97 protein-coding genes and 2 tRNA genes (2 of these 99 running past the window's edge) are annotated in these 115,343 nt (G+C 59.4%); 66 read left to right on the plus strand and 33 right to left on the minus strand.

Translation table 11 applies throughout. The annotated features are described in order from the left end of the window. The 3 genes in view from LLY24_RS05585 to LLY24_RS05595 are tightly spaced (at most 15 nt apart) and all read left to right on the plus strand, a layout consistent with a single transcriptional unit that may run on beyond the window. Window positions 1–220, plus strand: the 3' portion of a protein-coding gene (locus LLY24_RS05585) for a GNAT family N-acetyltransferase (protein ID WP_259035298.1). The gene continues 212 nt to the left of window position 1, outside the view; the window shows 220 of its 432 coding nt (coding positions 213–432); its start codon lies off the left edge, out of view; the stop codon is at window positions 218–220. A gap of 15 nt (window positions 221–235) precedes the next feature. After that, a complete protein-coding gene (locus LLY24_RS05590; protein ID WP_345799638.1) occupies window positions 236–793 on the plus strand; it encodes an ankyrin repeat domain-containing protein in 558 nt (185 codons plus the stop codon). Between the two features lie 14 nt (window positions 794–807). Then, a complete protein-coding gene (locus LLY24_RS05595; RefSeq protein WP_259035300.1) occupies window positions 808–2,154 on the plus strand; it encodes a carboxylesterase family protein in 1,347 nt (448 codons plus the stop codon). Window positions 2,155–2,261: 107 nt separating this feature from the next. Here the strand turns inward: LLY24_RS05595 and LLY24_RS05600 are convergent, their stop codons facing one another. Continuing rightward, window positions 2,262–2,513, minus strand: coding sequence for a hypothetical protein (locus LLY24_RS05600; protein ID WP_259035301.1), 252 nt, complete (start codon window positions 2,511–2,513; stop codon window positions 2,262–2,264). A 93-nt stretch (window positions 2,514–2,606) separates the two neighbouring features. Further along, window positions 2,607–3,500: a LysR family transcriptional regulator gene (locus LLY24_RS05605; RefSeq protein WP_259035302.1), complete on the minus strand. Its 894-nt coding sequence runs from the start codon at window positions 3,498–3,500 to the stop codon at window positions 2,607–2,609. Between the two features lie 175 nt (window positions 3,501–3,675). Here LLY24_RS05605 and LLY24_RS05610 point away from each other — a divergent pair, with 175 nt between their 5' ends. Both LLY24_RS05610 and LLY24_RS05615 read left to right on the plus strand, forming a co-directional pair. Next, window positions 3,676–4,860, plus strand: a complete 1,185-nt coding sequence (locus tag LLY24_RS05610) for an MFS transporter (protein WP_259035303.1) — start codon at window positions 3,676–3,678, stop codon at window positions 4,858–4,860. Window positions 4,861–4,876: 16 nt separating this feature from the next. Next, the gene (locus LLY24_RS05615) at window positions 4,877–5,479 is read left to right on the plus strand and encodes a glutathione S-transferase family protein (protein ID WP_259035304.1); all 603 of its coding nucleotides are present in this window, start codon (window positions 4,877–4,879) and stop codon (window positions 5,477–5,479) included. Between the two features lie 7 nt (window positions 5,480–5,486). Here the strand turns inward: LLY24_RS05615 and LLY24_RS05620 are convergent, their stop codons facing one another. After that, the gene (locus tag LLY24_RS05620; protein WP_259035305.1) at window positions 5,487–7,109 is read right to left on the minus strand and encodes an ABC-F family ATP-binding cassette domain-containing protein; all 1,623 of its coding nucleotides are present in this window, start codon (window positions 7,107–7,109) and stop codon (window positions 5,487–5,489) included. Window positions 7,110–7,553: 444 nt separating this feature from the next. Between LLY24_RS05620 and LLY24_RS05625 the strand changes: the two genes are divergently transcribed. The 5 genes from LLY24_RS05625 to LLY24_RS05645 all read left to right on the plus strand — a co-directional run bounded on the left by LLY24_RS05625 (window position 7,554) and on the right by LLY24_RS05645 (window position 13,097). Further along, a complete protein-coding gene (locus LLY24_RS05625; RefSeq protein ID WP_259035306.1) occupies window positions 7,554–8,942 on the plus strand; it encodes an ApeA N-terminal domain 1-containing protein in 1,389 nt (462 codons plus the stop codon). 140 nt (window positions 8,943–9,082) lie between these two features. Further along, complete coding sequence (locus LLY24_RS05630) at window positions 9,083–10,210, plus strand: adenylate cyclase (protein ID WP_259035307.1); 1,128 nt, start codon at window positions 9,083–9,085, stop codon at window positions 10,208–10,210. Beyond that, entirely contained in the window at window positions 10,207–10,659 is a 453-nt protein-coding gene (locus tag LLY24_RS05635) for a three component ABC system middle component (protein WP_259035308.1), read from the plus strand. Before LLY24_RS05630 ends, LLY24_RS05635 begins: the two co-directional genes overlap by 4 nt. Then, a complete protein-coding gene (locus LLY24_RS18310; RefSeq protein ID WP_259035309.1) occupies window positions 10,656–12,677 on the plus strand; it encodes a DUF3732 domain-containing protein in 2,022 nt (673 codons plus the stop codon). The genes LLY24_RS05635 and LLY24_RS18310 overlap by 4 nt, the downstream gene beginning before the upstream one ends. A 189-nt stretch (window positions 12,678–12,866) precedes the next feature. Beyond that, a complete protein-coding gene (locus tag LLY24_RS05645; RefSeq protein WP_259035310.1) occupies window positions 12,867–13,097 on the plus strand; it encodes a hypothetical protein in 231 nt (76 codons plus the stop codon). Between the two features lie 45 nt (window positions 13,098–13,142). On the opposite strand, the gene recD is transcribed toward LLY24_RS05645, so the two are convergent. After that, window positions 13,143–15,329 carry an exodeoxyribonuclease V subunit alpha gene (gene recD, locus LLY24_RS05650; protein ID WP_259035311.1) on the minus strand — a complete coding sequence of 729 codons (2,187 nt, stop codon included), beginning with the start codon at window positions 15,327–15,329 and terminating at the stop codon, window positions 13,143–13,145. Further along, a complete protein-coding gene (gene recB / locus LLY24_RS05655) occupies window positions 15,326–19,045 on the minus strand; it encodes an exodeoxyribonuclease V subunit beta (protein ID WP_259035312.1) in 3,720 nt (1,239 codons plus the stop codon). The genes recD and recB overlap by 4 nt, the downstream gene beginning before the upstream one ends. 227 nt (window positions 19,046–19,272) lie before the next feature. Between recB and pncB the strand changes: the two genes are divergently transcribed. After that, entirely contained in the window at window positions 19,273–20,460 is a 1,188-nt protein-coding gene (gene pncB, locus LLY24_RS05660; RefSeq protein WP_259035313.1) for a nicotinate phosphoribosyltransferase, read from the plus strand. A 61-nt stretch (window positions 20,461–20,521) separates the two neighbouring features. Here the strand turns inward: pncB and recC are convergent, their stop codons facing one another. From recC to LLY24_RS05685, 5 genes are all read right to left on the minus strand, one after another. Then, window positions 20,522–24,151 carry an exodeoxyribonuclease V subunit gamma gene (gene recC / locus LLY24_RS05665; protein WP_259035314.1) on the minus strand — a complete coding sequence of 1,210 codons (3,630 nt, stop codon included), beginning with the start codon at window positions 24,149–24,151 and terminating at the stop codon, window positions 20,522–20,524. A 337-nt stretch (window positions 24,152–24,488) separates the two neighbouring features. Further along, entirely contained in the window at window positions 24,489–24,851 is a 363-nt protein-coding gene (locus LLY24_RS05670; RefSeq protein ID WP_259035315.1) for a DUF5362 domain-containing protein, read from the minus strand. A 286-nt stretch (window positions 24,852–25,137) separates the two neighbouring features. Beyond that, complete coding sequence (locus LLY24_RS05675) at window positions 25,138–25,908, minus strand: creatininase family protein (protein WP_259035316.1); 771 nt, start codon at window positions 25,906–25,908, stop codon at window positions 25,138–25,140. A gap of 81 nt (window positions 25,909–25,989) precedes the next feature. Further along, on the minus strand, window positions 25,990–27,939 hold the full coding sequence (gene mdoH, locus LLY24_RS05680; RefSeq protein WP_259035317.1) for a glucans biosynthesis glucosyltransferase MdoH: 1,950 nt from the start codon (window positions 27,937–27,939) through the stop codon (window positions 25,990–25,992). Beyond that, window positions 27,932–29,473, minus strand: a complete 1,542-nt coding sequence (locus LLY24_RS05685; protein ID WP_259035318.1) for an OpgD/OpgG family glucan biosynthesis protein — start codon at window positions 29,471–29,473, stop codon at window positions 27,932–27,934. Before LLY24_RS05685 ends, mdoH begins: the two co-directional genes overlap by 8 nt. A gap of 336 nt (window positions 29,474–29,809) precedes the next feature. Here LLY24_RS05685 and LLY24_RS05690 point away from each other — a divergent pair, with 336 nt between their 5' ends. After that, a complete protein-coding gene (locus LLY24_RS05690) occupies window positions 29,810–31,501 on the plus strand; it encodes an alkaline phosphatase family protein (RefSeq protein ID WP_259035319.1) in 1,692 nt (563 codons plus the stop codon). 22 nt (window positions 31,502–31,523) lie between these two features. After that, the gene (locus LLY24_RS05695) at window positions 31,524–32,933 is read left to right on the plus strand and encodes a mannose-1-phosphate guanylyltransferase/mannose-6-phosphate isomerase (protein WP_259035320.1); all 1,410 of its coding nucleotides are present in this window, start codon (window positions 31,524–31,526) and stop codon (window positions 32,931–32,933) included. 14 nt (window positions 32,934–32,947) lie between these two features. On the opposite strand, the gene LLY24_RS05700 is transcribed toward LLY24_RS05695, so the two are convergent. From LLY24_RS05700 to LLY24_RS05710, 3 genes are all read right to left on the minus strand, one after another. Beyond that, window positions 32,948–33,874 (minus strand): lysophospholipid acyltransferase family protein, encoded by a 927-nt coding sequence (locus tag LLY24_RS05700; RefSeq protein WP_259035321.1) that lies wholly within the window; start codon window positions 33,872–33,874, stop codon window positions 32,948–32,950. 3 nt (window positions 33,875–33,877) lie between these two features. Next, on the minus strand, window positions 33,878–34,270 hold the full coding sequence (locus LLY24_RS05705; protein WP_259035322.1) for a DUF4870 family protein: 393 nt from the start codon (window positions 34,268–34,270) through the stop codon (window positions 33,878–33,880). A 77-nt stretch (window positions 34,271–34,347) separates the two neighbouring features. Next, complete coding sequence (locus tag LLY24_RS05710) at window positions 34,348–34,728, minus strand: VOC family protein (protein ID WP_259035323.1); 381 nt, start codon at window positions 34,726–34,728, stop codon at window positions 34,348–34,350. A gap of 315 nt (window positions 34,729–35,043) precedes the next feature. Between LLY24_RS05710 and LLY24_RS05715 the strand changes: the two genes are divergently transcribed. From LLY24_RS05715 to LLY24_RS05725, 3 genes are all read left to right on the plus strand, one after another. Further along, window positions 35,044–36,444 (plus strand): MFS transporter, encoded by a 1,401-nt coding sequence (locus tag LLY24_RS05715; RefSeq protein WP_259035324.1) that lies wholly within the window; start codon window positions 35,044–35,046, stop codon window positions 36,442–36,444. Between the two features lie 86 nt (window positions 36,445–36,530). Further along, on the plus strand, window positions 36,531–38,315 hold the full coding sequence (locus LLY24_RS05720) for an acyl-CoA dehydrogenase (RefSeq protein WP_259035325.1): 1,785 nt from the start codon (window positions 36,531–36,533) through the stop codon (window positions 38,313–38,315). Window positions 38,316–38,361: 46 nt separating this feature from the next. Continuing rightward, window positions 38,362–39,135, plus strand: a complete 774-nt coding sequence (locus LLY24_RS05725) for an enoyl-CoA hydratase-related protein (protein ID WP_259035326.1) — start codon at window positions 38,362–38,364, stop codon at window positions 39,133–39,135. 18 nt (window positions 39,136–39,153) lie between these two features. On the opposite strand, the gene LLY24_RS05730 is transcribed toward LLY24_RS05725, so the two are convergent. Both LLY24_RS05730 and LLY24_RS05735 read right to left on the minus strand, forming a co-directional pair. Next, window positions 39,154–39,924 (minus strand): glucose 1-dehydrogenase, encoded by a 771-nt coding sequence (locus LLY24_RS05730; RefSeq protein ID WP_259035327.1) that lies wholly within the window; start codon window positions 39,922–39,924, stop codon window positions 39,154–39,156. A gap of 22 nt (window positions 39,925–39,946) precedes the next feature. Then, complete coding sequence (locus LLY24_RS05735; protein ID WP_259035328.1) at window positions 39,947–41,326, minus strand: GntP family permease; 1,380 nt, start codon at window positions 41,324–41,326, stop codon at window positions 39,947–39,949. A gap of 180 nt (window positions 41,327–41,506) precedes the next feature. Here LLY24_RS05735 and LLY24_RS05740 point away from each other — a divergent pair, with 180 nt between their 5' ends. From LLY24_RS05740 to LLY24_RS05755, 4 genes are all read left to right on the plus strand, one after another. After that, window positions 41,507–42,052: a YaeQ family protein gene (locus tag LLY24_RS05740; RefSeq protein ID WP_259035329.1), complete on the plus strand. Its 546-nt coding sequence runs from the start codon at window positions 41,507–41,509 to the stop codon at window positions 42,050–42,052. Window positions 42,053–42,377: 325 nt separating this feature from the next. Next, window positions 42,378–43,373, plus strand: a complete 996-nt coding sequence (locus LLY24_RS05745; protein WP_259035330.1) for a lipid A deacylase LpxR family protein — start codon at window positions 42,378–42,380, stop codon at window positions 43,371–43,373. A gap of 15 nt (window positions 43,374–43,388) precedes the next feature. Continuing rightward, window positions 43,389–43,715: a hypothetical protein gene (locus LLY24_RS05750; protein WP_259035331.1), complete on the plus strand. Its 327-nt coding sequence runs from the start codon at window positions 43,389–43,391 to the stop codon at window positions 43,713–43,715. A 64-nt stretch (window positions 43,716–43,779) separates the two neighbouring features. Then, entirely contained in the window at window positions 43,780–45,927 is a 2,148-nt protein-coding gene (locus LLY24_RS05755; RefSeq protein ID WP_259035332.1) for a TonB-dependent siderophore receptor, read from the plus strand. Window positions 45,928–46,007: 80 nt separating this feature from the next. Here the strand turns inward: LLY24_RS05755 and yghU are convergent, their stop codons facing one another. After that, window positions 46,008–46,880: a glutathione-dependent disulfide-bond oxidoreductase gene (yghU, locus tag LLY24_RS05760; protein ID WP_259035333.1), complete on the minus strand. Its 873-nt coding sequence runs from the start codon at window positions 46,878–46,880 to the stop codon at window positions 46,008–46,010. 174 nt (window positions 46,881–47,054) lie between these two features. Here yghU and LLY24_RS05765 point away from each other — a divergent pair, with 174 nt between their 5' ends. After that, the gene (locus LLY24_RS05765; protein WP_259035334.1) at window positions 47,055–47,750 is read left to right on the plus strand and encodes an aspartate/glutamate racemase family protein; all 696 of its coding nucleotides are present in this window, start codon (window positions 47,055–47,057) and stop codon (window positions 47,748–47,750) included. An 8-nt stretch (window positions 47,751–47,758) separates the two neighbouring features. On the opposite strand, the gene LLY24_RS05770 is transcribed toward LLY24_RS05765, so the two are convergent. Then, window positions 47,759–48,232 carry a MarR family winged helix-turn-helix transcriptional regulator gene (locus LLY24_RS05770; RefSeq protein WP_259035335.1) on the minus strand — a complete coding sequence of 158 codons (474 nt, stop codon included), beginning with the start codon at window positions 48,230–48,232 and terminating at the stop codon, window positions 47,759–47,761. A gap of 385 nt (window positions 48,233–48,617) precedes the next feature. Here LLY24_RS05770 and LLY24_RS05775 point away from each other — a divergent pair, with 385 nt between their 5' ends. The 4 genes from LLY24_RS05775 (at window position 48,618) to LLY24_RS05790 (ending at window position 51,709) form a co-directional block, all read left to right on the plus strand. After that, window positions 48,618–49,151 (plus strand): gluconokinase, encoded by a 534-nt coding sequence (locus LLY24_RS05775; RefSeq protein WP_259035336.1) that lies wholly within the window; start codon window positions 48,618–48,620, stop codon window positions 49,149–49,151. A gap of 101 nt (window positions 49,152–49,252) precedes the next feature. Continuing rightward, complete coding sequence (gntR, locus tag LLY24_RS05780; RefSeq protein ID WP_259035337.1) at window positions 49,253–50,284, plus strand: gluconate operon transcriptional repressor GntR; 1,032 nt, start codon at window positions 49,253–49,255, stop codon at window positions 50,282–50,284. Between the two features lie 27 nt (window positions 50,285–50,311). Further along, a complete protein-coding gene (locus LLY24_RS05785) occupies window positions 50,312–51,151 on the plus strand; it encodes an MOSC domain-containing protein (protein ID WP_259035338.1) in 840 nt (279 codons plus the stop codon). A gap of 138 nt (window positions 51,152–51,289) precedes the next feature. After that, entirely contained in the window at window positions 51,290–51,709 is a 420-nt protein-coding gene (locus LLY24_RS05790) for an OsmC family protein (RefSeq protein ID WP_259035339.1), read from the plus strand. A gap of 185 nt (window positions 51,710–51,894) precedes the next feature. Here the strand turns inward: LLY24_RS05790 and LLY24_RS05795 are convergent, their stop codons facing one another. The 3 genes from LLY24_RS05795 to LLY24_RS05805 all read right to left on the minus strand — a co-directional run bounded on the left by LLY24_RS05795 (window position 51,895) and on the right by LLY24_RS05805 (window position 53,907). Further along, entirely contained in the window at window positions 51,895–52,278 is a 384-nt protein-coding gene (locus LLY24_RS05795) for a PRC-barrel domain-containing protein (RefSeq protein WP_345799639.1), read from the minus strand. 334 nt (window positions 52,279–52,612) lie between these two features. After that, a complete protein-coding gene (locus LLY24_RS05800) occupies window positions 52,613–53,281 on the minus strand; it encodes a 2OG-Fe(II) oxygenase (protein WP_259035341.1) in 669 nt (222 codons plus the stop codon). After that, window positions 53,278–53,907: a CoA pyrophosphatase gene (locus LLY24_RS05805; protein ID WP_259035342.1), complete on the minus strand. Its 630-nt coding sequence runs from the start codon at window positions 53,905–53,907 to the stop codon at window positions 53,278–53,280. The genes LLY24_RS05800 and LLY24_RS05805 overlap by 4 nt, the downstream gene beginning before the upstream one ends. A gap of 178 nt (window positions 53,908–54,085) precedes the next feature. Between LLY24_RS05805 and LLY24_RS05810 the strand changes: the two genes are divergently transcribed. Then, window positions 54,086–55,039: a sugar-binding transcriptional regulator gene (locus LLY24_RS05810; RefSeq protein ID WP_259035343.1), complete on the plus strand. Its 954-nt coding sequence runs from the start codon at window positions 54,086–54,088 to the stop codon at window positions 55,037–55,039. A gap of 106 nt (window positions 55,040–55,145) precedes the next feature. Here LLY24_RS05810 and LLY24_RS05815 read toward each other — a convergent pair whose 3' ends face one another. Further along, on the minus strand, window positions 55,146–55,331 hold the full coding sequence (locus LLY24_RS05815) for a hypothetical protein (RefSeq protein ID WP_259035344.1): 186 nt from the start codon (window positions 55,329–55,331) through the stop codon (window positions 55,146–55,148). Between LLY24_RS05815 and LLY24_RS05820 the strand changes: the two genes are divergently transcribed. The 7 genes from LLY24_RS05820 to xylB all read left to right on the plus strand — a co-directional run bounded on the left by LLY24_RS05820 (window position 55,330) and on the right by xylB (window position 63,365). Then, on the plus strand, window positions 55,330–56,643 hold the full coding sequence (locus tag LLY24_RS05820; protein WP_259035345.1) for an ABC transporter substrate-binding protein: 1,314 nt from the start codon (window positions 55,330–55,332) through the stop codon (window positions 56,641–56,643). The genes LLY24_RS05815 and LLY24_RS05820 overlap by 2 nt on opposite strands. An 86-nt stretch (window positions 56,644–56,729) precedes the next feature. Further along, a complete protein-coding gene (locus LLY24_RS05825) occupies window positions 56,730–57,617 on the plus strand; it encodes a carbohydrate ABC transporter permease (protein ID WP_259035346.1) in 888 nt (295 codons plus the stop codon). 34 nt (window positions 57,618–57,651) lie between these two features. Continuing rightward, window positions 57,652–58,470 carry a carbohydrate ABC transporter permease gene (locus LLY24_RS05830; protein ID WP_259035347.1) on the plus strand — a complete coding sequence of 273 codons (819 nt, stop codon included), beginning with the start codon at window positions 57,652–57,654 and terminating at the stop codon, window positions 58,468–58,470. A 61-nt stretch (window positions 58,471–58,531) separates the two neighbouring features. Then, complete coding sequence (locus tag LLY24_RS05835) at window positions 58,532–59,659, plus strand: ABC transporter ATP-binding protein (protein WP_259035348.1); 1,128 nt, start codon at window positions 58,532–58,534, stop codon at window positions 59,657–59,659. 9 nt (window positions 59,660–59,668) lie between these two features. Further along, window positions 59,669–60,349, plus strand: coding sequence for an HAD family hydrolase (locus LLY24_RS05840; RefSeq protein ID WP_259035349.1), 681 nt, complete (start codon window positions 59,669–59,671; stop codon window positions 60,347–60,349). A gap of 12 nt (window positions 60,350–60,361) precedes the next feature. After that, window positions 60,362–61,855: a mannitol dehydrogenase family protein gene (locus LLY24_RS05845; protein WP_427854538.1), complete on the plus strand. Its 1,494-nt coding sequence runs from the start codon at window positions 60,362–60,364 to the stop codon at window positions 61,853–61,855. A 22-nt stretch (window positions 61,856–61,877) separates the two neighbouring features. Next, window positions 61,878–63,365 (plus strand): xylulokinase, encoded by a 1,488-nt coding sequence (xylB, locus tag LLY24_RS05850; protein ID WP_259035350.1) that lies wholly within the window; start codon window positions 61,878–61,880, stop codon window positions 63,363–63,365. A 73-nt stretch (window positions 63,366–63,438) separates the two neighbouring features. Here the strand turns inward: xylB and LLY24_RS05855 are convergent, their stop codons facing one another. After that, the gene (locus tag LLY24_RS05855; protein ID WP_259035351.1) at window positions 63,439–63,756 is read right to left on the minus strand and encodes a YqfO family protein; all 318 of its coding nucleotides are present in this window, start codon (window positions 63,754–63,756) and stop codon (window positions 63,439–63,441) included. Window positions 63,757–64,046: 290 nt separating this feature from the next. Here LLY24_RS05855 and LLY24_RS05860 point away from each other — a divergent pair, with 290 nt between their 5' ends. The 4 genes from LLY24_RS05860 to LLY24_RS05875 all read left to right on the plus strand — a co-directional run bounded on the left by LLY24_RS05860 (window position 64,047) and on the right by LLY24_RS05875 (window position 71,071). Then, a complete protein-coding gene (locus LLY24_RS05860) occupies window positions 64,047–65,549 on the plus strand; it encodes a TolC family outer membrane protein (protein ID WP_259035352.1) in 1,503 nt (500 codons plus the stop codon). A 57-nt stretch (window positions 65,550–65,606) separates the two neighbouring features. Next, the gene (locus LLY24_RS05865) at window positions 65,607–66,890 is read left to right on the plus strand and encodes an efflux RND transporter periplasmic adaptor subunit (protein ID WP_259035353.1); all 1,284 of its coding nucleotides are present in this window, start codon (window positions 65,607–65,609) and stop codon (window positions 66,888–66,890) included. Next, window positions 66,890–70,081: an efflux RND transporter permease subunit gene (locus tag LLY24_RS05870; RefSeq protein ID WP_259035354.1), complete on the plus strand. Its 3,192-nt coding sequence runs from the start codon at window positions 66,890–66,892 to the stop codon at window positions 70,079–70,081. Before LLY24_RS05865 ends, LLY24_RS05870 begins: the two co-directional genes overlap by 1 nt. A gap of 270 nt (window positions 70,082–70,351) precedes the next feature. Then, the gene (locus tag LLY24_RS05875) at window positions 70,352–71,071 is read left to right on the plus strand and encodes a hypothetical protein (RefSeq protein ID WP_259035355.1); all 720 of its coding nucleotides are present in this window, start codon (window positions 70,352–70,354) and stop codon (window positions 71,069–71,071) included. A 72-nt stretch (window positions 71,072–71,143) separates the two neighbouring features. On the opposite strand, the gene LLY24_RS05880 is transcribed toward LLY24_RS05875, so the two are convergent. Then, the gene (locus LLY24_RS05880; protein ID WP_259035356.1) at window positions 71,144–71,755 is read right to left on the minus strand and encodes a TetR family transcriptional regulator; all 612 of its coding nucleotides are present in this window, start codon (window positions 71,753–71,755) and stop codon (window positions 71,144–71,146) included. Between the two features lie 179 nt (window positions 71,756–71,934). On the opposite strand from LLY24_RS05880, the gene LLY24_RS05885 reads away from it, so the two are divergent. Both LLY24_RS05885 and LLY24_RS05890 read left to right on the plus strand, forming a co-directional pair. Further along, window positions 71,935–72,966: a succinylglutamate desuccinylase/aspartoacylase family protein gene (locus LLY24_RS05885; RefSeq protein ID WP_259035357.1), complete on the plus strand. Its 1,032-nt coding sequence runs from the start codon at window positions 71,935–71,937 to the stop codon at window positions 72,964–72,966. Window positions 72,967–73,202: 236 nt separating this feature from the next. Further along, window positions 73,203–74,675 carry a catalase gene (locus LLY24_RS05890; protein ID WP_259035358.1) on the plus strand — a complete coding sequence of 491 codons (1,473 nt, stop codon included), beginning with the start codon at window positions 73,203–73,205 and terminating at the stop codon, window positions 74,673–74,675. A 60-nt stretch (window positions 74,676–74,735) separates the two neighbouring features. Here LLY24_RS05890 and dusA read toward each other — a convergent pair whose 3' ends face one another. Next, entirely contained in the window at window positions 74,736–75,773 is a 1,038-nt protein-coding gene (dusA, locus tag LLY24_RS05895) for a tRNA dihydrouridine(20/20a) synthase DusA (RefSeq protein ID WP_427854539.1), read from the minus strand. A gap of 371 nt (window positions 75,774–76,144) precedes the next feature. On the opposite strand from dusA, the gene LLY24_RS05900 reads away from it, so the two are divergent. The 3 genes from LLY24_RS05900 (at window position 76,145) to LLY24_RS05910 (ending at window position 77,912) form a co-directional block, all read left to right on the plus strand. Beyond that, window positions 76,145–76,447, plus strand: coding sequence for a type II toxin-antitoxin system RelE/ParE family toxin (locus LLY24_RS05900; RefSeq protein WP_259035359.1), 303 nt, complete (start codon window positions 76,145–76,147; stop codon window positions 76,445–76,447). Next, window positions 76,444–76,725 carry an addiction module antidote protein gene (locus tag LLY24_RS05905; RefSeq protein WP_259035360.1) on the plus strand — a complete coding sequence of 94 codons (282 nt, stop codon included), beginning with the start codon at window positions 76,444–76,446 and terminating at the stop codon, window positions 76,723–76,725. The genes LLY24_RS05900 and LLY24_RS05905 overlap by 4 nt, the downstream gene beginning before the upstream one ends. Before the next feature lie 710 nt (window positions 76,726–77,435). Further along, window positions 77,436–77,912 (plus strand): DUF3617 domain-containing protein, encoded by a 477-nt coding sequence (locus LLY24_RS05910; protein WP_259035361.1) that lies wholly within the window; start codon window positions 77,436–77,438, stop codon window positions 77,910–77,912. 48 nt (window positions 77,913–77,960) lie between these two features. Here the strand turns inward: LLY24_RS05910 and LLY24_RS05915 are convergent, their stop codons facing one another. Continuing rightward, entirely contained in the window at window positions 77,961–78,767 is an 807-nt protein-coding gene (locus LLY24_RS05915) for a sulfite exporter TauE/SafE family protein (RefSeq protein ID WP_259035362.1), read from the minus strand. A 221-nt stretch (window positions 78,768–78,988) separates the two neighbouring features. On the opposite strand from LLY24_RS05915, the gene LLY24_RS05920 reads away from it, so the two are divergent. Beyond that, entirely contained in the window at window positions 78,989–79,585 is a 597-nt protein-coding gene (locus LLY24_RS05920) for a hypothetical protein (RefSeq protein WP_259035363.1), read from the plus strand. A gap of 40 nt (window positions 79,586–79,625) precedes the next feature. Here LLY24_RS05920 and LLY24_RS05925 read toward each other — a convergent pair whose 3' ends face one another. Then, on the minus strand, window positions 79,626–80,150 hold the full coding sequence (locus LLY24_RS05925) for a helix-turn-helix domain-containing protein (protein ID WP_259035364.1): 525 nt from the start codon (window positions 80,148–80,150) through the stop codon (window positions 79,626–79,628). A 175-nt stretch (window positions 80,151–80,325) separates the two neighbouring features. Here LLY24_RS05925 and gltX point away from each other — a divergent pair, with 175 nt between their 5' ends. The 3 genes from gltX to LLY24_RS05940 all read left to right on the plus strand — a co-directional run bounded on the left by gltX (window position 80,326) and on the right by LLY24_RS05940 (window position 82,090). Further along, entirely contained in the window at window positions 80,326–81,804 is a 1,479-nt protein-coding gene (gene gltX, locus LLY24_RS05930; protein WP_259035365.1) for a glutamate--tRNA ligase, read from the plus strand. 108 nt (window positions 81,805–81,912) lie between these two features. Continuing rightward, window positions 81,913–81,988 (plus strand) — tRNA-Ala (locus LLY24_RS05935). 26 nt (window positions 81,989–82,014) lie between these two features. Next, window positions 82,015–82,090: transfer RNA gene (locus tag LLY24_RS05940), tRNA-Glu, on the plus strand. A 499-nt stretch (window positions 82,091–82,589) separates the two neighbouring features. Here the strand turns inward: LLY24_RS05940 and gltA are convergent. After that, entirely contained in the window at window positions 82,590–83,876 is a 1,287-nt protein-coding gene (gene gltA / locus LLY24_RS05945; protein WP_259035366.1) for a citrate synthase, read from the minus strand. 486 nt (window positions 83,877–84,362) lie between these two features. Here gltA and sdhC point away from each other — a divergent pair, with 486 nt between their 5' ends. The 9 genes from sdhC (at window position 84,363) to sucD (ending at window position 96,233) form a co-directional block, all read left to right on the plus strand. Further along, window positions 84,363–84,740: a succinate dehydrogenase, cytochrome b556 subunit gene (gene sdhC, locus LLY24_RS05950; RefSeq protein ID WP_259035367.1), complete on the plus strand. Its 378-nt coding sequence runs from the start codon at window positions 84,363–84,365 to the stop codon at window positions 84,738–84,740. After that, window positions 84,734–85,081, plus strand: coding sequence for a succinate dehydrogenase, hydrophobic membrane anchor protein (sdhD, locus tag LLY24_RS05955; protein WP_259035368.1), 348 nt, complete (start codon window positions 84,734–84,736; stop codon window positions 85,079–85,081). Before sdhC ends, sdhD begins: the two co-directional genes overlap by 7 nt. A gap of 3 nt (window positions 85,082–85,084) precedes the next feature. Next, window positions 85,085–86,857, plus strand: a complete 1,773-nt coding sequence (gene sdhA, locus LLY24_RS05960) for a succinate dehydrogenase flavoprotein subunit (RefSeq protein WP_259035369.1) — start codon at window positions 85,085–85,087, stop codon at window positions 86,855–86,857. Window positions 86,858–86,884: 27 nt separating this feature from the next. Further along, window positions 86,885–87,595 (plus strand): succinate dehydrogenase iron-sulfur subunit, encoded by a 711-nt coding sequence (locus LLY24_RS05965; RefSeq protein ID WP_259035370.1) that lies wholly within the window; start codon window positions 86,885–86,887, stop codon window positions 87,593–87,595. Between the two features lie 449 nt (window positions 87,596–88,044). Beyond that, window positions 88,045–90,879, plus strand: a complete 2,835-nt coding sequence (locus tag LLY24_RS05970) for a 2-oxoglutarate dehydrogenase E1 component (RefSeq protein ID WP_259035371.1) — start codon at window positions 88,045–88,047, stop codon at window positions 90,877–90,879. Window positions 90,880–90,916: 37 nt separating this feature from the next. Then, entirely contained in the window at window positions 90,917–92,494 is a 1,578-nt protein-coding gene (gene odhB / locus LLY24_RS05975) for a 2-oxoglutarate dehydrogenase complex dihydrolipoyllysine-residue succinyltransferase (RefSeq protein WP_259035372.1), read from the plus strand. Between the two features lie 114 nt (window positions 92,495–92,608). Next, window positions 92,609–94,048, plus strand: a complete 1,440-nt coding sequence (gene lpdA / locus LLY24_RS05980) for a dihydrolipoyl dehydrogenase (RefSeq protein ID WP_259035373.1) — start codon at window positions 92,609–92,611, stop codon at window positions 94,046–94,048. 146 nt (window positions 94,049–94,194) lie between these two features. Continuing rightward, a complete protein-coding gene (gene sucC, locus LLY24_RS05985; RefSeq protein ID WP_259035374.1) occupies window positions 94,195–95,361 on the plus strand; it encodes an ADP-forming succinate--CoA ligase subunit beta in 1,167 nt (388 codons plus the stop codon). Further along, entirely contained in the window at window positions 95,361–96,233 is an 873-nt protein-coding gene (gene sucD, locus LLY24_RS05990) for a succinate--CoA ligase subunit alpha (RefSeq protein WP_259035375.1), read from the plus strand. Before sucC ends, sucD begins: the two co-directional genes overlap by 1 nt. A gap of 75 nt (window positions 96,234–96,308) precedes the next feature. On the opposite strand, the gene gpgF is transcribed toward sucD, so the two are convergent. The 3 genes from gpgF to LLY24_RS06005 all read right to left on the minus strand — a co-directional run bounded on the left by gpgF (window position 96,309) and on the right by LLY24_RS06005 (window position 100,569). Further along, the gene (gene gpgF / locus LLY24_RS05995; RefSeq protein ID WP_259035376.1) at window positions 96,309–97,361 is read right to left on the minus strand and encodes a glucosaminyl phosphatidylglycerol flippase; all 1,053 of its coding nucleotides are present in this window, start codon (window positions 97,359–97,361) and stop codon (window positions 96,309–96,311) included. After that, window positions 97,345–98,466, minus strand: a complete 1,122-nt coding sequence (gpgS, locus tag LLY24_RS06000; protein ID WP_259035377.1) for an N-acetylglucosaminyl phosphatidylglycerol synthase — start codon at window positions 98,464–98,466, stop codon at window positions 97,345–97,347. The genes gpgF and gpgS overlap by 17 nt, the downstream gene beginning before the upstream one ends. 162 nt (window positions 98,467–98,628) lie before the next feature. Continuing rightward, window positions 98,629–100,569 carry an exoribonuclease II gene (locus LLY24_RS06005; protein WP_259035529.1) on the minus strand — a complete coding sequence of 647 codons (1,941 nt, stop codon included), beginning with the start codon at window positions 100,567–100,569 and terminating at the stop codon, window positions 98,629–98,631. Window positions 100,570–100,744: 175 nt separating this feature from the next. Between LLY24_RS06005 and LLY24_RS06010 the strand changes: the two genes are divergently transcribed. The 5 genes from LLY24_RS06010 (at window position 100,745) to LLY24_RS06030 (ending at window position 106,273) form a co-directional block, all read left to right on the plus strand. Beyond that, window positions 100,745–101,566: an HAD family hydrolase gene (locus tag LLY24_RS06010; RefSeq protein WP_259035378.1), complete on the plus strand. Its 822-nt coding sequence runs from the start codon at window positions 100,745–100,747 to the stop codon at window positions 101,564–101,566. A gap of 369 nt (window positions 101,567–101,935) precedes the next feature. Then, complete coding sequence (gene folE2 / locus LLY24_RS06015) at window positions 101,936–102,838, plus strand: GTP cyclohydrolase FolE2 (RefSeq protein WP_259035379.1); 903 nt, start codon at window positions 101,936–101,938, stop codon at window positions 102,836–102,838. A gap of 95 nt (window positions 102,839–102,933) precedes the next feature. Beyond that, window positions 102,934–103,716 carry a class I SAM-dependent methyltransferase gene (locus tag LLY24_RS06020; protein ID WP_259035380.1) on the plus strand — a complete coding sequence of 261 codons (783 nt, stop codon included), beginning with the start codon at window positions 102,934–102,936 and terminating at the stop codon, window positions 103,714–103,716. A 465-nt stretch (window positions 103,717–104,181) separates the two neighbouring features. Further along, window positions 104,182–105,060, plus strand: coding sequence for an HAD-IIB family hydrolase (locus tag LLY24_RS06025; RefSeq protein ID WP_259035381.1), 879 nt, complete (start codon window positions 104,182–104,184; stop codon window positions 105,058–105,060). Next, a complete protein-coding gene (locus LLY24_RS06030; protein ID WP_259035382.1) occupies window positions 105,053–106,273 on the plus strand; it encodes a glycosyltransferase family protein in 1,221 nt (406 codons plus the stop codon). Before LLY24_RS06025 ends, LLY24_RS06030 begins: the two co-directional genes overlap by 8 nt. A 57-nt stretch (window positions 106,274–106,330) precedes the next feature. On the opposite strand, the gene LLY24_RS06035 is transcribed toward LLY24_RS06030, so the two are convergent. The 3 genes from LLY24_RS06035 to LLY24_RS06045 all read right to left on the minus strand — a co-directional run bounded on the left by LLY24_RS06035 (window position 106,331) and on the right by LLY24_RS06045 (window position 110,656). Beyond that, window positions 106,331–107,932, minus strand: coding sequence for a methyl-accepting chemotaxis protein (locus tag LLY24_RS06035; protein ID WP_259035383.1), 1,602 nt, complete (start codon window positions 107,930–107,932; stop codon window positions 106,331–106,333). Window positions 107,933–108,016: 84 nt separating this feature from the next. Beyond that, window positions 108,017–108,844 (minus strand): thiol:disulfide interchange protein DsbG, encoded by an 828-nt coding sequence (gene dsbG, locus LLY24_RS06040; RefSeq protein ID WP_259035384.1) that lies wholly within the window; start codon window positions 108,842–108,844, stop codon window positions 108,017–108,019. 45 nt (window positions 108,845–108,889) lie between these two features. Continuing rightward, entirely contained in the window at window positions 108,890–110,656 is a 1,767-nt protein-coding gene (locus LLY24_RS06045) for a sugar phosphorylase (RefSeq protein WP_259035385.1), read from the minus strand. A gap of 212 nt (window positions 110,657–110,868) precedes the next feature. Between LLY24_RS06045 and nrdR the strand changes: the two genes are divergently transcribed. The 6 genes in view from nrdR to thiL are tightly spaced (at most 43 nt apart) and all read left to right on the plus strand, a layout consistent with a single transcriptional unit that may run on beyond the window. Then, on the plus strand, window positions 110,869–111,384 hold the full coding sequence (nrdR, locus tag LLY24_RS06050; RefSeq protein WP_259035386.1) for a transcriptional regulator NrdR: 516 nt from the start codon (window positions 110,869–110,871) through the stop codon (window positions 111,382–111,384). Then, window positions 111,381–112,547, plus strand: coding sequence for a bifunctional diaminohydroxyphosphoribosylaminopyrimidine deaminase/5-amino-6-(5-phosphoribosylamino)uracil reductase RibD (gene ribD, locus LLY24_RS06055; protein ID WP_259035387.1), 1,167 nt, complete (start codon window positions 111,381–111,383; stop codon window positions 112,545–112,547). The genes nrdR and ribD overlap by 4 nt, the downstream gene beginning before the upstream one ends. A 43-nt stretch (window positions 112,548–112,590) precedes the next feature. Further along, window positions 112,591–113,757, plus strand: coding sequence for a bifunctional 3,4-dihydroxy-2-butanone-4-phosphate synthase/GTP cyclohydrolase II (ribBA, locus tag LLY24_RS06060; protein ID WP_259035388.1), 1,167 nt, complete (start codon window positions 112,591–112,593; stop codon window positions 113,755–113,757). A gap of 3 nt (window positions 113,758–113,760) precedes the next feature. Next, complete coding sequence (gene ribH, locus LLY24_RS06065) at window positions 113,761–114,249, plus strand: 6,7-dimethyl-8-ribityllumazine synthase (protein WP_259035389.1); 489 nt, start codon at window positions 113,761–113,763, stop codon at window positions 114,247–114,249. Beyond that, window positions 114,246–114,752, plus strand: coding sequence for a transcription antitermination factor NusB (nusB, locus tag LLY24_RS06070; protein WP_259035390.1), 507 nt, complete (start codon window positions 114,246–114,248; stop codon window positions 114,750–114,752). Before ribH ends, nusB begins: the two co-directional genes overlap by 4 nt. A gap of 24 nt (window positions 114,753–114,776) precedes the next feature. Further along, window positions 114,777–115,343, plus strand: the 5' portion of a protein-coding gene (thiL, locus tag LLY24_RS06075; RefSeq protein WP_259035391.1) for a thiamine-phosphate kinase. Its footprint extends 414 nt past the window's final position; 567 of the gene's 981 nt are visible here — the first part of the coding sequence; its start codon is at window positions 114,777–114,779; its stop codon lies off the right edge, out of view.

Below are 115,343 nucleotides of genomic sequence, written 5' to 3' on the forward strand. Positions count from 1 at the left end.
GCATCTGGCCGTAGCCTCGTCGCATCGTCGTTTGGACATCGGCACGCGTTTGGTTAGGCGCTGTCTCGAAGCGCTAGAGCGTGAAGGCATTCAGAAAACGCACCTTATGCTGCTGGCCGACAACGAGACGGGTAAGCAGTTCTGGACGCGGCTGGGGTGGGAGCCACGCCACGATATCGCGCTTTACTCCTTTATCCTCAATGGCAGCCCCAACGCTTAACGGTCGACAATCTTAATGAGCGGATTTACCACGCTGATCGATACCACGTATGAGCGCGCAAAGCAGGGTGACTGGACGTATGTCTTGACACAGTGGGGCGCGATACCCGCACTAGCGCGTCGATGTAGCCGTTTTCAGAAAATAAGCTCAGGTTGGAGTTTTCTACATCAAGCGGCTTACATGGGCCACGAAGAGGCGTGCTGGCTATTGGTACGTGGGGGAGCATGTGTAGCACTAAAAAATCATCAGGGTGAAACTGCCAGTGATATTGCTCAGCGCAAGGGGCATGCCGCGCTTGCAGTGTGGCTTACCCGCGCCCAGCTTGATCCGAATGGCCTTTGGGCGGCTCCTTCCGATCCTGACGAATTGCCCAGCAGCAACCGTTGGGACGAAGCCCAGCAGCGCCACGCACGTGAAGATCGATTGGTCGCCTACGCTGGCAGTATTGTTCATATACCTAGCGGTGCACGTTATTTCGTAGACGACTTCGAGCGGACGTTGATTGGTTGGCATGGCACCTTCGATCCACCCATGGACATGGGTGGCTACGCGCTATTCGAAACGCCTACCTGAACGTTAGGAGCCGCATGCCCGTTACGCCATCCCATATTTCTGAGCCGCGCTTTACCACCCCCGCTGGCGAGATCATCGGCTGGCGTGATCGCGGCGTGGTGCGCGCGACCGGCATTCGCTATGCAAGCGTCAAGCGCTTCTGCCCACCCGTGGATGCACCGCCCGCCACCGAACCGATTGACGCCACGCAGTGGTCCAAGGCGGCGCCGCAGAACATCGAGCCCGAGCTTAACGCGGCGCTGGGCGTAAGCGTAGACGAGTTCGCCGCCTGCGAAGAAGCGCTGCATCTCTCGGTCACGCTGCCAGAACGTTCGGCCTCGGCGCCGCGCCCGGTGATGATGTGGATTCATGGTGGCTCTTACGTGTTCGGCACGGCTGATCTTCCCGTGTTCGATACTCGTCCGCTGGCGCTAGAACAGGATGTGATCGTGGTGGGCGTGAACTACCGGCTAGGGCTTTTGGGGTTTCTAGGTGGCTACGCCGGGCGGCCCGCTAATTTGGGCCTGCTCGATCTAATTTCTGCGCTGCGCTGGATTCGAATCAACATCGCTGCCTTTGGCGGTGATCCTAACAACGTAACGCTTTTTGGTCACTCTGCCGGAGGCGACGCGGCGGCGCATTTGATGATCGCCGAAGGCGCCGAGGGCCTTTTCCAGCGCGCCATCATCCAAAGTGCGCCGCTGGGCCTTCGCCATAAGCGCACGAAGATGCACGCCAAGATGGCGCTGAAAGCCGCCACGATAGGGCACGACACGCCTCTCGACGAGGTGCTGCGCGTGCAAACCCAAGTGGTGGAAGCGGCCCAGGGCTTTGGCCTGAAATCCGCCATGCCTTTCGCCCCGCAGTATGGCCACTACCCGCTACCTAAGGAGAAACATGCACCCGCCGCCTGGCGCCGCGCGGCGGAACGCATCGATATATTGATTGGCTACACCGCCGAGGAAACCGCGCTATTTCTGGTTCTATCGCCGGGGCTAACGCGCCTGCGTGGCATGCCCCTGTTCGGCGCGTCCCTCACCGGCGCGCTGGTAGCGGCTACTACGCGCAAGGTGTACAAGCACGATGCCCACGCCTTCGCCCATCGCCATACAAAAGCCGGTGGGCGCGCCTATGTCTATCGGCTTGATTGGAACAAGGGCCGCGCCCCCTATGGCGCCGCCCATACGATGGAGCTTCCTCTGCTATTGGGCGAGCCCGAAAGCTGGCGAGAGGCGGATATCGTAAAAGGAGTGGCGGCAGAGGAGCTGCGCGAGCAGGGGAGCCGCCTGCGTAAGCTCTGGGCGGAGTTTGCACGCGGGGGGGAGCTATCGCATGCAGGCCAAGTGGAGAGCGTAATCGAATGGTGGAAAGCCTCGCAGTAACGCTTCACGAGGGCGGCGGCCCAAGCGGTGCCGCCGCACCTTGCTCTAGCTATATGGCGCACTAGCTACATCATTTAGCTTGTGAGGTAGGCCTGATGAGTGGGCTTTCAAACCTCCGGCTTGCCCGAATCCGCCCGCGAAGCGTCGTAATCCTGAGTGTCGTCGGCGTCAGAGCTTGGTTCACTCGTGCTCTGGGCTTCGAAACGCCGCGCGGCTTCGATGGCTTCTGGTTCGCGGTCGTGGCGGGATACCTCTTTGGGCGCGTCCATATCGGTCACGTCCACCACGCGCCAGCCGGATACGATGATGGCGTCGCCACGGTCTTCGCTGATGGGTTCTACGCGTGCGGTGCGAGTCATCGTCTTTCCTCCTTGAGTGCTCGATGGGTCTTTCACTATGGCAGAGGATGGAGATTCTTGCCGTGACTGCGCGTTACTCGAACGGCCCAACGCTTAGGCGGCGGTCGGGCTGTGACGCGTTGCGCTAACGCTCTCCCGCACCGTAGCGGCGAAGCGTTCGAGCGCGGGTGTCCAGGTGTTGGGTTGTGCCGCGACGAAGTAGGTATCCACCTGGGCGATGGGGGCGGGCAGGGCCAGCGTGTGTACCTCGAAGCGGTGGCGGTGGGCCTCCACGGTAGCGCTTGGCAGCAGGGCATACCCCATGCCCGCCGCGACACAGCCGAGCATCGCATCCAGCGAGCCGAACTCGAAAATGCGGCTGGCGTTGATGCCGTGCGAGGCGAGCAGCAGCTCGATCCGCTGGCGGTAGCTGCACCCCTGACGAAAGGCCAAAAACGCTGAGGCGGTGAGCGTCTCGACAGAAGGCATCGATGCCATCGGCTCGGCGCCCACCAACACCAACTGCTCGTCGAAGGCTTTAAGGCCGTAATAGTGCTCATGCTTGAGCGGACCGGCAACAAAGGCGCAGTCCAATTGGCCGCTTAACAACTGCTCGGCCAACTCCGCCGTGGGGCCGGTGGTGAGGTGAATATCCACCTCCGGGTATTGGGCGTGATACGTTGCCAGAATGGGTGGCAGGCGCAGGGCAGTGGTGGTTTCCATGGCGCCGATGCGCAGGTGCCCGCAGGCCTTTGTCTGGTTTTGAAAGAGCGCTACCGCCTTATCGTGGGTACTAAGCATGCTCTGGGCGTACTCGACCAGCGCCAACCCCGCGCTGGTCGGACGAACCTGCCCGGCGCGCTGAATGAGTTGCACGCCCAGTTCCTCCTCCAGCTTCTTGATATGCGTGGTCACGTTGGACTGCACCGTGTTCAGCTTTTTGGCCGCCGCCACGAAACTGCCGCTTTCGACCACCGCCATGAACAGCCGCAGCGATTTCAAATGCATGGTTGTCTCCCCGTCGCGCCAATGCGATCAAAGATGGATTGGCCGCCATGCTATCTCAAAAAGAGATAGAGATGATCAAAACCAATCGTTTCTATAAAACGCGTCCCAGGGCGTAGGCTTAGGTTCGCCACGCGTCGTTTTCTTGGCGCAGGTGGTATGCAAAGGATAGAAACCGATGAGACGCCACTCCCTTTCCCCTGACTTACCTGCGCTGTTGACCGGCATTATGGCAACCCTTGCGGGCATCGGTATTGCGCGTTTTGCCTACACGCCGCTGCTGCCCGCCATCGTCGAAAGCGGCTGGTTCAGCGCAAGCCAGGGCGCGTACCTGGGCGCTGCCAACCTATTGGGCTACTTCATTGGCGCGCTTTCTGCCCACTGGCTAAGTGAGCGCTATTCGCCGCGCCGGGTCATGGCCGCGTGTTTTATCGGCATCGTGCTCAGCTTTTGGCTGTGCGCCTGGGAAAGCGGCTTTGGCTGGTTCTTTTTCTGGCGGCTGGTGTCCGGCATCGCCGGAGCGGTCTTGATGGTGGTGGGGCCTTCGCTGGCGCTCACCGCCACGCCACCGGAGCGTCGCGCCCATGTGGGCGCCATGGTGTTTACCGGCATTGGCTTGGGAGCGCTTTTATCCGCCTTCTTCGTGCCGCTTCTGTTGGAACTAAGCCTTACGGCCACTTGGGGCGCGTTGGGCCTCTTATGCCTGGTGGCAGGATTGATATGCACCCGGGAGGCCGTGCACCTAAGCGCGCTCCATGCCGCCGTGGCAGGCGAAAGCGAAAGCTCGCCCCATACGGCCACTATGAGTATTGCCGTGATACTGCTCATGGCCGCCTACGCGCTGGATGCGGTGGGCTTCGTTCCTCATACGGTGTTTTTGGTGGATTACCTCGCCCGTGAGAACGCTTTGGGCAGCCGGGCGGCGTCGGTTCAGTGGGGTATCTTCGGCGTGGGCGCGCTGTGCGGGCCTTTCATCGTACGGGTGCTGGCCCAGCGCGTTGGCTGGCACTGGGGCTTGGTCGTGGCTTTCGTTGCCAAAGCCGCAGCGGTGGCACTGCCGGTCTACTCGCTCTCCCTTATCAGCCAGTCACTTTCCTCTTTTCTGGTGGGAGCGATGATTCCCGGCATCGTCGCGCTCACCTCCGGCCGCTTGGCCGAAATGGTCGGTCCCGTGGCGCACAAAAAGCGCTGGGGGCAAGCCACCGCCGCCTTCGCCGCCGCCCAAGCGGCAGCGGGCTACGCCATGTCGGCGCTTTATACCGCCTGGGACACCTACACGCCGCTTTTTGCCATTAGTAGCGCGATGCTCACCGCCGGTGTCGTGTTCGTCTTGCTTGGCCGCCGCACCGAAAACGCTCACTAACGACAGGAGAGACACAATGCACCTCTACCTCAACGCCACGTCACCCTACGCCCGTATGGTACGCATCGTGCTGCTCGAAAAAGGCCTGGTGGAGGCCGTCACGCTCCACTGGTGCGACCCCTGGGCAGACGACCTGGATCTTTTAGAAGTCAACCCCGCCGGGCGTATCCCCGCGCTGGTCACCAGAGAGGGCACCACGCTCAGCGAATCCCTGCTGATTGCGCTCTACCTGGACCACACCTACCCACAACGCCCTCTGTTACCCGCCGACCGCTTGGCAGAGGTATTGCACCTGGCAGGACTCGGCCAAAACCTGATGGACGCTGCGTTCAACAGCGTGATCGCAAGAAAGCACTACGGCGACGAAGCCGACAACAGCGTATTAGGCCAACGCCGCCACCGCGCCATAAAACGAATCCTGGAACAGCTAAACCGCGAACTGGGCGATGCACCGACGAACGGTGCCCTCACCCTCGGCGACATCGCCACCGCCGTCGCACTGGACTATCTCGCTTTCAGGCTACCGGAGGTAGCGTGGCAAGAAGCTTATCCTGCGCTTGCGGCTTGGCATAGTTGGGTGACCGGGTGGACGAGCTTTCGGGAGACGGCGTTTGTTTAGTGGGTGTTTAGGCGGAGCTAATTGTATTTAGCCTCCAGCCTTGATCGGTCGCCAGCAAGTGGTCCGTCAGGCCAAGACTTTCAAGAAATGCATCGTCGTGTGATACCACGATCAAGGCGCCCCGGTAGCTACGTAGCATGGTTTCCAGCGCCTGTAATGAAGGTAAATCCAGATGATTATTCGGTTCGTCGAGCAATAACAATTGTGGAGGATTGTCGGCGTAAAACAGGCACGCGAGGGCAGCTTTCAGCCGCTCTCCACCGCTCAATAGGCGACTGGGCGTGGTTATTTTCTGAGCTTCAATTCCCAGCTGTGCCAAGCGCATACGTAGTTCTCCCTCGCTTGACGTATGGTTCACCGAGCGCAATTGTTCGAGTACCGTCTTATGGGGTACCAGGTTATCCAGCTGTTGATCCAGATACGCATGTTCGGGCGTTACTTGGCAAACGCCAGCCAAGGGGGCGACTCTTCCTGCCATCATTCGCAGTAGCGTGGATTTTCCACAGCCGTTTGGTCCGATAATTCCTACACGCTGCTGTCCCGTCACGATGAGGTTGATCGTACGGCGAGCAAGGGCTACGTAAGGTAGCTCGACTTTCTCAAGCTCAACGACGCGACGCTTTTTAGACTGGATCAGGGACGTATCGTGCACAATGACAGGGGGGTCCGCTTCGATCTGTTGTGCGGCCTCTCTCACGCCTTCATCGAGATTTGCCAATCGGATCGACTGAGTCTTGCGTAAGGTGCTGGATGAAACCTCACTGCGCTCTTTTTGACGATCCAGCAATACCTTGGCTTGATTGGCCTCTTTGCCTTGTCGGTTGCCGCGTGCCCGACGTCGCTCTTGGCGCTCTACCTGTTGACGCATTACTCGCGTTTTCCGCTGACGCTCTAATTTGCGCTCGGCAAGCGTCTCAAGAGCGTTCTGGCGTTCGTGTTCTTTGGTCGCTGAATAGAATGAGTAATTGCCCCCGTAGCTTTGTAAGCCCATGGGGGAGAGTTCCACGATACGCGTCATAGTGTTGAGTAGTTGGCGGTCATGGCTCACCACGATCAATCCTCGCGGCCAACGTTGAAGCTGTTCGATTAATGCCTGCCGGTTTTCTCGGTCGAGATGGTTGCTGGGTTCATCGAGAATGAGGAAGTCGGCATCCGACAGCATGGCGCCCGTTAGTGCAATACGCATCGCTTCACCCCCGCTAAGCAGGTGGATCGGTGTGTCGAGACTCAGGTAATGGAGATTATTTTGTTCCAGCGCCATCACCAAGCGTGAGTGGATATCCCATCGATCACCCAACGTATCGAAATCTTTCACTTCCGCACTGCCCGACTCTATGCGGGCCAATGCCTTCAGGATATGTTCAACCCCCGCTAATGCTGCGACGGTTTTTTCTTTAGCATGTTCAATGTGTTGAGAAAGATAGTAAACGTTGCCGGAGCACTTGCAGAACCCGGTCGTGGGGGAAAGCCGACCGGCCATTATGCGCGCAAGCAAACTTTTACCTACGCCATTACGCCCAACGAGCCCAACCGGGCGCAGGTCGAATTGCTCGTTTAGGCCTGAGAAAAGCTCTCTGCCGTTGGGCAGAACATAAGCAACGTTGTGAAGGTCGAGGTGAAGACTCGTCATGCGGTATCCCTTTGATGCCAGGCACTTTCCCCTATTAAAGGGGCCGGTGGAGACTGGCCGTCATGGTGACGGCGGCATCAGTAGCGCATTGGACGAATACCTCTTGGTGAAGCGTGGAGTGAGTAGTCTAGCGGACTTGCCTACTGGATGGAAACCGAGCGCGTAGCACGGGCCAATGATCTTCAGCGCATATACGCCCGGCGTTAGTCTTAAAATATCAGAGCGAAAGTGACTCTTTCGATAATTGCAGCGTGCTCGTGAAAATTTGTTATGTAGTCGGCACGATTACTGATATTATACTGCCTATGTATAATTAATTTATCTGATTTTCAATGGCTTAGTATCGCCTAAAAATGCAGCATAACACTAATTAACGTGTCGGCGCGTTCATATAGGTAAGTAAGCTGGCAATATAATACCTGTTAGATTTAAAAAGGATTTACCGTGAGAGTCGAAGAAGAATACAAGAAAACAGGCTACTTCTGGCTGCCAGGAAAGGAAGAAAACAAGATTCCCGGGATACTCTCAATCAATGACGGAGGGAAGGTAGAATTAGAAATCGTCGGTCATTTCGATGAGAGTATAGAATCTCTAAATGGTAATGATGAAATTGATCGAATCATAGGTCATGTTGAAAAAGATGGATTAGTAACTCTCGATTACTGTTTTTATTCCAATAAGAACTTCTCGTTTGGTGGTATCTCAAAATCAAAAATTCTAGTTAATAGGGTCTTGAGCGGGGCGGCTTGGGATCAAGATGAAGCCGTAACTTTTAATACCTTTTCTTTCTCAGTAGATTGTCTAGATGAGTGGGTTGGAATTAGTGGAATAAAAGTAGATAACAACTGGGAAAGCAAGACGGCTACGATTAGTTATAAACCACCAGAAAAAATAGGCTTCATTTTAGATAATGAAATGAAGCTTGAAATTTCCTTCGCATACACTCTTCCTGGTTTCCCGAATCTAAAAGAAGCAAAGATTACTCAGCGAGCTTATTTTAGGCTTGAATCAGAAGAGTTGCGTGATCTGAACGATTTCACGACTGTTGCCTTCAAAATTACAAATCTTATGTGCTTTGCCATGAATGAAATTGTTGCCATGAAAAATGTTTCAGCAACGTCATCCGAAATACAATGTGACGGTGGAGATGATAAACAATACCCTGTTCCAATCACCGTCTATTATCAAAGCAAACCATATTCTGAAAAACCGCCCAAAAGAAATTGGCATGATATGCTGTTTACTTTTGGCTCTATTAAAGATAATGTGCAGCAAGTATTCAACAATTGGATAAGTGCTTACGAATATTTATCCCCCGCATTTGGTTTATATTTCTCAACTAAAGCAGGTGCTCAAAAGTACCTTGATGGTAAGTTTCTTGCTCTAGCACAAGGGCTAGAGACCTACCACAGAAGAACCAGCACAGAAACGCTAATGGAGCCAGAATCTTTTGACTCATTGGTTTCCACAGTTCTTGATGGGTGTCCGGACGTGCATATTGACTGGCTGAAAGGCAGGCTAATGCATGGAAACGAAATAAATCTGGGCAAGAGATTAAAGAAGATTATTGAGCCATTCAAAGATCACCTTGGAACAAGTAAAGAAAGAAGTAAGTTATTAAAAAAAATTGTAAATACAAGGAACTACTTAACTCATTACAGTGAAAGCTTAAAAGGTGAATCCGCTACGGGAAGAGATCTCTGGATTCTTTGTTTAAAAATGGAAGTTATATTCAACCTGCACTTTTTGAATGTTGTTGGCTTCACTGATGAAGAAATTAATGGAGTAATCGAAAATTGCTATCCACTGAAACGAAAGCTACAAGAAATCTAACAAAATCAAAGCACGCGGACGCAGCACAGCTGCGCCGGTGTTTGAGGCGTTATACGACGATGAGACTTTTGCAAATATTTTTATCGAATCGTTTTATCATTCATGATTTTTCATAAAAAGTATATAAGGACCTGGAAGGTATGAATGGTGGTCAAACCAAAAATGCCGCACTGACAACCGCCTTAGCCTTTCATTACCAAGTACTGATTGGCTTAGATAAGTGCTTTTCGCTAGAAGAAGGCCAAGCAGTATGGTTTGAAAAAGACGGTGATGTGAGTCTGATGTCTCCAGATACCTTGGCTTCGAGTCAAACCGAAGTCAAATATTATGCAGCTCCGCTTACTGACCATCACGAAAACCTGTGGAAAACACTTAAGAACTGGTTAGCTACAGATTTTGACCATACGCAATATGGTGTTTTGGTGCTGCATACCACTCAGGCTTTTGGTGCAACTACCCAGCTGAAAGACTGGAATACGCAAACAGTCGAGAAACGTTTACAGGTACTACAAGATGTTTTTGCTGAGCGCACCGATGAGCAGCTTAATGCTGAAAAGCCATCTGACATAATTAAATTGCAAAAAGCCGTGATGGCTTGTGATGAGGCTTTACTAAAAAATGTACTTGGCAAAGTGACCTTGTTTACCGAAGCTGATAACGCGCAAGAATTAGAAAAGCAGATTCTGGCTAAACCTGTTGGTATACCAAAGAACAACTTAAACAGTTACCTTCATGGTTTAGTTGGCTTTGTATATGCGCAGGCAGCGCAGCATTCATGGAGCATTAATCAGCAGGCTTTTGCGGCTAAGTGTGAAGAGTTAACGGCACTTCTCTGTAAAAAGGAATTCACTTTTCCGCTGTTTTCAGGATATGAAGCATCAGAGCTAGAAGTTGAACTACATCAAGACCGACCATTCGTCCAAAAAATAGCTGAAATAGAACATCACGAAATGATTCCTGATGCGGTAGGCAACTGGCTAGAACTGCAAAACTCTCTTCTAGAGCAACTTGATGAATATCCCTTATACAAAGATAAAACGGTAGCTTATCAGAACCAACTGGTTAAAAAATACAAACTGGTGCATTCAAGTGCTCAACTTGAAGCAACTGATGCAATTAAAAGCTCAAAGTTGCTGTACAACAAAACCATGCAAGAACAGCCACTAAATATGGGTAACGATATTCCGCCCATTGAGTACAAAAATGGCCTGATTCATGACGCTATGGATGATGATGAGCGAGATTTGAAATGGAGGGTTGAGCCATGAGCAGTATTGTCGATGCTCTATACGAATTAAAGTACAACCCGTTTGAGTATGGGCCATATCTAGCCTCGTTTTATACACATTTGAATGAGTCAGAAAACAATTTGTTGCTTGCGCAGCTGGTTATCCCGCTGTGTAGCCATCCTATTTATAGCAATAAACTATTCAACGCTAATAAGCGAAGCTCAATATGGTCTGTTTTTGACGACAGGACAAAACTCTATGATCTTCAAGAGAGAATTGACGGGTTTCAAGCCCTAACAGAGCAATGTGTTCAATATTGCTTAATCAATGATTGGCTATCGGTTAATGAGAAACGGCTATCTCTAGTGCAATGTGATGGGGCTGACTCAACCTTCACCTCTCAAAAATGTGCAGAAAAGTTAGGTCGATTATTCATTGGTCACTCAGTAGTCGAGATTTATGCTTTATTAGGAGTGAAACCGCGGTGAAAACACTTATTCATGAAATTGGCGCAATTGATAATCAAGGAATCAAACACCCTGTTAATTTTAAAGCTGGACTTAATGTTGTTACTGGCAAGTCATCAACCGGTAAAAGTGCCTTAATTGAAATTTTTGATTACTGCTTTGGCAGTGATGAAAACACCATTCCTAAAGGTGTAATTACCAACAGTGCCGCCATTTACTATGTTGCGCTAGCTGTTAACGAACAAAATATGGTGATTGCGCGTGACCCTGATATTGCTACAAAAGCGTTTTTTCGTCGTGTTGAGAAATTTAACACTTTAGAAATGAATCGCGATTACTTTAAAGCCAGCTATTTTCGTCCGCTGGGCGAGTTTAAAAAGCACTTAAGAGACTTTTTCTTAGATATCGATGATGTTGATGAATCTTTGGCTGTGAGAGCCAATCGCCGATTTAACCAAAAAGCACCTACACCATCTATTCGTAGCTTTACATCGTTTATGCTTCAGCATCAAAACCTAGTTGCTAATAAACATGCGCTATTTTATAGGTTCGACGAGAAGGAAAAGCGAGATCAGGCTATTGAGCACACAAAGATATTTTTAGGGCTTGTCGATCAAAAGTTCTTTCACCTATCACAAGAAAAAGAACGGCTAAGTGGGGAGGTAAGGCGTTTAGAGCGCCAAAAAGAAACCAATAAGCGTACGTCAGACAGCTATAAACAAAAAGTCGCTCCTGTTTTAAGTCAATTATACGCCTTAATGGGCTTTAAAGATGAGCCGCTGTCATCGGACAAGGTACTTCGGCATCCTCAAGATGCTAAAGACCAACTTGATGACATCATAGTCGCTGAGAAAATAAATCATAATTCCGATGCTATGACACAACGCTACGAACAGTTGAAATTAGCACGTAATCAAAAAACTGCTGAGCTACGAAAGTTGCAGCGACAAGCTGCGTCGATTAATAAGCATATTCAAGAAGAAGAGCGATTTGTTGATAATGTAAAGCAGTTTAGCTCGCCTAAGCATGTCCATATTTCTGCATCAGTATGCCCATTTTGCCATACTGAAAAAGACAACTTGCGACAAAGTGCTGAGAAACTTCAACAAGCTATTAATAAAGTGTCGGGTAACCTTGCTCAAGCTCGCCCAATGAAAGCAAGGTTTGAATCCTCTTTGATTGAGGTGCAGCGTTTTACAGAGATTGTAAGCAGAGCGCTGACTGAATTAAGTCAACAAATAAAGGAAATTGAGGAAGCAAATCAACAGTTAACAGAAAAAAAGAGCTTGTATGAAAGCATTATTATGCAAAAATCAAAGTTATTTACGCTTCTTGATACTCTAAATATGGCCAACGATGCCGAGCTTGAAAAGGAAATCAAAGATTTAAAAAAACAGCTCAATAAGATTACTGATGCACTTAATGAGTACGATGTGAAAAAAAGTTTGGAACAGGCGTCAGACAAGGTAAACGAATATATGGCTGAAATTGGCAGTCATTTTGAGTTTGAATGCAGCTATAAACCAATTAATCTCCATTTCTCATTCGAAACATTCGACCTTTATCATTTAACGTATGAAAATGAAAAAATCTACCTACGGTCAATGGGCAGTGGCGCAAACTGGCTTTACTGCCACATAACCTTGTTTTTGGCATTGCACAAGTATTTTGCTGAGTTAGGTGAGAAGTGTGCTATTCCTTCGGTACTTTTTTTGGATCAGCCGACTCAGGTTTATTTTCCAAATTTTAACCGTGATAACTCAGCAACTTTTGAAGAGCAAAAAGCACAAGAAGCAGAACAGCGTAAGTCTCTTAATGTTGGCCAAAATATAGATGAAGACATTAAAGCCGTTGAAAATTTATTCAGCCAGCTCTCAACTTACTGTAATGATCTCGAATTGAGCATTGGCTTTAGTCCACAAATCATCGTGACCGACCATGCGGATAATTTGAAATTATCTAATGGAGTTCCGTTCGAATCTTTGGTTAATGGTAATAGATGGCGAACTCGCGGCTTGATTCATCCTATTCAAGTATAATGAGAAGCTAAAAAAGTATGATCCAGTTACGGCAGCATCAACAGATTTATGAAGAGTCTTATTTCATCCTTAGTATAACCGTTTTGGATAGAATAACGCTGCGTATAAAAAAGCGCTGCTATCGGACAAATTTCCGCTGCGCTCCAAATTTTCCGCAGAGCGCGGCGTTAGAGGGGAAAGGAAGCAAAAATGGTGTCTGAAGATCGGGTTGCGAACCTAAACAAAGAGTTCCGCGATGCATGCGTAGATCAACGGCGTCGCCCATGGGAGGCAATACGTTGTTATTCGGAGGAGTTCAATACCTCAGTAGATATTTCTTCGGACGTCGCCAAGGTGATTTTTAAATGGTTTGAGGAACATTCAAAAACAGGTGTGCACCAAGTTGGCAGCCAGTATGAAGCCGGTTATTTGCGGCATTAGCCCAAACTAAATACTTATTCACCCTCGATAGCTAATCCCACAACATCACCCAACCCCACTAACCCTCAACACCTCTCTCACCACCGCTTCCCCCAACACCCCGCGTTTGGCCTCCACGACGGTGAGCCATTCGCGGGCGCGGGTGATGCCGGTGTAGACCAGTTCGCGGGTCAGAATTGGGTTGAGGGTGGGGGGGAGGAGTAGGGCGGTGTGGGTGAACTCCGAGCCTTGGGATTTGTGCACCGTCATCGCGAACACGGTTTCTACCGCGTGTAGGCGCGAGGGGAGTACCCAGCGGATGGGGTGGCGTGGGTCGTCGGTGGGGAAGGCGACGCGCAGGAGCGTTTGGCCTGGGGCGCGCGGGTCGGGTACGGCGAGGGTGATGCCGATGTCGCCGTTCATCAGTTTTAGCGCGTAGTCGTTTTGGGTGACGAGCACCGGGCGGCCTTCGAACCAGCCTTTTTCTAGGGTGTGGTCGCTGCCGAACAGGCGCTTGTCGGCGCGCAGGGTCTTGGCGATGTGCAGGTTCAACCCCTCCACGCCCCAGGGGCCTTTGCGTAGCGCGCAGAGTAGCTGAAAGCGGCTGTAGGCGGTGAGCACTTGGCTGGCCCAGGTGGCGTAAGTGATTGGGTCGCGTTCGAGTGAGGCATCGCGGGGGCGTGCGGCGCGCAGCACGTCGAGGTAGTGGCGATATCCCATGGGTGACGCGATGGGCTGGCCGTGATGGTCGGTACGGCCCTCGCCGCCATGGGGAAAGTGCGCCGCGCCGCCGTCGAGCACCAGGGCATCTAGCATGCGCTCATCGTTGATGACGGCGTGGCGAAGGTCCGGGTAGCCGTCGCGCAGCACTTGGCTTACGGCCTGCTGTTTGTCGCGCGAAGAAGTGGCGCTGCTGGGCTGGTTGATCGCGCTGGCGAGCTGGCCGATGCCGCTTGCTGCATCGAAGCGGTGGCTCACGCGCAGCATGGCGATGACTTGATCGAGCGGCTGGCCCTGCGTATCGAGGTACTCACTCGGCACCGCCTGGCCGGTCGCGGCTTCGAGCCACGCTGCGGTTTCAGGGGTGTAGTGCGCCGCTTCGGCGCGGCGGCACAAATCGCCCAGCACCGCGCCTGCTTCTACCGAGGCAAGCTGGTCCTTATCGCCCAGCAGAATGAGCCGCGCGCGCGGCGGCAGGGCGCGCAGTAGCGCCGTCATCATCTCGATATCCACCATCGAGGCTTCATCTACCACTAGTACGTCCAGCGCCAGTGGGTTGCCTGCGTGGTGCTGAAAATGCCGCGTATCGGGGCGCGCGCCGAGCAGGCGGTGCAGCGTGGTGACGTCACTAGGAATGGTCAACGGCGCGCTGGGGTGGCGCTCGTTCAGCATGGCCTCGAGTGCGTCTAAAGGCAGGCGGCTAACCTGCCCGGCAATCGATTCGTTCAGCCGCGCGGCGGCCTTGCCCGTAGGGGCCGCCAGGCGAATGCGTAGCGCCCGCGCTGGGGTGTGCGCCTGCTGAAGCGTTTGCAGCAGCGCCAACAGCTTGACCACCGTAGTGGTCTTGCCGGTGCCGGGGCCGCCGGTGACGATGGCAAAGCGCGGGCGCGAGGCCAGCGCGCAGGCGGCCTTTTGCCAATCTAAGGTTTCACTCGGGGTAAAGAGAATATCCAGCGCGCGCTTGAGTAGCGTAGGGTCTGCAGCGTCTTCCGGCGCGTCGGGCACGCCTAGCCGCGCTTGAATACCGTGGTGCAGGGTTTGTTCGTAGTCCCAGTAGCGGCGCAGGTAGAGCCGCGCCGTGCCTGCCTCGCGGCTTAGCACCAGCGGCGTATTGCCCGCGCCTTCGCTCACCAGCGTCGGGTGGTCGAAGGCTGCCTGCCAAGCATCGAGCGTCAGGGGGGCAAGCACGTCGCTCGGCAGCGGCGGCGGGTCGCTCAGGTCGTCGTTTTCGGGCGGTAGGGAAAGCGCGAAATCCGGCGCCTTGAGCGTAGCGGAAAGCTCCAGGCAGACGTGCCCGCGCCCAAGCTGGTGGCTTGTCAGCGCAGCCCCCAAGAGCAGCAGGGGTGGGGCATCGCTTGCCTCTTGCAGCAGAAAACGCACTAGGGCGCGGTCGAGGGCGCGCAGCCAACCGCGCGCCACCCAGCGCTCGCACAGAGCAAGCAGCGCTTGGGTGTCGTGCAGCGCCGGGTGAGGCGGCGCGGGAGCCGCTTCGGCGGGCGCGGCGAACAGGTCCAGCGTATGCGGATCGTTCATGCGGTCTCCTCGAACGCGTTAGCGTGGCGCCCGGCAAAGAGGGCGTCTAGCGCCTCGATCAGCGCCGGGGTGGGGCGCTCGGCTACCACGCCGCGGCTAGCGCTATGGCTGCCGCGCAAAAACAGGGTCATCGAGCCGCCAAGGTGCGCCTCGGGGGTGTAATCGGGTTGGCGCGCCTTCAACAAGCGATGCATGGCGAGCAGGTAGAGCGCGGCTTGCAGGTCGTAGCGCTTCTCCAGCATGGCGGCGTGCATCGCTTCCTGGGTGTAGGCGCCGTCGTCTGGCCCCAGGTAGTTGGATTTCCAGTCGAGCACGTAAAAGCGCCCTTCGTGCTCGAAGGCGAGATCGATGAAGCCCTTGAGCATGCCGTTCAAGGTGTCGCGGTCCAGCGCGGGACGCGGCTGGCCGGGGAGCCAGTGTCGACTCACCAGCGTATCCAGCGCGCGGGTATCGACGCGCTGGGCGGCGAACCAGAACTCGAGCTCGACCTGATAGCGCGTGACGGCCGTTAGGGCAAGAGGCGAGGCCTCGCCGGGCAGCGGCAGCGGAGTGTTGATTAGCCCTTGCAGCCAGCCATCGAGCACCGGGTGCCAGCTCTGCCAGCCACGTAGCTGTAAGCGGCGGCGCAGCATGTCGTCACGCGCCGGGGTGTCTTCCACCGCGCGGGCAAAGCCGGTCTCGCCGACCCACTCCAGCAGCCCGTGCAAAAAGGTGCCGGGGCCGGGGCCACGCGGGAAGCGATGCAGGTGAACGACCTCGCTTGCTTGGGCGTCGTCGCGCGGCTCGTCGAGCACTTCCAGCGCCGTGGCCTCTTGGGCAGTGGCGGGCTCGGGAGGCGTGACGGGCAGCGAGAGCGTGCCGGATAGCTTGAGCGCCGAGTAGCTGGCTATCCACCAGTGCTCGCGCGCCGGGCGCTTGGGCGTGCGGGCGTGCCCAAGTTCCAACATGGCCTCTTGTCCTGCCTGCCCAGGCGTTGCGTCCGGCTCAAACGCCAGCTTGGGCGCGACGCTGGGTACGCGCAGCGCAGTCGCCTCGGGAGCGGGGGCAAGTTCGATCTCGCTGCCCGTAATGAAAGCGTCCAAAGCGCCCTTGAGGTTATCGGGTGCGAGCTGGCCTGCGTTGATCACGTGGTTCAGCGCGCTGCCTTCGTTGGCTTTGAGCGGCGCAAGCCCAAGCCAGGTGGCGTGGCGGGCGCGGGTCAGGGCCACGTAGAGCTTGCGCAGGTCTTCGCCCAGGCGTTCGCGGTCGGCGCGGGCGAGAAGGGCGTCGTCGGCCTCCAGGCTTAGGGTCAGGCGGCCGGCGTCATCGTGCCAGCGCAGCGGCACGTCCTCTTTCTTTAGCGGCCTGTGGCTGGAGATGAAGGGGAGGAACACCAGCGGGTACTCGAGCCCCTTGGACTTGTGAATGGTGATGACCTTGACCAAGTCGGCGTCGCTCTCCAGGCGCAGCTTGTAGCTATCGTTTTGGCTATCCGGCTCGCGGATGGCTTCGCTTAGAAAGCGGATCAGGGCGCGGTCGCCGTCGAGCTCGGTGCTCGCTTGCTGGAGCAGCTCGCCCAGGTGTAGAAGGTCGGTCAGCAAGCGCTCACCGTCGTCGAACTCACCCAGAAGCCTTGCGGGCACGTCGAAGTCGGCCATCAGGCGGCGGATCAAGGGCAGCACGCCCTGGCGCTGCCAGAGGCGATGGTAGTGGCCAAACTGCTCGACGCGCTGCTCCCAGGCTAGTTCGTCGCGGTTGAGATGATCGAGCGCGGCGAGATCGAGCCCCAGCGTTGGCGTGGCGAGGGCGGCGCGCAGACGCGTTTCGCCCTGGCGCGAACCGCCCAGCGGCTCGGCGCAGGCGAGCAGCCAGCGTTCGAGCTCGAGCGCAATCGGCGAGCTGAACACTCGATCACGATCAGAAAGATAGACGCTCTTGATACCGCGCTGGCCAAGCGCCTGCCGAATGGCGCGGGCCTCTTGGGCGCCATTGACCAGCACCGCCATATCGGAAGGCCTGAGTGGCGCTAGCGTGTCGCCAGCGCTGAAACCGGCGCGACCTTGGGCGCCCAAACAGAGCAGCTCGGCCATGTAGGAGGCGCAGCGTTCGGCCATTTCGCTCTGGTAGGCGCCCTTGGAAAGCGGCTCGTCGCACTCCAGGTGCCAGAGCGTCATCGCGGGTAGCGGGGCGCCGTCGCGTACCAACTGCTCGGCGCGCCCTTTGGCGGCCACGGGCAAAAAGGGCAGCGGGTCGTCGTCGCCGTCGCGAAAGAGAAAAGCCCCGGCGGCGTGGGCATCCGCCCGTGTGAAACAGTGGTTGACCGCCTCGACCATGGCGCGGCTGGAGCGAAAGTTGGTGCCCAGGGTGACGTGGCGCCCGGCGGTATCGCTACGCGCCTGGAGGTAGGTGTAGATATCCGCCCCGCGAAAGGCGTAGATCGCCTGCTTGGGATCGCCGATCAGCAAGATGGCGCCGTCGCGGCGCGGATGGGCGACATCGAAGACGGCATCGAAGATGCGGTACTGCACCGGGTCGGTGTCCTGGAACTCGTCGATCAACGCGACCGGGAACTGCCGCTGGATTTGCGCTGCCAGGGCCTCGCGGTTGGGGCCTTGCAGGGCGCGGTCGAGCTGTATGAGCAGATCGTTAGGGCCCATTTCACTGCGCCGCTCCTGCTCGCGGGCCAGCCGTTCGCGGCACCAGCCCAGGGCATGCAGGAGCAAATCGTTGCGTGGCTGGGGCAGGGCATTGAGCGCGGGCGCAAGCGCTGCCAGGGCCTCCCAGGCGGCGGGGCAGGGCGGCGCGTCCGTTTTCCATATCTCGGCCATGCCGCTCGGGGTCAGGCGCTTCCAAGCGGCGTCGGTCAGTTTGGGCCGGTCGGCGTCGCTTTCGCACCAGTCGCGTAGCGCCCCCAGCCAGCTCGCCCGGCTTTTAGCGTTGAAGCTCTGGCCCTTGAACGCTTTCTGCTGGGCGGCCTCTTCCAGCGCCGGGACGAGCTCGTCGAGCCAGGCGGGCCAAGGCGCTTTGAGCTTCGTCAGCTGTGCCTTACGTTCGGCGTCGGCGGCGGCGAGCGTCTCACCAGGCGGTGGGCGTTCGCCGCGCAAGGCGTCGTGTTCGGGTAGCAGCGGGCGCAGTTGGTGGTAGAGCGCCTGCGGCGACGACCAGCAGGCCACGATGCTGTCGAGCGCTTCGCGCTTGAGCGGGTAGTAGAAGCTGCGCCAGTAGTCGCGCACGACCTCTTGCTCCAGCTCGCTCTGGTCGTTTTCCAGGTTGAGCGAGAAGAGGCTGCCGCTATCGAAGGCGTGCTCGCGCAGCATGCGGTAGCACCAGCTGTGAATGGTCGATACCGCCGCTTCGTCCATCCACTCGGCGGCAAGTGCTAGGCGCCGGGCGCAGGCGGGCCAGGTGGCCTCGGCATACTGCGTGCGTAGCTCGGCAAGCAAGGCGTCTTGCGGGGGGGCGTCTTGGCGAAAGGCCTCGGCGGCTTCTACCAGGCGCGTGCGAATACGTTCGCGAAGCTCTTGGGTGGCGGCGTTGGTGAAGGTCACTACCAGAATTTCCGGCGGCGTTAGCGGGCGCACGAAGGCGGTGTCGTCATCGCTGTGGGCGCCGCCGAGCACCAGACGCACGTAGAGCAGGGCGATGGTAAATGTCTTGCCGGTGCCCGCGCTCGCCTCGATCAAGCGGCTGCCGTGAAGGGGGAGCGTCAGCGGGTCGAGGGGGGCGGGTGGGCGCATGGCCGATCTCCAAAGGCGGGCACTGGCATCGAGCGGGGACTATAGCGCGTCGCTTGTGTGGCAGCAAAGCGGGCGCTTTTTCGACGTGCTAGAGGTAAGTTGGCTTAAGCGCGCGGGCAAGAAGACTGTGAGATAGGCGCTTCTCCTGCTAATCTTGTCGCCCTGCCACGCCTGGGGCGATCTGTAGACGCTGCAGCGGCTTCTGTTCACGCTGACGATGGTTACTCATGCTGACATCGCTTCTGGATAACGATTTCTACAAGATCACGATGCAAAACGCCGTGATCAAACGCTTCCCCTATGCGCAGGCGCGCTATGCCTTCATCAACCGGGGCGGGCACGCCTTCCCCGAGGGCTTTGGTGCGGTACTGCGCGCCGAGGTCGATAAGCTTGCTTCCCTGCGCTTGACCGAGGAAGAGAAGCGCTACCTCAAGATCACCTGCCCCTACCTGGACCCGACCTACCTCGATTTTCTCGCCGGTTTTCGCTTCGACCCCTCCGAGGTGATCATCGGGCAGCAGGGTAGCGATCTCTCGGTGGTCATCGAAGGGCCTTGGTATCGCGCCATCTTATGGGAAGTGCCGCTGATGTCGATGATCAGCGAGCTGTGGTATCGGCTGCGCGGCATCACCGTCTCCGCCGAGGCCGACGCCCTGATCGAGCCGAACACCCGCGACAAGATCGAGCACTATCGGCGCATGGGCTTGAAGATCGCCGAGTTCGGTACTCGGCGGCGCTTCTCCTTCGCCGTACACGACCGCGTGGTCAGCGCGCTGCGCCACCACGGCGGTGACTCCTTTACCGGCACCAGCAACGTGCTGTTGGCAATGCGCCACGGGGTCAAGCCCATTGGCACCCACGCCCACGAGTGGTTCATGTTCCACGGTGCGCGTTTTGGCTTCAAGATGGCCAACAGCCTGGCGCTGGAGCACTGGGTCGACGTCTATCGTGGCGATCTCGGCATCGCCTTGACCGACACGTTCACTTCGCGGGCCTTTTTCGACAGCTTCGACAAGAAGTTCGCCAAGCTCTTCGACGGCGTGCGCCACGACAGCGGCGACCCCATCGACTTCGCCGCCGCGACCATCGAGCACTACCAGCGCTTGGGCGTCGACCCGATGAGCAAGACGATCATCTTCTCCGATGCCTTGACCCCCGAGCGGGTCGAGCGCATTCGCGCCTTCTGCCAGGATCGTATCGGCATGGCCTTTGGTATTGGCACCAACTTCACCAACGACGTGGGCGAAGAGCCGATGAACATGGTGATCAAGATGGTCGAGGCGCGCCCGGAAGGGCAGGAATGGCTGCCGGTGATCAAACTCTCCGACGTGCCGGACAAGCACACCGGCGACCCCGAGATGATTGCCCTGGCCAAGCGCGTACTGGTAGTGGGGCAGAGCGGCAAGGCGCGCTGAGCGCGCCTTGCCGGTAGCGTTTTACACCTGCGGCGCCGTATTTACGATGGGTTTATCGCCTTTACTTTTCTGCCCTACGTTTTTCGCCTTTAATTTGGGCGTGAAGCGGCTGGTAAAGGCGCGCGGTGAGGCTGGCGAACGTCTCGCCGCTGGGGTGCTGGGCCGAGTGTAGCGCGGCGAAGTCCGGCCAACGGTGGCGAAGGTAGTCGCTGAAGGTGACTTCGCCCTTGGCATGTGTGCCGCCATCGTTGTACGCCTTTTCGGCGTTTAGGTAGGCGGCGCTTTTATCGCCTTCGCCCCCGTCACTTTCGCTTTCACCCCCCTTTTCGAGCCAAGCAAAGCCTGCCTTGGGCGCCAGCGGTAGCGGCGCGTCGAGGCCTTGATGCCAGGCGTCGATCAGCGCGTTTAGCTGCGTTGTTGCCGTTTCGGCGGCTATAGGGGCGAGCGTCACATGCCCCGCTTTGGAGAGCAGGCAGGTGGTGAGCGGTGCGCTGAGGTTGCCTGCCAGATGTGCCACCCAGGGGCGTAGAAGCCGATCCCAGCGGTATTGCCCTCGTCCGGCGCTTTGGGTGATCAAACTGCTGCTCAGCAGTAATACGCGACAGCGCTCGCCGTCGTCGTTGGTTCTCACCTCGTCTAGCCAATCTTCCACCACGGCATCCGAGTGGCCCTCGTAGCGCACGAGTTCGGGGTGTGCGAGAGCGTGGGGCCAGCTTGCCAGCGTCTTCTCATACTCATCGAAGAGCGCCTCCATTGGCTCGGCCAGGGCCTCGCGCATACGCTCACCGAAGGCGCCCATAGCCAGGACACCTTGGCTTTGGAAGCGGTCAAGCGCCGCCGCCAACGCCTCTATGCGTGGCTCGCCCTGGTCGTGGGCGCGGCGTAGCGTGTCGATCAGCCGGGCCTGTAGCTGCCAGTTTTGCAGGGTATCGAGCGTAAAGGGTTCGATATCGAGCTCGGGCACGTTTTCACGCTCGAAGCGAATGCCCAGCCGCGTAGTAAAGAAGGCGCGTACCGGCTCGCCAAGAAAGCCGCCGAGCTGGGTAAGCGTAAGGGTAGGCGGCGCCTCGTGCTCGAAGGCCGCAAGCGGCGCTGGAGCGCTTACCCGGCGTGGTGCGTGCAGCGTGCGCCACTCGTGGGCGTAGGTGAATAGCCGCGTGGCAGACGCCGCAGGCGCATCGGCAGCGTTAGTGAAGTAGGCCGGGCTGAATGGCTGTAAGGGGTGCTCGGTGGTGAGCGCCGCGAGCAGGTCTTCATCGTTTTCAGCGCGCCAGCCTGCCGCAAGATGATCGCGCAGTTGGCCTACCAGCACCGAGGGCGGCTGGGGGGCGTTGTCGATTTGGCTGCGTCCGACCCAACTGACGTAGAGCTGTTCGCGCGCCGAGAGCAGCGCTTCGAGAAACAGGTAGCGGTCGTCTTCGCGCCGCGAGCGGTCGCCGGGGCGGTAGTCGCTGCCCATCAAGTCGAAATCTAGCGGCGGCTGCGAGCGCGGGTAGTCGCCATCGTTCATGCCTAAAAGGCAGACGCGCTTGAACGGAATCGCGCGCATCGGCATCAGGGTGGCGAAGTTGACCGCCCCGGCCAAAAAGCGCTGCGAAAGGCTGTGCTCGTCGATCTGCGAAAGCCAGTGTTCGCGCACCATGGAGAGCGGCAAGTCAGCATCGAGCTTGGCCTCTTCGCTGCTCTCCTGAAACGCCTGCAGGGCGTTTTCGAGCTTGTTCAGCATCAGGCTGTCATCGGCCTCGTCGCTGAGAAAGAAGTTCTCCAGCAGCGCGCGAAGCCGCGCCACCCAGGTGGTGGCACCGGTGGGCTGGCAGAGCACCTGCCAAGTGGCTTCGAGCTGCTCCAAAAGCGCGGCCAATGGGCCTGCCAGAGCGGCTTCGAGGCCACCGATATCGTCGTAGGGCTCGATCTCTTGCCAAGCCGGGCCGGTGCCCACGGCGTAACCTAGAAGCAGACGCCTTAGGCCAAAGAGCCAGGTGTTTTGGGTCAAGCCTGGGGGCAAATCGAGCCGAGCGCGCTGCTCTGCGTTGAGCCCCCAGCGAATGCCTGCGCCTTCGATCCAGCGCGACAGCGTGGGTACATCGCTCTCTTCGATGGCAAAGCGCTGGCGCAGGGCGGGCACGTCCAGCAAATCGAGCAGGTCGCTGACGTTCAGTCGCATTTCGGGTAGGCGTAGCAGCTTTTCCAGCGCGATCATCAGCGGCAGGCGGTGGCGGCTGGCTTGGTCTGAGAGCGTGTAAGGAATGTAGCGCGGGTCTTCTGGCGCGCTGCCGGGGGCGTTGGAGAGCGCCCGGTACTGGCCGAACACCGCCTCGATGTGCGGTGCGTAGCGGTCGATGTCGGGCACCATGACGATGATGTCGCGCGGGCGCAGGTGTGGGTCGGCGCTGAAGGCGGCGAGCAGCTGATCGTGGAGAATCTCCACTTCACGCTGGACGCCATGCGCAACGTGAAAGACCAGGGAGTCGTCTTGGGCGGTGTCGACCGCGGGCCAGGTGGTTTGGGTTTCGGCCGGCGGGCGCAGCTCGCGAATGTCGTCTTGCAGTTGGGTCAGCAGGCACGAATGGGCGGACGTGGTAAAGGGCTCGAAGATGTCGATGCGCAGCGCCTGCTGCTCGAACAGGGTTTGGTAGTGGCCGGTATCGTCGTGCTCGTCGAGCAGGCGTAGGTAGTCGCGGCCTTGCTTACCCCAAGCCGCGAGCAGCGGCTGGGCGTGTAGGTGCAGCGCCTCATCCACATCGCCAGTGCCAAGAATGTCGAGCGCTTCGGGCATGCCGAGCTTGCGCCGCTGGCGGGCGCGGCTGGCGCGCAGCAAATCCTTGTGTTCGATGATATCGGCCCAGTAGAACTGGCAGGGGTTGTGCACGCAGAGCACGATCTGGCAGCAACGCGAAAGCCCGGCCAGCGCCTCTAGCGTTTGCTGCGGCAGCGAGGAGATACCGAAGATGATCAAACGCCGTGGCAGCCCCGGCGGGCAGGCCTGGCCTTCGAGTGACTCCGCCGCAGTGAGAAAGCGCTGATGTACCTGAGCGCGGCTGCTGGCGAGCCCGGCGCTGCCTTGGGTGCGCGCAACGTCGTCGCGGAGCGCGCGCCATAGCGCAGGCTGCCAGCGCTGGTTGTCGGCCAGCGGTTTGGCTACGCCGCGGGCATCGATGAGTACGTCTTCCCCGCGCGCCCAGGCTTCGAGCCAGTCGGCGCGGTAAACCTGATATTGATCGAAAAGATCCGCCAGCCGTTCGGCGAGTTGGTAGTGCTTGCGCTGGTCGCGGTCGACGTCGAGAAAGCGCGCCAGCGGAGCGAAAGCTTCCTCTTCGGCCAGGGTAGGCAGCAGGCGCAGGAGCCGCCATACCAGACGCGACTTATCGAAAGGCGAGGTCAGCGGCACCGCATCAGCATCGCCGCTGACGTGGGTCAGCACCCTGCGGTAGGCCTGCCAGAGAAACCGCGCTGGCAGCATGACATCGAGCGCGGCGGCAATTCCCGCACCGCCTTCTTCGGGATCGGCGGCCAGCGCCAGCTTTAGCCACTGGCCGATGCCGTTGCTCTGCACCAGAATCGTCTCGTTCTCCAGCGGCCCCAGCGGATGGCGCCGCATCCACTCTACCGCCAGCGCGCGCAAATCCTCCAAGCGATTGGCATGGGCAACCATGAAACCGGGCGTCAACGACGAGTCGGAAAAGGCAGGCATGAGGATTCCTGAGCGGTGGCAGAAAAGCTTCTCCATGGTGCCATAAGTGCGCAGTGAATGCCGTGGATATCAAGCGTTGGATAGCGGTGGATGCTGAATGGTCTGGCTCGAATGCCTGAGTTCAAGCGTCAACCGCGCTATTCGGCTTTTGCTCTGACCGCATAGGGTCGAAAAAGAAGTTGTGCCCATTAAGGTGGACAGCATTACGTTGGTTGCGAGAATTAAAGGCGCCTAGAGGTCTAATGCTCAATCTAGATAAAGGGTAGCGATTGAAGGCAGGACGGGCGTATCGGCTACCTTAGACTCTGCTTTAGGTAGCCGATAGCGGTGGTGCGTTTTAGTAAGACGACATCATGGCGCTAAAGCCCATTCCACCCCAGAACATCATGATGACCATAAACAAGAGTTGGAGTAGGATCATGACGCCGAAAATGGTGAAGTAGGTCTTGATCTTACTCAGCGCAAAGCGCATTTCTCTTTCGTCACCGCTGTGATAAACCTTATCGATTGACTTAGCGGCCTGCATCAACACTACGCCTACCCAGATAGGGAGCCAGGCGATGAGAATTCCTACGATGGAAATGGCGATGAGAATACCGGCAAGGATGAGCATGATGCCGTTTAGCTGTATCCAAAACTTGGCTCGATAAAGCGGTTCGATAATGCCGCGCAATGACTCGTTTAGCTGCTGAGACTCCATTAAATCCTCCTGATCGATGGAAATATCACCTGGCTAGTCGTTAGCTGGGTAAAGAGGCTCGGGAGTTTACTTTTATTTGGAGGATTTGTCTTCATTAAATCATGATAAATATTGCTTTCTAATTGCACTATCTGCTGTCAATAAGTATCGAGGCGGACAGTGCTATGCGTATAGGAGTTTAGTGCTAGAAGACAGCGTGAGAGTCAAGTAAGTGGCGATATTCGCCACTGGATATGCATCGCCATATTAAGCGATGCATACACCGATACCCGTAAAAGACGTCGACTCAATCAAGCGGTGTAAGTGACGCGGTCTCTTCGACGACCTGGGCGAGCAGGGTGGCGTAGTGGTCGAGCAGGCGCTTACCGAGCTCGGCCGTGGCTAGGGTGGCGTCGCCTGCAACACCTTCGGGGCTCAAGTCGTCGGCGAGCCAGGCGAAGGCGGCGGCGCCCTCGTGGGCGAGCAATTTGCCGGGTGCGGGCGTGGTGGGTGGGGCGGGGCGGTAGCCGTCTAGGCGAACGTGTTCGGGCGCAAGATGCAGCATCATGGCGGTTTCCAGCAGGCCGCCGTGCAGGCCGTGGCGCAGTTCGTCGGCGTCGATCGCGCCTTCGAGCGCAGGCAGGCGGGTGTAGGTTGCCTTGACCACGCGCATGGCATGGCGCTTGCGTAAGGTAAGCGCGGCCAGATCCATCACCGCTTTATTGCCGCCGTGGCTATTGAGCAGTACCCAGCGGCGTATGCCCGCTCGTGCGAGGCTGTCGCCGTAGGCTTCGAGCGTGGCGATGGCAAGCGGGGCGGGCACGCTGAGGGTGCCCGGGAAATGCGTATGCTCGTCGCTGGCGCCCACTGCCAGAGGCGGTAGGCAGAGCACGTCGGTCGCTTCATCGAGGCGTTCGAGCAGCGCCTGCTGCAAGCCCAGCCCGATGGTGAGGTCGGTGGCTAGCGGCAGGTGGGTGCCGTGCTGCTCGATGGCGCCGAGCACGATGAGGGCGACCGGGTCGCGCGATGCGACCTCGGCCAGTTGAGGAGAAGTAAGGTGATGCCATTCGTAGTGCATGGTGACCTATTCGCCTTTTCAGCCCCCTTGTTCAGAGGGCCACTAGAGGGCGATCAAAGCGTAACAAGAGCGCCGCGCACATTAGGGAGCAGCGCGAGTGAAGGTGCCTGCCGTCGTGCGATAGTGAGCAAGCTCTTCGCGCTTGAAGCCTTTCAACGCCTGCGCGGGCATGTCGTCCTGCCGTGGTGGCGGCGGGTCGTTGGGCGCAATGCCGCTATCGCTAACGTGTGCGTTTTTATCCAGCAGCGCCTGATAGTGGGTCAAAAGCGCTGGCGCGTGCGAGAGCGCTGGGGTGACCAGCAGGCCGAGACGGTCGGTGGCGTAATCCCCCCGGCTAGGCGAGCTCGAGTATTTGACGATGGGGGCAGCGAGAATCAAACCAAGCCACGCAGGCGTGAGCCATACGAACGCCGTAGGTGAGAGCAGTGCCAGGGCCGCGCCCCAGGCCATCCCGCATAGCGAAAGCCAACTGGTGTGCAGCCACACTTCGCGCCAGGGCAGCGAGCGTTCGCCGCGCGGCTGGGTATTCCACTCGATGGAGCGTCCGAGCAATACGGTGATGATGAAAAGGCTGTGCCAGGCCATGGTCAACGGTGCACAGAGTGCAGCGAAAAGAACTTCACCAATGGTGCTGAGCGTGAGGCGCAGCCGCCCGCCGAAAGCCTCCGGGTTCTGCCAAAAAGCAAGTATCCAGCCCAGCAGTTTGGGGGCAAACAAGAGCCCGATGGTGAGGCTAAAAAGACCCAGTGATAGCGGCTGCGGTAGCGGGCTCACGGTTGGCTCTTCGATCTCGGTATAGCCCACTAAAATGCTGGTGCAGATGAGCAGACCAAGCCATACCAGCGATGAGAGATACCCCATCGCGCCCAGCAAAAAGTGCAGGCGGCTCAAGGGGTGAAAGCCCGAGGCAGCGAGCAGGCGCAGGTGTTGGAGGTTGCCCTGCAGCCAGCGTCTATCGCGCTTGGCGAAATCCAGAAAGTTACTCGGCATGGCCTCGAAGCTATGGCAGTGCGGCGCTTCAGTATGGGCTTCGGTCAGGGTGGTATCCAGTAGCACTCGCCAGCCGCCACGGCGCAGCAGCGCCGCTTCGACGAAGTCGTGGCTCAAGATCTCACCACCCAAAGGTGGCTTGCCGGGAAGGCTCGGCAGCCCCGCGCAGGCCATGAAGGCGCGCACGCGAATGATGGCGTTGTGGCCCCAGTAGTTGGCCGTTTCGCCCTGCCAAAAGCTTTGCCCTGCCGCCAACATGGGGCTATACAGTGCCGAGGCATACTGCTGGAAACGTCCGAAGAGCGTGCGCTGGCCTACGGGCATGGGCACCGTTTGAATCAGTCCCACATCGAGCTCACGTTGCATGCGACGCATCATCCGAAGCAGCACTTCACCGCTCATTAGGCTGTCGGCGTCGAGCACCACCATGGTGTCGTAATTCTGCCCCCACTGGCGGCAGAAGTCGGCGATGTTACCCGCCTTGCGTCCGACGTTGGCCTCGCGGCGGCGGTAATGCACCGTCATCTGCCCCGCCAGGCGCTGCTGGAGCGCTGCCACATGGACGGCCTCTTCGTGGGCTTGGTCGGGGTTCTGGGTGTCGCTGAGGATGAAGGCCTCGACGTGATCGGAAAGATCGTCAATGCCCTGGCGTGAGGCGGCCTCCAGCAGCGAGCGGCAGGTCGCTTCCAGCCCCGACAGCGTCGGCACAGGCGGCTCGGCGTAGACCGGCATGATCAGCGCGGTGCGCTGGGTGAGCGGTTCATCCAAGAAGCCGGGTACGCGCTTTAGCGTTAGCGGGTCGAGGCGCAGCGCGCTGATGACGAAGCCAAAGACGCCGCTCCAGAACGCCAATACGATCCAGGTGAAGCTTATGGTGAACAGGGATAGCAGCGGAATCAGCGCGGCCAGGGGGAAATCGGCGGCCACGCGGTACATGGCAAGCCCCCCGGCGAGGCTGGAGAGAGCCACCAGCACGCCAAGGGTCCAGCGGCGCAGAGCGAGACCGGGGATATCGGGTGCCTGTTGCGTCGGTTCATTCATCGCTTGGGTACCATACGTAGTTCCAGGTTTCGCTGACGGCTTTATCGTCATGCGTCAGATGCAGGCGGATGTCGCTGGGCGCATCGCCCGGCAAAATCCTAAAGGTAGCGCGCCAGCCACCATCGGGCAGCGGCTTGACCTGGGGCAGGGCGATCTCGCCGCCCTGATTCTCGATGGCAAGCTCAGGCGGCATATCGGCGCTCAAGCCGGAAAGCGATGGGCCTTCGAAGTCGACGATGATCTGCCGCTGCTCGGAAGATTCCTCGCCTTCGTCGCCCGGAACGATTGCTTGGCCGTGGCGCGTGCGTACCACTTGGGCCAGCTGCGAGGCATTGGGCGATTCGTTGAGAGTGAAGGTGCGGTAGTGCAGGCGGCGATGTTCGCCCGCGCTCATGGCGTCTTCGCTGACCCAGTAAGCCACGATGTTGTCGTGGGTTTCGTCGGGAGTGGGGATTTCGACCAGCTCGACGTGCCCAGGGCCCCACTGCTCCAGCGGCTGCACCCACTGGCTGGGGCGGCGGTGGTAGTTGGCTTCGAGATCGAGGTAGCGGTTGAAGTCGCGTTCGCGCTGCATCAGGCCAAAGCCTTTGGGGTCGCTATCGGTGAAGCTCGATACGCGCAGCGCCTCGGGATTGTGCAACGGGCGCCAGATCCACTCGTCCTGGCCGTTGTTGATCAGCAGGCCATCGGAGTCGTGTACCAGCGGGCGGAAGTCGTCGTAGGGGGCTTGGGTGGTATCGCCAAAGGTGAACATGCTGGTGAGCGGGGCAACCCCTAGCTTGGCGATGTCTTCGCGGGCGAAAAGCTCGGCTTCGACCTCGGCGACGGTGCTTTCACCAGGCGTGAGTACGAAGCGGTAGGCACCGGTAATGGAGGGGCTATCGAGCAGGGCCAGCAGGGTGATTTGCCCTGCCTCTTCGCCCGGTTTGTAGAGCCAGAACTCACGGAAGGCGGGAAACTCTTCTTCCTGGTCGGCTTGAGCGGTATTGACCGCGAGCCCGCGCGTGGAAAGCCCATAGACCTGACCCTCGCCGACCAGGCGGAAGTAGTTGGAGCCGAGAAAGACGGCGAACTCGTCGGCGTATTCGTTCTCGTGCTCGTTCAGCGGGTAGTGAAGCCGAAACCCGGCGTGGCCGATGTCGCCGAACTCCTCGTCGGCAAGAGGAGCGGCGTCGCCATCGTAGCGGTAGTCGTCGGCGGAGAAAGGCAGCGTCGAGACGTCATCGCCGTCGATGATGTTCAGGGTGACCGGGGTGGTGAAGAGAAAGCCGCTATGAAAGAGCTGCAGATTAATGTCGCTTTCGTCCTTCCAGTACGCCTTTTCGGGGTCGAAGCGGATTTGACGATAGGTATCGTAGCTAATGTCGTGCAAGGCTTCGGGGAGGGTGTCTTCGGGCGCACTGTAGGGGGTGGCGGCCAACTCCTCGGCGCGGTCGATGACCTCTTGAAAGTGTTCGTCTTCGGCGGCCAATGCTACGGAGAGCGGCAAGCTTCCCAACAGCGCCACGCCGCAAAATGCCATGTTCAAACGCATGGATGCAATCCTTGTCCTGATGGAGCCAATGAGACGTCGTGTTCCTTGTCTTGCGTGTATTTTCGTAATGGCTGTTCTAGGCTCTGTGTAAAGTGTCTGCGCTCGACAATCCGGCGTTAAAAATTGACTCAGAATACTCATTTACCATCTGTAAACTCCGTTTCTTCGTCAATTTTTGCCTTGTCTTGTCTTCGCTCGACGACTTTCCATAAAGACCCTTGTGTCTAGGTTCTAGCTTTAACGTTCTGATTGTTCGGCGTACGCCTGCAACGGCTTGCGATGCTGCTGACACGTTATCCCCCGGCGTACTGATAAGCCTCCTGGTATGAGAGATGAATGATTCGATTATGGTTAGGCGCCCTGGCGCTCAATGTACTATTGATCGCCCCGCTGTGGTGGCGCTTTGGCGGTATCGCTCAGCAGTGGATAGCCTGGGAAGCGTGGGTCATGCTGCCCGGTATGCTGCTGATGCCACACCGCTGGTGGCGAGGATGGCTCGCCGCTATCGCGACGGCCTGGATCGTGCTGGTCGTGGCCGCCAACTTTGGCGAGCTTGCCACGCATATGGCGTTTGGCCGACCGCTCAATCTCTACCTCGACCTGCCCCTGCTGCGTTCGGTCTACCATTTGCTAGTAGGTAATGTAGGCCAACTTTGGGCAATTTGCGCAATGGCGACGGCGGGATTGATCTGCTTGGCGCTCGTTTGGTGGCTTTGGCGGCTGATGATGCCCGCTCGGCGCTACCGCCTTGGCACGCTGGAAGGCAAGTTTGCCCTGGGCATGGCATCACTGGCAGGGGTAATGACCCTGTTGGCGCTTTACGGCACCCACCCCGTGGCGGCGGCGCGGGCGGTAATGGCCGAGACCACGCGCTTTCAGGCCGAGCAGATCATGGCAACGCATGCCGCGCGCAAACGCTTCACGGCCGAACTTGCCATGTCCCCCTTGGACACTCAGGCGCTGCCGGGGCTTGCCGATAAGCAAGTGCTGCTGACCTTCATCGAATCCTACGGCGTTACCGCGATTGCCGACGAGCGCTATAACGGCGACATTCTGCCTACTCTGGAGGAGATGGCCGAACGGCTGGAAGCGCGCGGCCTTCATCTGGTAACGGGACTCGTAGAGGCGCCGATTCGCGGCGGGCAGTCGTGGCTTGCCCACGCCACTACCCTGAGCGGGCGCTGGATCGACAATCAGCTGTGGTACCGACTGATGCTGGCAAGCGAACACTCGACCCTGATCGACGACTTCAAGGCCACCGGCCAGCATACCCTTGGGGTGATGCCGGCGATCTCGATGGCCTGGCCCGAGGGTGAAGCCTACGGATTCGATCAGATCGTGGCTGCGCGCGATATCGACTACCGTGGCCCGGCGCTGCACTGGGTCACCATGCCCGATCAGTTCACGCTCGATTACATGCAGCGTAACTTGCTGGGCGAGCGGCCGACCTTCGCCCAGGTGGCGCTGATTTCGAGCCACGCCCCCTGGACACCGATTTTGCCCGTATTGGATGACTGGGACCTGATCGGCGATGGTCACATCTTTGCGCCCTGGGAGGAGGCGGGCGACCCACCGGAGGTGGTATGGCAAGACATCGAGCGCATTCGCGATCACTACATGTGGTCGATCGACTACGCTGTAAAGGTAACTGGGCGCTGGGCTGAACGCGTCGTCGATGAGGATACGCTGCTCATCGCCCTGGGGGATCATCAGCCCGCGCCGCTGATTACCGGCGAAAATGCCAGCGCCGCCGTGCCCGTGCACGTAGTGAGTCGAGACCCGGCGCTGTTGGCGCCTTTTCTTGCCCATGGGTTCGTTCCCGGCGCCTTGCCCGATGCGACGCAGCTAACGGCGCCGCCGCGCATGTCGGAGATTCGACACTGGCTGCGCGAAGGCTTTGGTGAGGAGCTCGGCATCGAAACGGCAACGAACGCTACAGCAAATCTCATAACAAAGCCCACAACGGAATCCGCGATGCCCTTCGAACACGCCGTGGCCTACGCCTTGGCCGTGACCGATGAAGAGTAGCGCCTACGACAGGACGGTCGAGATGATTCAGCCGGTAATTTTGAGCGGCGGCAGCGGCACCCGCCTTTGGCCGCTATCGCGCGAGAGCATGCCCAAGCAGTACCTCGAACTCTGCGGTGAGGGCAGCCTCTTACAGCAAACCCTTGCCCGCCTTGCGCCGCTTGGGGCCAAAGAGCCCATCGTCATGGGCCATCAGGCGCAGCGTTTCTTGATGGCCGAGCAGCTACGCGAGAAGGCGCCTGAAGCGCGGTTTGTGCTCGAGCCCGAAGGGCGCAATACGGCGCCTGCCATTGCCTGCGCGGCGCTACTTGCCCTGGCCGATGGCGACGATCCGGTTTTATTGGTGCTGCCCGCCGATCACGGGATAGACGATACCGCCCGTTTTTGTGCCAGCGTCCGCCAGGCCGAACCGCTGGCCCAAACCGGGCATCTGGTGACCTTTGGCGTAACGCCGACGCACCCCGAAACGGGTTACGGATACATTGCTTGCGGTGAGGCCCTCGAAGGCGGCTTTCGCGTGGAGCGCTTTATCGAAAAGCCCGATGTCGAGCGGGCCAAAGCGCTGCTCGAAGAGGGTGCGCATCTGTGGAATAGCGGCATGTTTCTGTTCAAAGCGTCGCGCTACTTGGAGGAACTCTCACGTCTGCAGCCCGATATGCTCAAGGCCTGCGAGGAGGCGGTAGCGAACGCGCATGAGGATCTCGATTTCTTGCGCCTTGGCGAGGCCGCGTTTTGCGCAAGCCCCTCCGACTCCATCGACTACGCCGTGATGGAACAGTGCCACACTGCTGCCGTGGTACCACTTCAGGCAGCGTGGAGCGATATCGGTAGTTTCCGAGCGCTATGGGAGACCTTGGAAAAAGACGCGGTGGGAAATGCGCAACGCGGCGATGTATGGCTCGAAGATACTCGCGATTCGTTGGTGCTCGCCGAGCATCGCTTGGTCGCCACGCTTGGGGTGGATAACCTCGTGGTGGTGGAAACCGCCGATGCGGTGCTCGTCGCGCCGCGGGATCAGGCGCAGCGGGTCAAGGAGGTGGTGGCGGCGCTCAAGCGTGCCGGGCGCGACGAACCCAACAGCGCACCGCGCGTGCATCGGCCCTGGGGCAGCTTTCAGGCGGTGGATAGCGGCCAGCGCCATCAGGTCAAACACATCACCGTCAAGCCTGGTGGGCGATTGTCGCTACAGCGTCACCACCACCGCGCCGAGCACTGGGTGGTGGTCAGCGGCACCGCCTTGGTAACCCTCGATGAGCGCACTTTTTTGGTCAGCGAGAACCAATCCACCTATATTCCCATCGGCGTGCTGCACCGGCTGGAGAATCCCGGCAAGATCGACCTGGAACTGATCGAGGTGCAGTCGGGCGCCTACCTGGGTGAAGACGACATTCAGCGGCTGGATGACGTCTACGCCCGGCCCTCCAGCGAGTAGCGCTGACTCGTCCTTCAATAAAGCCGATAGCGATTGGCGTCGGAGAGGCCTTGTGCCTCTTCGACCACCTTGCGGTAACGCTTGTACTCCCACTGATACTGCGCCGGTTCCAGAGCGATGGCGGCTTCGACGCAGGCGTTGACCCCGGCTGCCGATTGCGCCTCCTCTTCGCTATAGACGCGCTCATCGGCGTCGAGAAAGTGAATCTCGAACCCCTCGCCGGGAATGCGTTTGGCAACGCCGGTCACCACGCGCGCCTGGGTGCGCGCCACTAGCTTGGGCAGTAGCGTGGCGGTGTAGGCCGCATGCCCGTAGAAGGGCGCAAAGACGCCGCTGCCCCAATCGGGTTCTTGGTCGGGCAGAATACCGATGGCCTCGCAGCGCTTGAGCGCCTTGAGCAGGGCGGCGACGCCACGCGGGTTGGTGGGTACGAGGCTTGCGCCCATGCGCTCGCGGCCTTGGCGAATCACCGGATCGAGCCGGGTGAGCTTGGGCGGCTCGTACATGGCGGTAAAGGGAAAGTGGCTGGAGAGCCAGAAGTTCAGCACTTCCCAGTTGCCAAAGTGCGGTGCGAGCACGATGACGCCGCGGCCTTCGGCGCGGGCTCCGTCGAGCTTGTCGCGCCCGTGTACGGCCAGAATGCTCGCCTCGACCCGAGCAGGCTCGGCCATCCAGGCGTGCCCTAGCTCCAGCATGGTGGCCGCCGAGTGCTTGAGGCTTTCCTGACCAAGCGCCCGGCGCGTCTTGGCGTCAAGCTCGGGGTAGACCACGCCAAGGTTGATGTCGGTCACGCTGCGCTCGCGCTTGTTGAAGCGGTAGACCTTGGGCCCAAGCCAAGCGGCCAAGCGCCATAGCGTGGGCAGCGACCGGTGCGACAAAAAACGCCACAGCCGGGCGATGGCGCTAGCCTGCCAGCGGGCGCGGCGGGAAGTATCAGTCATCGATCACAGCAGCCATGTGGTCAGGTTGTGCGGCGCGCGCTGTTCGTGAAGCGCCTTGAACCCTTTGACGCAGCGCACGATGAACCAGATCGCCAGCACGGCCAGCATGGGAAAGCCGATAAGGATCAGGGTGAACAGCAGCGAGATGCAGCCGTAAAGGGTGCCGATCCAGAAAGTACGAATCTGATAGCGGTAGTGGTCATCGAGCCACTGCGGCCCTTTGCCTTGGTAGACGTAGGCGATGACCACGCCGATCACGGCGGTGAACCCTGCGGTAATCAGGTTCACCAGAAAGAGGGCGTAGACCACCATCGCCATGGTGGTGTCGGGGCGAGGGCTATGTTCGGAGACGATCTCCCCCTCGATGGGGGGCTCATCATAGTTGCGTTCGTTCATGCGCACTTCCTATCTCGATGATCTATTCAAAATTGATGGCGATCCGCGCGATCTGCCGCTGATAAGGCCCTGGTGGCTCAGCGCCCCGGCCTGCAGATTTCCAGCAGGTTGCCGTCCGGGTCGCGCAAGTAGAGAGAGTCGATGGGGCCGTTGGCGCCTTGACGCGCTACGGGGCCAAGTTCGATCTCGATGCCCAGCGCGTCCAAATGCTGTTTGAACTCGTCCAGCGGGAGCTGGCTGCGCAGGCAGAGATCGAGACTACCCGCCGTGGGCGTTGCCGATACTGGCGCGATGTCGCTGTCGGTTTGATGCAGGCGAAGGGCGCTATCGCCAAGCATCAGATCAACGCGCTGGGCGTCGCGATAGCGTACATCCAGCCCCAGGACGCGCGAGTAGAAGTCGACGGCGCGACCGATATCGGTCACGGTGACCACCAGATGATCCAGACCTGAAAGCATGTCCTGTCCTTCGCTAACGTGAGGGCCACAGTATAACGCGATGCGCAAGCGCTGCCGAAATGCCGACTTAACGCAATGCAGCGGTCATACCACGTTGGCAGTATGGCCTGAAGATACACGCTGTAACGCGCACTGAGTTGAAGAAAACGCCAAGCGTGCAATAGTGAGCGGGGAAAAGCGTTGACTTTGCGCGCTTGATGGCAATAATTGCCGCCCGCCCGGGAGGCTCGACTCCCTTTAAGTGGTCGCTTGAGCGATGCGACATCGAGGTGCTGGGCGGTTCTTTGCTTCTTGTCATTCGTTGGTGAGGTAGGCATGTCGCGGCAACTGTTGGCCATGGCGTTAGCGCCGCTTTTGGGGCTCTTTATTCTGGGGATCGGCAACGGCTTTCTGGCCTCGCTGATCACGATTCGTCTGGACGATGCGGGCGAGTCCGCGACCGTCGTGGGTATCGTGTCGTCGGCCTACTTCCTCGGTTTGGCGCTGGGGGCGCTATTCAACGACCGCCTGCTCTTACGCATCGGCCACATTCGCGCCTACGGCAGCTTTGCCTCCCTCGTCGCCGTTACCGTCTTGTTGCAGGGGCTGTTCTTCGACCCTTGGGCATGGTTCGTATTGCGCCTGATCGGCGGCTGGGCAACGGTGGGGGTGTATCTGGTCATCGAGAGCTGGCTTCTGACCGCGGGTGATCAAAAGGTGCGCGGACGTCTGCTCGCGCTCTACATGATCTCGCTCTACGCCGCTGGGGTCATCGGCCAGCTGCTGCTGGGCGTGACCAGCGCCATGGGCGTCACGGCACCCTTCATGGTCATCGGTATGCTGGCGTCGCTTTCGGTGCTGCCCATGGCGATGATCCCTCGGGTTTCGCCGCTCATCGAACACGCCGAGCCGCTGCCGCCGCACCGTTTGATCACCATGACGCCGACGGGCGTGATGGGCAGCTTCGGTTCGGGCATGGTGGTGGCCGCCGCCTATACGCTCCTGCCGCTCTATCTTCAGCGTATTGGTATGAGTGTTGCGCAAGTGGGGCAGTTGATGGCGGTGGTGATTCTTGGCGCCATGCTGCTGCAGTATCCCATTGGCCGCTGGTCGGATCGCCATGATCGTCAGATCGTGCTGATGGCGATCGCTTCGTTCTGCGTGGTCATCTCGGCGGCGATCTTATGGCTGCCGCTCTCACTGCCGCTTTTGGCGGCGCTGTTATTCCTGCTTGGCGGCGGCGTGTTCGCCCTCTACCCTGTCGCGGTAAGCCACGCCGCCGACCGTGCCCCCGCAGGCGCATTGGTGCGCATGAGCCAGGGGTTGCTGCTGATCAATGCCATCGGCTCGACGCTGAGCCCCATGCTGATCTCTCCCATCATGACGGCCGTGGGCGATGGCGGCCTGTTCTGGTCGTTCGGCGCGCTGAGTTTGTTCTTCGTGCTTTTCTTTGCCTGGCGGCGCAGCGTGCGCCCGGCGCCGGTACCCGTGGCGCCCTTTACCGCCACGGCGCCCATGTCCTCCGTGGGCGCTGAGCTCGTGGTTACCGAAGAGCTGGTGCAAGGGGCGCTGGAGCACGAGCACCTGGAGGATCTCTCGGACGTGGTGCCCGAGGTGGAGGTCGCCGAGCCCGTGGTCGGCCCGCCGCCGCCAGACGAAGAGCACGTGCTTTACTACGACGACGCCGATCTGGCACCGCACCGCGCACCTAGCGAGCGTACTGACGAGACAGGGTAGACCTTTGCCGCATGGTGCGGCCTTGTTCCTGAACCTACCATCGAGCGTTGACGCAACGATCGACGTTACTTCAGCTGAGGTTTGCCATGAATCAATACGCCGCGCCCGTGCGTGATTTTCGCTTCGTGCTCGAAGAGATGCTGGCGCATCGCTCGCTTTCCTTGCCGGGCTTTGATGAGGTCAACGCTGAGCTCGTCGATGCCGTGCTCGAGGAGGCGGCGCGCCTGGCCGACGACGTCTGGGGGCCGCTCAACGCCCTGGGCGATCGTGAGGGCGCGCAGCGCCATGCAAGCGGTGAAGTGACGACACCTTCGGGCTTCGCCGAGGCCTATCGTGCCTACGCCGAGGGCGGTTGGAACGGCATTGGCGTTGCCGCCGAGCTGGGCGGACAGAACCTGCCCGAAGTAGTGGCCAGCGCCGTGCAAGAGATGCTTCACGGCGCCAACATGGCGCTTGGTTTGTGCCCCATGCTCACCGCAGGTGCCATCGAGGCGCTCGCCTACCACGGCAGCGAGGCGCTCAAAACGACGTACTTGCCTGCGCTGGTCGAGGGACGCTGGACCGGCACGATGAACCTCACCGAACCCCAGGCAGGGTCGGACCTTTCCCAAGTACGCACGCGCGCCGTGCCCGAAGGCGATCACTACCGTATCAGCGGGCAGAAAATCTTCATTACCTGGGGCGAGCACGACGCTGCCGAGAACATCGTCCATCTGGTACTGGCGCGCAAGCCCGATGCGCCGCAAGGTAACAAGGGCATCTCGCTATTTCTCGTTCCCAAATTTCTGGTCGATTCGGCGGGGCGCTTAGGCGAGCGTAACGGTGTCGTTTGTGCGTCACTCGAGCACAAGATGGGCATTCATGGCTCTCCCACCTGCACGCTCAACTTCGGCGAGCAGGGCGGGGCGATTGGTTACCTCGTGGGTGAAGAGGGGCGCGGGCTCAATCACATGTTCACCATGATGAACGAGGCGCGCCATAAGGTCGGTATTCAAGGCATTGGCGTAGCCGAGCGCGCCTGTCAGCAGGCTGAAGCCTATGCATTCGAGCGCAAACAGGGGCGGCTTTCGAAAGCGCGCGGCGGTGCCGAGGCGCCGATTGGCGAACATCTAGACGTCAAACGCATGCTGCTTTCCATGCGTGCACGCACCGATGCGCTGCGAGCCTTAGCGCTTTACTGCGCGGGGCAGCTCGACGTTGCCCGGCACGCAAGCGACGCCTTGGTTCGCGCAGCGGCCCAAGCGCGGGCCGAGGTGCTAATTCCCATCGTCAAAGCGTTCTCTACCGATCAAGCCGTGGAGATTGCCTCGTTGGGCATTCAGGTGCACGGCGGCATGGGCTATATCGAGGAGACTGGCGCTGCACAGCTTCTACGCGATGCGCGCATTGCGCCGATCTATGAAGGCACGAACGGTATCCAGGCGCTCGATCTCGCCGGGCGCAAGCTTCAGCGCGATGGCGGTGAGGCGCTCTTCGCGCTCTTGGCCGAGGCGAGCCTTACCGTTGCAGCACTCAATGATAATCCCGCCTTGGCTGGGCTGGGCAAAGCGCTGGCGGCAGGCCTTGATGATCTCGATGCAGCGGCGCGGCGCGTGCTTGCCGAAGGCCAAGACCCCGAGCGCGGCCAGGACGCCGTCCAGGCCTATGCTACGCCGTTTCTCTCTTTGGCAGGCCATGTGCTCTGCGCCTGGCAGATGGGCCAGGCCGCACTCTGCGCCGAGGCGGCCATGGCTTCGGGCTCGCAGGACCCTTTCTATCGCCAGAAGCGCGCCAGCGCCGAATTTGCCCTGACCCAGTGGCTGCCACTAGGCCGCGCGCAGCGCCAGCTCATCGAGGCAGGCTGGGCGTGCCTTCAGTTCGACGCTCCATGAGCTAACGACGGATTTCCAAAATACACGATACCCAAACGGAGGCACCATGAGCGAAGCAGTCATCGAACGGTTAGACAACGACGGCGTGATCACGCTGACCATCAATCGTCCCAAGGCGCTCAATGCCCTGAACGGCGAGGTGCTTAGCGCCTTCGCCCAGGAGCTCGACGCGCTAGAAACACACCCGCGCCTGCGCGCCGTGCTGATCACCGGCGCCGGGGAAAAAGCCTTCGTCGCCGGTGCCGACATCACCGAGATGCGCACCAAGACACCCAGCGAAGCGCAGGCGTTTGCCAGCCAAGCGCTCAAGACCATCAAGCGTTTGGAGGCGCTGCCGGTGCCAGTGGTGGCGCTGGTCAATGGCTTCTGTTTGGGGGGAGGCTGCGAGCTGGCGCTTGCCTGCGACTGGGCTGTCGCTAGCGACAACGCCGTTTTTGGTCAGCCGGAAGTGCTTCTGGGAGTGATCCCCGGTTTTGGTGGTACCCAGCGCCTGCCGCGTCGCGTTGGCCCTGCCATGGCGCTGGATCTGGTCACCACCGGGCGTAAGATCGACGCCCAAGAGGCCCTGCGCATTGGCTTGGTCAACCGGGTCATGAGTCAGGCAGCGCTTGCCGACTACGCCGAGGAGCTCACTGCCCAGCTCAAAGGCAATGGGGCTCAGGCCGTACGCTTTTCCAAACAGGCGGTGCACGACGGCATGGACCAAGACCTCGATAGCGCCCTGGCGCTGGAAACCAGCCTCTTCGCGCTCTGCTTCGCCGGAGACGAGCAGAAGGAGGGCATGAGCGCCTTCGTCGAGAAGCGTAAGCCTAATTTTTAGAGTGTGCTGTGACGCCTGTCAGACGACGGAGGTCATACCGCCGTCGACGAAGATATTTTGGCCCGATACGAAATTCGAGGCATCCGAACATAGATACACTAGGGTGCCGACCAACTCGTCGACGTGCCCCCAGCGCTTGGCGGGGGTACGCTTCTCTACCCACTCATTGAAGGTGGGGTCTTGCCATAGCGCGGTGTTCATCTCGGTTTTGAAGTAGCCAGGAGAGATGCAATTCACTTGAATGTTGAAGCGGGCAAGGTCGGCGGCCATACCTTGGGTCAAAAGCACGACGCCACCCTTGGTGGCGGAGTAGGGGGCTATGGTCTCGCGTGCCAATTTCGACTGTACGGAGCCGATGTTGACGATCTTGCCCGAGCCGCGTTCGCTCATGGCGGGCGTCAAGGTGCGAGACACGTAGAACAAGCTCGATAGGTTGGTCGCGACCAGCGCATCCCAATCGTCTGTCGCGTACTCGTTGAAGGGCGCGCGCCGTTGGAGCCCGGCATTATTGACCAAGATGTCCGGCACGCCATGTTCGGCCATGAGTGCCTCGATGGCGTCGCGAGTCGCGCTTGCATCGGTAACGTCGAAGCTCACGGCCTCGACGCGTGCGCCCGTTTCCTGGGCAATGGCGCGAGCCTCTTCTTGCACCCCCGCAAGATCACGTCCATGGAGCACGACGTGTGCACCGCTTTCAGCCAAACCGCGCGCTAGCGCATTGCCCAGGCCGCGTGATGATCCCGTCACCAACGCGAGCTTGTCGCGTATGTCGAAGATTGTCGCCTGCATCAACACCTCCCATTAGCCGCTGTTAGAACAGTAAGAAGATCACGTAAGCAAAGACGAAACCGACCACCGATTCGAGTGCCTGTTGCACCGTCCAGGTTTTGAGCGTGGTCTTGACGTCCATGTTCAATAGGCGGCCAACGAGCCAGAAGCCCGAATCGTTGACGTGCCCGGCAAAGACCGAGCCTGCCGCCGTTGCCAGCGTGATGGCGACGACCTGCATGGCACTGAAATCCGCGCCAATCACGGCGGGCGCCATGAGCCCTGCTGCGGTTACCAAGGCCACGGTCGCCGAGCCCTGAGCCAGGCGTAGAATGACGGCGATGAGATAGGCGGCGACGATGACCGGAAGCCCCAGATCGCCAAGCGAATCGGCGAGGGCATCACCGATGCCCGAGGCGCGCAGTACGCCGCCGAACATTCCCCCCGCGCCGGTGATCAGTACCACCGAGCAGATGGGGCCAAGCGATGAATCCAGGACTTTTTCCAGCGCGCTGCCAGATACGCCCCGGCGCTGCCCCAGTACCAGCATTGCCACGAGGGCTGAAATGAGTAGCGCAATGGGCGTGCTGCCCAAGGTACTCAGCAGTTGGAACCAAGCGGCGTCTTCGGAGACGGCGCCGAGCGAGCGCAGAAAGTCCAGCCCCGTGTTCATGAAGATCAGCAGCAGCGGCAGCATCAGCATCAAAAGGACCGTACCCACGGCAGGCGGGTTGCTGATCTCTTCGTCGCTGACCTCGCCGAAGAGCGTGCGGCTCAGCGGGAAGGGGTGGCGCTTGGCTACGACCTTGCCCCATAGATACCCCGAAAACCACCACATGGGAAAAGCCAGTACGACGCCGGTGATCAACAAAAGCCCGAGGTTGGCTTGGTAGAATTCGGAGGCCGTGACGGGGCCTGGGTGGGGCGGAAGGAAAACGTGCATGACCGAAAAGGCCGCTGCCGCTGGCATGGCGTAGAGCAGCAGCGGGCCGCCAAGGCGGCGTGCCACCGCAAAGATGATTGGCAGCATGACGATGAGGCCCGCATCGAAGAAGATCGGAAAGCCCATTAGCAGTGAAGCAACGCCAAGCGCCAGCGGTGCACGCCGCTCACCAAAGAGCGCCACCAGCTTGTCAGCCAACACTTGGGCGCCGCCCGAGTGCTCTACCAGCTTGCCGAGCATGGCCCCCAGCCCCACGAGCAATGCCACGGCACCGAGGGTAGAGCCAAAGCTATCGACCAGCGTAGGCACGATGGCATCGAAGGGAATGTTGGTCGCAAAAGCCGTCAGCAAGCTGACCACGATCAGCGCTAGAAACGCATGCACCTTGAATTTTATGATCAATATCAACAGCAGCAGTACCGCTACTGCCGCGATGCCCAGCAGCGGCCCTGCCGACATCGTCTGCGTCCATCCTTCCATAGTGCGCTCCCGAGAGTAACGGTCGTAAAGCCCTTGGCTTATGAAGCTCTGCCAAGCGGATAAAGTATCAAACGTTATGTTATCGGTAACATGGTAGCGTCATAGGCCGCACGGCTTACACACGACCTTGGTTTAATCCAGCATTGGAGTACACTGTCGAAAATTTTTTGGAACAGTGTCATGGCCTTGAGTGCAACGCCCTATAAAATCGACGTCAATCTCACCGATCTCGATCGTAACGTTTACGAGACCCTGCGGTTTACCGTGGCACGCCACCCTTCAGAGACCGAGGAGCGGTTGGTCACTCGCCTGATCGCATATTTGCTGTGGTATAGCGAAGCATTAGGCTTCGGGCGGGGGCTTTCGGACGTCGATGAGCCAGCGCTGTGGGAGAAGAGCCTGGACGGCCGCATACTGCACTGGATCGAAGTGGGGCTTCCGGATATCGAGCGCCTGACGTGGTGCTCGCGCCGAGCCGAGCGGGTATCGCTACTGGCCTATGGTCGTGTCGATTTATGGGAGAGCAAGCAGTTAAGTGCTGCTAGTGCGCTTGCCAACGTGCATGTGGCGGCACTGCCCAATGACGCTTTGGAGACGGTCGCGCGCGATTTGCCGCGCTCGGTCGAATGGGCGGTGATGATCAGCGATGGCGAACTCTTCATTACCGATGAGCGCGGCCAGCACGAGATCACCCCACGCTGGCTGCTGCGCGATAGGGAGCAGTAAAAGGCGCTTTAAGCTTACACGCTTCAAGCATTTTTCCCTATATACACTATGCTTAGAAAGCAGCGAGAGGCAGCCGAGGCTGCCTTCTTTCGTAGAGCAATTGGGGCAATCATGCAGATGCCCCTTCACGGATAACCGTAGGTAAAGCAATCAGCTCCCCTCGCAGCCAGGAAAATGCCTTAGACAAATCGCCTTAGAAGATAGCTTGCTAGCGGTTTGTCGCGGGAGCTAAAATCGAATAAATATACAAGCAAAAATGTTTGTTGTGGTTAGGGTAACGTTCGCCACGACGGCTACTTCTTCTCTTTTTCTCAAGGAACGAGGCATGACGACACCTGTGAACCTGTCCAAGGCGCTGCTACCCATCGTTGCGGTCGCCGGTATTCTGCCGCTTTGTGCCTCTGCCGCCGACGACGGTACCTTCAATGTCATCATCGAAAATGACGGCATGATCAGCAATGACGATGGCCATTTCACCAGCGGCTTCGAGCTCAACTGGACGTTTGCTCCTGAGGCAACGCACTGGACTCAGCGTGTGGCTGAGGCGTTGCCCAATGGTGTTATCCAGCGTGCTGATCGGGCTTCGTACCGTTTGGTTCATCAAATCTATACGCCGGACGACATCGAAGATCCGCAGTTGATCGAAGACGACCGTCCCTATGCGGGCTTAGTGTATGGCGGCATCTCGCTATATGAAGATTTGCCTATCACCAGTGACTGGCTGCAGGCGACCGATTTGCATCTGGATGTGGGGTTGGTTGGTCCCTCCTCGCAGGCCGACAGTATCCAGCGCGAAGTACACCGTATCACTAGCAGTGACCGGCCGCGTGGCTGGCAACATCAGTTGAGTGATGAGCCGATCGTCAATCTCAACTGGCGGCGCCAGTGGTGGCATTCGAGTCCGCTTGCTGGCAAGCAGTTCGCTCATGGGCCGAGCGTAGGCGTGGCGCTGGGTAACTTCTACACCTATGCCAGTACCGGCTACAGCGTACGCTGGGGGGACGATGCGCAGGGCATTCCAACCCTGACGCCGAATCCCGGCAGCCGCCACTTTCTGACCTCGCCCAGCGGCTGGCAGTGGTATGTGTTCGCCAACGTAGAGGGCTACTACATGGCGCACAACCTGACCTTGGATGGCAACGTTTTCTCCAACAGCCATTCGGTAGACCGCAAGGAGTGGGTGGGCGACGTGTCGGCCGGGCTTGCCATCGCATGGGAAGACTGGCAGGTGACCTACTCGGCGCTGCAGCGCACTCGCGAGTTCGACGGTCAGGAAAACCAGGACAAGATCGGCATGATCACGCTTTCCAAGCGCTTCTGAGCCTGAGAAGAGTCCATGACAGGCAAGCAGCGCTACCCTCGCACTCCCGATGGCCGCTATTTCGTGGCCAAAAATCGGCTCTGGCGCTGCACCGACCCGCGTTTGGACGAAGACGAAGCGCAAACCTACGTCAACGAGCTAATGAGTGCCCGCCGTGCGGTTAAAAGCGCCAAACAGCAAGAGGACGATGCTGCGCTAAAAAAGGCGCGCGCTGCGGTGCAGCGAGCCAAGGTGGCGCTGGGTGAGCGCGGGCCGGTCTGGTGGGATGATGGGGCGCCCGACGAAACCGGGCGCGCTCCAGAAAATAGCTCTTATGCGAAGTGGTGGCATGAGCAGCGCTAGAGAGCTGGCGCTATACCTCGTTTGACTCCTCTCGCTCGCGCTTTATACTCCCTCGCGAATAAAAATGAAACTCGTTACTTTCATTCGCTTGGGGTCTTCCATGTCTTACCGCTCGTTCGAAAAGCGTCGGCTTGCTTGCGCTGTGTCCGCTGCTTTTGCATTCATTGCGCACCATGCCGTAGCGCAGTCTACTTCACCCCAGTCAGACAGCGTCGTGCTGGATACCGTAGAGGTCACCGCCGAAAGCGGAGGCGTTTATGGCTATATCGATGCCACGCGTGAACCTCGCGTAGGTAAGCTTGACGTACCGCTTGCCGAGCAGCCGTTTTCCATGTCGGTGATCGATCAAGACTTCATGCGCGATACCGGGGTAAGAAGCATCCAGGATGCATTACTCTATACGCCTGGGGTGCACGCCGGTAACTTCGGGTTCGACACACGTATCGACGGTGCTAAGGTGCGCGGCCTCAATGCCGCTCGCTACCTGGATGGGCTGCGCCAGCTCTATGGCTCTTACAATAGCGTTCGTAGCGACCCTTACGCACTCGAAAGCGTTGAAGTGCTGCGTGGACCTTCGTCCATGCTCTATGGTCAGGCGGATCTGGGCGGCATCATCAATGGTGTATCCAAACGCCCTCAAGAGACGCACCGTGGTGAAATCTGGGCCCAGTACGGTTCGAACGACCGTCAGCAATTGGCCTTCGATGTAACCGGGCCCGTCGATGAAAACGGCGAGTTTCTCTACCGCTTAGTGGGGCTTGCGCGCGATAGTGATACGCAGGTGGATCACGTTAGTGACGATGCCTACTTCATCGCACCGTCGTTTACCTGGCGCCCTAGCGACGAGACCGAGCTTACGCTGCTGCTCAACCGCCAGCGGAGTAAGAGCCAAGTGTCAGCACAGTTTCTGCCCCAAGTGGGTACGCTGACACCGGGGTCGGAAGGCTATATTGGCTCGCACCGTTTCGTTGGTGAGCCTGGATGGGATCGCTACGACGGGGAGAAAACCGAGACGACGCTGCTTATCGATCAACGGCTAAGCGATGCCTGGACCTTTTCGGGCGCGGCGCGCTATACCGAGTCGAGCACGGAGACGCGCGAACATTGGGTCGATATTCCCAGCGTGCCGGATGCCAACGGCGAGGTAAGCCGGACCATCTTCATGGCGGACAACCAGACGCGTATCTTCAATTTCGATGCCCAACTGCGCGGTGAATTTGCGCTAGGCGCCACCGAGCACACCCTGCTGATCGGGGCCGATCGTCAGGATGCTCGCTGGTCTGAAGAGAACTATGCCTCCGTGCCCGGCGGCGGCGGGCGATTCGATATCTATCAGCCACGCTATGGCAACCTCAACCTGGAGGTGTTGAATCCGACCGACCGCCCCGATAACGAGATCGAGCAGATCGGTCTTTATGTCGCCGATCATATCGAGTGGGGCCCCGTGGTGCTGTCGGCGGGGTTACGACGTGATTGGGCCGAGAATCGCACGCTGGCGGTATCAGGCCCGGATACGATCAGCGACGAAGCCGAAACCACCGGCCGCGTTGGCGTGATGTATCGCTTCGATAATGGCTTCTCGCCCTATGTGAGCTACGCCGAAGCGTTCGAAATGAATCTGGGCAGTGACGGTACCGAAAACCCCAGCCCTTTGAAGCCCACCACGGGGGATCAGGAGGAGATCGGCTTCAAGTACGTGTCGCCGGATGAGACGCTGGCCATCAGCGCGGCCTATTTCGATATCACCCAGAACAATCGTATTAGCGATGGCGCAACGCCGGGCGGCGTCGAGCAGGTCGGCGCCAGAGTCGATGGCGTGGAACTACAGCTGAACAAGCGCTGGCAGGCTTTCGAAACCCAACTGGCCTATACCCGTCTCGATGCGCGCAATGAGAGCACTGGACTGCGTCTACCCTACGTTGCCGAAGAGCAGGTTTCCTGGTGGAACCGGCTGTACATGGGCAGCAACTGGCGTGTTGGCGCTGGCGTGCGTTATATCGGCGACAGCGTCGGCGCCAGCGAAGCACCGGTCATTCCTTCTTATACGCTCTACGATGCAATGGTGGGCTATACCCTGGACAAGTGGGACTTCTCGGTCAATATCAACAACCTGACCGACGAAGAGTACGTCACTTGGTGTCGTTATGAAGGCGGTGACTGCGGCTACGGTGATCGCCGTACCGTTATGGCGAACGTGCGCTACCAATTCTAATGAGAATCTAGCATCGTCTGATAAATAGCCAACGCAAGAAGGCCCCAAAGGGGGCCTTCTTGCGTTTGGAGCAGCGTCTATCAAGCGTCGGGACCAATCTTGTCCTGGGTCTTATGTTTGAAGTCGCTCGCGTCGTGGCGTTCGTGCAACTGCTCGCTTGGCTCGCCGAAGCTGCGATTTACCATGCGCCCGCGCTTGACCGCAGGGCGGGCATCTATTTCATCGGCCCAACGAAGTACGTTCTTGTAGGTATGCGCCTCCAAGAACTCAGCGGCATCGTAAACGCGGTTTTTCACTAGCGCCCCATACCAGGGGTGAATCGCCATGTCGGCAATGGTGTATTCATCACCGGCCATGTAGCGGTGTTGCGCCAAATGTTGGTCGAGAACGTCGAGCTGGCGCTTCACTTCCATGGTGTAGCGGTCGATAGGGTACTGGTATTTCTCCGGCGCGTAGGCGTAGAAGTGACCAAAGCCGCCGCCCAGAATCGGGGCGCTTCCCATCTGCCAGAAGAGCCAGGAGAGGCACTCGGTGCGCTTGGCAGGATCGCTTGGAATGAAGGCGTCGAACTTCTCTGCAAGATAGAGCAGGATCGATCCTGACTCGAAAATACGCTGCGGCGGCTGAACGCTGTGGTCCATCATCGCTGGAATCTTGGAGTTGGGGTTTACCTCGACGAAGCCGCTGCCGAACTGGTCACCTTCGCCGATATTGATCAGATAGGCATCGTATTCGGCCTCTTTTATGCCTTTCTCCAGCAGCTCCTCCAGCATGACTGTGACCTTGACGCCATTGGGCGTGGCCAGCGAGTAGAGCTGCAGCGGGTGCTTGCCGACGGGGAGAGCTTTTTCGTGGGTCGAACCTGCAATAGGTCGGTTGATATTGGCAAACTTGCCGCCGTTACCGGGTTCCCATTTCCATACGCGGGGTGGGGTATAGGTTGGATCGCTCATGGTGTCCTCGCTGTTGGCGGTGATAGAACCGGTGATAGAACGCGCGTCACGCTTTGGTGAGTACTCAATGGGGGTGCGTTGGCGCTGCTACAAGTGTAGGTTAGCCTTTAGCGTGTTAATTACCTGCTCGTCGGTACCGTCGGTGGGCATTTCACAGTAGTGGGAGCTGAAGCGATGCGTACCCTTGGGATTATTGGTGGGATGAGTTGGGAGTCTACTCAGAGCTACTATCGAGCGCTCAATGAAGGTGTTAAGCAAGTGCTGGGTGGCTTTCATTCAGCCAAGCTGGTGCTTGTCAGCGTCGATTTTGCCGATATCGAAGCGCTGCAGCGGGAAAACGACTGGCAGAAAGCAGGCGAGCAATTAGCCCAGGCGGCGAGGCAGCTCGAAGCGGCAGGAGCCGAAGCCCTATTGCTGGCGACCAATACTATGCACAAAGTGGCCGAAGCGATCGAATCGGCTACGCCCCTGACTTTTTTGCATATCGCCGATGCCACGGGTGAGAAGCTAATGGAGGCTGGGGTTACCCGCGTTGGACTTTTGGGGACGCGTTTTACCATGGAGCAGGCATTTTACAAGGAGCGCTTGAGTGAGCGCTTTGGCATGGAGGTGATCGTACCCAGCGATGCCGAGCGCGACGAAGTGCATCGCGTGATCTATGAGGAGCTTTGCCAGGGCGTAATAGAGAAGGCGTCACGTGTGCGCTATCTCGACATTATCGATAACTTAGCCGCCCAGGGAGCGCAGGCGGTGATTCTAGGCTGTACAGAGATCGCGCTTCTTGTGCAGCAGGTTCATACGAAGGTGCCGCTTTACGATACCACCGCCCTGCATGCGCAGAAGGCGGTGGCTTGGTCGCTCGAAAGGTGAGCTAAAGGCTAATCGAAAGCGATGCGCGCTTTTTGTAAATTAGTGCGTAAGGTAATAAGTTCATCGCGCATTTTTCTAAGCGCATCGTGGGGCATGCCGCTGGCTTTGACGATGCAGTTGGGCAAGTCGCGTGCCTGCTCCTTTAGCTGCCGCCCTTGTTCGGTTAAGCGTAGCTCGACGACGCGTTCGTCCTGTTTGGAGCGCTGACGAGTGATGAACTTTTCGGCTTCAAGACGTTTGAGGAGAGGGGTAAGGGAGCCTGGATCGGTGAGAAGGCGCTTGCTGAGCATGCCAACCGTGAGGCCCTCTTCTTCCCAGAGCACCATCATGACCAGGTACTGAGGAAAGGTGAGATCGATTTTTTGTAGTAGGGGCTTATAGGCTTTGGTCATCATCAGCGAAGTAGAGTGCAGCGCAAAACAGACCTGATGATCTAACGTCAATGGCCAGGAGGGTTCATTGTGGTCAGGAGTTGTAGACATGGGAGTCCCCTTATATAGATCAATAAGTACCACTGTAGTTAGAGGGTCAAATATCGCCAAGGCAAACTAGCACGAGAGGATTGTCTTCTTGCCACTATAGTTGAGCCAAATAATTAATCCAATCAAAACTAGTATTTGAAAAATATATTATGCTGCCTTTGAGATCAATAGTTTGCTTGCACGCAATTAAATGTTACTGGTAACATGTGTGATCGAAATGGTTACGCATTTTCGGTAGGTAATTATCGATTTTTTTCACTATAAATATTTCAATATTTATTAGGATAAGTGCCTTATTTAGTAATTTTTGAATATTTTAAAGCCGTTATTTTGCATGCAATTTAAATGCGAAATATTATAAATTAGCTTATCGGAGGTTTTTTGTATGCATCGTCCGTCGTTTCGTATTCTCGTCATGGGCGTTTCTGGATGTGGTAAATCCTTGATAGGGCAAGCATTGGCCGATGCGCTGGATGCGACCTTCATCGACGGTGACCGTTATCATGCGCCCACGAGCATAGCCAAAATGGCCAGCGGTACGCCACTCACCGATGATGATCGTCTCTCTTGGCTCACTACGCTGGCGGGCATGTACCGCGACTATCGACTGCGCGACGAGTCGGTCGTGATCGCCTGTTCGGGACTAAAAAAACGCTATCGCGACCTATTGCGTCAAGGCGACGAGGAGCTACGAGTGCTATTTCTCGAAGGCGATCGAGCGCTGCTCAAATCGCGCTTGGATAGCCGAGCGGGCCATTTTTTCAAAGGCGATGCCATGCTAGCCGATCAGCTCGAGACGCTGGAAGTGCCTAGTGAAGCTGAAGCCGCTACCGTCTCGATTGCTTTGACACCGGAGACCATCGTTGCTCGCTTCATCGAAACGCTGGGGCTATCGAACGGAGTGGCCGTCGCCGAGTAGTGCTAGTGGCCCAAGGTAAATGTGAGCAGGGTGAATGTGGTAGGCTCCCAGAGTCATCTGCGCCTTGGCAGTGCCAGGGCGGTATCGCTTAAGGCCACCCTTTGAAGAAGAAACGACCCACACTGCAGGATATCGCCGACTGCGTCGGGGCGACCAAAATGACGGTTAGCCGCTGTCTGCGCGACCCCGACAGCGTCTCGCCTAAGCTGCGCGAGCGCATCTTCAGCGTTGCCGAGCAGATTGGCTACATTCCCAATCGCGCGCCGGATCTACTGGCGCGTGCGACCAGCCGCTCCATTGGCGTGCTAGTCCCCTCGCTGACCAATCAGGTGTTCGCCGAGGTTATCCAGGGCGTAGAGCAGGCCACCGAGCCTGCAGGCTACCACCTGATGCTGGCGCACTACGGCTATAGCGAAGAGCTGGAGGAGCGCAGCCTCGCCTCACTACTCTCTTACAACGTCGACGGTGTTATTTTGTCCGATCGCCAGCATACGCCGCGCACGTTACGGATGCTCGAAACGGCGGGCATCCCCGTGGTCGAGATCATGGATACTTACCTTCCTGCGCTTCAGCAGGCCGTGGGCTACGATAATCAGCAAGCGGGCTTCGATATGGTCAAGGAGATGATCCGTCGGGGGCGGCGGCGAATCATCTATCTCTCGGTACGCCTGGACGAGCGTAATCATCAGCGCGGCGAAGGCTATCGTTTGGCGATGCTGGCGCATGGGTTAACGCCGATCATTCTGCACAGCCGCCAGCGCTCCTCCTTCAGCGTCGGTGGTGAGCTGCTCGACCGGGTGCGTCGTGAGTACCCTCACGCCGATGCCATCTTCTGTACTAACGACGATGTCGCGGTTGGCGCCTATTTCGAGTGCCTGCGCCAGGGCGTAGCGGTGCCCGAGGAGATGGCCATCGCCGGTTTTCATGGTCACGACATTGGTCAAGCCATGTCGCCCAGGCTTGCCAGCGTCGTGACGCCACGCAAAGCGATCGGTGAAGAGGCAGCCAAGGCATTGCTCTCCCGGCTGCGCGGAGAACCCATACGCTCACCCATCATCAATTTGGGCTATCGCATCGAAGTAGGAAACACGTTAGGAGCGACTGGTGACGACACCGCGCAGGCGCTAGAGTAGCTCCTTTATTAGCGAAGGAAGCCCGTCATGCATATCAGCCACCTCTTCGTTTATCCGGTGAAATCCTTGAAAGGCATCGGCGTAGAGGCAAGCGTTCTCCACCCCGAGGGGCTCGCCTGGGATCGACGCTGGATGCTGGTGAACGAAGAGGGCCACTTCGTGACCCAGCGCCAACTTCCAGCCCTGGCCGCTATCGCAACGGCATTAACCGAGACGGCGCTCGTGCTCTCGCATCCGCGCGGCGGTGCCATCGAGGTGCCGCTAGCCGAGCCGCAGGGGCCGCTTCGCGATGTGCAGGTATGGAAGAGTCATTGCAAGGCTTTCTCCGAAGACGCTGCGGTCAACGCTTGGCTTGCAGATGTCTCGGGCGAGGCCGGGAGAGGCCTTGCGCTCGTCCGCTTTGCGCCTGCCTTTCCTCGCCCGGTCGAGCCCGATTTTCTCAACGGTCAGCGGGCGACGACCTACTTTGCCGATGGCTATCCGTTTTTGATAGCGACTCTGGGTTCGCTGAAGGCGCTAAACGCAGCGCTCGATGGGCGTGGGCAAACGAGCGTAGGCATCGAGCGTTTTCGTCCTAACATCGTCATCGACGGCGCGGCGCCTTGGGCCGAGGACAGTTGGCAGCGTCTATCGGTACAGTCTCACGAAAATGTTCGCTGGGCGCTGCGCAAACCTTGCCAGCGCTGCAAGATCGTGACCATCGATCCCGCGACCGCCGATATTCCAGTGCCGGGTGAGCCACTGAAGACGCTATTAGCGCTAAAGACCCAGCCTGCGAAGGGCGCCTATTTTGGCCAAAATGCCACGCTCGAAAGGGGAGAGGGCGCGACGCTTCGGGTAGGCATGCAGGTAGCACCTTCGACGTAATGAATATATCGAGAATGAGTAAGCAGCGGTCGGCAGAACGGGCAAATTACGCTACGCTGACCAGTGGGCGTGCCGAGTGCGCGCCCTATTTGCCCAGGGAATTTCCCGTTAGGCTTCAAGACGCAAAAGGAGTGACTCATGGATAGCAAAGCAAGCGCACATTGGGAAGGTGGCCTCAAGGATGGCAAGGGTAAAGTTGCCACCGAAAGCGGCGTTCTGGATGCCGACTACTCGTTCAAACAGCGCTTCGAAGGTGCGCCGGGTACTAACCCTGAAGAGCTGATCGGTGCTGCCCACGCAAGCTGTTTCTCGATGGCACTATCGATGATTCTGGGCGATGCCGGTTATACTCCTACCTCTATCGATACCAAAGCGCGTGTTACCCTGAAGCAGAGCGATGGCGGCTTCGATATCTCCACTATTCATCTCGATGTCGAAGCAGTAATCGACGGTGCCGACGAGGCAGCTTTCAAGAAGGCAGCTGACACTGCCAAGGCCAACTGCCCAGTCTCTAAGGTGCTCAACGCCGAGATCACCATGGATGCCAAGCTCAAGTAATATGCTCGCCTTTTAAATGCTCAAAAGCAGCCCGTTGGGGCTGCTTTTTTATTAGGTACGGCATGATTGGAAAGTTGGAATAGATAATACGCCAAAAGTAAAAGAGCCCCGGCCAATGACCAGAGCTCTTTATCGCTATTTACCTACTTACAATGCTTTGTGTTTGCACGGTAAGCATTGGGGTATTAGCTAGCGGGGTCGCGGTCGTACTCTTCGGCTTCTTCGAGTGCCTCTTGAGTAGCGCTAACACGGATGACGTAATCATCGCCATCTTCGTCTTGGGTCAGTTCGAGCGAATCCCACTCGATAGCGACATCTTTGTCGCCCATGCCCATGAAGCCACCGACACTGACGACGACAGCAACGATTTGGCCGTCTTCATCAATGACAAGATCGCTAATGGTGCCGATTTCTTCGTCATTTTCGACGCTGCTGCGCACGTTGTTGCCGGTTAGGTCATCGGCATGGAAAGTGCCTTGAGGGGCAACGTTCAGATACGTGGCTTCCATGGCGGTAGTGTTCTCTTCGGCGCTGGCGGTGGCTGCCGTCAGGGCAAATGCAGAGGCCATGAGGCTGCCTAGAAGAACTGTTTTAACCGTTTTCATAATGACATGCTCCTTGCGTTCGATGAAGACAAATGTCTGCATGTAGGAAGTGATTAAACTCATTCAATGTATCGAGTTGTTATCACTTCTTCCTTAGCGCTAAAACAAGTTGCTTAGTTTTCTAACGAATGAACTTAGCAAAATGCTTATTTACGCTGTCAGTCGCTTGCCGTTCGGCGACACTTCTCAAGGTAGCTGCTGTGAAGTGGTTTTCAACATCTTTATTTAAATAATTAATGTGGGTTATAAAAAAGGCTTTGAAAGCGCGATGTTGACGCTTATATCGGTGCGCTACGTTTTAACGGGCAGGGTCGAGAACGCCACCCAAGGAAGCATTGCGTCTAAACCATCCTGCAATACTGGCGCGGGGAAGCTGGGTAGGCAGCACCTCGTGAGGGATCTCTTCGGAGAGAAAGCACGCGAAGGTGCCCGCCTGGGGTATCACGCGCGCCACTTCGCGTTCCGGGTCGTCGGCGGCGTAGATCACCATCTCACCGCCGCCCCCTTCAGGCCAGTCGGGGTTGAGGTAGCCCACGGTGGAAATCACTCGGTTGGCGCGACCTTTGAAACTATCCAGATGGCGCTTGTAGAAGGCGCCAACGGGATAGTGGGCGAAGTGCGCTTCATATTCGAGCAGCCCCAGAAAAAGGCTTTGGTTGAGCGTTTGCTGCAGCGCGCCCATGGTTTCCAAGTAGCGCCGCTGGCCTTCACTTTCGCGATCCAGCCAGCGAATCGCATCGCCACGGATGTCTTTACGCAGCACGTGCTGTTGGCCGCGTCCAATACCCGCCTCTTCCAATGCGTCGTGCGCTGCCATTTGTGTCAACTCTTGATGCAAGGTGCGGCACAGGGTGTCATCGAGCACTGCGCGACCCACGTACCAGCCTTGCTCGACCAAAGCGTCGACGATGGCATTTAGCGTACCCGGACGAAAGGCGAGGGAGTCGTTGGCGGCGCTAGCGATCATGTAGAGAATCTCGAGGAGGATCGTTCAGGGAGGCGGTGCAGTGGTCCGGTAGGTTTACGGTAGAGATCGATATCCATGCCGAAACCCTCGGCCAGAAACTCTACCAGCATCATCGCCGAAAGCCCCCAGATGGTATGGCCATCGACGCGGTAGCTCGGCACGTAGTGGGCGCGCCCATCGACGGTGATGACATCGGTGTGGGTGCGCTGGTCGTCGAGAAAATGGCTCAGCGGAACCTCGAAGATGGCATCGAGCTCGCCAGGGTCGGCCACCAGAGTAAGACCTGCTGGAATGATACCGACCCAGGGCGTGACCCGAATGCCGTGCAGCGAGACGATGTCCGAAAGCGGCCCCACTGCTTCGACGTACGCGGGCGGCAAGGCGATCTCTTCCTGCGCTTCGCGCAGCGCCGTGGCGTAGAGATCGGCATCGGCAGGCTCGCGCTTACCGCCAGGAAAAGCCACCTGGCCCCGGTGGGTGCTAAGGTGCGCGGCGCGGCGCGTGAATAATAGCGTCGGCTCGGGACGATCGACGACAGGGAGCAGCACGGCGGCTTCGGGCAAGGTAAGGTGACTAAGACGCTTGGGGGTATATTGCTTAAGGCGCTGGCGCAGAGTGTCTAGCATGAAGGCTCCCGTGAGGACCTCGTTCTTTTACCTAGTGCGCTGGACTTTCGTCAAGAACTTATCAGAACTCGTCGTCAAGAGCGTATTGACGAGTGGCGGTCGAAGCGGGCGTTCAGGCGGTCTATACTGCGCGGCCAGTGCCCATGGGGCAGGCTGGCATGGCGTGAAGGAGGGGGGGGTGGATAAATTCAGACTCAGGCTCGATAAGGCGGCGCGCGCTGCCTGGATGTCTTTCGTCGGTGGCCGGACCCAGGATGAAATCGCCCAGCAGCTCGGGGTTTCACGCCCCGGCGTGCAGCGGCTACTCGCCTTGGCGCGCGAGGAGGGGCTGGTCAAGGTGCGCATCGATCACCCGGTCGCGACCTGTATGGTGCTTGCCGACGAGATCACTTCGCGCTTTGGACTCACCTTTTGCGATGTGGTGCCCGCCGAACTCGCTACGCCAGACGAGGCCGCGCACTATCTTGCCATTGCTGCGTCGCAGCGCTTGATGCGACTCGTCGAGCAGACCGAGCCTTTGACCCTGGCGCTTGGTTCGGGACGTTCGGTGCGCGCGACGGTAGAGGCGATGAGCCATATCGAGAGACCTCAGCACCGCTTCGTCTCCTTAGTCGGTAACATCGCCCGCGACGGCTCCGCCAACCGCTACGATGGTGTGATGATGCTCGCCGACAAGACCGGCGGGGGGCGTTTTCTACTCCCAGCCCCCATCGTTGCCACCTCGCTTGAAGAGAAGCAGGCCATGGCGCGTCAATCGCTCTTTAACGCCATCGCCGAGGTATCGCGTCAGGCGCAGACGGCCTATATCGGTATCGGAAAGATCGATCGTGAGGCCACGCTCTTTCAGGATCATTTTCTCGCACAGGACGAGTTGGAGGAGTTATTGGCTCAGGGCGCCGTGGGGGAGCTACTAGGCTGGCCGCTCGATGCCGAGGGTCGGCTCATCGAGTGTGCCCTGACGGCGCGGATTACGAGCCTTCCGCTGCCGCTGCTGGCGGGTCAAGACCTCGTAGGCCTGGCGGGCGGGTACGACAAAGCGCCAGCGATTCTGGCCGCGCTACGCGGCGGCTGGCTGAAAGGACTGGTGACCGACGACGTCGCCGCGCGGGCGCTGCTGGCGGCTGATGGTTGACGCCTTTATGACGAGCTGCCGTTCGCTTACGACCAAAGTTTAGCCAACTTGGCTTTGCTTTTTTTAGCCCGCTATTCGATCATTTGATTTCTGATTGATCAAATTATCAAAAAGTGATCATGCTCCGGCAAGCGCTAGCAGTAACGAGTGCTTCGCCAACGACAATCGCAACCACAGTTACGAGCGCCATCGCAGCAAGAACGGCTGATGCGACAAAAATAGCGATGCGCGCCAGCGTCGCGACAGTGACGATAACAATGAAGCCAACAACGTACGTCCAAGGAGCCCGCATGAAACCCTCTTCAACTCTGGTGCCGCTGGCAGCGGCCGTGGCCCTGGCGAGTGCTGCCGCCCAGGCCGAAACGATTCGCGTCGCTACCGTCAACAATGCCGATATGGTGGTCATGCAGAGCCTGACCGACGAGTTCGAAAGCGCGCATCCCGATATCACCGTCGACTGGGTCATTCTCGAAGAGAACGTGCTGCGCCAGCGTATGACCACGGATATTGCCACCGGCGGTGGCCAGTTCGACGTCATGACCATTGGTAACTACGAGGTGCCGATCTGGGCCGAGCGTGAGTGGTTGCTGCCACTCACTGACCTGCCTGCCGAGTACGATGAAGAGGATCTGCTGGGGTCGGTACGCGACGGCTTGAGTCGCGATGGCGTGCTTCACGCACTGCCGTTCTACGCCGAAAGCTCGATGCTCTACTACCGCACCGATCTATTCGAGGCGCTGGGCGTCGAGATGCCCGCGCAGCCCTCTTGGGATCAAGTGGCCGAGTGGGCCGCTCGGCTGCACGCCCCCAATGAGGGCACCTACGGCATCTGCCTACGCGGCAAGCCCGGCTGGGGCGAGAACATGGCGTTTCTATCCACGTTGGTGAACACCAATGGCGGGCGTTGGTTCGATATGGAGTGGCAGCCTGAAATCAACAGCGCTGCCTGGCAGCAGGCCATCACCTTCTACGTTGATCTGCTGGGTAACTATGGCCCGCCTGGCGCGAGCGCCAACGGTTTCAACGAAAACCTGGCACTCTTTGCTGGTGGTCGCTGTGCCATGTGGGTCGATTCCACTGCCGCCGCTGGGCGTCTATTCGACCCTGGCGAATCTGAAGTAGCCGACCAGCTTGGCTTTGCGCAGGCACCGGTTGCCGATACGCCCAAGGGAGCGCACTGGCTATGGGCCTGGAACCTCGCGATTCCGGCCTCCTCCGAGCGCGTCGATGCCGCTCGGCAGTTCATCACCTGGGCGACATCGAAGGAGTACATCGCCTTAGTAGGCGAGCGCGAAGGCTGGACCAGTGTCCCGCCGGGAACGCGCGCCTCCACCTACGAAGACGCCCGCTATACCGACGCTGCCCCCTTTGCCGGGTTCGTTCTCGATGCCATCGAAAGTGCCGACCCCAACGATGCCACCCTCGAGCCCAACCCCTACATCGGCGTGCAACTGGTGGGTATCCCCGAGTTTCAGTCCATCGGCACCCAAGTGGGACAAATGATCGCTGCCGCGCTGACTGGGCAGATGAGCGTCGAGCAGGCACTCGATTCGGCTCAGCGCACCGCCGAGCGCACCATGCGCCAGGCGGGCTATTACGATTAGCCCCAAGCCATGGTCGATAAACACGTTTCGTAAGAAGACCGGGCGCCGGGCTCAACGGCGCCCGCGTTCGCCATAAGGGCAATCGCATGCGTACACGAGCTTCAGGGCGCACCGTTGGTGGGCTGCGCTCTCTTTCGCTTCAGGCACCGGCGGTCACGCTGCTACTGATTTGGATGGCAGTGCCGCTGGGGATGACGGTGTGGTTCTCGCTGCAGCGTTATAACCTGATGATGCCGGGCATGGAGCAGTTCGCTGGCCTCGAAAACTACCATTACCTTCTGACCGATCCCGCGCTCTGGCGCGCCATGGCCAATACGCTGATTCTGGTGGCCTCGGTGCTGGCGATTTCGGTCGTCGGTGGCACGCTGCTGGCGGTGCTCTATCAGCAGGAGTTTTTTGGCCGCGGCATTGCCCGCGTGCTGGCGATCTCGCCGTTCTTCATCATGCCGACGGTCAGCGCCTTGATCTGGCAGAACATGATGATGCACCCGGTCAACGGGGTACTGGCCTGGCTATTGGGGCTCTTCGGGCTACCGGCGATTGACTGGTTCTCCTCTTATCCGCTGCTGTCGATCATCATCATCGTCGCCTGGCAGTGGCTGCCCTTTGCGCTGTTGATCCTGCTAACGGCGATACAGTCGCTCGATGACGACCAGGTCGAGGCGGCGCGAATGGATGGGGCCGGGCCCTTGGCGATCTTCTGGCACATTACGTTGCCGCACCTTAAACGCGCCATCGGCGTGGTGGTGATGATTCAGATGATCTTTCTGCTCACCGTCTTTGCCGAAATCTTCGTCACCACGTCGGGTGGACCTGGGCTTGCCACCACCAATCTCGCCTATTTGATCTATCTGCGCGCGCTGCTGGAATTCGACGTGGGCGGCGCATCGGCAGGCGGGGTCATTGCCATCGTGCTGGCCAATATCGTCGCCATCTTTCTCGTTCGCATGGTCGCCAAGAACCTGGCGTCATGAGCGGCTGTGCGCCTGCGGGCTCAAGGAGTGACCGATGCAATCTGCGCTGATCAAACGGCTGGGGCTTACGCTTCTGGCCTGGACGCTTACCCTGGTGATCTGCTTTCCCATCGTGTGGATGGTGCTCACTGGCTTCAAGACCGAAACCCAGGCCATCGCGTCGCCCACGCTGTTCTTCACCCCTACGCTGGAAAGCTACGCTGCCGTACAGGGGCGCGCCGACTACGTGAAGTTCGCCCTCAATAGCGTCTATATCTCGCTGGGGGCGACGTTTTTAGCGCTGGCCATTGCCATTCCGTCGGCCTACGCCATGGCCTTCCTGCCCACCAAGCGTACCAAGGGCACGCTTTTGTGGATGCTCTCGACCAAGATGCTGCCGCCGGTCGGCGTGCTGGTGCCGATCTATTTGATCTTTCGTGACCTGGGGCTTCTGGATACCCGCACCGGGCTGATCGTGATCTACACCTTGATGAACCTGCCAATCATCATTTGGATGCTCTACACCTTCTTCAAGGACGTGCCCAAGGACATTCTCGAAGCCGGCCGGATGGACGGCGCGAGCACGCTACACGAGGTGTGTTACCTACTGATTCCGCTCACGCTGCCGGGTATCGCTTCGACCGGGCTCTTATCGGTCATTCTCAGTTGGAACGAAGCCTTTTGGAGTCTCAATCTCACCTCGTCGCAGGCGGCGCCGCTAACGGCTTACATCGCCTCGTTCTCGAGCCCCGAAGGGCTTTTCTGGGCCAAGCTTTCGGCAGCCTCGACCATGGCCGTGGCGCCGATTTTGATCTTCGGCTGGCTGACCCAAAAACAGATGGTGCGCGGGCTGACCTTTGGTGCGGTCAAATGAGGGTGCAGTCAAATGATGGCGCGATCAGGTAACGGCGCGGTCACCTTATAAGGAGTCTTTCATGGCGACACTGCAGCTCAAGGGTGTGACCAAACACTTCGGCGAGACTCAGGTGCTCAAAGGCATCGATCTCGACGTCAACGATCGCGAGTTCGTGGTTTTCGTGGGGCCATCAGGGTGCGGTAAATCGACCCTGCTGCGTATCATCGCCGGGCTTGAGAGCGCAAGCGCGGGCGATCTCGTCATCGACGGTGAGCGCATCAACGACGTTGGCCCCGCGCACCGGGGCCTGGCCATGGTGTTTCAGAGCTACGCCCTCTATCCCCATATGACGGTCGAAGAGAATATGGGCTTTAGTCTCAAGCTTGCTGGTACCGACAAGCAGGCGCGACGGGCCAAAGTGCACGAGACGGCGCGCATCCTGCAGCTCGAACCGCTGCTCACTCGCAAGCCCAAAGCGCTCTCCGGCGGTCAGCGCCAGCGCGTGGCCATTGGCCGCGCCATCGTGCGCAACCCGAGCATCTTTCTCTTCGACGAGCCACTGTCTAACCTGGATGCCGCGCTGCGGGTGCAGATGCGTATCGAGCTGGCAAGGCTCCACGAAAAGCTCGATGCCACCATGATCTACGTCACCCACGACCAGATCGAGGCGATGACCATGGCCGACAAGATCGTGGTACTGCAAGGGGGCGTGGTCGAGCAGGTGGGCTCACCCATGACGCTCTATCATCACCCGGTCAACCGCTTCGTCGCCGGGTTCATCGGCTCGCCCAAGATGAATTTCCTACCGGTCGAGGTGAGCGACGTTAGCGCTTCGGGCGTCGAGGTGATACTGCCTGGCGGCGAGCGTATCGAGGTGCCGGTAGCGGGTAGCGGGCTTACTCACGGCGCGGCGCTGGAGCTCGGCATTCGCCCCGAACACTTGATGCTCGATGAGCGCGGTCCGCTCGCTGGCAGGGTGCAGGTGATTGAGCGCCTGGGCGGGCAGACATCGCTCTACCTGCAGCAGGACGACAGGCTTATGACGCTGATGGCCGATGGCGACGTAGCCCATCGCGTCGACGAGACGGTGCGCTTTGGCTTCGCACCACGCAGAGCCCATCTTTTCGACGCCGAAGGTCGCGCGCTGGAGAGTCTCGAACGCCATCCGCTGACGCATATTCAGCGTTGCGACAACCGCGCTTCTTAGGCGGTGGCTATGTGTGATGTTTTGATCTTCGACTGCGACGGCGTCCTCGTGGATAGCGAGGCGATCGCCGAGCGCACCCTGGCCAAGCTCCTGACCCAGTGGCTACCCGATGTGAACGTCGACGCGGCGCTAGGTCAGGCGCTGGGCATGACCACCGCCGATATTCTTGCCCATTTCGCGGATATGAGCGTACACGACCTGCCGCTAGGCGCCACCGCACGCGTCGATGAGGCCATCGAGGCGCGTCTGGGCCAGGAGCTTAAGGCCATGGCAGGCGTCGCTGAGGTGCTGGCACGTACGCCGTTACCCATGGCAGTGGTCTCTAATAGCCGCCGCCAACGCGTCGTGGCATCGCTTGCCGGTACCGGGCTCGATAGCGTGCTGCAAGGCGCGCCGATTTTTAGCGCCGATCAGGTACGCGCTCCCAAGCCCGACCCTGCGCTTTACCTGCTGGCAGCCGCCGAGCTTGGCGTTGCGCCGCACTGCTGCTTGGTGGTGGAAGATAGCGTTGCCGGCGTTAGCGCAGCGAGCGCGGCCGAGATGCGCGTGATCGGTTTTACCGGCGCAAGTCACGTAGCGCCTGATCAGGCAGCGCGGCTGCTAGCGGCAGGCGCCTGGCAGGTCATCGCGCACATGGAGCAATTGCCCGCTCTGATTGCGCGCTGGCAGGCCCGTGAGAAAACCCCATGAGGAGGATGTGCCATGCCGTACGCTGATAACCGACTATCGATGGACTGCCTCAAGCAGCTTCCCAACGAGGTGGCGCGCCCGCGCTATGAGCGCTCGCGCGTGACGCCGGGCATTGCCCATATTGGCGTTGGTGGCTTTCATCGCGCCCACCAGGCGATGTATCTCGATGACTTGATGAACGCGGGCAGGGCGCTCGATTGGGGCATCGTCGGCATTGGCGTCATGCCGGGCGACAAGCGCATGCAGGCGGCGCTGGCCGAGCAGGATCACCTCTATACCCTCGTCGTCAAACACCCTGATGGGCAGCGCGAACCGCGCGTGATCGGAAGCATCATCGACTATCTCTTCGCGCCGGACGATCCCGAGGCCGTCATCGAATGTCTTGCCGACTCGGCCATTCGCATCGTGTCACTGACGGTGACCGAAGGCGGTTACAACCTACACGCCGTGACCGGCGCCTTCGATCTTGATCACCCTGACATTCGCCACGACCTGCACCACCCCCAGCGCTCGGTGACGACCTTTGGCTTGGTGACCGAGGCGCTGGCAAGGCGTCGCGCACGGGGTGTCGCGCCGTTCACGCTGATGTCCTGTGACAACATTCAGGGTAACGGTGAGGTATGTAAATCGGCCTTCGTTACCTTTGCCACCGCGCGCGACCCTGAGTTGGGCGCCTGGATCGCGCAACACGTGGCCTTTCCCAACGCCATGGTCGATCGCATCACCCCTGTGACCACCGAGGCCGATATCGTCGAGCTTGCCGAGCGCTTTGGCATTAGCGACGCCTGGCCTGTGGTCTGCGAGCCCTTCACCCAGTGGGTGGTCGAGGAGCACTTTGGCTGTGGCCGCCCGCCGCTTGAGGAGGTGGGCGTGCAGGTAGTGGAGGACGTCATTCCTTTCGAACTGATGAAACTTCGCCTGCTCAACGCCAGCCACCAAGCGCTTACCTACTTTGGCTATCTCGCGGGGTATCGCTACGCTCACGAAGTGTGCCGTGACCCGCTGTTCGTCGATTTTCTACTGGCCTATATGCGCCATGAGGGGGCGCCGACGCTGGCGCCGGTGCCGGGTATCGACATTCCCCGCTATTGCCAGACGCTGATTGAGCGTTTTGCCAACCCCGAGATCAAAGACACCCTGGCCCGGCTCTGTGCCGAAAGCTCGGACCGCATTCCCAAATGGCTGGTGCCGGTGATTCGTGAACAGCTCGACGCTGGGGGCGAGATACGTCTGAGCGCTGCGGTGGTCGCCAGCTGGGCGCGCTATGCCGAAGGGGTGGATGAGCAGGGTGTGCCCATCGACGTCGTCGATCGACTAAAAACGACCCTGGTGCCGCTAGCCCGCTCCCAGCGCGAGCAGCCCACGGCGTTCATCGAAAACCGGGCGCTGTTTGGCGATTTGGCCGACGACCCACGGTTTCGTCAGGCGTATCTGGACGCGCTAGAAAGCCTGCATCGCGATGGCGCACGTGGCACACTCGAGGCATTGATGGCACGCAGCGGGTGACGAAGCGAGTAGGAGAGCGGTGATGTACATCGGGGTGGATTGCGGCACGCAGAGTACCAAGGTGGTGGTCGTCGATGGCGAGCAGGGGCGTATCCTGGGCGAAGCCAACCGGCCACATCGACTGATCGAAGGCGCGGGCGGGCGGCGCGAGCAGGATCCAGGCGAATGGGTCGCGGCGCTGATCCACGGGGTCAAGGCGGCGATGGCCCAAGCGGGTATCGATGGCCAGGCAATACGCGCGCTGGCGATCTCCGGTCAGCAGCACGGCATGGTGGCGCTGGATCGCCACGGCAATCCCGTCTACCCCGCCAAGCTTTGGTGCGATACCGAAACGGTGGCGTGGAATTCGCGCCTCATCGAACAGCTTGGCGGGCCGCAAGGCTGCCTCGATCGGCTAGGGCTCATCTTGCAGACCGGTTATACGGCATCGAAGCTTGCGTGGCTGCGTGAGGTGCATCCCGATGCCTACGCGCGTATCGCCACGCTGTTGCTGCCCCACGACTATCTCAACTTTTGGCTCACCGGTGAGCGCGTGGCCGAGGCGGGCGATGCCTCGGGCACTGGCTATTTCGATACGCGCGCGCGCACTTGGCGCCGTGACGTGTGGGGCGTGCTAGCCCCCGAACTCGACCCCGACCACGTGCTGCCACGCCTGATCGATTCCCACGCCGCCGTGGGTACACTACGGCCTGACGCGGCCGAAGCGTTAGGGCTACCTGCCCGCGTGCTGGTGGCAAGCGGCGGAGGCGATAACATGCTGGGCGCCATCGGCACCGGCAACATACGCGCCGGGCGCGTCACCTTTAGCCTGGGGACTTCCGGCACCATCTGTGCCCACTCGGATACGCCAGTGGTGCCGGAAAATGCCATGTTGGCCAACTTTTGCTCTAGCCACGGCAGCTGGCTGCCGCTTATCTGCACCATGAACGTCACCTCGGCGACAACGCGCATTCGCGAGCTTTTCGGCCTCGATCTGATCACCTTTGGCGAGCGTATCGCCCAAGCGCCTATTGGCGCCGATGGCGTGAGCGTGCTGCCGTTCTTCAACGGCGAGCGCGTGCCCATGCTGCCCGAGGCCACGGCGAGCTTCGAGGGGCTCAGTAGCGTCAATACCACCCAGGCCAATCTCTGCCGCGCAGTGGTGGAGGGGGCGACACTGGGGCTGCGCTATGGTCTCGAACAGTGCGGCCCATTAGCGGCAAGTGTCGATGAGATTCGCCTTATCGGCGGTGGGGCCAAGAGCCCAGTATGGCGACAGATGGTCGCCGATGTGACGGCAAGTTCGGTAGTCTGCCCGGTGGTGACCGACGCTGCCGCCTTGGGGGCTGCCATTCAGGCCGCGTGGTGTCATCAGGGCGGCGAGTTGGAGCCGCTATGCCAGGCGATGGTTACGCTCGATGAAACATCACGCGCCGAGCCCGACTCAAAAGGCGTTGCGGCCTATCGCGAGGTCTATGCGCGCTACCGTGGCCACCTCAATCGCCAGCATGGCGTGGCTACCGCCGAATGAGCGCTCCTTGCTCTAGCCATCTTTGATAGCCGTTTGGCGCTATCGCCGTGCTGTTTTTGTAGCGGCTTTATTTTTATAGCCGCAGCGTTTCCAGTCGCCAAACGTCAAAGGCGACTTCCTCGTAGGGGTGGGCCAGTTTAAGGGCCGCAACGGCGCCATGTATGTGATCGTCGTCGCAGACCATCTCCACTTTGTACTCTTCGACGCGCTCGAGCGTGCCGATATGGCCGATATGCGGGTCGGCGCCTTCGGTCGGTCGAAACTGGCCCGTGCCTAGCGTTTGAAAGCAGCATTGATCGTAGTTGCCGATGCGCCCGCCGCCGGCGTCAAAAACGGCTTGTTTGACCTTCTCGGCATCGGCTACAGGAACGAAAAAGGCGAGTTTGTACATATTGCCTCCGGCAACAGGGGCTGGATGGGACATTTTCCAGTAAGAGGATAGCGCAGTAGAGAGGGCGGCAAGCGCAGGCGGCATCCCGAACGTTTAAGATCCATATTTAGTTCATGAAAGGAACCGCGTCTTTGGTATAAGGTAAAGCGGTCATTTTTGCGTATCTTGTTCACACTAATCCCGCAGTTTCAAGGCTAGCATACATACATGAATGTAACTATAATGCCACGCTCTGACGAATGGCGCCTTGACAGCTGCCACCAACGACGTTGACACCTAGAGGCAACCTCATGCGACTGGCACACCGGGCAGTCACTGCCCCGCTTCGCCCCTTACTCCTGGCCGTGGTCACTTCCTCCATTGCGCTGCAAAGCCACGCCGCCGATCTGGTCACCATCACTCGCGACGCTTTGGCCAATAACGCTGAGCTTGCCTCTGCACGCTCTGAGTATCAGGGCGTCGAGGCCAATCGTGACGCCGTGCGTGGTGGCCTTCTGCCTCAGGTCAACGCCTCGGGTAGCGCGACGCACAACCGTCAAATCGAAAGCCAGGGTAGCTCGGCCATTGCTGCTGACCCGACGGCGCCGGGCGCTGGTACGGGTGCCGGCGGCGTGGCAGCGGTTGGCGGTCGCGGCGCGGGTAGCGATAACTTCAATAGCTACTCGCTCTCATTGGAGGCGACTCAGGCCCTGTTCAACGCCGTGACCACCCAAGAAGTTGCCCAGGCCACGCATCAGATCGACCAGCAGCTCTACTCGCTGGCGGCTACCGAACAGCAGGTACTGCTCGATGTGATCAACGCCTACTTCGACATCCTACGTGCCTATGAAGTGCTCGAAGCACGTCTGGCGCAGGAGCGTGCCATCGGCCGTCAGCTCGAACAGGCGCAAGAGCAGTTCGAAGTGGGGCTGATCGCCATTACCGAAGTGGAGGAGGCGCGTGCCTCGTTCGATCAGTCGCGTGCCGAACGTCTGACTGCCGAAAGTAACCTCCAGGTGGCGTTCGAAGCGCTGGAGCAGTTGACCGGCAATCGCTATGCCAGCATCGAAGCACTGGGCGAAGATGCGCCGATCACGCTGCCTACTCCCGCCGATCGCGACTACTGGGTCGAGCAGGCCGTCGAGCGCAACCCGTTGGTGCTCGCTCAGCAGGCCGGTGTCGAGGTCTCGCGCTCTGCCGTCGAGATTGCGCGTGCCGGTCGCATGCCGACGCTTTCGGCGTTCGCCAATTACCAATACGCCGACAACGATATCGACTACGTCACCGGGCACGACTCATCGGCTCAGCTAGGCGTCCGGGCGAACATGCCCATCTATACCGGTGGCACCACGAGTGCGCGCATTCGCCAGTCGACCTATCAGCTCGAAAGCACCCAGTACGACTTCGAGTCTCAGCGTCGTACCACCATCCAGCAGGTGCGCTCGCTGTACACCCAGGTCAGCAATGACGTCGAGACAGTGGATGCCCGCGAGCAGGCCATCGTCTCCATGCGCAGCGCCCTCGAGGCGACGCGAGCGGGCTATGAGGTCGGTACGCGTAACATCGTCGATGTGCTCAACGCCGAACAGAATTTGTATAACGCCATCGCCAATCATGCCGAGTCGCGCTACGACTATGTGGTCAATCTGCTGTCGCTGCGTCAGCAGGCAGGTCAGCTCGACGTGGCCGCCATCGAAGAGATCAATGCCCTGCTGACTGGTAACGAGGTGAGCTTCGTGCTGCCCGAGAGTCAGGGGGGCGATCGCTATCAACAGGCCATGAACATCGGTGCGCCGCCGCGTCCGGAGCGCTAATCCAACGCCAGCTTGCACTCCGAACGACCTAAGTGATTTTAAGGGAATAAACCGGTTATGAAAAAGATGATCTACTCGGGCCGCGTGAGCCTCCTTGCCCTGGTGGTCGCGTTGACCCTAGCAGCGTGCGGCCAGGAGGAAACCGAGCAGCAGCCACAGCAGGGCCAGCAAGGTCAAGGCCAGCAGCAACCGCACCGCGTGGAAGTCGCCGAGATGCGCCGTCAAGACATTGCGTTGCAAAAGTCCTATCCGTCGCTGCTGCGTAGCGACAACGAAGTGACCCTAGTGGCGCGCGTGAGCGGTACGCTCGAGGAGCGTCATTTCGAGCCCGGCCAGATGGTCGAGCAGGGCGAGCGGCTCTATACCATCGAGCCTGACCTTTATCAGTCCACCGTGAATCAGCGCGAAGCCGACCTGCAGAGTGCCCAGGCTCAGCTGGCACGCGCTCAGCGCGATGCCGAGCGCTTCGAGCGTTTGGTGAGCCAGAATTCGGTGAGTCGCCAACAGTACGATCAGGCCCTGGCGGACCGTCGTGTGGCCCAGGCCAATGTCGCGCAGGCCCAAGCAGCGCTCGCTAGCGCCAATCTGGATTTAGGCTACTCCCAGGTGACGGCGCCGGTTTCGGGCATGATCAGTTTGAGTGAGGTCAACGTAGGTAACGTCGTCAATTCGGGTACCGAACTTGCCACCATTACCCCGCTCGACCCACTCGAAGTACGCTTTCAACTGCCGCAGCGCGACGCTTTCGAACTGCGTCGCCAAATTGCGGCGGGCGGGAGCCTCTCATCAATCCGTGCGCGCCTACAGGTGCCGGGCCAAGAGAGCAGTGATGACTTAGTCGGCCAACTCAATTTCCTCGGTTCGCGCGTTGGCAGCGGCACCAGCACGGTGCAGGCGTCGGCGACCTTTGCCAACCCTGACGCTGCTATTTTGCCAGGCCAGTTCGTGCGCGTGCGTATCGAGGGTCTTAAACGCTTCGATGTTCTTGCCGTGCCCGAAATTGCGGTTACTCAGGGCCTGATGGGCCCCCGCGTTTTCGTGCTCGACGAAAACGACGAAGCGCGCGAGCGCACCGTGCAGTTGGGCGATGTCGCAGGCCCTTGGCAGATCATCGTCGATGGCTTGGAAGAGGGCGATCGCGTCATCGTCGGGGATCCTGCCGGTATCGAGCCGGGCATGCCCATCGATGCGGTGGCCTTTGACGGCGATGCCGATGCACTGACCGAAAGCGTAGAAGCCGAAGAAGCCCAAGAGCAGCAGGCCGAAGCCGAACAGGCGGCGGCCATGCAGGAGGGCGCCGGTGGTATGCAGCCGGGTGAAGGAGAAGAGGGCGCTCAATAATGAATTTTTCCAACTTCTTCATCAGCCGTCCGATATTTGCCACGGTACTGGCGATTATCTTGACGCTGGTTGGCGCCATGGCGATGCGAATACTGCCCATCGAGCAGTATCCAAGCGTCGTGCCGCCCACGGTCTCGGTGCAGGCCCAGTTCCCCGGGGCCGATGCCGAAACCGTGGCCCAGACCGTGGCGGCACCGCTGGCCGAGGCGATCAACGGCGTCGAGGACATGCTCTACATGACCTCGAACAGTGCTGATAACGGCATCATGAGCCTGAGCGTGGCGTTCAACATTGGTACCGATGGCGACATCAATACCATCAACGTCAACAACCGTGTTCAGGGGGCGCTCTCGCAACTGCCCGAGGCCGTACAGTCCCAAGGGGTCAATGTTCAGCTCCAGTCCAACTCTATTCTGATGCTTGTCGCCTTAACGTCACCCAACGGTGATTACGACAACGTCTATATGCAGAACTATGCCACCCTGAACATTCTCGATGAGCTGCGCCAAGTACCGGGCGTGGGCAATGCCGAGGTGCTTGGAGGCGGTGAGTTCGCCATGCGTATCTGGATGGATCCGGACAAGCTGGCCCAATATGACCTGACCCCCAGTGAAGTGGCCAGTGCCATTCGGGCGCAGAACACCGAGGTTCCGGCCGGTAGTTTGGCAGCAACGCCTCAGAGCGACCCGCGCGCCTATACCTACACAATGACTGCCGGAGGACGTCTCTCCGATACTGACGATTTCCGTAATATCTATCTGCGTACCAACCCGGATGGCTCCTCGCTGCGGCTGGAGGACGTTGCTCGCATCGAGCTAGGGGCGTCTTTCTACGGCATCGATGCTCGCCTGAATGGGGCGACGATGACGCCGATCATCATCAATCAGCAGCCCGGAGCCAATGCCCTCTCCACGGCACAAGCCGTGCGCGACACCATGGTGGATCTCTCCAGCCGCTTCCCGCCAGGGCTCGAGTACGTGACACCGTATGACACGACGCTGTTCATCAATGCCTCGGTCGAGACGGTGTTCCACACCTTCATCGAAGCGTTCTTGATCGTTATCGTGATCCTGTTCATCTTCCTGCAGAACTGGCGTTTCACCGTCATCGCCATGTCAGTGGTGCCGGTATCGGTCATCGGCACCTTCGCCGGGTTCTATTTGTTCGACTTCTCGATCAACCTCTTGACGCTATTCGCATTGGTGCTGTCGATAGGGATCGTGGTGGACGATGCGATACTGGTGGTGGAGAACGTCGAGCGGGTATTGAGCGAAGACGAAGAGATCAGCGTGCGGGATGCGACCATCCGTGCGATGAAAGAGGTGGGGGGGCCGGTCATCGCGACCTCGCTGATCATGGCGGCGGTATTCGTACCGGTTGCCTTTCTGGGCGGCTTCACCGGTCAGATCTATCAGCAGTTCGCGATTACCGTGGCGATATCGGTGGCGCTATCGGCGCTGATGGCATTGACCTTCACGCCAGCGCTCTCGGCGATCTTCATCAAGCACGACCTTCACCAGAGCAAGCCGTCTCGATTCAAGCGCGCCATCCGCACGCCGCTGCGTCTGTTCGACCGCTTCTTTGCTTGGCTAACGGCCATCTATATGTGGTGTGTCAAAAAGCTGGTGCGTTTCTGGGTGTTGGCTCTGGTGCTTACGGCAGCCGTAGGGGCGGGGTCGTATTGGCTCTACGCCACTACGCCCTCGACTCTGGTGCCTGAAACTGACCAAGGCCTGGTGTTGGTGAGCGTTTCACTTCCCGATGCGGCCTCGCTGAGCCGGACGCAGAGTTATATGGACAAGCTCAGCGCTGCTATCGAGGACATCGATGGGGTCGATTACTCAACCTCGGTTGCGGGGTATGATATTCTCTCTAGCGCCGTTAATACCGCCCGCGGCATTATCTTCATCAGTATGGCGCCGTGGGATGAGCGTGAACTGACGGCAGGTTCGCTGGTTGGTCAGGTCATGCAGCTCGGTGCAAGCATCGATGGTGGTACGGCGATGGCCTTCAACGTACCGCCGATCATGGGGCTTTCGACGACAGGAGGCTTCGAAGGATATTTACAGTCCTTCGATGGCGCCTCGCCGCGTGAGCTCTACGAAGCCTCGCTTCAGATCATGGGCGCGGCCAATCAGCATCCGGCGCTTTCACAGGTATTCTCGACCTTCAACGTCAACGTGCCGTCGTTCCGTGCCGAAATCGATCAGCAGAAAGCGCTGAGCTATGGCGTGGCGCTGGAGAACATCAATTCGGCGCTCTCCAATACCTTCGGTAACGGCTTCGTCAACTTCTTCAGCTATCAGAACCGTAACTTCCAGGTCTACCTGCAAAACGAAGACGAATTCCGTAAAACGCCCGAAGACATCAATAATGTCTACGTACGCGGCGGCAGTGGTGAGCGCATTCCACTCTCCGAATTCGTCACGCTAGAGCGCCAGGTCGGGCCGTCGGTGGTTTCGCGTTTCGGGGTCTATACCGGTGCACAGTTCCAGGGTAACCCGGCGCCGGGCTACAGTTCGGCCCAGGCGATCGAAGCGATGGATCAGATCGTTTTGGATACCCTTGGCCCCAACTGGGGCATGGGCTGGACCGGTACTGCCTATCAGGAAGCCAACCTGGGTAATACCGCCACACTTGCCATTGTCTTTGGCATCATGATGGTATTCCTCATTCTAGCGGCTCAGTACGAGAGCTGGTCGTTGCCGCTGGCGGTACTCACCGCGACGCCCTTTGCGTTCCTCGGTGGTATCGGCGGTATCGTGCTACGCGGCCTGGATACTAGCGTTTACGTCCAGATAGGTATGCTGGTGGTCGTGGGCTTGGCGGCGAAGAACGCGATTCTGATCGTCGAATTCGCCGAGCTCCAACGGAAGGAGGAGGGCAAGTCGATTCGTGAAGCTGCCATCACCGCTGCCGAGCTACGCTTCCGGCCGATCGTGATGACGTCGCTGGCGTTCATCTTCGGTACTCTGCCGTTGGCGCTAGCGACCGGGGCGAGTGACGTCAGCAGTCACCACATCGGTACTACGGTGGCCATGGGTATGGCGTCGGTCGCGGTGCTGGGCAGTATCTTCGTGCCGACCTTCTACGCCATGATCGCCACCGTCTCGGACTGGCTGCGGCGTAAAACGCATAGCGACCACGGCGGACGTGGCAAGAAACCGGCGCTGGAGCACGATCAGCACTAAGCGCTAGATAAAGCAGCATCATTGAAGGCGTCACCGTAAGGTGGCGCCTTTTTCGTAGGCGGCTTTAGCGATGGATCCACAAAGCGTGACCTGGATCACTTCGCCTAAGGATGAATAAGAAAGCCAAGACGCTTTGGACTATGCTGAACGTACTATGAAAGCACCATGCTGAAAGCATAAAGATGCAACGTATCTCTTCGCGCCAATTATTTTTAATAACAAGACGGGCGACGAGATATACCAGACACGAGATCTGGAGGAGGGCACGCCATGTCCACGATCATCTCTGCAGCACTGCAGTTTCCTACCATCGTTTTTACGTTTCTTCTCGCGCTACTCGCGCTCTATTGGCTACTGGTGCTCGTGGGCATCGCGCCGCTCGAACTTTTCGAGCGTGACAGCCTGCGCGATGACCATATGGCCAGTACGTTCGTCTCGCTCGGTTTTGCAGGCGTTCCGGTCAGCATGGCCTTGAGTTTGATCCTGCTCATCGCTGGCACGCTTTCGCTGATTATCGAGCTTTTTCTGCTTAGCCGCTGGGAGTTAGGAATGTTTCGCGTCCCGTTGGGCTTACTCACGCTCTGGGCCACGATTGCGATCGCGTCTCCCATTGCCTCGGCACTATGCTATTCGTTGCATCGACCGCTACATCGTCATCGCTCTTTCACTCGGCGTTGCCTCTTGGGGGCAACGGTCATCGTCGCCACGCGTGAGGGTGAGCTTGCTACGGCTGAAATAGAGGGCGAGCCGGGCATTCACGTAAAGCTACATGACAAAGGCGTTGCGAGCGTTCGCGAAGGTCAGCGGCGGGTATTAGTGAAGTATTTGACCGAGGAAGACGCGTATCGCAGCGTCGCCAAGCGTTGCTACTTGGATACCCGGGCGCGGCTTAGCAAATTGCGCCTCGAACAGCGCCACCGCCAAGCGCCGGACGTCGTGGATTATGATTCACCCATCTCTTCACACGCCGACGCTCAGCGCCCTTCATAGCGCTACTGCCACAGCGTGCACTGAAAAATGAGTGGCACTGCTCGCGGTATTACGCTGCGGGCACTGTCGCGCTCAGGCGCGCATCAGCATGATCAAGGTATCGATCAGTTCGCCGCCTTGAGTGCGAATGGGGAAGGCGCCTGGGTTGCGGAGCCAGTCATGAAACAGCCCGCCTAGCGCTGACTGGAGCGTTAGCGTAGCCATTCTGGGGGTCAGGTTGGGGCGTAGCTGGTGTTGAGCGTGAGCTTGCTCGAACACGTAAAGCATCTGATCGAAGCACTCATTGCCGATCTCCTCTTGCATCTCCATCGGGTTGATATCGCTAAAGACTTCACAGCGATGAAGCAAGATCGAGAGGATGCGCTGGTAGGAAGGCTGCTCCAAGCGCACGAGACCCGCATGGCACGCAAGACGGATGGTTTCCAGCGGTGATAAGCTGTCGTCGGCCTTGATCACCTCTTCGGTCAACGACTGAAAAGGCATTCTTACCTGATCGACCAGCGCCATGAACAAGTCGCCCTTGTTCTTGAAATGCCAGTAGACCGCTCCACGCGTAAGGCCTGCGTGGCGCGCGATTTGCTCAAGTGAGGTGCGGGCAACGCCGTTGGCAAAGAACATTTCTTCCGCCGCCACCAAGAGCGCTTCGCGCGTTGCAGCCGCTTCCGCTTTCGTCTTGCGGGCCATGACCTGTCACCTCGTCATCCAAGCACATGTTTACCAAGCAGTTCGCTTAGCATCAGTGACGATATTCTAACGCACTTCCATGCGTTTTACATTCAAATATGTATGGTTAAATGAGCTTGCCAAAGATGTCCGCTAGCACGTTAAGCTAAACAACGTTTAACGTTCATCAGGATATTTATATGGCGCGCGAACCTTTCATACTGGCAGGCCACACTATCCATCCCGGACACCGCTTGCAGTTCGATGTTCCCGTGGCTCGGCTCTACACCCATGCGCCACTGCACATACCTGTGGAAGTGGTACACGGGCGCCGTGAAGGGCCCGTGCTATTGGTATGCGGCGGGATTCATGGCGATGAGATCAATAGCGTCGAAATCGTGCGCCGCCTGCTGCGTTCACGCTCGATTGCGGGCTTGCGCGGTACCTTGATCGCGGTACCCGTGGTCAACGTTTTTGGTTTCATTCAGCAGACGCGTTACCTGCCCGACCGGCGTGATTTGAACCGCTGCTTTCCGGGTAGCGAGGCGGGGTCGCTCGGCGGGCGTATGGCCGCTCTCTTTCGCCAGGAGATCGTCGATCACGCCACGCACATCATCGACCTGCATACCGGCGCGCTGCACCGTACCAACCTGCCGCAGATTCGCGCTCAGCTCACACCTGGTAGCGAAACCGAACGTATGGCCGATGCCTTTGGTGCCCCCGTCGTGCTCAACGCCGAGCTACGCGAGGGCAGCCTGCGCCACTACGCTCAAAGCCGTGAGATTCCAGTACTGACCTATGAAGCGGGGGAAGCGCTGCGCTTCGACGAGTGGGCCATTGCTCCCGGTGTACGCGGCGTGCTGCGCGTCATGCGCCGTCTAGGTATGCTCACAGGTGAACAGCGTCGTCGACTACCTGCGCCTGCCGAGGTCGCTAATGGCTCTAGCTGGGCGCGAGCCCCCATCGATGGCATCTTGCGCCCCCAGGTACGCCTCGGTGCGCGAGTGGCCAAGGGCGAAGTGCTTGGCAAGGTGGCCGATCCGTTCGGTAACGACGAAGGCGAGGTCCGCGCTATGGCCGACGGTATCGTCATCGGTATGAGCCGACTACCGTTGGCCAACGAAGGTGAGGCGCTTTACCACATCGCCCGCTTCGATGAGATCGAAGAGGCCGAAAACGCCATCGAAAGCTTCCAGTCGAGCCTGGAGCCGGTTCCCGATCCCATGTTCTAGGCGTGCCCTCCGGTAAAAACTTGCGGGCATAAAAATAAACGTCGCCCTGTCAGTAATTTCGATGTACTGACGCTATGGCCCCCATAGCTGAGGTTCGGTCCCGGTTCGTGGCATGATCCTTTTACATTGACTATACATGATGGTCATAAATGAAAGGCAAAAGCGTGCGCGGCTTGACGCCAAGCCGCTATAACGTGGCCCTCCAAGAGGCCTCGGACCGTGATATGGAGAAGGGTATGACGAAGGATAAATCTACGTTTACGACGACGGACGCGGGTATTCCGGTAGCCAGCGACGAACACTCGCTTACCGTAGGCGCTGACGGCCCCATCGTACTGCATGATCACTACTTGATGGAGCAGATGGCGGCCTTCAACCGCGAAATGATCCCCGACCGCCAGCCCCATGCCAAAGGCGGCGGTGCCTTTGGTCACTTCGAGGTGACCCACGACGTTAGCCGCTACACCAAGGCAAAGTTTTTGCAGCCGGGCAAAAAGACCGAAATGGTCGCACGCTTCTCTACGGTGGCGGGTGAGTCTGGAAGCCCGGATACCTGGCGCGATCCGCGCGGCTTTGCCCTGAAGTTCTACACCGAGGAGGGCAACTTCGACATGGTGGGTAACAATACCCCCGTGTTCTTCGTTCGCGACCCGCTCAAGTTCCAGCACTTCATTCACTCGCAAAAGCGCCGTGCCGACAATGGCTTACGCGATCATGACATGCAGTGGGATTTCTGGACGCTGTCTCCGGAATCTGCCCACCAAGTGACGTGGCTGATGGGCGATCGCGGTGTGCCAGCCTCCTGGCGCCACATGAACGGCTACTCCAGCCACACTTACATGTGGGTGAACGAGGGCGGCGAGCGCTTCTGGGTGAAGTACCACTTCAAGACCGACCAGGGCATCAAGTGCATGACTCAGGAGCAGGCCGACCAGATGGCGGGATCAGACGCCGATTATCACCGGCGCGATCTGTTCGATGCCATCAAACGCGGCGACTACCCGACCTGGACGCTGCACGTTCAGATCATGCCCTTCGAGGACGCCAAGACTTACCGCATCAACCCTTTCGATCTGACCAAGGTGTGGCCTCACGGCGACTACCCGCTGCAGGAAGTGGGTAAGATGACGTTGGATCGTAACCCAACCGATTTCCATACCCAAATCGAGCAGGCCGCGTTTCAGCCCAGCAACGCCGTGCCGGGCACTGGCTTCTCGCCGGACAAGATGCTCTTGGCCCGTACCATCTCCTACGCCGATGCGCACCGGGCACGGCTGGGCGTGAACTATCAGGACATTCCGGTCAACCAGCCGAAATGCCCTTACCACAGCTACGCCAAAGGCGGGCGGATGCGTATCTCCAATAGCACTGATCCGGTCTATGCGCCCAATAGTAAAGGTGGCGCCCATGCCGATCCGCAGCGCTTTCCGGAGGACGCGGTATGGCAGGCGGATGGGGAGTTCGTGCGTGCAGCCTACACTTTGCGACCCGACGATGGCGATTTCAACCAGGCCAACGACCTGGTCAACAAGGTGATGGACGATGCCGCGCGCGACCGGCTGGTCAACAACATCGTGGGGCATGTTTCAGGTGGGGTCGAAGAGCCTGTGCTCTCGCGCGTGTTCGAGTACTGGAAAAACGTCGACCAGACCATCGGCGAGCGCGTCGAGAAGGGCGTAATGGAAAACCGCCGCAACGCCGGTAAGTAGTCCCCCGCTCCCCCAGCAGCAATTAACCAACCCCGCGACGTTTTCACGTAGCGGGGTTTTTTAGGCGACGGCTTCGGGCTCGCGCACGAGACTCAGCGCTTCGTCGTAAAGGCGAAGCCCTGCACCCTCTTTATGCGCGTGTTCGGAAAGATGGCGGCGAAAGCGTCGCCCGCCTGGGCAGCCCTGGAACAGGCCCAAAAGATGCCGGGTAATGTGGTTGAGCTTAGCGCCTTCGTCTAGGCGCATTTGAATATAGGGACGAAACGCCTGGGCAGCGTCGAGCCGTGTGGCGGCCGGGCCTGCTTCGCCAAAGAGCGCCTGATCCACGCCCGCGAGCAGCCAAGGGTTCTGGTAGGCCTCGCGCCCGATCATTACGCTATCCACGTGAGCTAGCTGCGCCTGGCACTCATCGAGCGTCTTGATACCGCCATTGATTCCGATATGAAGCTCGGGGCGGCTCTGCTTCAAGCGGTGCACGCGCGGATAGTTGAGCGGTGGGATATCGCGGTTCTCCTTCGGCGAAAGCCCCTGGAGCCAAGCTTTGCGTGCATGAACGATGAACACCTCGCAGCCCGCATCGGCGACGGTGGCAATGAAGCGTTCGAGATCGGCATCTTCGTCCTGATCATCGATGCCGATGCGGCACTTGACCGTCACCGGGATGGAGACCGCTTCGCGCATGGCGCACACGCCCGCTGCAACCTTCTCGGGATGCCCCATCAAGCAGGCGCCGATCAAATTGTTCTGCACCCGGTCGCTTGGGCAGCCGACGTTGAGGTTGACCTCGTCATAGCCCCACGCCTCGGCAATTGCCGCGCACTCGGCAAGCTCGCCTGCATCGCTTCCACCCAACTGGAGCGCAAGAGGATGCTCGACGTCGCCATAGCCCAAAAACCGCACGCGGGGCGAACCATGCAAAATCGCCCCTGTCGTCACCATCTCGGTATAGAGCAGTGCACGCTTTGTCAGCGTGCGTGCGAAGGCGCGGTAATCGCGGGTCGTCCAGTCCATCATCGGCGCGACGGAGAAAGTTCTATCCAGCTCAGGGCGGGCGGTGCCAGACTTCATGCGGGTTTGCGTGTTTGTGGTATCAGTCATAACTGTTCATGTTTGCAGTAGTTTATCCACGTTTTCGCTAACTAAATTGTTTCACAAATTTGGCACTACTTGGCACCTGCATTTGTCACATTTTGAGGCTTCGATGGTGACGATCATAAAGCGCCCGAAAAGGGACAAGAGTTTCTCATATCTAGCGCGTATCCGCATCGCGCGTGCTGGATAACCAGACTACGCCGAGTCGAAAACATTCCCCCTAGAAGGCCATATCTGTGGGATGGGCCAAAAGGCGCGAGCTCGAGCCGCTATCGTGCGGCGGCATCGCGCGCAGGCGAAGCGGCGGCGGGGGGAGCGGGGCTATTTATACTAAAGAGGCTACTTGCTTTTTGTTAACTATGGTTTACACTTTAATCATGAAAATGATTACCGTCACCGAGACCTACTCGAACTGGTTCGAGAAGTTACGAGATAGCCGGGCCAAGGCAAAGATTTTGGCTAGGGTGCGCCGCGTTGAGTTGGGGAACTTCGGGGATTGTGAACCTGTTGGTGAAGGCGTATCGGAACTGAGGATTCACTACGGGCCTGGCTACCGAGTGTATTTTGTCCAGCGGGGGTATGAGTTGGTGATCTTGCTGGCAGGTGGTGATAAATCTACCCAAGCAAAAGATATTGATATTGCGAAGCAATTGGCTCGTGATTTGAAGGAGGTACCATGAGCACACTGCGTAAATGGGATGTCGTTGGCCATCTAAAAACTGAAGAGGATATGGCGCTATACCTTGAGGCCTGCTTTGAGGAAGGCGACCCCGCGCTGGTAGCTGCCGCGCTTGGTGATATCGCCCGGGCCCGGGGTATGTCACAACTAGCACGTGATACTGGGTTGACCCGTGAGGGGTTATACAAGGCGCTTTCCGCTGAGGGGAACCCGAGCTTCGCGACGATCATGACGGTGATGAAAGCCCTCGGTATTTCGTTGCATGCTGAAGCATCGTAAGGCAGCCATCTGTACCATGATACGCCACGCGTTTAATGAGCTGACCCCCAATAATTGGACGGTTGGTTTACCTACTCGGCAGCGGTGATCCATAGCTCCAGGGTATCCGCAGAATTAAGGCCGATATAGGCACGGCGACTCTGGAGACGGATTCAAAGCCGAAGGAAGGCTCGCCCTTTTGGGTATAACGGAGGGTGTAGCGAAAGCGTTTTAGCTTGTCGGGCGGCTGCATGTGTACTACCACTGACCAAGGGCGCCCGAAAAAAAGCCCTATTTCAAGGGCTTTCTTGTCCCATCCATCATTGGAGCCACAGAAAAGCGACGAGCGGCGTCGGCGGAGCTTTGGATTGTCATATCAGTCGCTTGCATTGCGTGAATGCGGTCTACTCGAAAAAGTCGAATCGCAGGAAGGTGGTGTGGCGCGCCATTGTACGCAAGGAAGCCGACGCAGTACAAAATTACGCTCGATCAAGGGGTCAAAACGGCAGACCACCGCTAAAACCAAGCACGGCAACGATGACCACGACAACGACCACGATAAGGGTAATGGGCATAAGGTATTCTCCTAGTAGAAAACGATGAGGTTCCCTATCAGCCTAGAGGTAGTCCCTTGGCTTGCAAGGTTTTTTACGCTGCGCGTTATAAAAGCGCCAAAGTGCGTGCCTGCGCTATGATGGCGACTGATATCCAACACTGGGGAGAGCAGGCAAATGGCGATGAATGTGCGTGGGACGAGTGTGGCGCTTTCGATAATGGTCGCGCTTGCGAGTGCGGGCATTGTGCAAGCGGATGACATTCGTAGCGGGCAGTGGGAGGTTACGACGCAGACCTCTTCGGTTGAGGGCTCGGAGCCGCTTTCCGAAGATGTCAGCTATATGTGCTTTAGCGATGAAGAGGCTGTCGATCTGCAAAAGGCGTTCGCAGCGCTTTGGGTGCGGGTAGAGTGTGAGGAAGTTGCCACGTATCGTGAGGAGGGCGTCATCAGCTTCGATGGCCGCTGTGACCTCGGCGGTGAAAAGGCGGCAGTACATGAGGCGCTACGCTTGCAGGATAGCGAAACCTTCTCCAGTGAATTTATCGCTGCCTATTCCGATGGATACACCTACGTCTCGCGGATCGACTACCGCTGGGATGCTCCTGAGTGCAGCCAAGTCGAAGAGGGTGCCGACGAGACGGAAGAGCCCTAGCGCAAAACCGGGGCTCATGTCAGTTGGGGGGAACAGCCGTTGGTACGCTTAGGCGGTGAAAACGGTGTAGACCATCTGCAGGGAGAGCACCATCAGCAGTACGGCGAAAATACGTTTCAGGTACACAACCGGAAGACGGTGGGCCAGCCGGGCGCCGATGGGCGCCATGAGTATGCTAAACGGCGCCATGAGGATCAGCGCGGGTAGATAGACGAAGCCAAGAGAGGCCCCCGGTAGCCCATCGATCCCGATGCCGTTGACGATATAGCCCAGCGCCCCGGCAAGGGCGATGGGTAAGCCGACTGCCGCCGAGGTGCCGATGGCGTTGGGTAGTTTGACGTTGCACCAGGTGAGAAAAGGAACGGTCATCGAGCCACCGCCGATGGCAACCAACGCCGAGATGCCGCCGATACCGAGCCCTGCGCCGCCTAGCCCCATCGGCCCAGGTAGGCTACGGGTAGGCTTGGGCTTGATGTTGGCCAGCATCTGCAGCGACATCAGCAGCATGAAACAGGCAAAAAATATTGCCAGCCCCCGCGTCGGCAGAAGAGCGGCAATGAACGTCGCGCAGAAGGTGCCGATGAGAATGCCGGGGGCAATGTAGCGCACGATTTCCCAGCGCACCGCCTTACGCCGGTGGTGTGATAGCAGGCTCGAAATCGAGGCGGGTACGATTGCCGCCATCGAGGTGCCGAGCGCCAAGTGCGCCAAGTGTTCGTGAGGCACGCCCTGGAGCAAAAACAGCGAGGTGAGAATGGGCACCATGATGCCGCCGCCGCCAATGCCCAAAAGCCCAGCCATCAAGCCGACCACGCCACCCAAGGCTATGTATGCGATCCACCAGATCAAATCCACCGCCACTCTCCTGCCCGCTTTATGGTTTGCACGTTAACAATGTTACTGCACTTTGCCTGCGCCGGGGAGGGCAGGGCGGCGATTGCCGCAGGAAATGGCGCGTAAAGCGCGCTCGAGTGGGGAGTGGGCGTCGTCAAGCTGGCATAGGTGCAACGCTTTGCGCCTTCATGGTGCCCCGTTACACTGGCTGAAAGCGCAAGGATGGTGAGGAGGGGCGGAATATGAAGAATCTGCGTGGGTGGGGGTTAGTCGTGATGGCACTACTAACAGGCTGTGGTAGCGACGAGGAGGCGTCGGACAGGCTCCATAGCGGCGAAGTAGGGCCGCGTGCGGTCACCCAGCAACAGCATCGCGATGCCGTTACGGCTATCGAACGCGTGGACGAGCCTCTCGAGGTGAGTTTTACCACGACGGCTGCACTTGGCAGCGACCGCCGTTTGCGGGTCGAAGGGGAGAGTAATCTCCCTGACGGCACGCGTATACAGCTTGTGGTCGAGCGCGAGGTGAGTCGCGTGCGCTGGCAGTCACGCACCGAGGTGCGCGAGGGTGCCTTCAGCGCAGGGCCGTTCGGCCCAGGCAGCGGCCTGCCCGACGGCGGCTATATCATCCGCGTTCAGCTTTCGGAGGCGCGCACTCAGCCTGCAAGTGTCCAGGCGCGAATCGGGCAAAACGGTGAAAATTTGACCGGCGCGCTGGTCACCCAGTCGCGCCATGGCTTGGGGCAGGTGGCTCAGTATTCGCGGCGTTTTCTTATCGGTAACGAGCCAAGGCGAACACTGGACCAGGTTGAGGGGCTTGAGCGACCAGGAAGTGAATAGTTAGTCGTAATTGTTAGCAGTAATAGCGCTTAGTGTTGGGTTACATCGTCCGCCAGTGAGCGAGCAGTACGGCATGAATGTCGTCTGCTTCCGCCGCACTCTCAAGCGTTCTTAGCACCCAGCGGCCTTCGCTGCTGACCAGATATTCGCCCTTGCCGTGAAACGCGCTGGTGGGGCCAAGGAGGGCAAGGTCACCTTGCTCCAGATGTTGAAACTGGGTGTTGGGCGCTGGCGTAACGAGCACGCTGGCCGTTTTCCAAACGTGCTTGAGCGGAATATGCGCCGGGGGGGCCAAGTGGGTGGCCTGGGTCTGCTCCCAGGGCAAGCTGCCTTCGTGGGTAAGCGTGAGCAGCGGCGGGGCGCTATCGCCCTCTAGAAGCGTCGCCAGGGAGCAATCCAGTGCGTCCGCCAGGGCGACCAGGCGTTCGTGGCCGATCTGTTTGATCGCCCCCGATTCCCAGTAAGAGATAGTGACGTCGGACACGCCCACCTTACGCGCCAGGGCAGCCTTGTTGAGCTTGGCCCGGAGCCGAAGTTGCTTGATACGTGAGCCTAGCGATTCCATTACGTAGTCCTGTCTGTGAGCAGCAATGCTCGTCAAGGGGATGCCCACTTACTCAAGTGGGGCACAGAGCCTTGAGTGTGACGCTTTCTTTTCCAAGTCGTTCCCCTGGCGGTGCTGTTGGATGGCAATTGGGTGCGTATAATGGCGCCACGCTTCACTGCCTAAGGACGCCATCATGACCGTACGTACCCGTATCGCGCCGTCGCCCACGGGAGACCCCCACGTCGGCACGGCCTATATTGCCCTGTTCAACCTCTGCTTTGCCCGTCAGCACGGCGGTCAGTTCATTCTGCGCATCGAAGATACCGACCGTGAACGCTCCACGCCTGAATCCGAACAGATGATCCTCGATTCGCTCAAGTGGTTGGGGCTCGAGTGGGACGAAGGCCCGGATGTCGGCGGCCCGCATGGCCCCTACCGCCAGAGCGAGCGAGGCGATATCTACGCCAAGCACGCCCAGCAGCTACTCGACGCAGGACACGCCTTCAAGTGCTACCGCACGAGCGAAGAGCTCGATTCACTGCGTGAAGAGCGTAAAGCGGCCGGGCTACACCTAGCGCTCAAGCCTGCGGACCTAGCGCTGGACAAAGACGAGCAGGCGCGTCGCGAGGCGGAAAACTGGCCGTTCGTCGTGCGTATGAACGTACCCAGCGAAGGTGTTTGCGTCGTCGAAGACATGCTGCGCGGACGTATCGAAGTGGAGTGGGCGCAGGTCGACGCTCAAATTCTGCTCAAATCCGATGGCATGCCGACCTATCACTTGGCCAACGTCGTCGATGACCATCTAATGGGGATCACCCATGTGCTGCGTGGCGAAGAGTGGATCAACTCGGCACCCAAGCACCAACTGCTGTATGAGTACTTCGGCTGGGAGATGCCTGCGCTTTGTCACATGCCGCTTCTGCGCAACCCCGATAAGTCGAAGCTCTCCAAGCGTAAGAACCCGACGTCGATCAACTACTACCGTCGCATGGGCTATTTGCCTCAGGCGGTGACCAACTATCTGGGCCGTATGGGTTGGTCGATGCCGGATGAGCGCGAGAAGTTCTCGCTGACCGAAATGATGCAGGCGTTCGACATTCAGCGCGTCTCGCTTGGCGGGCCGGTCTTCGATCTTGAAAAGCTAACCTGGCTCAATGGGGTCTACATTCGCGAAGACCTCGACGATGCCGCTTTCGTACGCGCGCTACGTGATTGGGCCTTCAATGATGCCTACGTCAACCAGATCGTGCCCGAGGTGCGCCCGCGGGTGGAAACGCTCTCCCAGGTGATTCCGCTGGCAGGGCACTTCTTCTCCGGCATGCCGAACATCGAAGAGGCGGATTTCGAGGCGATCAAGCTGGACAAGGAGACGCTGGTCAAGCTGCTTCAGTTCCTCGTTTGGCGCTTCGAAGGCGTGCCTGCCTGGAGCAAGGATAACCTGCTAGAAGAAGTGAAGACGCTGGCGGCCCACTTCGAGCTTAAGATGAAGCTCTTCCTGGCGCCCGTGTTCATCGCCATTACCGGTGCCAGCGCCAGTACTTCGGTCATGGATGCCATGGTCATCCTAGGCTCCGACATGACGCGCGCGCGGCTACGTCACGCTCTCGACGTGCTGGGCGGTGTATCCAAGAAGCAGGCCAAGCGTTTCGAGAAGGAGTACCGCGAGCTATAATCAGGTCAACGTCAGCGCTGAACGGCGCTGGCGTTGCCCAGAGTTTGCCGAATTCTTGTTGACTTAGCCAAAGCGAATCAGTAATATACGCTCCGTCTTCACGACATAGGGGCCTTAGCTCAGCTGGGAGAGCGCAACACTGGCAGTGTTGAGGTCAGCGGTTCGATCCCGCTAGGCTCCACCACATCACATCCGTGATGTTTTCTTTGCGTCCCATTCGTCTAGTGGTCTAGGACACCGCCCTTTCACGGCGGGAACAGGGGTTCGAACCCCCTATGGGACGCCATCTCCTGCGGGCCTCGTTCTCCTCTATTTTTCATCGTTTGATAACGATTCCTCTTCTTATTGTCAATGCTGTGGCCTGGGTATTTTTAACCCCTTTTAGGCTTTTTGGCACTTGACTTGTCCACTTTTGCGGTTCTTTCGAAAGAGTTGTGCACAACCATCGCGCGTTCGTGTAGAAAAATTCCATATCTTCTTATTTTGTTTAAAATCAATAAGTTATATTAGATCAAAAAATGACCAATCTAACTCAAAGCCCCTCCCTATGGCGATTCCGAGACGTTTTCTAGTGGTTGTGAACAGGCTTATCCACAGATCGTGTGGAAAACCCTCAAACGCGCTTCTGAGCCCTGTAGGAGCCCTTGAGATCAAGCAATGAAGAGCAATGTGGTTGGGCTTGGGAAGAATGAAAAAGGCCGCCTGAGAAGGCGGCCTGAGGCGATATGACTTGATCGAGGGCTCAAGAGCAGAAGGTGTGCGCCTCTGCTCTTGAGCCGGGCGACTTACTTCTTGGGGTAGTCGCGCTGATCGTGGCCGATGTACAGCTGGCGTGGACGACCGATCTTGTAGCTTTCGCTGAGCATTTCGTGCCAGTGTGAGATCCAGCCGATGGTGCGTGAAACGGCGAAGATCACGGTGAACATGTTGGTCGGAATGCCCATCGCCTTGAGAATGATGCCGGAGTAGAAGTCGACATTGGGGTAGAGCTTGCGTTCGACGAAGTACTCGTCTTCCAGTGCGATCTGTTCCAGGCGTTTGGCAATCTTGAGCTGTGGATCGTCGGAGAGACCGAGCTCGGCCAGGACCTCGTCGCAGGTCTCTTTCATGACCTTGGCGCGGGGGTCGAAGTTGCGATAGACGCGGTGTCCAAAGCCCATCAGCTTGAACGGATCGTTCTTGTCTTTTGCCTTATCGATGAAGCGCTGGATGTTCTCTTCGGACTCATCACCGATTTCGTCGAGCATGGCCAAAACGGCTTCGTTGGCGCCGCCGTGGGCCGGGCCCCAAAGTGCGGCAATGCCGGCGCTAATGCAGGCAAAGGGGTTGGCGCCGGTGGAGCCGGCCAGACGCACGGTAGAGGTCGAGGCGTTCTGCTCGTGGTCGGCGTGGAGCATGAAGATGCGGTCCATCGCTTTGGCGTAGACCGGGTTGATCTTGTACTCCTCGCAGGGATTGCTGAACATCATGTAGAGGAAGTTCTCTGCATAGCTCAGATCGTTACGCGGATAGTTGAACGGCTGGCCTACGTTGTACTTGTAGGACATCGCGGCGATCGTCGGCATCTTGGCGATCAAGCGCACGGCGCTGATGACGCGATCTTCCTCTTTGGTGATGTCCATGTGGTCATGGTAGAACGCGGCCAGGCCGCCGACGACGCCGCACAAAATCGACATCGGGTGGGCGTCACGCCGGAAACCCTTGAAGAAGTTGTTGATCTGGTCGTGAACCATGGTGTGGTTACGAATACGGGCGTTGAAGTCGGCGTATTCTTCATCGTTCGGCAACTCGCCAAACAGCAGGGTGTAACACAGCTCGACGAAGTTGGACTCTTTAGCGAGTTGGTCGATGGGGTAACCGCGATGGAGCAGTACGCCCTTGCCGCCATCGATATAGGTGATGGCGGACTGGCATGAAGAGGTGGCCATGAAGCCGGGGTCGTAGGTGAACAGGCCTTCGGCGCCCAAGCCACGAACGTCGATGACGTCGGGTCCCAGAGTGCCGGAATACATGGGTAGCTCGATCGATTTGTCCAGACCGTCTACCGTCAATGTCGCTTTCCTGTCAGCCATGCTGGCCTCCTTTCGAATTCGATGTATGACGCAAAAGTCGTTGTTTCGTATACCGCGCCGGCAAAAAGGCTTGCCCACTATAGAAGCGTGCAACTTTTTGTCAATTAGCCTGATCGTTGCGCAGAGTTGTACATGATATTTCGGATAGAGTGTTGTTGTTATAGGCTTGTGCAAGGTGTGCAAGCGGGTATCGTGTTGACAATCAACTGGTTAACAGGCTTATCAAAAGGTAGCCTGTACTCACTATAGCGATGCTGCAGCGCAAAATCGACCAAAATGGTCGACAATTCGTCTTCGCCATTGGTCGAGTTAAATTTGAGTTTGGTTTGTCAGCGCGGTCGAAGGTTCTTATAATCTTGGCGCGCGACCGGCCGGATAGGTGGTCGTGCCAGACTTGGCAACGGCCGAGCCCCTTCCAGCAACCACCGCCCGCTCGGGCCATGCCCGACCTGTCGCAGAGCGGGCCAAGAGAGTGTGTATAACGCCGTGAATAGCAAACGACCCGTAAACCTCGATCTAACTACGATACATTTCCCACTCCCGGCCCTGACCTCGATCACGCACCGCATCACCGGTGTCATCCTGTTCGTTGGCTTGATCTTCGCTTTTTGGGCGCTGAGCAAGTCGCTATCTTCACCGGCGGGCTTCGAAACCGTAAGCGACGTGTTGGCCAACAACATTTTGGCCAAGCTGGTCGCTTGGGGATTGCTGTCGGCACTGGCATTCCACTTCGTTGCAGGTATCAAGCACCTGCTGATGGATGCCGATATCGGCGTCACCTTGGAAGGTAGCGTGAAGAAGGCGCAGATCACCGTCGTCGTGAGCGCCGTATTAATCATTCTGGCAGGAGTCTGGGTATGGTAACCAACATTACCAGTTTTGGTCGTAGTGGGCTGTCCGACTGGCTCATGCAGCGCGTTTCCGCCGTAGTGCTGGCACTCTACGCGGTTTTCATCGTGGCTTACCTGCTGTTCAACCCGGACCTCGACTACTACACCTGGAGCGGCCTGTTCGCTCAGACGTGGATGCGGATTTTCTCACTGCTGGCCTTCATCTCCATGGCGGCGCACGCCTGGATCGGCCTGTGGACCGTGACCACCGATTACCTTAAGCCAACTCACCTGCGGGTAGGTGCCCAGACCGTCATTATTCTGGCCATCTTCGTTTTCCTGGTGTGGGGCATTCAAATTCTGTGGGGAGCTTGATACATGTCTAACCTTCGTAGCCTAACGTTTGACGCCATCATCATCGGTGGCGGTGGCTCCGGTTTGCGCGCGGCGCTCGAGCTTGCCAAATCGGGCAAGAAGACCGCTGTGCTCTCCAAGGTCTTTCCCACGCGCTCCCACACGGTCTCCGCTCAGGGTGGTATTACCTGCGCCATCGCTTCCGCCGATCCGAACGACGATTGGCGCTGGCACATGTACGACACGGTTAAGGGCGGCGACTACATCGCCGACCAGGACGCCGCCGAATACATGTGCTCCGAAGGCCCTAAGGCGGTTTTCGAGCTCGAACATATGGGTCTGCCGTTTTCGCGTTTCGACAATGGCCGTATCTATCAGCGCCCCTTCGGCGGTCAGTCGAAGAACTTCGGTGAAGGCGGTCAGGCGGCGCGTACCTGCGCGGCGGCAGACCGTACCGGCCACGCGCTGCTGCATACCCTTTACCAGAACAACCTGAAGAACAACACCACTTTCCTCAACGAGTGGTACGCGGTGGATCTGGTCAAAAACGCCAACAACGATGTCGTGGGCTGTATCGCCATGTGCATCGAAACCGGCGAAGTCGTCCATGTGAAATCTAAGGCAACCGTATTGGCCACCGGCGGCGCCGGGCGTATCTATGCCTCTACTACCAACGCCTTGATCAATACCGGCGACGGCATCGGTATGGCCCTGCGTGCGGGCTTCCCGATGCAGGATATGGAAATGTGGCAGTTCCACCCAACCGGCATCTATGGCGCCGGTACGCTGGTGACCGAGGGCTGTCGGGGTGAGGGTGGCTATCTAATCAACAAGGACGGCGAGCGTTTCATGGAGCGCTATGCGCCCAACGCCAAAGACCTTGCTGGTCGCGACGTTGTCGCCCGCTCCATGGTCATGGAGATTCTCGAAGGTCGCGGCTGTGGCGACAAAGGCGATCACGTCTTCCTCAAGCTCGATCACCTGGGTGAGGAAGTGCTGGGCAAGCGTCTGCCGGGCATCGTCGAGCTATCCAAGACGTTTGCGCACGTCGATCCGGCCAAGGATCCGATCCCAGTCGTGCCGACCTGCCACTACATGATGGGCGGCGTGCCGACCAACGTGCACGGTCAGGCCATCATGCAGGACGAGAACGGCAACGATCAGATCATCAACGGCCTGTTCGCCTGTGGCGAAGCGGCCTGCGTATCGGTACACGGGGCCAATCGCCTGGGCGGTAACTCACTGCTCGATCTTGTGGTCTTCGGCCGCGCTGCGGGTATCTTCATCGAAGGCGCGCTGAACGAAGGTATCAACTACCTCGATGCCTCCGAGTCCGATATCGAATTCGCCATGAAGCGTATGTCGCGCTGGAACGAATCCGAAGGCGGCGAGAGCGTGCCGGCGCTTAAGGCCGAACTGCAAGACATCATGCAGAATTCTTTTGGCGTATTCCGCGAAGAGAAGAACATGGTAGAGGGCGTACAGAAACTGGCCGAACTGCGCGAGCGCGTGGCCAACGCCCACCTGCCAGACAAGTCGAACGCCTTCAACACTGCGCGTGTGGAAGCGTTGGAGCTGGACAACCTGATGGAAGTGGCAGAAGCGACGGCGATCGCTGCCCTCGAGCGTAAGGAGAGCCGTGGTGCTCACTCGCGTTACGACTATCCGGACCGTGATGATGTCAACTGGCTGAAGCACTCGCTCTACTTCCCGGCAACCAAAGAGCTGAAGAAGCGCGACGTCAACTTCAAACCGAAAACCGTCGACACCTTCGAGCCCAAGGTTCGTACCTACTAACCGCTGCACTCACGAGAGGGAGTCACTATGTCCAATCTTCAGGTGTCCGTCTATCGCTACAACCCGGAAACCGACTCCGCGCCTTACATGCAGGAGTTTCAGGTCGATACCAAAGGGCGTGATCTGATGGTTCTGGATGTTCTGCACTTGATGAAAGAGCAGGACAGCGGCCTGGCTTATCGTCGCAGCTGCCGTGAAGGCGTCTGCGGTTCCGACGGCATGAACATGAACGGCAAGAACGGCTTGGCCTGCATCACGCCGCTGTCTGACGTGGTCAAGGGCGGCAAGCTGACCCTGCGCCCGCTACCGGGCCTACCCGTCATTCGCGACATGGTCGTCGACATGGGAATGTTCTATAAGCAGTACGAGCGCATTCAGCCGTATCTGCAGAACGAAACCCCGGCGCCCGCCATCGAGCGCCTACAGTCGCCGGAAGACCGCGACAAGCTCGACGGTCTCTACGAGTGCATTCTATGCGCTTGCTGTTCGACCTCGTGCCCGTCGTTTTGGTGGAACCCGGACAAGTTCGTTGGCCCGGCGGGGCTGTTGCAGTCCTACCGCTTCCTGGCCGATTCACGCGATACCGCGACCCGTGAGCGCTTGAGCGAACTCGAAGATCCGTTCTCGCTGTTCCGCTGCCGCGGCATCATGAACTGCGTTGCGGTGTGTCCGAAAGGCCTCAACCCGACGCGGGCAATCGGCAAGATTCGCGAGATGCTGTTGGCCGACGCGACCTAAGTCGATGGTCTAAATCAAGGAAGTAGAGATAAAAAGCAAACGTCATACAGCTTGAGTGCCAAAGCTACTTAAATCTGGGCGTTTCGCTTGCTATCATAGGGGCTGTCAGGTGATGCGACATTGCGTCACATCGCTTGATCAGCCACGTTTAAAAGCCGGTGCCGAGCGTACCGGCTTTTGAGCATGAGCTGAGTGGGTCGCTTTGAGCCAAAGCGGCTACGCTAGAATACGAGTTAGGCGTGCGCGTTTTAATCCACCGCTTGCGGTTGAAAATTAGCCCGCTGCACGCAATGAAATAAAGCGTTAGATGAAATAAAGAGCTAGAAGGGTTGCCGGCGTTTGGTCGGTGCCGCCGGCCAAAGTTTTGCCCCGCCGGCAGGGCAATAGCGATGTCATTGCGCGTTGCAATGACGCCGATACCACCCCCATCAGTGCAGGGTGACCGAGAGATGCAACAAGGCATAATGGAGTTGATGTGGCGTTCCTCTCACGTTAGTGGTGGCAATGTTCACTACGTGGAAGCGCTTTACGAGCAGTACCTCGCCGATCCCGATGCTGTCCCCACCGAGTGGCGCGACTATTTCGATCAGTTGCCCCGTCCTGAGGGCAGTGCCTCCCACGATGTTCCGCTAAGCCCGGTCCGTGAACAGTTCTACCAGTTGGGGCGTGAAAGCCGCCCCGGTCGTGTAGCTGCCGCTGCCGACAGCGGTGAGAACAAGAAGCAGGTCAAGGTTCTTCAACTGATCAACGCCTACCGCTTCCGTGGCCATCAGAAGGCTAATATCGATCCGCTGGGCCTGCGTAATCCCACCCCCGTTCCCGACCTAGACTTATCGTTCCACCAGCTCTCCAAGAGCGATCTGGATACTGAATTCCAGACAGGCTCTTTCTTCCTAGGGATCGATAAGGCGCCGCTGCGTGATATCGTCGATGCGCTGGAGCAGACGTATTGCCGCTCCATCGGCTGCGAAATCATGCATATCGTCGACACCGAAGAGAAACGCTGGCTGCAGCGCCGCTTCGAGTCCGTGCGCAGCGCTCCAACGTTTAGCGATGATGTGCGTAAACACATTCTCGAGCGTTTATCGGCGGCCGAGGGGCTGGAGAGCTATCTGGCGTCGAAGTACCCGGGTACCAAGCGGTTTGGCCTCGAGGGCGGTGAAGCTTTCATTCCCATGGTTGACGAGCTGATCCAGCGTGCGGGTGGCTACGGCACCAAAGAAGTCGTTATCGGCATGGCTCACCGCGGCCGCCTCAACCTATTGGTCAACATTCTGGGTAAGAGCCCGGCCGAATTGATCGATGAGTTCGATGGTAAGAAGATCATCGAGCGCGGCTCCGGTGACGTGAAGTATCACCAAGGCTTCAGTTCCAACGTCATGACGCCCGGTGGTGAAGTACACCTGGCGCTTTCGTTCAACCCCTCGCATCTGGAAATCGTCGCGCCCGTGGTCGAAGGCTCGGTGCGCGCCCGCCAGGATCGACGTAACGATCCCGATGGCGAGAAGGTACTGCCGATCAACGTTCACGGCGATGCCTCCTTCGCCGGTCAGGGCGTGGTCATGGAGACGTTCCAAATGTCTCAGACCCGTGCGTACAAGACCGGTGGCACGGTACATATCGTGATCAACAACCAGGTGGGCTTCACTACCTCCAACCCCCTGGATTCGCGTTCGACCGAGTACTGTACCGATATCGCCAAGATGGTTCAGGCGCCGATTTTTCACGTTAACGGCGACGATCCGGACGCGGTGATCCACGCCACTCAAGTGGCGCTCGACTACCGTCAGCAGTTCAAGAAAGATGTCGTCATCGATCTGGTGTGCTACCGCCGTCGCGGCCACAACGAAGCCGACGAGCCCTCCGGCACCCAGCCGATGATGTACGCTAAAATCAAGGATCACCCCTCTTCGCGTACGCTCTACGCCGAGCGTTTGGTCGCCCAAAAAGTGCTCTCGGAAGAGGACGCCAAGGCGCTGGCCGAAAATTATCGCGACGATCTGGTCGCGGGTAACCACGTAGCCAACGCGCTGGTCCTCGAGCCCAATAAATCGCTGTTCGTCGATTGGGCGCCGTATCTCGGTCACGAGTGGACCGGCGATGCCGACACCACCTTCGATATGAAACGCCTGCAGCAGCTGGCAGCGAAGATGTGTGAGATTCCAGACGGTGTCGAAGTGCAGCGTCAGGTCGCCAAGATCTACGAAGACCGCCGCAAGATGCAGGCGGGCGGCATGGCCATGAATTGGGGCTTCGCCGAAACCCTGGCGTATGCCACACTGCTCGAACAGGGTCACCCGATCCGTATTACCGGTCAGGACGTTGGTCGCGGCACCTTCTCCCACCGTCATGCGGTGGTGCACAACCAGAAGGATGGCTCGACCTACGTACCGCTGCAGAACATGGCCGATGGTCAGCCGAGCTTCACCATCCATGACTCCTTCCTCTCCGAGGAAGCCGTGTTGGCCTTTGAGTACGGTTACTCCACTACCGCACCTAACGACCTGGTCATCTGGGAAGCGCAGTTCGGTGACTTCTTCAACGGTGCACAGGTGGTGGTCGATCAGTTCATCTCCTCAGGTGAAACCAAATGGGGCCGCCTGTGTGGTTTGACCATGCTGCTACCACACGGCTACGAAGGTCAGGGCCCCGAGCACTCTTCGGCGCGCCTGGAGCGCTTCCTACAGCTGTGCGCTGAGAACAACATGCAGGTGTGCGTACCCACGACCCCGGCGCAGATCTATCACCTGCTGCGTCGCCAGGTCATTCGTCCGCTGCGCAAACCGCTCGTGGTCATGTCACCCAAGTCGCTGCTGCGTCACAAGGAAGCGACATCGAGCCTGGACGAACTGGCCTACGGCAAGTTCCACATGGTACTTGGCGATCAGGCGGAGCTCGCGGCCGAAGAAGTCACGCGGGTGATTCTGTGCGCTGGCAAGGTCTACTACGACCTGGCGGCTTGGCGTGCGGAGAACGAGCGCAGCGATACCGCTATCGTACGTATCGAACAGCTCTACCCGTTCCCCAAAGAGGAGCTTTTCGAAGCTCTCAGCGGCTACGCCAACGTCGAAGACGTGGTCTGGTGTCAGGAAGAGCCGCTCAACCAGGGCGCTTGGTATTCGAGCCAGCACCACATGCGTGCCGTGGTCGACATGCTCAAGGATGGCCTGGGACGCGATCTGAAATTTGCCGGACGCCCGGCGTCAGCAGCACCCGCGGCCGGCTACATGTCCGTCCATACCGAACAGCAGCGCCAGCTGGTGGAAGACGCCTTCAACCTGTAAGCGACCACCGGACCTAGAGAATACATAAGGAAACGACATGGCTACTGAGATCAAAGCGCCAACCTTTCCAGAATCCGTTGCCGAAGGCACGGTCGCCGCATGGCACAAGAAGCCTGGCGATAGCGTCGAGCGTGACGAGCTGATCGTTGAAATCGAGACCGACAAGGTCGTGCTCGAAGTGGTCGCGCCGGAAGCCGGTACCCTGACCGATGTCATGGCCGAAGAGGGCGATACCGTCGAGTCCGAGCAGATTCTCGGCAAAATCGGCGAAGGTAGCGCCTCCAGCAGCGACAAGAAAGAAGCCTCTTCCGACAGCGATGAGAAAGCCGCCAAAGAAGACAAAGGTGAAGCCAAAGAGGAGAAGGGTGACGCCAAGGCAAGCGCCAGCGCATCCGGCAAGCGCCACGAGGTAAAAGCACCGACCTTCCCGGAGTCGATCCAGGAAGGCACCGTGGCGACCTGGCACAAGAAGGTCGGCGAAGCGGTCAAGCGCGATGAAGTACTGGCCGATATCGAGACCGATAAAGTCGTGCTCGAAGTCGTAGCCCCCGCTGACGGCGCCTTGGCCGAGATCAAAGCCGAGGAAGGCAGCCAGGTCGAGTCCGAGGCGGTACTTGCGGTGTTCACCGAAGGCGGTGGCAGCGAGGCCAGCACGGCGGCGGATAAAGAGCCTGCCTCTTCTGCTGACGATGGCGCCAGCGATGAAAAGATCGGCGACAAGATCGTGGCCCCGGCTGCGCGTAAGCTGATCGCCGAGCACGATCTTGACGTAGCCAAGATCGAAGGCACCGGTAAAGGCGGACGCGTTCTCAAAGAAGACGTTCAGCGTGCGGTCAAAGAGGGCTCTGCCAAGAAAGGGGCGGCGAAAGCGGCCGCGCCGAGCAAAGCCGCTGCTGCACCTGCCGCTGAAGGCGAGCGCGCCGAGAAGCGCGTGCCCATGAGCCGCCTGCGCCAAACCATCGCCAAGCGCCTGGTCCAAGCTCAGCAAACGGCCGCCATGCTCACCACCTACAACGAGGTGGACATGGGCGCGGTGATGTCGCTGCGTGCACAGTACAAGGACACCTTCCAGAAGGCTCACGATACCAAGCTCGGCTTCATGGGCTTCTTCGTCAAAGCGGCCTCTGAAGCGCTCAAGCGCTTCCCGGACGTCAACGCTTCCATCGACGGCACCGAGATCGTCTACCACGGCTATCAGGACATCGGTGTGGCCGTTTCCACGCCGCGCGGCCTGGTCGTTCCGGTACTGCGCGACACCGATAGCATGAAGATCGCCGACGTCGAGAAGACCATCGTCGACTTCGGTAAGCGCGCGCGTGACGGCAAGCTCGGCATCGATGAGATGCAGGGCGGCACCTTCACCATCACCAACGGCGGTATCTTCGGTTCGCTGATGTCGACGCCGATCATCAATCCGCCGCAAACGGCCATCCTGGGGATGCACAAGATCCAGGAGCGCCCCATGGCGGTCAACGGTAAGGTCGAGATTCGCCCGATGATGTACCTGGCGCTCTCTTACGACCACCGCATGATCGATGGCAAAGACGCGGTTCAGTTCCTGGTCACCATCAAGGAACTGCTGGAAGATCCGGCCCGCCTGCTGCTGGACGTCTGATGCCTGCCGGGGTCGCCTAAGCGGCTCCGGTGCGAAAAGACTCGGTGCGAAAAGACAAGTGCAACCGCTAGCCTGTGTCGTGATGGCGCAGGCCACCAAGCTAAAGGAGCCAACATGGCTGACAAGTTTGACGTGATCGTAATCGGTGCTGGCCCTGGTGGGTATGTCGCCGCCATCCGCGCCGCACAGATGGGCCTGAAGACGGCCTGCGTCGAGAAGTGGGTCAACAAGGAAGGCAAGACCGTTCATGGCGGCACCTGCCTGAACGTCGGCTGTATTCCTTCCAAGGCCCTGCTCGAAACCTCGCACAAATTCGTCGAGGCGCGCGATCACTACGCCGAGATCGGTATCGAAGTGGGCGAGCCCAAGCCCAACATCGAGAAGATGCTGGCGTTCAAGAACTCGGTCATCAATAAAAACGTCGGCGGCATCAGCGCGCTGTTCAAGGCCAACGGTGTTACTGCTATAGACGGTACCGGTAAAGTCGTTTCCTCCAAGGAAGTCGAAGTCACCGACCACGACGGCAATAGTCAGACCTATAGTGCCGACAATATCGTCATCGCCGCAGGCTCGGTGCCGGTTGAAATTCCACCTACGCCGCTGACCGACGATCTAATCGTCACTTCCACAGGCGCGCTCGAGTTCACTGAAGTGCCCAAACGCCTAGGCGTGATCGGCGCGGGCGTCATTGGTCTCGAACTCGGCAGCGTATGGAACCGTCTGGGCAGCGAGGTCACTGTCCTCGAAGCCATGGACAGCTTCCTGCCGATGGTCGACACCGCCGTTGCCAAAGAGACCCAGAAACTGCTCAAGAAGCAGGGCCTGGATATCAAACTCGGCGCCCGCGTCACCGGTTCCGAAGTCAAGGATAATGAGGTCGTGGTCAAGTACGCCGACGCTGATGGCGATCAGGAAATGACCTTCGACAAGCTCATCGTTTGCGTTGGCCGTCGCCCCTACACCAAGGGCGTGGTCGCTGACGGCGTAGGCGTCGAGCTCGACGAGCGCGGCTTCATCTTCGTCGACGACCAGTGCCGCACCAACGTTCCCGGCGTTTACGCCATCGGTGACTGCGTACGTGGCCCTATGCTTGCGCACAAGGCCTCCGAAGAGGGCGTCATGGTTGCCGACATCATCGCCGGTCACAAAGCCGAGGTGAACTACGACGCCATTCCGAGCGTCATCTACACCTCGCCGGAAGTCGCCTGGGTCGGTATGACCGAGCAGGATGCCAAAGCCAAGGGTGTGGAAGTCAAAACGGGCTCCTTCCCGTTCTCTGCTAACGGTCGGGCGCTGGCTAACAACGCTCCAGAGGGCATGGCCAAGATCATCGCCGATGCCGAAACCGATCGCATTCTGGGTGTGCACATCGTCAGCCAGCACGCGGGCGAGCTGATCGCTCAGGGCGTGATCGCGATGGAATTCGGCTCTAGCGCCGAAGACCTGGCGCTCACCTGCTACGCTCACCCGAGCACCTCCGAGGCGATCCATGAAGCCGCACTGGCCGTCGACGGTCACGCGATTCACATGGCCAATCGCAAGAAGCGCAAGTAATTATCTGATGTAACAACCAAGCGCCACCTCGAGGTGGCGCAACACTTTCGGCCTTGTCGGTAACGGCAGGAATCGAAAGTGCGGGGATGGTCGGCTCAAACGGGCGGGCCATCGTTCGAGTCACATGCAACCAATGGCATGAATCGATGAACCTTCACGAGTATCAAGGCAAGCAGCTGTTTGCCGACTATGGTCTGCCGGTATCCAAGGGTTTCGCGGTCGACACCCCCGAGGAAGCCGCAGAGGCTTGCAAGAAGATCGGTGGCGACATGTGGGTCGTCAAGGCCCAGGTACACGCAGGCGGTCGCGGTAAGGCTGGCGGCGTCAAACTGATCAAGGATCCGGCCGACGCCAAGGCGTTCGCCGAGCAGTGGCTGGGCAAGAACCTGGTCACCTACCAGACTGACGAAAAAGGTCAGCCGGTCGCTAAGATTCTGGTCGAGAACTGCACCGACATCGCCTCCGAGCTCTACCTCGGCGCCGTCGTCGATCGCACCACGCGTCGTGTGGTCTTCATGGCCTCTACCGAAGGTGGCGTAGAGATCGAGAAGGTCGCCGAAGAAACGCCCGAGAAAATCCTCAAGGCCGAGATCGACCCGCTGGTCGGCGCACAGCCCTACCAAGCGCGTGAGCTGGCCTTCAAGCTGGGCCTTCAAGGCGACCAGATCAAGCAGTTCACCAAGATCTTCCTGGGTCTGTCCAAGCTGTTCCATGACAAGGACCTGGCGCTTCTCGAGATCAACCCGTTGGTGATCACCGAGGAAGGCAACCTGCACTGCCTGGATGCCAAGATCAACCTCGACAGCAACGCCCTGTACCGTCATCCGGACCTTCAGGCGATGCGCGATCCGAGCCAGGAAGACCAGCGCGAAGCCGACGCTGCCAAGTGGGAGCTCAACTACGTTGCGCTCGACGGCAACATTGGCTGCATGGTCAACGGCGCGGGCCTGGCCATGGGCACCATGGACATCGTCAACCTCTCTGGCGGCAAACCGGCTAACTTCCTCGACGTAGGTGGCGGTGCGACCAAAGAGCGCGTGGCGGAAGCGTTCAAAATCATCCTCTCCGACGATAACGTCAAGGCCGTACTGGTCAACATCTTCGGCGGTATCGTTCGCTGTGACATGATCGCCGAAGGCATCATCGGTGCCGTCGAGCAGGTCGGTGTCAACGTGCCGGTCGTCGTTCGTCTGGAAGGTAACAACGCCGAGCTGGGCGCCGAGAAACTGGCCTCCAGCGGTCTGAACATCATCGCTGCTACCAGTCTGACCGACGCGGCTCAGCAGGTCGTTAAAGCGGCGGAGGGCAAGTAATGAGCATCCTGATCGATAAGAACACCAAGGTCATCTGCCAGGGTTTCACTGGTGGCCAGGGTACGTTCCACTCCGAACAGGCGATTGCCTACGGAACCCAAATGGTCGGTGGTGTGACACCGGGCAAAGGTGGCCAGACCCACCTGGGCCTGCCGGTGTTCAACACCGTTGCCGAAGCAGTCGAAAAGACTGGCGCTGAAGCCAGCGTCATCTACGTTCCGGCACCGTTTTGTAAAGACTCGATCCTTGAAGCCGCCAATGCGGGCATCAAGCTGATCGTCTGCATCACCGAAGGCATCGCCACCCTCGACATGCTCGAAGCGAAAGTGAAGTGTGACGAGCTGGGCGTACGCCTGATCGGCCCGAACTGCCCGGGCGTGATCACTCCCGGTGAGTGCAAGATCGGCATCATGCCGGGCCATATTCACCAGCCGGGCCGTGTTGGCATCGTTTCCCGTTCGGGCACGCTGACCTACGAAGCGGTCAAGCAGACCACGGATCATGGTTTCGGCCAGTCCACCTGTGTTGGCATCGGCGGTGACCCGATTCCGGGCTCCAACTTCATCGATATTCTCGAGATGTTCGAGAAGGATCCGAAGACCGAAGCCATCGTCATGATCGGCGAGATCGGCGGCACTGCAGAAGAAGAAGCAGCGGCGTACATCAAGGAGCACGTCTCCAAGCCCGTCGTTTCTTACATCGCAGGTGTTACCGCACCTCCCGGCAAACGTATGGGCCACGCTGGTGCGATCATCTCTGGCGGCAAAGGTACTGCCGATGAGAAGTTCGCCGCCCTCGAAGACGCCGGTGTCAAAACCGTGCGCTCTTTGGCGCAAATCGGCGATGCGCTGAAGGAAGTGACCGGCTGGTAAGCCATCGGGTCATATCCGCTTAGTAAGACCAAGAAGCACCCTTCGGGGTGCTTCTTGCGTATGGGATGGCACGCATTACGTCGAAGTAGTGTGAGAACGTTCGCGGCGCAGACCGAACCACAGCAGCACCGGCGCCCCAACCAGTAGATAGAGATGGTAAGAAAATAGCCGCCAGATCAGTACCGCCGCAGCGATTTGCGCGGTGGAGAGAAAGGGCACCAAGAGCGCGCTAACGCCAATCTCAGCGGTTCCCGCGCCGCCGGGTAGAAAGCTGAACTGGCTCGCCGCCATGCCCAGCATCTGAGTGAAGAACGTCCATAGCCAATCGATATGTCCGCCTACGCCGCGCACCGCCAGATAAAGCAGGCTATAGCGGGCGCACCAGTGCAGCACTGTGAGTAGCGCCACCATGGCGAGCGTGCGCTTGGGCAAGCCAAGCGTGCGCAACAGCGCCTGGCGGCAGCGCAGCCCGTGACGCACCAGCGTGCGCCCCAGGCGCGGCGGCAGCAAGCGCGTACCACGCCGCCTCAGTCGCCAGCGTGGAAACGTCCACAGGCAGACGATGCTCAGTGCAATCACCAGCGTCAACGCGACAAGCGACCAGCGAATCAAGCGCTGATAGGGCCAGCCGGTGTCCACGCTGAGCGTATAGAGCGCCAGGCCGCTTAACAGGCTGATGAAAAAGAGCGAGTCGAAGGCCTGGTCGATCAAAAAGATGCCGGCGCCCTTGGAGGGCGGCAGGTTGCGTCGTGCCAGTAGGGTCAGCAGCACCGCCGGGCCGCCGCTACCGCCGGGCGTGGCGCAGAGCGCGCACTTGGAGGCAAGCTCGATGCCTAGCGCACTGCGCTGGCTCAAAGAGCCCGCGCGCCCCGCCAAGAGCAGCCGGAGTCGCCAGGCATTGAGATTCCAGCACGCCACGGCCAAGGCAAACATGGCCACCAGCAGAGTGAGCGGAAACGTTGCCAGCGCCTGCCAGGCATCCTCTCCGCCCAGCCAGTGGGTTAGCGCCAGCGGTGCCGATAGCGCGAGTGCAACGAAGAGAACCTGAAGGACGCCGCGTCGCCACGCGTTGTGCTTGGCCTTCTGCGTCGCCCTCGGTGTTACGCTCGGTTTATCTGCTATGCGCATGCGAAACCGGCAGTGCATCGAAGGAGCAGAGGCTTTGGTAGTGCGCTTTCAAGTCGAGTATCACCTTGTCCCAGTTGAAATTTTTCTCGACGTGGCGCCGCGCGTAGCGCCCGCTTGCGGCAATGTCGCGGTCGAATAGCGCACGGCAAGCGGCCGCCATGGCGGCGGGGTCGCGAGGCTGGCACAAGATGCCGCCGCCCAGCGGTACGTTCTCGGAGAGCGCGCCGATGTTGGCCGCGATTACCGGAATGCCGCAGGCCATGGCCTCTTGCGCCACGAGGCCGAAGGTTTCGCGGGTACCTGCGTGGAGCATGGCATCGCTACTGGCGAGCGCCCGAGCGACCTCGTGGGCATTGCAGCAGCGGTCGATCACGGTGACGTTGCTTGGCACCTGACGCGGCATACCGGGGCCGATCAATAGCAGATGATAGTCGGGCCCCAGTTGGCGCATGGTGGCGAGCAGCATACCGATGTTCTTTTCCCGCGAGTAACGGCCCACGAAGATCAAAAGCCGCTTGCCGGGATCGATACCCAGCGAGGCGCGCAGTTCGCCGTCGCGGGCGCGCGGATGAAAGCGTTCCAGATCCACCCCTAGCGGCTGAACGCGCACCTCGCTCACGCCCCAGTCCCTAAGCCGGTCGGCCATGGTCTGGGAGGGCGCCAAGACGCTATCGAAGCGCGAATAAAGATCGACCACGTAGCGTATGAGCCGCTTGCGCACGTAAGTGCCAAAGCGATCCCCCATCAGGCGGGGCAGATCGGAGTGGTAGAAGCCCACCACCGGAACCCCTAGCTGTTGGCCCGCGGAGAGTGCCGCCCAAGCGGTAACGTAAGGGTCTCCCGCTTCGATCAGATCGGGCTTGAGATCGATCAACGCGCGCCGCCAGGGGCCAGAACGTACGGGAAAGCGGTAGCCCTGGCCCAAGGGCAAGTGGGGTGCGGGCAGGGTATGGACATCGCCCAGGCTGTCGCGCTCGGCGCCGGGCACCAGCAGGCTCGTACGGATGTCCGGACAGCGCCCAAGCACGCGATGCTTGGCTTGAAGATAAGTGCGCACGCCGCCGCTTGCGGGGGCGTGGAACATGGTGACGTCGGCGATATGCAAGCAAGCCTCCAAAGCCTTTGGATCTTGCTTTCACCATAGATCAGAAATGGGGCAACTTGACGAAAATATTGCGCTTAGTGTGGCGCCTGTTTTTTGGCTCGCGTCAACGTATAACGGCGCTCGAAGAGCGCCGTTATACAGGCACTGCCAAGCGGTGATGCCTTATATGCTAGGCTTGGCCACCAGTGAGCGCGTCTCTTCACGCGCTTCGGTAAGTGCCACGCGGGTGAGGTCGCCCAGCTTGAAGCGCGGTTCGCCCTCGATCTGGATGCGCCCCTCTTTATCGTCGATCACCACCTTGTCGCGGTCGCTATGCATCAAAGGCGCGGGAACGAAGGCCGTGGCACCGTTCTCCACTAGGCGCACGCGCATGCCGCCGCGGTTGATCGCCAGAATTTCGGCGTCGAAGGCTTGCTGCGCTTGGGCCGCCGGGGTCAGGTAGCGCACGTAGAGCCAGTCCTTGACGTCACGCTCGGCCATGCGGTTCAGGCGGCGGCGTTCGGTGAGCTGCTCGGTGAGTGCTTCGCTGGCCTCGGCCGGTGCCTGCTCGCCCTTGAGCACGCGCTTGATCAGACGGTGGTTGACCATATCGCCATACTTACGGATGGGCGAGGTCCAGGTGGCGTAGGCGGCAAGCCCCAGGCCGAAGTGAGGGCCAGGCTGCGCCGACATGGTGGTGAACCCCTGGAAGCGACGCAGACGCGCATCGAGCCAGGCATCATCACGCTCTTCCAAGGCGCGCTTGAGCTCCTTGTAGCGCTCGAGCTCGGTGAGTGCTTCGCGCTCCACCTCGATCTGTTGGGCGGCCAGAAACTCTTGCGCCGCCTCGGCCTTTTCTGGCTCGAAGGCGCGGTGAACGTTGAAGATACCGTGCCCGATGTGGCGCGCGAGAAAGTCGGCGCAACAGGCGTTGGCTACGATCATCGACTCTTCGATCATGCGGTTGGCGATCCGCCGCTCCTCGGTGCGCACGGCCAGGACGTTACCCGCTTCGTCTAGATCGAAGACGTAGTCTGGGCGATCCTTGAACACCAGCGCGTGAGCTTCCCGCCAAGCGGTACGTGCCAGGGTCATGTCGCGCAAGGCGTGAAGCTGAGGCGCGATGGCCTCTGCCGGTGTCCACTCACCGGCACCCTCTAACCAATCAGAGACGCGGTCATAGGCGAGCTTGGCGTGCGAGGTGACATTGGCGGCAAAGAAGCGGTAGTCGCCGAGGCTGCCGTCGGCGTTGACCGTGAGCGTACACGCCAGCGCCGGACGCTCCTGACCCTCCCACAGCGAGCAGAGCTCGTCGGCCAACTGCTCGGGCAGCATGGTGACGTTCTGACCCGGCAGGTAGACGGTGAAGGCGCGGGTACGCGCTTCCAGATCCGCCGCGTGGCCCTCTTCTACATAAGCGGTAGGATCGGCGATAGCGACCGTCAGCTCCCAGCCGTCCTGTTCGCGTGCGACCACGTGCAGGGCGTCGTCCATGTCGCGGGTCTTTTCACTGTCGATGGTGAAAAAGGGCAAGGCGTTCAGGTCTTCGCGAGTCAGTCCTTCTTCGCGCAGAGGCCAGTCGTCGCCGGCGTCGGGGCACTCTTGCTCCAGCGCGTGGCGCGCTAGCGTCACCCGCCAAGGCACGGCAGGGTCGTCGGCTTTGGCCACGAGCTCGTCGATCTGGGCGAAGAAGCCACGGTCGTCTTTCTTGAGCGGATGGCGTACCAGACGCGCCACGACCCAGTCGCCATCGCCGATGGCGTCATCACTCAAGCTGTTCTTAAGACGTGACTTGAGCACGTTCTTGATCGACGGATGATCGGGCACCACGGCTAGCCGACCTTCGCGCTTTTGCACGCGTGCCACGAAGCGATCCAATCCTGCTTCGATGAGGCGCTCGGGCTCGACGCTTTTCTTATCGCCCTGTTCATGGATGACGGCTTCGACGCGGTCGCCATGAAGCACCTGCTTCATCGCAGGCGGCGGCACGAAGTAGGAGTCGCCGCTATCGGTCTCGAGAAAACCGAAACCTTTTTCGGTCGCCTTGATGACGCCTTCGGCGCGTGGAGTCTGTTCACGGATCTGTTGCTTGAGTTGGGCAAGCAGGGAGTTGTTTTGCAGCATGAGGTCGGCGTTGGAATCGGTCTGTGGGAAAGAGTAGGGTGCCACTATACGGATTCCCGCCAGCCGCGCCAATTGCTCGTGGATAAGTTGGCGATGGGCGTCGAACGTACCCGCCACGCGATGAATCGGTTAAGCTGATAACGATGAAACGGATACGGCAGGGCGATAAGGCACGATGAAAAACGAGACGACACCACGGCTGATTGTTTCCGATTTGGACGGCACCTTGCTCGGGCGCGATCATCGCCTGCACGCCGATACCATCGACGTACTGAGAACGCTGGTACGCCAGGGGCATCAGCTAGTGCTGGCCTCGGGCCGCCACTATGCCGACATGCGCGTGTTTCGCGACGAGCTCGACGTGCCTATCCACATGATCAGCAGTAACGGGGCCTATACTCACGATCCTAGTGACCGCCTGCTGGCCGCGCACCACGTCGCGCCAGAGCAGGCGCGCGCGCTGATCGATCTGCCACGCCCGGCTAACGTTCGTTTGAGTCTCTATCTGGATGACGCTTGGCTGATCGACGCCGCCAAGCCCTCATATTTAGACATGCACGCCTCCACCGGCTTCGTCTATGACGTGGTGCCGCCTGAGCGCATGCCAACCGAAGGCATTGGCAAGGTGCTGTATGGCGGCTCGCCCGAGGCGCTTGCCGAGATCGAAACGCTGATTCGTGAGATCGCCGGTGATGCGCTGCATGTCACCTACTCGACCAGCGACTCGCTCGAAATCATGGCCGCCAACGTCAACAAGGGCGTGGCGCTGTCGGCGCTGCTCGAACGCCTCAAGGTGGCGCCAGAGGCATGCCTTGCCTTTGGCGATAACCTCAACGATGTCGAAATGTTGAGCCTCGTGGGTGAAGCGCACTTCATGCAAAACGCCCACCCGGAAATGGCGGTGCGCTTGAACGCTGCGCGCCAGATTGGTCACCACGGTGACGCTGCCGTTGCCGTGCTGCTACGCGAGCGTTTTGGTTTGCCTGCACCAATATGATGCGTGTGTAAGCATTTACTTACAAAATTTAGCGGCAAATGCTTACAGCAAGATCTTGCGCTATCTGCCATCATGTATAGGCAACCTTGGATGCACCAGGAAAAGCGTTGGCACGGAAGCCTTAGCACAGCATTCGGCCACGGATGGTCGACGAATTCATCAGCGCCCCGCGATAGCGGGGCGTTTTGGTTTTTGTTTCTGCTCACGCTGTGTTCGTCCAGCGCTTGACTGACCACGGCTAACCGCCTACCTGCCACTGGATCACTAGAGCGCTATTACCAGGGCGTGGGCGGTAACCAGGGTTGCATGCGTCGCGGATCAGAATGTTATGATATAACGTGATTGATTTTTGCTAACGCGAGCGCCTCTATGAACGCTGTTGTACTTCCCGATGTTTCCACCTCGGAAACCGCCCCCAGCTTGACTCCGCTTGAGTGGGTCGGCATGCAGAACATCGACCTGCCGATTCTCATCGAAGAGTCTGGCTACATGCGGGCGCTACAGGCCAAGGTGGATGCGCAGGTCAATTTGCCCGCGCGGCATATCAAGGGCATCCATATGTCGCGCCTTTACCGCTTGCTCGATGGCGTGGCGGACCAGGTGGCGCTCTCGCCTGGGCTGCTCGAGCGCACGCTGCACGATATGATCGCGACGCATCGCGACTGCGAAACCAACGGCGCGCGCTTGATGCTGTCCTTCGAGCTGCTGGTGCGGCGCTTCGCGCTGCTCTCCGAGGGGCTCGCGGGGTGGAAAGCCTATCCCGTGCACCTGCACGCCGAGCTCATGGAGGGGAAACTCACGCTGCGGGCGCGGGTAACGGTGACCTACTCATCGACCTGCCCCTGCTCGGCGGCGCTGTCACGCCAGCTTCTCGAGCGCGCCTTTCTCGACGCCTTTGCCGAACACCCCCACCCCGAGCGTGAGAGCGTGGCCGCCTGGCTCAAGGACCACGCCACCCTGGCCACGCCGCATAGCCAACGCAGCCACGCCCACGTCGAAGTAGACGTCGACACTGCGACGCCGTCTTTTGGGCTACTAATGCTGATCGAGCGTATCGAACAGGCACTGGGTACGCCAGTGCAAACCGCCGTCAAACGTGCCGACGAACAGGCGTTTGCCGCCTTGAACGGCAGCAACTTGATGTTCGTCGAGGATGCCGCGCGGCGTCTGCGGCAGGCGCTGGGTGAACGGTACGCCAACCTTGCAGTCAATGTCGAGCACCTCGAAAGCCTGCACGCGCACGATGCGGTTGCCTGGGCCAGCGACGTCTAGTGCAGGGCCTTGGAATAGCTGCCTAGTTGGATATGATGCGTTGATCACGCGACGCTCGTAACAAAACGTTCATTACGCTTTCAAGGATATGGTCGTTGGCTTCTCTACTTTTCAAACATATCGAAACGTTTCAAGGTGAGCGCCCCTGGGGCACCTTTCTCGATGCCGGTACCGGCGTCAACTCCATCAGCTGGGTGAGCGGTCTCGATACCGAAAGCTGGACGGCGGTCACCGGCGCCGAGGGCATGGCGCTCAGCGTCGAGCGTGCCATCAAGGAGAAGAAGCGGCCTCAAGACCGCCTACTCTTGGGCAACTGGCAGGCGTCTGGCTTTTTGGGCGAAGAGCGGTTCGATACGGTGTTGGCAGACTACCTGCTAGGCGCCATCGATGGTTTTGCGCCTTATTGGCAGGACCAGCTCTTTCCGCGCTTGCGCAGGCTAACCAAAAAGCGCCTCTACTTGGTCGGCCTCGAGCCCTATGTGCCGTTCAACGCCACGACTGCTGCCGGAAGATTGGTGGTCGAGATTGGTCGCTTGCGCGATGCCTGCCTGTTGTTGGCCGGAGAGCGTACCTACCGTGAATACCCCGCAAGCTGGGTCGAGCGGCAGTTGGATCAGGCGGGTTTCGATTTGCTCGAGGTCAAGCGCTTTCCCATTCGCTACGGCAAGAAATTCGTTCAAAGCCAGATGGCGATGTGTCGCCAGCGTATGGAGATCGTCGCCGATCGCAAGCTCGCCCGCGCCATGTTGGATCACGCCGACGAGCTCGAACGCCGCGCGCTTGAGCATATCGAGATCGAAGGAGGCTTGAGCCACGGCGCCGACTACGTCATGGTCGCCGAACCCAAGGCGGCAAAGGCGGTAAAAACGCTTAAGTAAGGCGTATGGCCATGAAAGGCCACTAAGCAAACGCTACGCATAAAAAAGCCCGCCGGGGGAGGGCGGGCGTAAGGGCTTGGCTCACTGCAGCCCATTGACATCAGGTGAGGGGGTAAACAGGCATGTCAATGGGTACAACTTGAGTATAGCTATTGAACACCATTTGCCAAGGAAATGGCGCTATTTTTTTAGCGTCGTTTTTTACTCCCCCTAATCTCACTGCCTAATCCCCGGCGCCTGCCTCGTGCGGCGTAGTTGCTGAACCATGTTGGTGCAAAATTCCGGCGAGGGTTTATAAAACATCCTCCCTACTGTCGAATGGCGTACCGATCTCGTCGCTGAGCGCGTGCTTAACGCCGTGTTTGATCAAGCTGGCACATAACCTGCTTATGGCTAGGCTAAGAGCAGAAGGCCGACGGCGAATCGTCAGCGTCTTCGCGCTACCATCACGGACGAGATCACGCCATGCCCCATCCCGTTTCTTTGGCCGCCTGGGATCCGGCCCTCGAGCCTCGGCTCGTGCTCACCGACCTGGACGGCTCGCTGCTGGACCATGACAGCTACAATGCCGCGCCAGCGCTCCCCTGGCTTGCGCGCTTGAAAGCGCTAGGTATTCCGGTGGTTCCCGTCACCAGCAAAACCCGCGCCGAGCTTGGCGAGCTGCGCCGCGCCCTTAACCTAACGGCCACGCCGTTCGTTGCTGAAAACGGCGCGGTGATCGGCTTGCCTCCCGGCTGGTGCCACCCCCGGCTCGATCGCCCCGGCGACGCGCGCGATGGTGTCGTGATCAAGCACATGGGGGTGGATGTCGCCTTCATTCGCGCCCGCCTGGATATATGGCGCCAACGCTTAGGGCTCGATTTCACCCGCATGGGCGAGATGTCGCTAGCTGACGTCATGGCGCTGACCGGGCTCGATGAGCGCCGGGCGCGTGAGGCGCAACAGCGCGAAGGGAGTGAGCCTTTCGTATGGCGGGGAGGCGATGCTGAGCTTGAAGCGCTGCACCAAGCGCTCGAAGGTGACGGCTTGCAGTGCACCCAGGGTGGGCGTTTCTGGCACGCCATGGGGCGCCATGCCGATAAGGGGAGGGCAGTTACCTGGCTGATCCAGCGCTTTGCCGGTTTGCGCGGGCAAGTGCCGCGCGCGCTGGCGCTAGGAGATGGCCCTAACGATCTTTCCATGCTCGAAGCCGTTGACCACGCCGTGGTCATCAAAGGGCGCCACGATCTCGTGGTTCGCCCTGCCCACACCCACGTTTACTATACCGACGCTAGCGGCCCCGAGGGCTGGGCGGAGGGAGTCACCCACTGGTGGGGTGCACGCGAGGAAGCCTTACATGAGTGACTTTCATCAAAACGGCATCATCACCGATTTTCACAACCTTACCCGGCGCCCGGTCGATGCGCTAGAAGCCGAGCTTGTCCAGTTCGCGCACAGGCGGCCGATGGGGCTGATTTTGCCATCGCTCTTCTCGGAGCTAGAGGGCAAAGCGCTGTCGGCCATCGTCGATGAGCTGACCCAGGTGCCCTATCTCAGCGAGATCGTCATCGGCCTCGATCGTGCCGATCGCGATCAGTTTCTCTTTGCCCGCGAGTTCTTTGCGCGCCTGCCGCAGCATACGCGCATCCTATGGAACGATGGCCCACGCCTGCGCGCGCTGGATAGCGAACTAGAGGCGCAAGGGTTGGGGGCACTCGAGGCGGGCAAGGGGCGCAACGTCTGGTACTGCTCGGGCTACTTGCTGGCGTCGGGGCGCTCGAGCGTGGTGGCCCTGCACGACTGCGACATCGTCACCTACGAGCGCGGCATGCTGGCGCGGCTGCTCTATCCCGTGGCGCACCCGCGTTTCAACTATAGCTTCAGCAAGGGCTATTACCCGCGCATCGCCGGCGGCAAGCTCAATGGCCGAGTATCGCGTTTGATGGTGACGCCGCTTTTGCGCGCTTTGAAAAGCGTCTTTGGCCCGCTGCCGTATCTTGAGTATCTCGACTGCTTTCGCTACCCGCTGTCGGGGGAGTTCGCCATGCGCAGCGACGTGCTCGAGGGCATCCGCTTGCCGTCGGACTGGGGGCTTGAGATTGGGGTGTTATCGGAGCTGCAGCGCCACTATTCGCACCGCCAGATTTGCCAGGTGGATATCGCCGACGCCTACGACCACAAGCACCAGCCGGTCAGCGAAGCCGATCCCAGCGGTGGCTTGAACCGCATGAGCCTGGATATCGCCAAGGCGCTCTATCGCAAGCTCGCGACCCAGGGCGTGACGTTCAGCTGCGAGGATTTTCGCACGCTCAAGGCGACCTACTACCGCATGGCGCTGGATCTTATCGAAGCCTACGACCACGATGCCACCATGAACGGATTGAGCCTCGACCGCCATAGCGAAGAGCAGGCGGTCGAGCTGTTTGCGGGCAACCTGCTCGAAGCGGGCAACCTGTTTCTCGATAACCCCCGCGAGCGCCCCTTCATGCCCAGTTGGAACCGGGTTCAGGCGGCCATTCCGGATCTGCTCACCCGCATGCACGACGCTGTCGAGCAGGATAATCGTGGCGACGTCTAGCCTGCGGGGGAGGCGAGGCTTAGGTCTTGAGCCTTAGACCTTGAGCCCAAAACCTTCTTAGAACTCGTCCTGCCGTTTTGGCGCGTGGGCGGGAAGGGAGGGCGAGGGATAACCCTCCGCCGTGCGCTGGATGCGGAAATGGGAGACCCGCTGGCGAAGCGCCTGGCTGAGCTGAGAGAGCGACTGCGTCGCGCTGTTGCTGTCTTGCACCAGCCCCGCGTTTTGCTGGGTCATCTGATCCATTTGGGTGACGGCGAGATTGACTTGCTCGATACCATTACTCTGCTCGATGGTCGCCGCCGAGATCTCTTTCACCAAGGTGCTCAGCTGGTGAATGTCGTCCACCATGGCGGTGATAGTGTCGCCCGTTTGGCGGACCTGCTGAGTGCCGGTGTCGATCTGGGTATCGGAGGCTTCGATCAGGCCTTTGATCTCCTGCGCGGCCGAAGCCGAACGGCTAGCCAGTTGGCGTACCTCGTTGGCGACAACGGCAAAGCCACGGCCTTGTTCGCCCGCGCGGGCAGCCTCCACCGAGGCGTTGAGCGCCAGGATGTTGGTTTGGAACGCAATGGCATCGATGGTGTTGATGATGCTGGTCATCTTGCTCGCGCTTTCGTTGATCTGCGCCATCGTTTGAATGACCGATGCCATGGCGGCGTTGCCGCGCTGGGCGCTCTCGGCAGTCTGGGTAGCGAGCTTGCGCGCGTGGTCGGCGTGCTCGGCATTCTGCTGCACCGTAGCGGTCAGCTCCTCCATGCTGGATGCCGTCTCGGCTAGTGAGGCGGCCTGCTGCTCGGTGCGCGTGGAGAGCTCCTGGTTAACGCCGACAATACTCTCGACGGCGCCATTGACCTGGTCGGCGCCGTGATGAATTTCACCGATGGTATGGCCTAAGTTCTCGCGCATGCGCTCGATGTCGAACAGCAGGCTGGCGCGGTCGTTGGCCGAAAGGTGGGTGTCGCGGGTCAAGTCGCCATCGGCAATATGGCGTACGACGCTAGCGGCGTAGCGCGGGTCGCCGCCTAGGCGCCGAGAGACGTCGCGAATCACCCAGCCCATCAATAGTGATACCGGCACACCGATGATCAGCAGGGTGATGAAGGCGCGCAGCAGGTTATGCAGAAATTCGGTGTTGATATCGTCGACGTAGACTCCGGCGCCAAAGGCCCAGCCCCACTGGGGAAGGTAGCCGAGATAGCCGATCTTGGGCGACTGCTCTTCACCGTTCAGGCGGCGTGAGTAGTAGTCGATATGGCCGCCGTTGTGGGCGGCGGCGAGAAAGTCGTGATAAAGCCGAGCGCCGCCCGCATCGACGTAGCCACTCATGTCATCACCGGCCGGACGGTTAGGGTGTGAGACGATTTTGAGGTCATCATCGAAGGCGAAGACGTACTCGTTTTGGCCGAACCTGATGTTGGCCAAGGCATCTATGGCCCGCGTTTGGGCGTCCTCGAGGCTCAACTCGCCAGCCAGCTCGCGACGTGCCAGCGCCTCGAGCTGGCTGGCAAGTCCGGTAACGACATGCTCGATGCTGGTGCGGCGCTCCTTCTCGATGGTTTGGCGGTTCTCCCAGGCGAGCCAGCCGACCAGCATCAGCATGGCCACCCAGATGATGCCGAGCGTACTCCAGAGCCGTTGGTTGGTAGTCAATCGCGTCATGGTCTTCCTTTATCATTACGCCGGAATGGCGCGTGCAAGTTCTGGCATATCGGCAGAACGCAAGAAGACCTTAGGCTAATTTTCCTAATTATTATTTTTTTCGTCCACGGGCTCGATCATGGCCTCCCAACCGGGTGCATCGGGGAGCCCCTGAATACGCACGATACGTAAGCCCGTCGGCGTTTCGCGCTGGTAGGCCAGCGTTGGGGTGGCATGCAGGCCCAGCGCATCGAAGAGCTGATTATTGTGGTAAACCTGCTCTTCGATGGCGCGCGGCTGGGCGCTGGCCTCGATGGGTGTACCACTTTCATGCGCGTTGAGCGCCGCTTCGGGGTCCTCGGCGGCCAGCAACGAGGCCGCCTGAGCGGGGCTTTGCGGCGCCATGAAGCCCACCATGATATGGCGCAGTTGCAAGCGCCCTTCGGCAACGGCGGGGCGCGTGCGCTGCCAAAACTCGCGGCAGTAGGGGCAGTTGGGGTCGGTGAAAAGGTAGACGAGCCGAGGGGCTTCGGGGTCGCCATCCTGAATCCAGTGGCTCGCTTCGAGCAGGCGCCAGGTCTCGGCTTCCAGTGGTACGCGCAGGTGCGTATCGAGCTCATTCGCGCTTACGTCATTGCCATTGGCATCCGTAAGCGTGCCGACGATGGCGTGTTCACCGTCAGGTAGCAGGTAAACCGCCGTTTCGCGCCCCTGGTCGAGGGCGCCATAGCCGGTGAGTCCGCTGGGGGCATCGAAAGCGCCGTAGATTTCGATACCTTGGTGCTTTAGCGCCTCGATGGGCGGCGGCAGCGGCTCTTCGGCAACGCTGCTGCCAACCATCCAGAGCAGTGTGAGCGCGGGCCAGGTGCGCCTTATCGCTGCTCTCTCCATAACCGCTTTTATCACTGTTTGCTGTGTTTTCGCTTCTTGCATCACCGCTCCTTGGGTATTCATCCTGTGGCGTCGCCGTCAAGCGTATCACGCTGCTGCAACGAGCCAGCGGATAGCATACGGCGGCAGCGACGTTTGGGCGGCCCAGTCGAGGTTTGGGTCGAGCGACTGCCAGGTGTGGGTGTTAAGCATTTCGCTTACGGCCTCGCCCGTCTCGGTGAGCTCGATGGGGCGATCGGTGACGTTGAAGAGCGCCAAAAGACGCCGACCGTTTGTGAGCGGGCCACGCTCGATGGCGAGAAGCTCCGCTGGCGCGGGCAGCGCGCGCTGGGCCGCGCGAGGGTGAAAGCAGGGCTCTTCGCGGCGTAGTTCGAGTAGCCGACACAGGGCGCCGAAGATGTCATGGGTCGGCGTGAACGGCGTATCGAGCAGCAGCGCCAACTCGTCGAACTGCCAGCGGCGACGGTTGATCGAGCGCAAGCGCCCGCTTCGCTCCACGCCCTCGACGTCGTTGAGCGTCGCGGTCAATGAGTGCAAATAGAGCGCAGGAATGCCCTGGAGCGTGAGCATGATGGCTTGGCTACACAGAAAGCGCGCTTTTTGCCACGGATCCGGCCCGCGGCGCGTGCCACGCATCGCCTCGAACCAGGTGATGTTGATCTCGTAAGGCGTGTCGGTGCCGTCGGCGTTGCTGCGCATGCTGACGAAACCGCCGAAGCGGTGCATCAGTTCGAGCAAGGCATCACGCTCGTGATCGGGAAGCCAACCCTCCAGCGGGCGCACGCCAATACCGTCGTGGCTGGCGGTGAAGTTCAGGTAGGTGCACTGCTCAGGCAGTACTGGCAGACTTTCGAGCCAGCGCTGCAGCGTCGTCGCTTCGCCACGGGTCAGGGTGTGCAGCAAAAGCGGTGGCAGGGGGAACTGGTAGATCATGTGGGCTTCGTCGGGCGCGCCTTTAGGCAGGCGTTCGAGGCCGAAGTAGCTCATATTTTCAGCGTGAGGCACGTTGGTCTCGGTGATCAACAGCGTTCCAGGGGCCACCTCGTCGACGATGGCGCGCATAAGGCGCACCACAGTGTGGGTTTCTGGCAGATGGATGCAGGCGGTACCCAGCCGTTTCCATAAAAAGGCCACGGCGTCGAGGCGAACGATGCGCACGCCCTGCTGAAGATAGAAGAGCAGAATGCCGACGAACTCGAGCAGCACGTCCGGGTTTTCGAAGTTGAGATCGAGCTGGTCCTCCGAAAAGGTCGCCCACAGATGGCGCGTGCCGCGACGCGTCGAGACCGGGACCAGCAGCGGCGTGCTGCGTGGGCGCACCACCTGGGAAACATCGGTATCGGGGTCGGCCTCGATGAAATAGTCGCGCCCGGGAAGGCTGCCGCTCAGGTAGTCGACGAACCATAGCGACTCGCGGGAGACGTGATTCAACACCAAATCTGCCATCAGGTCGTAGTGCGAGGCGAGGTGACGGATGTGTGACCAGTCGCCGAGCTCGGCGTTGACCTCACGGTAGTGAATCACCGAGAAGCCGTCGTCGCTGCTCCAGGGAAAGAAAGGGAGCACGTGGACGCCGCTGATGCGTTCGCCCAGGCGCTGACGCAAAAAATCGTCGAGTACGGCCAGCGGCGCGCGCTCACCGTCGATGATCGAGTCGCCATAGGTGATGACCCACTGATCCTTCTCGCTCCAAGTCGGTGCGCGGCGCTTCTCCCCTGTGTCATCTAACGCGGAGCTTGGCGAGGCGCTGCGAAAGTTGCTCAGATGCTGGGTAAAGCGGCGCTGCACTTCGCCTGCGCGTTCGCCATAGAGGTGGTGGAGGTAGTCGAAAACGGTCTGGTCGAAAGAGGCCATCACCTGTCCTTATAAAAGAGTCGTTATAAAAGGTCGTTATAAAAGGGGCGTTGAAGGGCGTGATACGCGGGCGTATCACGCACGACGCGGTTAAACGCTGCAGATTGTGTGCCATATGGATACAATGTTAGATCAATGCCGCTCTTGCGGCTGATTCGCGCTAAACGGATCGAGCCAACGAAACAGGTGACGACACTACAGGTTGACCCGATATGCATTGCCCCTTTTGTGGTGCCCAAGATACCCGCGTAACCGACTCGCGTCTGGTTGCCGAAGGCGACCAAGTACGCCGTCGGCGCCAATGTGCCCAGTGTCACGAGCGTTTCACCACCTATGAAACGGCGGAGTTAGTGATGCCCCGGGTGGTCAAGTCCGACGGCTCGCGTGAAACCTTCGATGAAGCCAAGCTGCGCGCGGGCATGCTGCGCGCGCTGGAAAAACGCCCCGTGAGTGCCGAGGCGATCGAAGCCGCGGTAGAGCGGATCCGCCAGACGCTGCGCGCGCGCGGTGAGCGTGAAGTCAACGCTCGGGAAATCGGCGAAGCCGTCATGCGCGCGCTGCGTACCCTCGATCAGGTCGCCTATATTCGTTTTGCCTCCGTTTACCGCAAGTTTCAAGACCTCGACGAGTTTCGCGCCGAGATCGACCGCCTGGCCAAAGAGCCGGAAAGCGACGCGGCCACGGGGGCCGCTTCTCGTGCCACACCCGAAGAAGGCTCGGCCTCATGAGCCCCGTTTTTAGCGTCGACGATCACCGCCATATGGCGCGCGCGCTCAAGCTCGCCGAGCGCGGCCTCTACACCACCGATCCCAACCCGCGGGTTGGCTGCGTGATCGTTCGTGAGGGGCACGCGGTGGGAGAGGGCGCGCACTTGCGCGCGGGTGAACCCCACGCCGAAATTCATGCCCTTAATGCCGCTGGCGAGAAGGCTCGCGGCGCCACGGCGTACGTCACGCTCGAGCCCTGTTCGCACTATGGCCGCACTGGCCCGTGCGCGCTGGCGCTCTGCGAAGCTGGTGTCGCGCGAGTGGTGATGGCCATGGTCGATCCCAATCCACAGGTCAGCGGGCGCGGCATCCGCATGCTGAAAGAGGCGGGAGTCGAGGTGGCGGTAGGTCTTTTGGAAGCCGATGCGCGCGCGCTCAACCCAGGCTTCATTGCCCGCATGCGCGATGGCCGCCCCTTCGTGCGTCTCAAAATGGCCATGAGTTTGGATGGCCGCACCGCCATGGGCTCGGGAGAGTCGCAGTGGATTACCGGCCCCGAAGCGCGCACCCAGGTGCAGCGCCTGCGTGCGCGCTCGAGCGCCATCCTGAGCGGGGTCGAGTCACTGATCATGGATGACTCGCGGCTCACGCTGCGCGCCGAGCAGTTGAACCTCGATAACGCCGATGAGATCGTCATCCGCCAACCGCTTCGGGTGATTCTCGACTCGCGCCTGCGGCTGCCCCTGGCGGCGGCCTGTTTGAGCGAGCCGGGGCGTACGCTGGTGCTGACTACCGAAGAGCACAGCGCGGAGAAACGCCGCAAGCTCGAAGCGGCGGGCGCCGAGATTCAGGTGATGCCGAGCGACGCTGCTGGCCGCGTCGCGTTGCGCGATGTGCTTGCGTGGCTTGCGAAAAACGAGCAGGTCAACGAGTTGCTGGTCGAGACGGGCGCGACGCTGGCGGGCGCTTTGCTCGACGCCGAGCTTGTCGACGAACTGCAGCTGTTCGTCGCGCCAACGCTATTGGGCGGCGAGGCCCGGCCACTGTTTGCGCTGCCTGGGCTTACCCGCATGGCCGACCAGCGGCGGTTGTGCGTCAACGACATGCGCGCCGTCGGGCGCGACTGGCGAATCATCGCGACCCCGCTGCCGACTAGCGCGAGCGTCGATAGCAAGGTACCCTGACGCGCGAAATCGCATCCACTGCGACTACTTTTTTGGAGACTCCATGGCGCACTCCGCTTCCGGGGGCATCGCTCCCATCGCCGAGCTGATCGACGATATTCGCCAGGGCAAGATGGTGATCCTCATGGACGATGAGGATCGAGAAAACGAAGGCGATATCATTATGGCCGCCGAAAAAGTGCGTGCCGAGGACATCAACTTCATGGCGCGTCATGCGCGTGGGCTAATCTGCCTGCCGATGACCCGCGAGCGCTGTGCGCAGCTCAATCTGCCGCTCATGGTGCGCGACAACGGCTCGGGCTTTGGTACCAAGTTCACCCTGTCGATCGAAGCGACCGAGGGCGTGACCACGGGCATTTCTGCGGCCGATCGCGCGCGCACCGTACAGGCGGCGGTCGCCCCGCACGCCAAACCGACCGACATCGTCCAGCCGGGACACATCTTTCCGCTGATGGCCGAGCCCGGCGGCGTGCTGCGTCGGGCTGGGCACACCGAAGCGGCCTGCGATCTCGCTGCACTTGCCGGGCTCGACCCGAGCGGAGTGATCTGTGAGGTGATGAACGATGACGGCAGTATGGCGCGCCGTGCCGAGCTCGAGGCCTTCGCCCGCGAGCACGGCTTGAAGATGGGCACCATCGCCGACTTGATCGACTACCGCATCGTCAACGAGCAGACCATCGATCATCTCGAAGCCACGCCGCTTACCACCGTGCACGGCGAGTTCGTCCTGCACGTGTTCAAAGATCGTATTCAGGGCGCCCATCATCTGGCCCTGGTAAAAGGCGAGCCCAAGGCCAATGTGCCGACGACGGTACGCGTGCATGTCGCCGATGCCCTGCGCGACGTGCTCGGCATGCTCAAGGGCGATGACCTACGTTGGGACGCGCATCGCGCGCTGGCCGAGATCGCCAGCGCCGAGAGTGGCGTGTTCGTGCTGCTCGACGATGGGCGTCCGCGCCAGGATCTCAAACAGCAGCTCGATGTCTTTCTCGACCGCGTGGCCACACCCCGCGGCAACGACTCCGACGGTTCGGGTAACTACTTGACCATTGGCACCGGCTCGCAGATTCTGCGCCACCTCGGCGTAGGTCAGATGCAGCTGCTTAGCTCGCCTTGGAAATTTTCCGCGCTTTCCGGGTTCGGTCTCGAAGTGGTCGAGCGCAAGATTCCCGATAGCGCGCAGCAAGCGCCTCTTTCTCAGCAGGAATAGATCATGCAATCCCTTTCTCAAGTCGAAGGCTCATTCGTGGATGTCGATGGCCGCTACGTCATCGTCGTTGGTCGGTTCAACCATCACGTGGTCGATAGCCTGGTGGAAGGCGCCGTCGATAGCTTGGTGCGCCACGGCGTCGATCCCGACAACGTCCATATCGTTCACGTTCCCGGTGCTTGGGAGCTGCCGCTGGCGGTCAAGCGCGTGCTGAAAACCGTCAAGCCCGATGCCGTCATTGCGCTTGGGGCGGTCATTCGTGGCGGCACGCCGCACTTCGAATACGTGGCTGGCGGCTGCAACGCGGCGATCAATAATCTCCAGCTCGAGTTCGAGACCCCCATCGCCAACGGCGTGCTGACGGTCGAATCCATCGAGCAGGCGATCGAGCGCGCGGGTACCAAAGCCGGTAACAAGGGCACCGAAGCGGCCATGGCCGCGATGGAAATGGTGTCTCTGCTGCGCGCGCTCTCCTCAGGAGAGGTGTCATGAGCGAGCGCAGCACCCGCAAGCCCTCCGCCGCCCAGCAGGCGCGCCATGCTGCGCGCGAGCTGGCGGTACAGGGACTTTATCAGTGGCAGATGACCGGCAAGACCATCACCACCATCGAAGCCGAGTTCAGAAGCCAGCTACCGGACGACGACCTGGAAGCCCACGAAAACTGGGCCAAGGTCATGGAGATCGCCGATAAGGCGCTGTTCCACGAGCTTTTGCATAACACCGTGCGGTTCAAGAGCGAGCTCGATCGCGATATTTCGCCGCTTTTGGATCGTCGCCTCGAAGACCTCGACGCCATCGAACTCGCCATCCTGCGTTTGGGTGCCTACGAGCTGTCACGCCGTATGGAAGTTCCCTACCGCGTGGTGATCAACGAAGGCGTGGAGCTGGCCAAATCCTTTGGCGCTACCGATGGCCACAAGTACGTCAACGGCATTCTCGATAAGCTGGCCATTCGCTTGAGAAGCGCTGAGGTCAGCGCTGAGCGTCGCCGCTGAGCGGCGCTGGGTTAAGGGATCTTCGTGCTAGCCGAATTTGACCTGATTCAGCGCTATTTCACCCGTGCAGCCGATACGACCCACGGCGTAGCGCTGGGCGTTGGTGACGATGCCACCTTGCTCACGCCAACTCCCGGCCAGCAGCTGGTGGTGAGCGTCGACACCTCGGTGGTCGACGTTCACTTTCCTGCTGATGCGCCTGCGCGGGCGATCGGCCACCGCGCCTTGGCAGTGGCCCTGAGCGATTTGGCCGCCATGGGCGCCAGCGCACGCTGGACCTTGATGGCGTTGACGCTGAACGAGGTTGGAGGGCACGCTGACGCCGACGATGCGCTTATTGAAGCGTGGCTTCACGACTACGCCGAGGGGTTTCATGCCCTCTGCGCGCGTCATGGTGCTGCGCTTGTCGGTGGCGACGTGACGCGTGGGGCCCTGACCATCGGCGTGACGGTGATGGGCGAGGTACCAAGCAATGACGCCCTAACCCGCGCCGGGGCACGTCCGGGCGACATCTTGGCCGTAACCGGGGCGCTCGGCGGGGGTGCCGGGGGGCTTGCACTTTGGCAGCGCGGCGAGCGCGATCTAGCGCAT

The sequence above is a fragment of the Halomonas dongshanensis genome, assembly GCF_024790395.1.
In the GTDB taxonomy this organism is placed as follows: Bacteria; Pseudomonadota; Gammaproteobacteria; order Pseudomonadales; family Halomonadaceae; genus Vreelandella; species Vreelandella dongshanensis.

Coding starts and splice junctions, on each gene's coding strand:
- LLY24_RS05590 (WP_345799638.1), top strand. CDS start 236: ATGAGCGGATTTACCACGCTGATCGATACCACGTATGAGCGCGCAAAG.
- LLY24_RS05595 (WP_259035300.1), top strand. CDS start 808: ATGCCCGTTACGCCATCCCATATTTCTGAGCCGCGCTTTACCACCCCC.
- LLY24_RS05600 (WP_259035301.1), bottom strand. CDS start 2,513: ATGACTCGCACCGCACGCGTAGAACCCATCAGCGAAGACCGTGGCGAC.
- LLY24_RS05605 (WP_259035302.1), bottom strand. CDS start 3,500: ATGCATTTGAAATCGCTGCGGCTGTTCATGGCGGTGGTCGAAAGCGGC.
- LLY24_RS05610 (WP_259035303.1), top strand. CDS start 3,676: ATGAGACGCCACTCCCTTTCCCCTGACTTACCTGCGCTGTTGACCGGC.
- LLY24_RS05615 (WP_259035304.1), top strand. CDS start 4,877: ATGCACCTCTACCTCAACGCCACGTCACCCTACGCCCGTATGGTACGC.
- LLY24_RS05620 (WP_259035305.1), bottom strand. CDS start 7,109: ATGACGAGTCTTCACCTCGACCTTCACAACGTTGCTTATGTTCTGCCC.
- LLY24_RS05630 (WP_259035307.1), top strand. CDS start 9,083: ATGAATGGTGGTCAAACCAAAAATGCCGCACTGACAACCGCCTTAGCC.
- LLY24_RS05635 (WP_259035308.1), top strand. CDS start 10,207: ATGAGCAGTATTGTCGATGCTCTATACGAATTAAAGTACAACCCGTTT.
- LLY24_RS05645 (WP_259035310.1), top strand. CDS start 12,867: ATGGTGTCTGAAGATCGGGTTGCGAACCTAAACAAAGAGTTCCGCGAT.
- recD (WP_259035311.1), bottom strand. CDS start 15,329: ATGAACGATCCGCATACGCTGGACCTGTTCGCCGCGCCCGCCGAAGCG.
- recB (WP_259035312.1), bottom strand. CDS start 19,045: ATGCGCCCACCCGCCCCCCTCGACCCGCTGACGCTCCCCCTTCACGGC.
- pncB (WP_259035313.1), top strand. CDS start 19,273: ATGCTGACATCGCTTCTGGATAACGATTTCTACAAGATCACGATGCAA.
- recC (WP_259035314.1), bottom strand. CDS start 24,151: ATGCCTGCCTTTTCCGACTCGTCGTTGACGCCCGGTTTCATGGTTGCC.
- LLY24_RS05670 (WP_259035315.1), bottom strand. CDS start 24,851: ATGGAGTCTCAGCAGCTAAACGAGTCATTGCGCGGCATTATCGAACCG.
- LLY24_RS05675 (WP_259035316.1), bottom strand. CDS start 25,908: ATGCACTACGAATGGCATCACCTTACTTCTCCTCAACTGGCCGAGGTC.
- mdoH (WP_259035317.1), bottom strand. CDS start 27,939: ATGAATGAACCGACGCAACAGGCACCCGATATCCCCGGTCTCGCTCTG.
- LLY24_RS05685 (WP_259035318.1), bottom strand. CDS start 29,473: ATGCGTTTGAACATGGCATTTTGCGGCGTGGCGCTGTTGGGAAGCTTG.
- LLY24_RS05690 (WP_259035319.1), top strand. CDS start 29,810: ATGATTCGATTATGGTTAGGCGCCCTGGCGCTCAATGTACTATTGATC.
- LLY24_RS05695 (WP_259035320.1), top strand. CDS start 31,524: ATGATTCAGCCGGTAATTTTGAGCGGCGGCAGCGGCACCCGCCTTTGG.
- LLY24_RS05700 (WP_259035321.1), bottom strand. CDS start 33,874: ATGACTGATACTTCCCGCCGCGCCCGCTGGCAGGCTAGCGCCATCGCC.
- LLY24_RS05705 (WP_259035322.1), bottom strand. CDS start 34,270: ATGAACGAACGCAACTATGATGAGCCCCCCATCGAGGGGGAGATCGTC.
- LLY24_RS05710 (WP_259035323.1), bottom strand. CDS start 34,728: ATGCTTTCAGGTCTGGATCATCTGGTGGTCACCGTGACCGATATCGGT.
- LLY24_RS05715 (WP_259035324.1), top strand. CDS start 35,044: ATGTCGCGGCAACTGTTGGCCATGGCGTTAGCGCCGCTTTTGGGGCTC.
- LLY24_RS05720 (WP_259035325.1), top strand. CDS start 36,531: ATGAATCAATACGCCGCGCCCGTGCGTGATTTTCGCTTCGTGCTCGAA.
- LLY24_RS05725 (WP_259035326.1), top strand. CDS start 38,362: ATGAGCGAAGCAGTCATCGAACGGTTAGACAACGACGGCGTGATCACG.
- LLY24_RS05730 (WP_259035327.1), bottom strand. CDS start 39,924: ATGCAGGCGACAATCTTCGACATACGCGACAAGCTCGCGTTGGTGACG.
- LLY24_RS05735 (WP_259035328.1), bottom strand. CDS start 41,326: ATGGAAGGATGGACGCAGACGATGTCGGCAGGGCCGCTGCTGGGCATC.
- LLY24_RS05740 (WP_259035329.1), top strand. CDS start 41,507: ATGGCCTTGAGTGCAACGCCCTATAAAATCGACGTCAATCTCACCGAT.
- LLY24_RS05745 (WP_259035330.1), top strand. CDS start 42,378: ATGACGACACCTGTGAACCTGTCCAAGGCGCTGCTACCCATCGTTGCG.
- LLY24_RS05750 (WP_259035331.1), top strand. CDS start 43,389: ATGACAGGCAAGCAGCGCTACCCTCGCACTCCCGATGGCCGCTATTTC.
- LLY24_RS05755 (WP_259035332.1), top strand. CDS start 43,780: ATGAAACTCGTTACTTTCATTCGCTTGGGGTCTTCCATGTCTTACCGC.
- yghU (WP_259035333.1), bottom strand. CDS start 46,880: ATGAGCGATCCAACCTATACCCCACCCCGCGTATGGAAATGGGAACCC.
- LLY24_RS05765 (WP_259035334.1), top strand. CDS start 47,055: ATGCGTACCCTTGGGATTATTGGTGGGATGAGTTGGGAGTCTACTCAG.
- LLY24_RS05770 (WP_259035335.1), bottom strand. CDS start 48,232: ATGTCTACAACTCCTGACCACAATGAACCCTCCTGGCCATTGACGTTA.
- LLY24_RS05775 (WP_259035336.1), top strand. CDS start 48,618: ATGCATCGTCCGTCGTTTCGTATTCTCGTCATGGGCGTTTCTGGATGT.
- LLY24_RS05785 (WP_259035338.1), top strand. CDS start 50,312: ATGCATATCAGCCACCTCTTCGTTTATCCGGTGAAATCCTTGAAAGGC.
- LLY24_RS05790 (WP_259035339.1), top strand. CDS start 51,290: ATGGATAGCAAAGCAAGCGCACATTGGGAAGGTGGCCTCAAGGATGGC.
- LLY24_RS05795 (WP_345799639.1), bottom strand. CDS start 52,278: ATGGCCTCTGCATTTGCCCTGACGGCAGCCACCGCCAGCGCCGAAGAG.
- LLY24_RS05800 (WP_259035341.1), bottom strand. CDS start 53,281: ATGATCGCTAGCGCCGCCAACGACTCCCTCGCCTTTCGTCCGGGTACG.
- LLY24_RS05805 (WP_259035342.1), bottom strand. CDS start 53,907: ATGCTAGACACTCTGCGCCAGCGCCTTAAGCAATATACCCCCAAGCGT.
- LLY24_RS05820 (WP_259035345.1), top strand. CDS start 55,330: ATGAAACCCTCTTCAACTCTGGTGCCGCTGGCAGCGGCCGTGGCCCTG.
- LLY24_RS05815 (WP_259035344.1), bottom strand. CDS start 55,331: ATGCGGGCTCCTTGGACGTACGTTGTTGGCTTCATTGTTATCGTCACT.
- LLY24_RS05825 (WP_259035346.1), top strand. CDS start 56,730: ATGCGTACACGAGCTTCAGGGCGCACCGTTGGTGGGCTGCGCTCTCTT.
- LLY24_RS05830 (WP_259035347.1), top strand. CDS start 57,652: ATGCAATCTGCGCTGATCAAACGGCTGGGGCTTACGCTTCTGGCCTGG.
- LLY24_RS05835 (WP_259035348.1), top strand. CDS start 58,532: ATGGCGACACTGCAGCTCAAGGGTGTGACCAAACACTTCGGCGAGACT.
- LLY24_RS05840 (WP_259035349.1), top strand. CDS start 59,669: ATGTGTGATGTTTTGATCTTCGACTGCGACGGCGTCCTCGTGGATAGC.
- LLY24_RS05845 (WP_427854538.1), top strand. CDS start 60,362: ATGCCGTACGCTGATAACCGACTATCGATGGACTGCCTCAAGCAGCTT.
- xylB (WP_259035350.1), top strand. CDS start 61,878: ATGTACATCGGGGTGGATTGCGGCACGCAGAGTACCAAGGTGGTGGTC.
- LLY24_RS05855 (WP_259035351.1), bottom strand. CDS start 63,756: ATGTACAAACTCGCCTTTTTCGTTCCTGTAGCCGATGCCGAGAAGGTC.
- LLY24_RS05860 (WP_259035352.1), top strand. CDS start 64,047: ATGCGACTGGCACACCGGGCAGTCACTGCCCCGCTTCGCCCCTTACTC.
- LLY24_RS05865 (WP_259035353.1), top strand. CDS start 65,607: ATGAAAAAGATGATCTACTCGGGCCGCGTGAGCCTCCTTGCCCTGGTG.
- LLY24_RS05870 (WP_259035354.1), top strand. CDS start 66,890: ATGAATTTTTCCAACTTCTTCATCAGCCGTCCGATATTTGCCACGGTA.
- LLY24_RS05875 (WP_259035355.1), top strand. CDS start 70,352: ATGTCCACGATCATCTCTGCAGCACTGCAGTTTCCTACCATCGTTTTT.
- LLY24_RS05880 (WP_259035356.1), bottom strand. CDS start 71,755: ATGGCCCGCAAGACGAAAGCGGAAGCGGCTGCAACGCGCGAAGCGCTC.
- LLY24_RS05885 (WP_259035357.1), top strand. CDS start 71,935: ATGGCGCGCGAACCTTTCATACTGGCAGGCCACACTATCCATCCCGGA.
- LLY24_RS05890 (WP_259035358.1), top strand. CDS start 73,203: ATGACGAAGGATAAATCTACGTTTACGACGACGGACGCGGGTATTCCG.
- dusA (WP_427854539.1), bottom strand. CDS start 75,773: ATGACTGATACCACAAACACGCAAACCCGCATGAAGTCTGGCACCGCC.
- LLY24_RS05900 (WP_259035359.1), top strand. CDS start 76,145: ATGAAAATGATTACCGTCACCGAGACCTACTCGAACTGGTTCGAGAAG.
- LLY24_RS05905 (WP_259035360.1), top strand. CDS start 76,444: ATGAGCACACTGCGTAAATGGGATGTCGTTGGCCATCTAAAAACTGAA.
- LLY24_RS05910 (WP_259035361.1), top strand. CDS start 77,436: ATGGCGATGAATGTGCGTGGGACGAGTGTGGCGCTTTCGATAATGGTC.
- LLY24_RS05920 (WP_259035363.1), top strand. CDS start 78,989: ATGAAGAATCTGCGTGGGTGGGGGTTAGTCGTGATGGCACTACTAACA.
- LLY24_RS05925 (WP_259035364.1), bottom strand. CDS start 80,150: ATGGAATCGCTAGGCTCACGTATCAAGCAACTTCGGCTCCGGGCCAAG.
- gltX (WP_259035365.1), top strand. CDS start 80,326: ATGACCGTACGTACCCGTATCGCGCCGTCGCCCACGGGAGACCCCCAC.
- gltA (WP_259035366.1), bottom strand. CDS start 83,876: ATGGCTGACAGGAAAGCGACATTGACGGTAGACGGTCTGGACAAATCG.
- sdhD (WP_259035368.1), top strand. CDS start 84,734: ATGGTAACCAACATTACCAGTTTTGGTCGTAGTGGGCTGTCCGACTGG.
- sdhA (WP_259035369.1), top strand. CDS start 85,085: ATGTCTAACCTTCGTAGCCTAACGTTTGACGCCATCATCATCGGTGGC.
- LLY24_RS05965 (WP_259035370.1), top strand. CDS start 86,885: ATGTCCAATCTTCAGGTGTCCGTCTATCGCTACAACCCGGAAACCGAC.
- LLY24_RS05970 (WP_259035371.1), top strand. CDS start 88,045: ATGCAACAAGGCATAATGGAGTTGATGTGGCGTTCCTCTCACGTTAGT.
- odhB (WP_259035372.1), top strand. CDS start 90,917: ATGGCTACTGAGATCAAAGCGCCAACCTTTCCAGAATCCGTTGCCGAA.
- lpdA (WP_259035373.1), top strand. CDS start 92,609: ATGGCTGACAAGTTTGACGTGATCGTAATCGGTGCTGGCCCTGGTGGG.
- sucC (WP_259035374.1), top strand. CDS start 94,195: ATGAACCTTCACGAGTATCAAGGCAAGCAGCTGTTTGCCGACTATGGT.
- sucD (WP_259035375.1), top strand. CDS start 95,361: ATGAGCATCCTGATCGATAAGAACACCAAGGTCATCTGCCAGGGTTTC.
- gpgF (WP_259035376.1), bottom strand. CDS start 97,361: ATGCGCATAGCAGATAAACCGAGCGTAACACCGAGGGCGACGCAGAAG.
- LLY24_RS06005 (WP_259035529.1), bottom strand. CDS start 100,569: ATGCTGCAAAACAACTCCCTGCTTGCCCAACTCAAGCAACAGATCCGT.
- LLY24_RS06010 (WP_259035378.1), top strand. CDS start 100,745: ATGAAAAACGAGACGACACCACGGCTGATTGTTTCCGATTTGGACGGC.
- folE2 (WP_259035379.1), top strand. CDS start 101,936: ATGAACGCTGTTGTACTTCCCGATGTTTCCACCTCGGAAACCGCCCCC.
- LLY24_RS06025 (WP_259035381.1), top strand. CDS start 104,182: ATGCCCCATCCCGTTTCTTTGGCCGCCTGGGATCCGGCCCTCGAGCCT.
- LLY24_RS06030 (WP_259035382.1), top strand. CDS start 105,053: ATGAGTGACTTTCATCAAAACGGCATCATCACCGATTTTCACAACCTT.
- LLY24_RS06035 (WP_259035383.1), bottom strand. CDS start 107,932: ATGACGCGATTGACTACCAACCAACGGCTCTGGAGTACGCTCGGCATC.
- dsbG (WP_259035384.1), bottom strand. CDS start 108,844: ATGCAAGAAGCGAAAACACAGCAAACAGTGATAAAAGCGGTTATGGAG.
- LLY24_RS06045 (WP_259035385.1), bottom strand. CDS start 110,656: ATGGCCTCTTTCGACCAGACCGTTTTCGACTACCTCCACCACCTCTAT.
- nrdR (WP_259035386.1), top strand. CDS start 110,869: ATGCATTGCCCCTTTTGTGGTGCCCAAGATACCCGCGTAACCGACTCG.
- ribD (WP_259035387.1), top strand. CDS start 111,381: ATGAGCCCCGTTTTTAGCGTCGACGATCACCGCCATATGGCGCGCGCG.
- ribBA (WP_259035388.1), top strand. CDS start 112,591: ATGGCGCACTCCGCTTCCGGGGGCATCGCTCCCATCGCCGAGCTGATC.
- ribH (WP_259035389.1), top strand. CDS start 113,761: ATGCAATCCCTTTCTCAAGTCGAAGGCTCATTCGTGGATGTCGATGGC.
- nusB (WP_259035390.1), top strand. CDS start 114,246: ATGAGCGAGCGCAGCACCCGCAAGCCCTCCGCCGCCCAGCAGGCGCGC.